This window comes from Caballeronia temeraria, from assembly GCF_001544795.2.
Lineage (GTDB): Bacteria > Pseudomonadota > Gammaproteobacteria > Burkholderiales > Burkholderiaceae > Caballeronia > Caballeronia temeraria.
Map to the genome: position 1 here is coordinate 1 of NZ_FCOI02000014.1, position 113,091 is coordinate 113,091.

The 113,091-nt window shown below is 63.5% G+C and carries 112 protein-coding genes and 9 tRNA genes (1 of these 121 only partly in view); 42 read left to right on the forward strand and 79 right to left on the reverse strand.

The annotated features are described in order from the left end of the window. Positions 1-802: 802 nt before the first annotated feature. Entirely contained in the window at positions 803-1,000 is a 198-nt protein-coding gene (locus AWB76_RS42185) for a CHC2 zinc finger domain-containing protein (RefSeq protein WP_341845300.1), read from the forward strand. On the opposite strand, the gene AWB76_RS42900 is transcribed toward AWB76_RS42185, so the two are convergent. The 3 genes from AWB76_RS42900 to AWB76_RS20295 form a co-directional block, all read right to left on the reverse strand. Further along, the gene (locus AWB76_RS42900; protein WP_167357771.1) at positions 908-1,255 is read right to left on the reverse strand and encodes a hypothetical protein; all 348 of its coding nucleotides are present in this window, start codon (positions 1,253-1,255) and stop codon (positions 908-910) included. The genes AWB76_RS42185 and AWB76_RS42900 overlap by 93 nt on opposite strands. Positions 1,256-1,713: 458 nt before the next feature. Continuing rightward, positions 1,714-1,790, reverse strand: a tRNA-Arg gene (locus tag AWB76_RS20290). Between the two features lie 116 nt (positions 1,791-1,906). Next, positions 1,907-2,737, reverse strand: coding sequence for an undecaprenyl-diphosphate phosphatase (locus AWB76_RS20295; protein WP_061161952.1), 831 nt, complete (start codon positions 2,735-2,737; stop codon positions 1,907-1,909). Positions 2,738-3,306: 569 nt separating this feature from the next. Here AWB76_RS20295 and AWB76_RS20300 point away from each other — a divergent pair. The 3 genes from AWB76_RS20300 (at position 3,307) to AWB76_RS20310 (ending at position 5,365) form a co-directional block, all read left to right on the forward strand. Next, positions 3,307-4,209 (forward strand): aldose epimerase family protein, encoded by a 903-nt coding sequence (locus AWB76_RS20300; RefSeq protein ID WP_061162094.1) that lies wholly within the window; start codon positions 3,307-3,309, stop codon positions 4,207-4,209. 113 nt (positions 4,210-4,322) lie between these two features. Further along, complete coding sequence (locus AWB76_RS20305; RefSeq protein ID WP_061161953.1) at positions 4,323-5,015, forward strand: peptidoglycan DD-metalloendopeptidase family protein; 693 nt, start codon at positions 4,323-4,325, stop codon at positions 5,013-5,015. Between the two features lie 29 nt (positions 5,016-5,044). Beyond that, positions 5,045-5,365, forward strand: a complete 321-nt coding sequence (locus AWB76_RS20310) for a hypothetical protein (protein ID WP_208606589.1) — start codon at positions 5,045-5,047, stop codon at positions 5,363-5,365. Between the two features lie 5 nt (positions 5,366-5,370). Here the strand turns inward: AWB76_RS20310 and AWB76_RS42740 are convergent, their stop codons facing one another. The 3 genes from AWB76_RS42740 to AWB76_RS20315 all read right to left on the reverse strand — a co-directional run bounded on the left by AWB76_RS42740 (position 5,371) and on the right by AWB76_RS20315 (position 6,098). Next, a complete protein-coding gene (locus AWB76_RS42740) occupies positions 5,371-5,493 on the reverse strand; it encodes a hypothetical protein (RefSeq protein ID WP_279616430.1) in 123 nt (40 codons plus the stop codon). A gap of 284 nt (positions 5,494-5,777) precedes the next feature. Then, positions 5,778-5,951: a hypothetical protein gene (locus AWB76_RS41020; protein ID WP_157696168.1), complete on the reverse strand. Its 174-nt coding sequence runs from the start codon at positions 5,949-5,951 to the stop codon at positions 5,778-5,780. Positions 5,952-6,021: 70 nt separating this feature from the next. Next, positions 6,022-6,098 (reverse strand) — tRNA-Pro (locus tag AWB76_RS20315). Positions 6,099-6,204: 106 nt separating this feature from the next. Here AWB76_RS20315 and AWB76_RS20320 point away from each other — a divergent pair. Together AWB76_RS20320 and AWB76_RS20325 are read left to right on the forward strand one after the other, a co-directional pair. Then, positions 6,205-6,663, forward strand: a complete 459-nt coding sequence (locus AWB76_RS20320) for a SixA phosphatase family protein (RefSeq protein ID WP_061161955.1) — start codon at positions 6,205-6,207, stop codon at positions 6,661-6,663. A gap of 130 nt (positions 6,664-6,793) precedes the next feature. After that, entirely contained in the window at positions 6,794-7,618 is an 825-nt protein-coding gene (locus AWB76_RS20325) for a GNAT family N-acetyltransferase (protein ID WP_061161956.1), read from the forward strand. Positions 7,619-7,681: 63 nt separating this feature from the next. On the opposite strand, the gene ppx is transcribed toward AWB76_RS20325, so the two are convergent. Beyond that, a complete protein-coding gene (ppx, locus tag AWB76_RS20330; protein WP_061161957.1) occupies positions 7,682-9,193 on the reverse strand; it encodes an exopolyphosphatase in 1,512 nt (503 codons plus the stop codon). 250 nt (positions 9,194-9,443) lie between these two features. Between ppx and ppk1 the strand changes: the two genes are divergently transcribed. Further along, the gene (gene ppk1, locus AWB76_RS20335) at positions 9,444-11,507 is read left to right on the forward strand and encodes a polyphosphate kinase 1 (RefSeq protein WP_061161958.1); all 2,064 of its coding nucleotides are present in this window, start codon (positions 9,444-9,446) and stop codon (positions 11,505-11,507) included. Between the two features lie 673 nt (positions 11,508-12,180). Here ppk1 and phoR read toward each other — a convergent pair. The 11 genes from phoR to AWB76_RS20390 form a co-directional block, all read right to left on the reverse strand. Next, positions 12,181-13,494, reverse strand: coding sequence for a phosphate regulon sensor histidine kinase PhoR (phoR, locus tag AWB76_RS20340; RefSeq protein WP_061161959.1), 1,314 nt, complete (start codon positions 13,492-13,494; stop codon positions 12,181-12,183). 76 nt (positions 13,495-13,570) lie between these two features. Then, positions 13,571-14,272, reverse strand: a complete 702-nt coding sequence (gene phoB, locus AWB76_RS20345) for a phosphate regulon transcriptional regulator PhoB (RefSeq protein ID WP_061161960.1) — start codon at positions 14,270-14,272, stop codon at positions 13,571-13,573. Positions 14,273-14,317: 45 nt separating this feature from the next. Beyond that, positions 14,318-15,022, reverse strand: coding sequence for a phosphate signaling complex protein PhoU (phoU, locus tag AWB76_RS20350; protein WP_061161961.1), 705 nt, complete (start codon positions 15,020-15,022; stop codon positions 14,318-14,320). A gap of 39 nt (positions 15,023-15,061) precedes the next feature. Further along, positions 15,062-15,922 carry a phosphate ABC transporter ATP-binding protein PstB gene (gene pstB / locus AWB76_RS20355; protein ID WP_061161962.1) on the reverse strand — a complete coding sequence of 287 codons (861 nt, stop codon included), beginning with the start codon at positions 15,920-15,922 and terminating at the stop codon, positions 15,062-15,064. A gap of 15 nt (positions 15,923-15,937) precedes the next feature. After that, positions 15,938-16,825 (reverse strand): phosphate ABC transporter permease PstA, encoded by an 888-nt coding sequence (gene pstA, locus AWB76_RS20360; protein ID WP_061161963.1) that lies wholly within the window; start codon positions 16,823-16,825, stop codon positions 15,938-15,940. Then, positions 16,825-17,808, reverse strand: coding sequence for a phosphate ABC transporter permease PstC (pstC, locus tag AWB76_RS20365; protein ID WP_061161964.1), 984 nt, complete (start codon positions 17,806-17,808; stop codon positions 16,825-16,827). The genes pstA and pstC overlap by 1 nt, the downstream gene beginning before the upstream one ends. 127 nt (positions 17,809-17,935) lie before the next feature. Continuing rightward, complete coding sequence (gene pstS / locus AWB76_RS20370; RefSeq protein ID WP_061161965.1) at positions 17,936-18,967, reverse strand: phosphate ABC transporter substrate-binding protein PstS; 1,032 nt, start codon at positions 18,965-18,967, stop codon at positions 17,936-17,938. Between the two features lie 224 nt (positions 18,968-19,191). Beyond that, positions 19,192-20,553 (reverse strand): phosphoglucosamine mutase, encoded by a 1,362-nt coding sequence (gene glmM / locus AWB76_RS20375; protein ID WP_061161966.1) that lies wholly within the window; start codon positions 20,551-20,553, stop codon positions 19,192-19,194. 114 nt (positions 20,554-20,667) lie between these two features. After that, entirely contained in the window at positions 20,668-21,468 is an 801-nt protein-coding gene (gene folP / locus AWB76_RS20380; protein ID WP_157696169.1) for a dihydropteroate synthase, read from the reverse strand. Positions 21,469-21,680: 212 nt separating this feature from the next. After that, complete coding sequence (gene ftsH, locus AWB76_RS20385; RefSeq protein ID WP_061161968.1) at positions 21,681-23,567, reverse strand: ATP-dependent zinc metalloprotease FtsH; 1,887 nt, start codon at positions 23,565-23,567, stop codon at positions 21,681-21,683. A 185-nt stretch (positions 23,568-23,752) separates the two neighbouring features. Further along, entirely contained in the window at positions 23,753-24,415 is a 663-nt protein-coding gene (locus AWB76_RS20390; protein WP_061161969.1) for an RlmE family RNA methyltransferase, read from the reverse strand. 292 nt (positions 24,416-24,707) lie between these two features. Between AWB76_RS20390 and AWB76_RS20395 the strand changes: the two genes are divergently transcribed. Beyond that, entirely contained in the window at positions 24,708-25,247 is a 540-nt protein-coding gene (locus tag AWB76_RS20395) for a YhbY family RNA-binding protein (protein ID WP_061161970.1), read from the forward strand. A gap of 56 nt (positions 25,248-25,303) precedes the next feature. Here AWB76_RS20395 and AWB76_RS20400 read toward each other — a convergent pair whose 3' ends face one another. From AWB76_RS20400 to gloB, 7 genes are all read right to left on the reverse strand, one after another. Beyond that, positions 25,304-25,819 carry a DUF4149 domain-containing protein gene (locus AWB76_RS20400; protein WP_061161971.1) on the reverse strand — a complete coding sequence of 172 codons (516 nt, stop codon included), beginning with the start codon at positions 25,817-25,819 and terminating at the stop codon, positions 25,304-25,306. After that, entirely contained in the window at positions 25,819-26,295 is a 477-nt protein-coding gene (gene greA, locus AWB76_RS20405; protein WP_061161972.1) for a transcription elongation factor GreA, read from the reverse strand. The genes AWB76_RS20400 and greA overlap by 1 nt, the downstream gene beginning before the upstream one ends. Before the next feature lie 109 nt (positions 26,296-26,404). Further along, a complete protein-coding gene (carB, locus tag AWB76_RS20410; RefSeq protein WP_061161973.1) occupies positions 26,405-29,659 on the reverse strand; it encodes a carbamoyl-phosphate synthase large subunit in 3,255 nt (1,084 codons plus the stop codon). Between the two features lie 33 nt (positions 29,660-29,692). Further along, positions 29,693-30,835, reverse strand: a complete 1,143-nt coding sequence (carA, locus tag AWB76_RS20415; protein WP_061162095.1) for a glutamine-hydrolyzing carbamoyl-phosphate synthase small subunit — start codon at positions 30,833-30,835, stop codon at positions 29,693-29,695. Positions 30,836-31,173: 338 nt separating this feature from the next. Further along, entirely contained in the window at positions 31,174-32,418 is a 1,245-nt protein-coding gene (locus AWB76_RS20420; protein ID WP_061162096.1) for an MFS transporter, read from the reverse strand. A gap of 116 nt (positions 32,419-32,534) precedes the next feature. Continuing rightward, entirely contained in the window at positions 32,535-34,175 is a 1,641-nt protein-coding gene (locus AWB76_RS20425) for a transglycosylase SLT domain-containing protein (RefSeq protein WP_061161974.1), read from the reverse strand. Between the two features lie 161 nt (positions 34,176-34,336). Further along, positions 34,337-35,188, reverse strand: coding sequence for a hydroxyacylglutathione hydrolase (gloB, locus tag AWB76_RS20430; protein ID WP_061161975.1), 852 nt, complete (start codon positions 35,186-35,188; stop codon positions 34,337-34,339). An 18-nt stretch (positions 35,189-35,206) separates the two neighbouring features. On the opposite strand from gloB, the gene AWB76_RS20435 reads away from it, so the two are divergent. The 4 genes from AWB76_RS20435 (at position 35,207) to AWB76_RS20450 (ending at position 37,403) form a co-directional block, all read left to right on the forward strand. After that, positions 35,207-36,040, forward strand: coding sequence for a class I SAM-dependent methyltransferase (locus tag AWB76_RS20435; RefSeq protein ID WP_061161976.1), 834 nt, complete (start codon positions 35,207-35,209; stop codon positions 36,038-36,040). Continuing rightward, positions 36,040-36,501, forward strand: coding sequence for a ribonuclease HI (rnhA, locus tag AWB76_RS20440; protein ID WP_061161977.1), 462 nt, complete (start codon positions 36,040-36,042; stop codon positions 36,499-36,501). The genes AWB76_RS20435 and rnhA overlap by 1 nt, the downstream gene beginning before the upstream one ends. A 19-nt stretch (positions 36,502-36,520) precedes the next feature. Further along, complete coding sequence (gene dnaQ, locus AWB76_RS20445) at positions 36,521-37,258, forward strand: DNA polymerase III subunit epsilon (RefSeq protein WP_061161978.1); 738 nt, start codon at positions 36,521-36,523, stop codon at positions 37,256-37,258. A gap of 70 nt (positions 37,259-37,328) precedes the next feature. Next, positions 37,329-37,403, forward strand: a tRNA-Val gene (locus AWB76_RS20450). Positions 37,404-37,505: 102 nt separating this feature from the next. Here AWB76_RS20450 and AWB76_RS20455 read toward each other — a convergent pair. The 4 genes from AWB76_RS20455 to AWB76_RS41025 form a co-directional block, all read right to left on the reverse strand. Further along, positions 37,506-37,979 (reverse strand): DUF2214 family protein, encoded by a 474-nt coding sequence (locus AWB76_RS20455; protein ID WP_061161979.1) that lies wholly within the window; start codon positions 37,977-37,979, stop codon positions 37,506-37,508. A 58-nt stretch (positions 37,980-38,037) separates the two neighbouring features. Continuing rightward, positions 38,038-38,868 (reverse strand): hypothetical protein, encoded by an 831-nt coding sequence (locus tag AWB76_RS20460; protein WP_061161980.1) that lies wholly within the window; start codon positions 38,866-38,868, stop codon positions 38,038-38,040. A gap of 220 nt (positions 38,869-39,088) precedes the next feature. Continuing rightward, positions 39,089-40,153 carry a glycosyltransferase family 4 protein gene (locus AWB76_RS20465; protein ID WP_061161981.1) on the reverse strand — a complete coding sequence of 355 codons (1,065 nt, stop codon included), beginning with the start codon at positions 40,151-40,153 and terminating at the stop codon, positions 39,089-39,091. Positions 40,154-40,165: 12 nt separating this feature from the next. Beyond that, positions 40,166-40,414: a hypothetical protein gene (locus AWB76_RS41025; RefSeq protein WP_157696170.1), complete on the reverse strand. Its 249-nt coding sequence runs from the start codon at positions 40,412-40,414 to the stop codon at positions 40,166-40,168. Between the two features lie 588 nt (positions 40,415-41,002). Between AWB76_RS41025 and AWB76_RS20470 the strand changes: the two genes are divergently transcribed. Beyond that, positions 41,003-42,883, forward strand: coding sequence for an ABC transporter ATP-binding protein (locus AWB76_RS20470; protein WP_244173410.1), 1,881 nt, complete (start codon positions 41,003-41,005; stop codon positions 42,881-42,883). A gap of 51 nt (positions 42,884-42,934) precedes the next feature. On the opposite strand, the gene otsA is transcribed toward AWB76_RS20470, so the two are convergent. Together otsA and otsB are read right to left on the reverse strand one after the other, a co-directional pair. Continuing rightward, positions 42,935-44,314 (reverse strand): alpha,alpha-trehalose-phosphate synthase (UDP-forming), encoded by a 1,380-nt coding sequence (gene otsA / locus AWB76_RS20475; RefSeq protein ID WP_061161982.1) that lies wholly within the window; start codon positions 44,312-44,314, stop codon positions 42,935-42,937. After that, a complete protein-coding gene (gene otsB, locus AWB76_RS20480) occupies positions 44,311-45,063 on the reverse strand; it encodes a trehalose-phosphatase (RefSeq protein WP_061161983.1) in 753 nt (250 codons plus the stop codon). Before otsB ends, otsA begins: the two co-directional genes overlap by 4 nt. A gap of 263 nt (positions 45,064-45,326) precedes the next feature. Here otsB and AWB76_RS20485 point away from each other — a divergent pair, with 263 nt between their 5' ends. After that, on the forward strand, positions 45,327-45,941 hold the full coding sequence (locus AWB76_RS20485; RefSeq protein ID WP_061161984.1) for an SCO family protein: 615 nt from the start codon (positions 45,327-45,329) through the stop codon (positions 45,939-45,941). Positions 45,942-45,943: 2 nt separating this feature from the next. Continuing rightward, positions 45,944-46,822: a cytochrome c oxidase assembly protein gene (locus AWB76_RS20490; protein ID WP_061161985.1), complete on the forward strand. Its 879-nt coding sequence runs from the start codon at positions 45,944-45,946 to the stop codon at positions 46,820-46,822. Here AWB76_RS20490 and AWB76_RS20495 read toward each other — a convergent pair. From AWB76_RS20495 to uvrC, 7 genes are all read right to left on the reverse strand, one after another. Beyond that, on the reverse strand, positions 46,817-47,311 hold the full coding sequence (locus tag AWB76_RS20495) for a GNAT family N-acetyltransferase (RefSeq protein WP_061161986.1): 495 nt from the start codon (positions 47,309-47,311) through the stop codon (positions 46,817-46,819). The genes AWB76_RS20490 and AWB76_RS20495 overlap by 6 nt on opposite strands. Positions 47,312-47,436: 125 nt before the next feature. Beyond that, positions 47,437-47,510 (reverse strand) — tRNA-Cys (locus AWB76_RS20500). Between the two features lie 78 nt (positions 47,511-47,588). Beyond that, a tRNA-Gly gene (locus tag AWB76_RS20505) sits at positions 47,589-47,664 on the reverse strand. An 87-nt stretch (positions 47,665-47,751) separates the two neighbouring features. After that, positions 47,752-47,827, reverse strand: a tRNA-Gly gene (locus AWB76_RS20510). A gap of 87 nt (positions 47,828-47,914) precedes the next feature. Beyond that, positions 47,915-47,990, reverse strand: a tRNA-Gly gene (locus AWB76_RS20515). A gap of 156 nt (positions 47,991-48,146) precedes the next feature. Then, positions 48,147-48,743 (reverse strand): CDP-diacylglycerol--glycerol-3-phosphate 3-phosphatidyltransferase, encoded by a 597-nt coding sequence (pgsA, locus tag AWB76_RS20520; RefSeq protein WP_061161987.1) that lies wholly within the window; start codon positions 48,741-48,743, stop codon positions 48,147-48,149. Between the two features lie 109 nt (positions 48,744-48,852). Continuing rightward, positions 48,853-50,889: an excinuclease ABC subunit UvrC gene (gene uvrC, locus AWB76_RS20525; RefSeq protein ID WP_061161988.1), complete on the reverse strand. Its 2,037-nt coding sequence runs from the start codon at positions 50,887-50,889 to the stop codon at positions 48,853-48,855. 102 nt (positions 50,890-50,991) lie between these two features. Here uvrC and earP point away from each other — a divergent pair, with 102 nt between their 5' ends. From earP to AWB76_RS20545, 4 genes are all read left to right on the forward strand, one after another. Further along, a complete protein-coding gene (gene earP / locus AWB76_RS20530) occupies positions 50,992-52,149 on the forward strand; it encodes an elongation factor P maturation arginine rhamnosyltransferase EarP (RefSeq protein WP_061161989.1) in 1,158 nt (385 codons plus the stop codon). A 258-nt stretch (positions 52,150-52,407) separates the two neighbouring features. Continuing rightward, a complete protein-coding gene (gene efp / locus AWB76_RS20535; protein WP_008342076.1) occupies positions 52,408-52,965 on the forward strand; it encodes an elongation factor P in 558 nt (185 codons plus the stop codon). Between the two features lie 265 nt (positions 52,966-53,230). Next, complete coding sequence (locus AWB76_RS20540) at positions 53,231-53,587, forward strand: BON domain-containing protein (RefSeq protein WP_061161990.1); 357 nt, start codon at positions 53,231-53,233, stop codon at positions 53,585-53,587. Between the two features lie 158 nt (positions 53,588-53,745). Then, a complete protein-coding gene (locus AWB76_RS20545; RefSeq protein WP_061161991.1) occupies positions 53,746-55,143 on the forward strand; it encodes a sigma-54-dependent transcriptional regulator in 1,398 nt (465 codons plus the stop codon). A 49-nt stretch (positions 55,144-55,192) separates the two neighbouring features. On the opposite strand, the gene nagZ is transcribed toward AWB76_RS20545, so the two are convergent. The 22 genes from nagZ to AWB76_RS20655 form a co-directional block, all read right to left on the reverse strand. Beyond that, complete coding sequence (nagZ, locus tag AWB76_RS20550) at positions 55,193-56,221, reverse strand: beta-N-acetylhexosaminidase (protein WP_061161992.1); 1,029 nt, start codon at positions 56,219-56,221, stop codon at positions 55,193-55,195. Positions 56,222-56,258: 37 nt separating this feature from the next. After that, positions 56,259-56,675: a holo-ACP synthase gene (gene acpS, locus AWB76_RS20555; protein ID WP_061161993.1), complete on the reverse strand. Its 417-nt coding sequence runs from the start codon at positions 56,673-56,675 to the stop codon at positions 56,259-56,261. 11 nt (positions 56,676-56,686) lie between these two features. Next, positions 56,687-57,460, reverse strand: coding sequence for a pyridoxine 5'-phosphate synthase (pdxJ, locus tag AWB76_RS20560; protein WP_061161994.1), 774 nt, complete (start codon positions 57,458-57,460; stop codon positions 56,687-56,689). Continuing rightward, positions 57,457-58,338: a DNA repair protein RecO gene (recO, locus tag AWB76_RS20565; RefSeq protein ID WP_074171378.1), complete on the reverse strand. Its 882-nt coding sequence runs from the start codon at positions 58,336-58,338 to the stop codon at positions 57,457-57,459. The genes pdxJ and recO overlap by 4 nt, the downstream gene beginning before the upstream one ends. Positions 58,339-58,341: 3 nt before the next feature. Further along, entirely contained in the window at positions 58,342-59,241 is a 900-nt protein-coding gene (era, locus tag AWB76_RS20570; protein WP_061162099.1) for a GTPase Era, read from the reverse strand. Positions 59,242-59,299: 58 nt separating this feature from the next. Continuing rightward, positions 59,300-60,427: a ribonuclease III gene (gene rnc / locus AWB76_RS20575; RefSeq protein ID WP_061161995.1), complete on the reverse strand. Its 1,128-nt coding sequence runs from the start codon at positions 60,425-60,427 to the stop codon at positions 59,300-59,302. Positions 60,428-60,590: 163 nt separating this feature from the next. After that, positions 60,591-61,484, reverse strand: a complete 894-nt coding sequence (lepB, locus tag AWB76_RS20580) for a signal peptidase I (RefSeq protein WP_061161996.1) — start codon at positions 61,482-61,484, stop codon at positions 60,591-60,593. A gap of 45 nt (positions 61,485-61,529) precedes the next feature. After that, the gene (gene lepA / locus AWB76_RS20585; protein ID WP_061161997.1) at positions 61,530-63,320 is read right to left on the reverse strand and encodes a translation elongation factor 4; all 1,791 of its coding nucleotides are present in this window, start codon (positions 63,318-63,320) and stop codon (positions 61,530-61,532) included. A gap of 135 nt (positions 63,321-63,455) precedes the next feature. Continuing rightward, positions 63,456-63,716: a glutaredoxin family protein gene (locus tag AWB76_RS20590; protein ID WP_061161998.1), complete on the reverse strand. Its 261-nt coding sequence runs from the start codon at positions 63,714-63,716 to the stop codon at positions 63,456-63,458. Between the two features lie 4 nt (positions 63,717-63,720). Continuing rightward, on the reverse strand, positions 63,721-65,259 hold the full coding sequence (locus AWB76_RS20595) for a DegQ family serine endoprotease (RefSeq protein WP_061161999.1): 1,539 nt from the start codon (positions 65,257-65,259) through the stop codon (positions 63,721-63,723). Positions 65,260-65,281: 22 nt separating this feature from the next. Next, a complete protein-coding gene (locus AWB76_RS20600) occupies positions 65,282-66,325 on the reverse strand; it encodes a MucB/RseB family sigma factor regulatory protein (protein ID WP_061162100.1) in 1,044 nt (347 codons plus the stop codon). Positions 66,326-66,329: 4 nt separating this feature from the next. Continuing rightward, complete coding sequence (locus AWB76_RS20605) at positions 66,330-66,965, reverse strand: sigma-E factor negative regulatory protein (protein WP_061162101.1); 636 nt, start codon at positions 66,963-66,965, stop codon at positions 66,330-66,332. Between the two features lie 81 nt (positions 66,966-67,046). Then, on the reverse strand, positions 67,047-67,646 hold the full coding sequence (gene rpoE / locus AWB76_RS20610) for an RNA polymerase sigma factor RpoE (RefSeq protein ID WP_016345879.1): 600 nt from the start codon (positions 67,644-67,646) through the stop codon (positions 67,047-67,049). A 96-nt stretch (positions 67,647-67,742) separates the two neighbouring features. Further along, positions 67,743-68,198, reverse strand: a complete 456-nt coding sequence (locus AWB76_RS20615) for a protein YgfX (RefSeq protein WP_061162000.1) — start codon at positions 68,196-68,198, stop codon at positions 67,743-67,745. Positions 68,199-68,229: 31 nt separating this feature from the next. Beyond that, complete coding sequence (fabF, locus tag AWB76_RS20620; protein WP_061162001.1) at positions 68,230-69,468, reverse strand: beta-ketoacyl-ACP synthase II; 1,239 nt, start codon at positions 69,466-69,468, stop codon at positions 68,230-68,232. A gap of 142 nt (positions 69,469-69,610) precedes the next feature. Then, positions 69,611-69,850 (reverse strand): acyl carrier protein, encoded by a 240-nt coding sequence (acpP, locus tag AWB76_RS20625; RefSeq protein ID WP_004197638.1) that lies wholly within the window; start codon positions 69,848-69,850, stop codon positions 69,611-69,613. 242 nt (positions 69,851-70,092) lie between these two features. Further along, complete coding sequence (gene fabG, locus AWB76_RS20630) at positions 70,093-70,833, reverse strand: 3-oxoacyl-ACP reductase FabG (protein ID WP_061162102.1); 741 nt, start codon at positions 70,831-70,833, stop codon at positions 70,093-70,095. An 11-nt stretch (positions 70,834-70,844) separates the two neighbouring features. Next, on the reverse strand, positions 70,845-71,777 hold the full coding sequence (gene fabD / locus AWB76_RS20635) for an ACP S-malonyltransferase (RefSeq protein WP_061162002.1): 933 nt from the start codon (positions 71,775-71,777) through the stop codon (positions 70,845-70,847). A gap of 131 nt (positions 71,778-71,908) precedes the next feature. After that, entirely contained in the window at positions 71,909-72,898 is a 990-nt protein-coding gene (locus AWB76_RS20640) for a beta-ketoacyl-ACP synthase III (protein ID WP_061162003.1), read from the reverse strand. Then, entirely contained in the window at positions 72,898-74,031 is a 1,134-nt protein-coding gene (plsX, locus tag AWB76_RS20645) for a phosphate acyltransferase PlsX (protein ID WP_061162004.1), read from the reverse strand. Before plsX ends, AWB76_RS20640 begins: the two co-directional genes overlap by 1 nt. Positions 74,032-74,169: 138 nt before the next feature. Continuing rightward, complete coding sequence (rpmF, locus tag AWB76_RS20650; RefSeq protein WP_035501683.1) at positions 74,170-74,349, reverse strand: 50S ribosomal protein L32; 180 nt, start codon at positions 74,347-74,349, stop codon at positions 74,170-74,172. Positions 74,350-74,468: 119 nt separating this feature from the next. After that, entirely contained in the window at positions 74,469-75,092 is a 624-nt protein-coding gene (locus tag AWB76_RS20655; protein WP_061162005.1) for a DUF177 domain-containing protein, read from the reverse strand. A 301-nt stretch (positions 75,093-75,393) separates the two neighbouring features. Between AWB76_RS20655 and AWB76_RS20660 the strand changes: the two genes are divergently transcribed. Continuing rightward, positions 75,394-76,014 carry a Maf-like protein gene (locus AWB76_RS20660; protein ID WP_061162006.1) on the forward strand — a complete coding sequence of 207 codons (621 nt, stop codon included), beginning with the start codon at positions 75,394-75,396 and terminating at the stop codon, positions 76,012-76,014. Further along, complete coding sequence (locus AWB76_RS20665; RefSeq protein ID WP_061162007.1) at positions 76,011-76,730, forward strand: SAM-dependent methyltransferase; 720 nt, start codon at positions 76,011-76,013, stop codon at positions 76,728-76,730. The genes AWB76_RS20660 and AWB76_RS20665 overlap by 4 nt, the downstream gene beginning before the upstream one ends. A 3-nt stretch (positions 76,731-76,733) precedes the next feature. On the opposite strand, the gene AWB76_RS20670 is transcribed toward AWB76_RS20665, so the two are convergent. Genes AWB76_RS20670 through rluC form a run of 4 tightly spaced genes read right to left on the reverse strand, consistent with a single transcriptional unit; the run spans position 76,734 to position 79,763 of the window. Further along, positions 76,734-77,708: a S49 family peptidase gene (locus AWB76_RS20670; RefSeq protein WP_061162008.1), complete on the reverse strand. Its 975-nt coding sequence runs from the start codon at positions 77,706-77,708 to the stop codon at positions 76,734-76,736. Between the two features lie 25 nt (positions 77,709-77,733). Further along, the gene (locus AWB76_RS20675; protein ID WP_061162009.1) at positions 77,734-78,108 is read right to left on the reverse strand and encodes a Rieske (2Fe-2S) protein; all 375 of its coding nucleotides are present in this window, start codon (positions 78,106-78,108) and stop codon (positions 77,734-77,736) included. Further along, positions 78,105-78,764, reverse strand: coding sequence for an HAD-IA family hydrolase (locus tag AWB76_RS20680; protein ID WP_061162010.1), 660 nt, complete (start codon positions 78,762-78,764; stop codon positions 78,105-78,107). Before AWB76_RS20680 ends, AWB76_RS20675 begins: the two co-directional genes overlap by 4 nt. Beyond that, the gene (rluC, locus tag AWB76_RS20685; RefSeq protein WP_061162011.1) at positions 78,765-79,763 is read right to left on the reverse strand and encodes a 23S rRNA pseudouridine(955/2504/2580) synthase RluC; all 999 of its coding nucleotides are present in this window, start codon (positions 79,761-79,763) and stop codon (positions 78,765-78,767) included. A gap of 120 nt (positions 79,764-79,883) precedes the next feature. On the opposite strand from rluC, the gene AWB76_RS41030 reads away from it, so the two are divergent. From AWB76_RS41030 to AWB76_RS20715, 7 genes are all read left to right on the forward strand, one after another. After that, complete coding sequence (locus tag AWB76_RS41030) at positions 79,884-80,153, forward strand: hypothetical protein (protein WP_157696171.1); 270 nt, start codon at positions 79,884-79,886, stop codon at positions 80,151-80,153. A gap of 517 nt (positions 80,154-80,670) precedes the next feature. Then, a complete protein-coding gene (locus AWB76_RS20690; RefSeq protein ID WP_061162012.1) occupies positions 80,671-83,991 on the forward strand; it encodes an Rne/Rng family ribonuclease in 3,321 nt (1,106 codons plus the stop codon). A 222-nt stretch (positions 83,992-84,213) separates the two neighbouring features. Continuing rightward, positions 84,214-85,323: a GTP 3',8-cyclase MoaA gene (gene moaA, locus AWB76_RS20695; protein WP_061162013.1), complete on the forward strand. Its 1,110-nt coding sequence runs from the start codon at positions 84,214-84,216 to the stop codon at positions 85,321-85,323. A gap of 82 nt (positions 85,324-85,405) precedes the next feature. After that, positions 85,406-85,960, forward strand: a complete 555-nt coding sequence (gene mobA, locus AWB76_RS20700; RefSeq protein WP_061162103.1) for a molybdenum cofactor guanylyltransferase MobA — start codon at positions 85,406-85,408, stop codon at positions 85,958-85,960. A 108-nt stretch (positions 85,961-86,068) separates the two neighbouring features. Continuing rightward, positions 86,069-87,373, forward strand: a complete 1,305-nt coding sequence (moeA, locus tag AWB76_RS20705; protein WP_061162014.1) for a molybdopterin molybdotransferase MoeA — start codon at positions 86,069-86,071, stop codon at positions 87,371-87,373. A 63-nt stretch (positions 87,374-87,436) separates the two neighbouring features. Further along, entirely contained in the window at positions 87,437-87,712 is a 276-nt protein-coding gene (locus AWB76_RS20710) for a hypothetical protein (protein WP_008342276.1), read from the forward strand. Between the two features lie 56 nt (positions 87,713-87,768). Further along, positions 87,769-88,188: a GNAT family N-acetyltransferase gene (locus AWB76_RS20715; protein ID WP_061162104.1), complete on the forward strand. Its 420-nt coding sequence runs from the start codon at positions 87,769-87,771 to the stop codon at positions 88,186-88,188. Here AWB76_RS20715 and AWB76_RS20720 read toward each other — a convergent pair whose 3' ends face one another. The 5 genes from AWB76_RS20720 to pncB form a co-directional block, all read right to left on the reverse strand. Next, positions 88,189-89,649, reverse strand: a complete 1,461-nt coding sequence (locus tag AWB76_RS20720) for a DNA recombination protein RmuC (protein ID WP_061162015.1) — start codon at positions 89,647-89,649, stop codon at positions 88,189-88,191. Beyond that, entirely contained in the window at positions 89,646-90,629 is a 984-nt protein-coding gene (locus AWB76_RS20725) for a 2-hydroxyacid dehydrogenase (protein ID WP_061162016.1), read from the reverse strand. The genes AWB76_RS20720 and AWB76_RS20725 overlap by 4 nt, the downstream gene beginning before the upstream one ends. 9 nt (positions 90,630-90,638) lie before the next feature. Further along, positions 90,639-92,051 (reverse strand): sodium:proton antiporter, encoded by a 1,413-nt coding sequence (locus AWB76_RS20730; protein ID WP_061162105.1) that lies wholly within the window; start codon positions 92,049-92,051, stop codon positions 90,639-90,641. Between the two features lie 5 nt (positions 92,052-92,056). Further along, entirely contained in the window at positions 92,057-92,728 is a 672-nt protein-coding gene (locus AWB76_RS20735) for a LutC/YkgG family protein (RefSeq protein ID WP_061162017.1), read from the reverse strand. A 134-nt stretch (positions 92,729-92,862) separates the two neighbouring features. Then, complete coding sequence (gene pncB, locus AWB76_RS20740) at positions 92,863-94,053, reverse strand: nicotinate phosphoribosyltransferase (RefSeq protein ID WP_061162018.1); 1,191 nt, start codon at positions 94,051-94,053, stop codon at positions 92,863-92,865. A gap of 288 nt (positions 94,054-94,341) precedes the next feature. Here pncB and fdxA point away from each other — a divergent pair, with 288 nt between their 5' ends. The 3 genes from fdxA (at position 94,342) to AWB76_RS20755 (ending at position 95,015) form a co-directional block, all read left to right on the forward strand. After that, entirely contained in the window at positions 94,342-94,665 is a 324-nt protein-coding gene (gene fdxA, locus AWB76_RS20745; protein ID WP_061136311.1) for a ferredoxin FdxA, read from the forward strand. Positions 94,666-94,783: 118 nt separating this feature from the next. Continuing rightward, positions 94,784-94,859 (forward strand) — tRNA-Asn (locus tag AWB76_RS20750). Positions 94,860-94,939: 80 nt separating this feature from the next. Continuing rightward, positions 94,940-95,015: transfer RNA gene (locus tag AWB76_RS20755), tRNA-Asn, on the forward strand. Between the two features lie 80 nt (positions 95,016-95,095). Here the strand turns inward: AWB76_RS20755 and AWB76_RS20760 are convergent. From AWB76_RS20760 to AWB76_RS20770, 3 genes are read right to left on the reverse strand one after another with little or no spacing between them, the layout of a single operon-like run. After that, entirely contained in the window at positions 95,096-95,677 is a 582-nt protein-coding gene (locus AWB76_RS20760) for a LutC/YkgG family protein (protein WP_061162019.1), read from the reverse strand. After that, complete coding sequence (locus tag AWB76_RS20765) at positions 95,674-97,065, reverse strand: lactate utilization protein B (RefSeq protein ID WP_061162020.1); 1,392 nt, start codon at positions 97,063-97,065, stop codon at positions 95,674-95,676. Before AWB76_RS20765 ends, AWB76_RS20760 begins: the two co-directional genes overlap by 4 nt. Beyond that, on the reverse strand, positions 97,062-97,805 hold the full coding sequence (locus AWB76_RS20770) for a (Fe-S)-binding protein (protein ID WP_061162021.1): 744 nt from the start codon (positions 97,803-97,805) through the stop codon (positions 97,062-97,064). The genes AWB76_RS20765 and AWB76_RS20770 overlap by 4 nt, the downstream gene beginning before the upstream one ends. 117 nt (positions 97,806-97,922) lie before the next feature. Between AWB76_RS20770 and AWB76_RS20775 the strand changes: the two genes are divergently transcribed. The 6 genes from AWB76_RS20775 to AWB76_RS20800 all read left to right on the forward strand — a co-directional run bounded on the left by AWB76_RS20775 (position 97,923) and on the right by AWB76_RS20800 (position 102,432). Continuing rightward, complete coding sequence (locus AWB76_RS20775; RefSeq protein ID WP_061162022.1) at positions 97,923-98,666, forward strand: FadR/GntR family transcriptional regulator; 744 nt, start codon at positions 97,923-97,925, stop codon at positions 98,664-98,666. Between the two features lie 300 nt (positions 98,667-98,966). Further along, the gene (locus AWB76_RS20780) at positions 98,967-99,446 is read left to right on the forward strand and encodes a CreA family protein (protein ID WP_061162106.1); all 480 of its coding nucleotides are present in this window, start codon (positions 98,967-98,969) and stop codon (positions 99,444-99,446) included. Between the two features lie 74 nt (positions 99,447-99,520). Continuing rightward, positions 99,521-100,342, forward strand: coding sequence for a helix-turn-helix transcriptional regulator (locus tag AWB76_RS20785; protein ID WP_061162023.1), 822 nt, complete (start codon positions 99,521-99,523; stop codon positions 100,340-100,342). A gap of 141 nt (positions 100,343-100,483) precedes the next feature. Continuing rightward, positions 100,484-101,182 carry an AzlC family ABC transporter permease gene (locus tag AWB76_RS20790; RefSeq protein WP_082864481.1) on the forward strand — a complete coding sequence of 233 codons (699 nt, stop codon included), beginning with the start codon at positions 100,484-100,486 and terminating at the stop codon, positions 101,180-101,182. Further along, entirely contained in the window at positions 101,179-101,502 is a 324-nt protein-coding gene (locus AWB76_RS20795; protein ID WP_061162025.1) for a branched-chain amino acid transport AzlD family protein, read from the forward strand. Before AWB76_RS20790 ends, AWB76_RS20795 begins: the two co-directional genes overlap by 4 nt. Before the next feature lie 165 nt (positions 101,503-101,667). After that, positions 101,668-102,432, forward strand: coding sequence for a DUF4088 family protein (locus AWB76_RS20800; RefSeq protein WP_061162026.1), 765 nt, complete (start codon positions 101,668-101,670; stop codon positions 102,430-102,432). On the opposite strand, the gene AWB76_RS20805 is transcribed toward AWB76_RS20800, so the two are convergent. The 3 genes from AWB76_RS20805 to AWB76_RS20815 form a co-directional block, all read right to left on the reverse strand. Continuing rightward, a complete protein-coding gene (locus AWB76_RS20805) occupies positions 102,429-104,549 on the reverse strand; it encodes an ATP-dependent helicase (RefSeq protein ID WP_061162027.1) in 2,121 nt (706 codons plus the stop codon). The genes AWB76_RS20800 and AWB76_RS20805 overlap by 4 nt on opposite strands. 151 nt (positions 104,550-104,700) lie before the next feature. Next, entirely contained in the window at positions 104,701-104,958 is a 258-nt protein-coding gene (locus AWB76_RS20810; protein ID WP_082864477.1) for a hypothetical protein, read from the reverse strand. Positions 104,959-105,021: 63 nt separating this feature from the next. Next, entirely contained in the window at positions 105,022-105,462 is a 441-nt protein-coding gene (locus AWB76_RS20815) for a hypothetical protein (RefSeq protein ID WP_061162029.1), read from the reverse strand. Between the two features lie 307 nt (positions 105,463-105,769). On the opposite strand from AWB76_RS20815, the gene AWB76_RS20820 reads away from it, so the two are divergent. From AWB76_RS20820 to fumC, 4 genes are all read left to right on the forward strand, one after another. Then, the gene (locus AWB76_RS20820; RefSeq protein WP_061162030.1) at positions 105,770-105,991 is read left to right on the forward strand and encodes an RNA-binding S4 domain-containing protein; all 222 of its coding nucleotides are present in this window, start codon (positions 105,770-105,772) and stop codon (positions 105,989-105,991) included. A 238-nt stretch (positions 105,992-106,229) separates the two neighbouring features. After that, positions 106,230-107,678 (forward strand): MATE family efflux transporter, encoded by a 1,449-nt coding sequence (locus AWB76_RS20825; RefSeq protein ID WP_061162031.1) that lies wholly within the window; start codon positions 106,230-106,232, stop codon positions 107,676-107,678. Positions 107,679-108,034: 356 nt separating this feature from the next. Further along, positions 108,035-109,660: a phospholipase D family protein gene (locus AWB76_RS20830; protein ID WP_061162032.1), complete on the forward strand. Its 1,626-nt coding sequence runs from the start codon at positions 108,035-108,037 to the stop codon at positions 109,658-109,660. Positions 109,661-109,686: 26 nt separating this feature from the next. Continuing rightward, positions 109,687-111,093: a class II fumarate hydratase gene (gene fumC / locus AWB76_RS20835; RefSeq protein WP_208606592.1), complete on the forward strand. Its 1,407-nt coding sequence runs from the start codon at positions 109,687-109,689 to the stop codon at positions 111,091-111,093. A gap of 42 nt (positions 111,094-111,135) precedes the next feature. On the opposite strand, the gene AWB76_RS20840 is transcribed toward fumC, so the two are convergent. The 4 genes from AWB76_RS20840 to AWB76_RS41650 form a co-directional block, all read right to left on the reverse strand. Next, positions 111,136-111,564 (reverse strand): type II toxin-antitoxin system VapC family toxin, encoded by a 429-nt coding sequence (locus tag AWB76_RS20840; protein ID WP_208606593.1) that lies wholly within the window; start codon positions 111,562-111,564, stop codon positions 111,136-111,138. Next, positions 111,561-111,815: a type II toxin-antitoxin system Phd/YefM family antitoxin gene (locus AWB76_RS20845; RefSeq protein WP_061162033.1), complete on the reverse strand. Its 255-nt coding sequence runs from the start codon at positions 111,813-111,815 to the stop codon at positions 111,561-111,563. Before AWB76_RS20845 ends, AWB76_RS20840 begins: the two co-directional genes overlap by 4 nt. Positions 111,816-111,884: 69 nt before the next feature. Then, on the reverse strand, positions 111,885-112,406 hold the full coding sequence (locus AWB76_RS20850; protein WP_033537097.1) for an acyl-CoA thioesterase: 522 nt from the start codon (positions 112,404-112,406) through the stop codon (positions 111,885-111,887). Positions 112,407-112,457: 51 nt separating this feature from the next. Beyond that, the gene (locus AWB76_RS41650; RefSeq protein ID WP_167357772.1) at positions 112,458-112,598 is read right to left on the reverse strand and encodes a hypothetical protein; all 141 of its coding nucleotides are present in this window, start codon (positions 112,596-112,598) and stop codon (positions 112,458-112,460) included. 147 nt (positions 112,599-112,745) lie between these two features. On the opposite strand from AWB76_RS41650, the gene AWB76_RS20855 reads away from it, so the two are divergent. Beyond that, positions 112,746-113,091 carry the beginning of an ArsR/SmtB family transcription factor gene (locus tag AWB76_RS20855; protein ID WP_061162034.1) on the forward strand. It continues 404 nt past the right edge of the window, so only the first 346 of its 750 coding nucleotides appear in the window; it begins with the start codon at positions 112,746-112,748; the stop codon falls past the right edge of the window.

Below are 113,091 nucleotides of genomic sequence, written 5' to 3' on the forward strand. Positions count from 1 at the left end.
CGATCAGTTCCGAAACAGTAATGACTGGCGAGGTGAAAATAGCGCCCATCCACCACACTCAGATAAAGCGAATAATTAAGACTGTCCCACAGCAACGGAGCGTAGTTGTGATGCTCCCACCTGCTACCGAAAAACGGCCCTAGATAAATCATGTATCGCGTCCCTCCTGCATAACGCCATCAACGGCATGCGCAGGAATAGATCACAAGACACCGCATCAAAGTACCCGTTTTTTCCGAATCCTACCCCGCCACGCCACCGTCTCGCCCTTGTCATCCACCGCCACGTGCCTGCCGAGCTATTGGAACAACTCAACCTCGTGATATGCGAGCGCTCAAGATTCTTACAGCCTCCCCCAAGAAACCGTCAAAGCCGCGCATCTCCTCCCCCTGAAACATTCAAAAACCACTCCTCGCTTTCGGAATAGAGCGCGATATGCGCCCGGACTAACAGTAGAGGGAGGGTCGCGGAGGAGCATGCCTCTCGATATCAAATAAGCATCGTCAACTTCAATCGCCGCCCATGCGGCAAAGGTCACGACGATGCAAACCGCTGATTCCATCCGCGATAACGGCGATGTTGGCGGCGCGCAGCATCGAGCCGCACATGACCACCGACGGAGCCGCCGCCGCGCTCAACCTTAAGCCGCAAACGCTTCGCAAACGGGCATGCCTGGAATGCGGCCCGATTCGCCCTATCCGCATATCGCGGCGTCTTGCGCGGCGCGTCTCAGACATTCAAGCGTTGCTCAACGGAGAGCGTTCATGATCCGCTCCTGCTTCGGCGCGACCGCTTTCCCGACGTGGCGGACGTTCTCGCCCGACTTGGACTAAGGCCCGGACATGCCAACAGCGCGGGCTACGCGCAAGTGTGCTGTCCAATCCACGGCCAACGCCACCCCAGCCTTTCAATTCATTTCACGCGCGGGAACTGGCGCTGTTTCGCATGCGGCGAAACGCGCGGCAATGCGCTCGAACTTTATCGGCGCGCGCTCGATTAGCCGCTGTTTGGCTGCATCCATCGGACGCAGGAAAGGACGCTCAGAGTCGAAAAGTGCGATGGATAAATTAGCGCGAGCCAGCGCGACCGCCAAGCTGCGTTGAACGACATCGAGCCGCGCCGCGTGCTCGTCGCGGAGCGAACGCTTGTGATGCGCTTTCGCCTCTCGCGCTCTTTTGATCGTCACGGCTACCTGAGTTAGCCGATGGTCGATTTTCACAGCACCCGTGGCTGTCAGGACTTCCCGATTGCCCAATTTCTCGCTCCTGTTCAAAGCCCAGAACCGCCCCATTCAAAGCCGGACGGGCACAGTGGCAAGGTTGGACGACCGGGATATGTCACCATAACCGGCGAGCCTTGCGGCTCCCCTGCCACGGCCCGCCGATAGCCGAACAGCAGCACCGCCGCGCCGTTGGTCGGACGGCGAGCGAGGTACAACATTGCGCGCCGCCTACATTGCGTAGGCGGTCACGGGTGAGATATGTCTACTACAGGCTTCCAAACCTATCCCCGGCACAACCACGCGCCGGGAGCAAAGGAGTACGACACGTCTCCACACGGCAGATGTTAAGGCGCCGTCAAAAATGGTGTACTGCAAAGAACGTAACCGTGATCGTCATTCGACGTCGATCCGATTTGCCTACACCGTGCCTACACCAACGCCAAAAAGCAAAAAGCCCAATCGCTCGGACTGGGCTAAGTACTTGATTCGACTGGCCCGCCCTACACGACTCGAACGTGTGACCTACGGCTTAGAAGGCCGTTGCTCTATCCAGCTGAGCTAAGGGCGGAGAACCGGAACGCGCGGCGGCGGCAAACAAAAACAAACAGCACCAACCAAAAACCGCCGCGCATCGAAAAGAGACCGCGATTTTACCTCATTCGCCGCCGCCCTTGTCCCGAGTCGTCACACCGGTTGCGGATGCATCATGAACCAGCCGAGGAAGAAGATCCCCGCGATGACGCAATACACGCCGAACGACGCGAGCTTGCCGTGGCCTTCGAAGTAGCGCATCAGGAAGCGCACGCTCAGATATGCCGCGATGCCCGTCAGCACGCCGCCCAGCAACGAGTCGGCCAGTTGTCCCGGTGCATGGAAAAGCTTCGGCAGTTCGAGCACGCCCGCCGCGAAGATGATCGGCGTGCCGAGCAGAAACGAGAATTCCGCCGCCGCTTCCGCCGTGAGTCCCGCGCCCACGCCGGCGATCATCGTCAGCCCGCTGCGCGAAAAACCCGGAATCAGCGCGCCGATCTGCGCAAGACCGACCAGAAACGCCTGCTTGAACGTGAGCTTCTCGGGCGCACGCGTCGCACGGCTTCGCTGCAGGCGATCGCCGAACCACAAGAGCACGCCATTGACGATCAACGCCGCCGCCACGATCCGCAAGTCATGAAAAATGACCTCGAGCCGCTTCTCCAGCACCAGACCGACGATGCCCGTCGGAATCGTGCCGATGATCAGCGCCCACATCATGTGGCCATCGTCGTTCTTGCGGCCGCCGAGCGACGCGAAGAAGCCGCGGATCAGCGCGATCCAGCGTTCACGGAAATACCAGAGCAGCGCGACAGCCGTCCCGAGGTGCAGCGCCACGAGAAACGGCAGCAATTGCGGCGCATGCTTGTCGATGTGCATGCCGATCAGGCCGGGAACGAGCAGCGTGTGGCCGAGGCTGCTGACCGGAAAGAGTTCGGTCACGCCTTGGAGCACGCTCAGAAATACGAGAAACCACAGAGTCACGCGTCGGTCCTTTTTTGAGGAGGATGAAGGACGCGCCGTGCAGTTCCATTCCTCGCGTCACGCGAAGCCGGGAAGGCGGACAGGGAATGCGGAACAGGAAGGATGAGTCGATACGGCGCGCAAACGGGACCGATTATGCCGCCCGCGAAATCGAGCGCCAAGCGCTTAGCGCACACAAATTGTACCGACAGTCAATCGTCGGCAAAACGAAGAATTATCGAAAGACAAAGAAAGGCAAAACGAAAGGCATCGCGCGTTCGAACGGCGCGCGGTGCAGCCGATCCGTCAATTGCCCGTCAGGCCTTCAGGTTGTAGAGGAAGAGTGCCGTGCTCGCGCCGAAGAGGGCGAACATCGCGACGCCCATTGCCATCGCCAAATCCATGGTTGCTCCTTGTCCGTGCGATTCCCAACATACGGAGCATATAACAACATGTTGCATGTGCCTTGCTAAGTCGCAATTTCCCGCAAAGGGTTTTTCCGGACTGAATTCCAAGGCAGAATCGTCCGGTTCGAGCCGCGCCGCCCAGCCGTGCGCGGCGCCTCGCCACTCAACGGAGCGCCTGCCATCATGTCACCGGAAACTGACGTCATCGAAATCGAGCGCGACGGCGCCGCCATCCAGCTCGCGCCGCACGCGGGCGGGCGGCTCATGACCTGGCGCGTCGGCGGCGAACCGGTCGTCCATTGGCCCGACGCCGCCGACTGGTCCAATCCCGCGAAAATCCGCGGCGGCAATCCATTGCTCTTTCCGTTTCTCGGGCGGCATTTCGTCGATGGCGAAATCGGCAAATGGCGCGATCCGGAAGGCATCGTGCATGCACTGCCGACACACGGCTTCGCGCGCAACCTGCCCTTCTCCTGCACACGCGACGCCGACGGCCACGGCCTGCGCATGACGCTCGTCGACAGCGACGCCACCCGCGACGGCTATCCGTTCGCGTTCCGCTTCGAGGCGGCGTACCGCATCGTCGACGGCGATACGCTCGAAGTCGAGCTGACCACGTCGAACCCGGGCGAAGTCGCACTGCCCTACTACGCCGGGCATCACTTCTATTTTCATCTGCCGCACGGCCAGCGCGCCGAGAGCAGCGTCGAGCTGCCGCGCACGGAGCGCCGCCGCCAGCTTCCCGACGGCTCGATTACCGAAGCCGAGCCCGGCCTGCCGCGCTATGCGCTCGCCGATCCGGCTATCGTCGATACATTCCATTGCCTCACGCGACAGTCCGACGAGCCGATGCTGCTGAAGCTACCGGGCCTGAAACGCACGATCAGCTTCGAGCTGCAGCAGCCGGATTCGGTGCCGTGGTACGCGGTCACGACCTGGACCGAATCGGATACCTCGGACTTCTATTGCGTCGAGCCGTGGATCGGCCTGCCCGACGCCATTCACAACGGCCGTGGCCTGCGCTGGCTCGCGCCGGGCAAGACGGAGACGGCGTCGTTGAGGCTCGTCGTCGCACGGGACGCATAAGCGCGAACGGCGTCTTTCTGTCCGGGGAAATCCGAGACGGTAAAATCCTGCCTTTCGATTCGCCGCGCGGCTGTGCCGTGCACTTCCCGCGGCGGTGCTTTGCGAGGTCAGGTTTGCACAAAATAATTCGACGGCTCGTCTGCGCATCGCTCATCGCAGCATTGGCCGCTTGCGGAACGGGGCCGGTCGCGCCGGGTTTCTATCGCGTGGAGCGTGGCGACACCGTGTCCAAGATCGCGCGCGAGAATCGCACCACGGTCGCGAACATCAAGCGCTGGAACGCGATGACCAATCCCGACGCCATCGAGGTCGGGCAAGTGCTGCGCATCGCGCCGCCGGCGGGCAGCGCGAGCGCGGCGGAATCGCCGGGTGCGGCGACTGCTGGCAGTGCGAAGAGCGATGCGAGCGCGCAGGCATCGTCGCAGAACAAGGCCGGGCCGGGCGTCACGCTCGTGTGGCCCGCGCAAGGCAGCATCATTCGCGGCTTCGACGGCAAGAATTCGAAGGGTATCGACATCGCCAATGCGGCGGGTACGCCCGTCGTCGCCGCCGCGACCGGCAGTGTCGTGTATGCCGGCAACGGTCTGCGCGGCTACGGCAACATGCTGATCATCAAGCATGACGACGACTATCTGACCGCCTATGCGCACAATCGCGTGATCCTGGTGAAGGAAGGTCAGACGGTGCAGCAGGGCCAGCAAATCGCCGAAATGGGCGATACCGACAGCGATCGCACGATGCTGCATTTCGAAGTGCGCTACATGGGCCGTTCGACGGACCCGGCGCGCTATCTGCCGCCTCGCTGAAAGCCAGGCGGACGTTACAAGGAAGATTGATGAGATTGACGATGAGGATGAACATGGCCGCGCTCGGCGCGGCTCTGGCATTGACCGGCGCACTGGCCGGCTGCGCAAGCGGCCCGACCATGACCTACCTACCTTCCGGCGACACGGGCTTCGCGATCAACTGCAGCGGCGGCGATGCGGCCACGAGCTGGGCGGCCTGCTACAAGCAGGCGGGTGAAATGTGCGGCGCGTATGGCTACGACGTGATTTCGAAAGACGCCGACAACGGCGCAACGGCGGGCGGCACGGTGGGCGGCATTTTCGGCGCGAACATCAAAAACCGTTCGATGGTCATCCGCTGCAAGCAGTAAAGCGCTCAGCGATCTCTCGGCGCCCGCGTGCGCCAGTGCCCCGACAAGGGATCGATATGCGCGGCAAACGCCACGAGCGATGCCACGCCGAGCGGCGCGAGAGCGGCGAAAACCCAGAGCAGATCCATATCAGATACATTTTGCAACAAGTTCGGTCGATGATACCCGAGCGGCAAATGTTCCGGCTGAGGGAATGCTCTGATTTGTAAGTTTTGAGCAATTTTTACCGATTACGGTTTGTTGCAACGCGGTTTGCCGCTGTCTTGCATTCCGTTACGCTCCGAAACAAGCGCATACAACATCCGGGCACCGAAGTTCCTAGACTGGCGGCAGCCCGTGTCCGATCTCCGCGCGAACGGCTGGGCTCGGGTCAGAAGCCCCGGTGCGACGCACCGGGGCTTCGTTTTTTCGGCTACTGAGGTTTGGTGGCCGGATCGGTGATCATCGAAGGCGGCGTCATGTCCGTCGGCACACCCTTGTAGTCGGGCGGATCTTGCGGTTCGTGCTTCTGATGAGCGGGCTCCGCGCAGGCGGCAAGACCGAGCGCAAAGAATACGGCGCAGATGAAAGCGGAAACGGCACGCATGAGACTCCCGGACGAGCGTAGAAAAGACAAAGGGGTTACAAGCCGTAACTTGTAACCCCTTCGTGTATCGTGGTCGGAGCGAAAGGATTCGAACCTTCGACCCTCTGATCCCAAATCAGATGCGCTACCAGGCTGCGCTACGCTCCGACGAGCCGCAGATTGTAACGTGCCTTACGCGCATGCGCAACGCCAAACGCGGGCATGCATCTTTCTGCTTCGTTCGAACCGAAACTCATCAACCCGGAGACAATCGATGAACCTCATTCTCTGGCGACACGCCGAAGCGGAAGATCAGGCGTCGAGCGATCTCGCGCGGCAGCTCACGCCGCGCGGACGCAAGCAGGCGCAGGGCATGGCGAAGTGGCTGAAGGCGCGCATCGACGATGACGCCGTGCTGCTCGCCAGTCCCGCGACGCGCACGATCCAGACGGCCGAAGCCTACGGCGACCGTTATCGCGTGGTCGACGCGCTCGCGCCCGGCAACGGCGCGCGGGCCGTGCTCGATGCGGCGGGCTGGCCCGACGGCGTCGCGGAAACGGTGGTTGTAATCGGGCATCAGCCGACGCTCGGCCACGTCGCCGCGTTGCTCATGACCGGCCACGAAGCGGACTGGTCGATCAAGAAGTCGGGCATCTGGTGGTTCCAGTCGCGCACGCGCGGCGGCGACGGGCAAAGCGTGCTGCGCGCGGTGATCAATCCGGACCTGCTCTAGGACCGTAAGCTCGCGTTCATGCCGATGTCGTTTCATCGAAACGTCATTGCGATGCCATGCGAGCGTCACCGTGCATTACTACATTGGCGAGGACTTGAAAGCCACCGCAACGTCCTGTCGAGGAACGCCAATGCAAGATTTGCCGACGCCCTTCCTGCAATTCGGAGCGTCATCGCTCTCGCTCGATTCGCGCCGCCACCTTCCGCGCACGTCGGAAACGAATACGGGCCGCGAGCGCCTGCAAGTCGCGTGGGCGCGTGACGACGACGCCCTGCGCGACGCGCAGCGCCTGCGCTATCGCGTGTTCTCCGAAGAGATGGGCGCGCGTCTTTCCGGCCCCGCGGGCCTCGATGTCGATGCCTTCGACGCCTATTGCGATCACCTGCTTGTGCGCGACCTCGACACGCTGCAGGTCGTGGGCACGTATCGCGTGCTGCCGCCGCATCAGGCCGCGCGCATCGGGCGTCTTTACGCCGAAAGCGAGTTCGATGTGTCGCGCCTCACGCACCTGCGCCCGAAGCTCGTCGAAGTCGGCCGCTCGTGCGTGCATCCAGACTATCGCAACGGCGCGGTGATCATGTCGCTGTGGGGCGGCCTCGCCGCGTACATGATGCAAAACGGCTACGAGACGATGCTCGGCTGCGCGAGCGTCGGAATGATCGACGGCGGCCACTACGCGGCGAATCTCTACACGTCGCTGCCCGCCGATGCGCTCACCGCGCCCGAATACCGCGCGTTCCCGCATACGCCGCTGCCCGTCGAAGAGCTGGGCACGGGAGCGAACGTGAGTCCGCCGCCGCTCGTGAAAGGCTATCTGCGCCTGGGTGCCAAGATTTGCGGCGCGCCGGCCTGGGATCCGGATTTCAACACAGCGGACTTTCTCACCCTCTTCCGTCTGTCCGAGATCAACGCGCGTTACGCGCGGCATTTCATCGGCGACATGCAGGGACGTTGAGCCCCTGAAACGCACAAGGCCCCGCTCGGTTCGACGGGGCCTTGTCCTTTTGCGACGGCAACATCAGTCGCCGGTGTACACCACGCGATACGGCCGGCCGATTTTCTCCCATTCCATCGCTTCCTGAACGAGGCTGTAATCGGTGAGCGGATTATTGGTCACCCACTCGTCCGGCAGATGCACTTCGAAACCGCCGCCCGCCTTTTTCACCTCGATGCCGGGCAGCCCGACATCCGCGCGGCGGCGCGACAGGAGCGCTGCGAGCCGCAGGCAGAAAAGCAGCGTCCATTCGATATCGCGCGCCTGCGCGAGCTTGCCGAGCTTGCCCGCGTGACCGAGCACGAGCGCGGCGAGACGCGCCTGATCGGTGCGCGAGAAGCCCGGCATATCGGCGTTGCTCGCAATGTACGCGGAATGCTTGTGATAGGCGCTATGCGCGATCGACAAGCCGATCTCGTGCAGCGACGCCGCCCACGCGAGAAACATGCGATTTTCCTCGCGCACGTCCTCGTCGGGTTCGCCGAGCTGATCGTAAAAGCTGATCGCCAGTTCGCCGATGCGCTCGGCCTGCGCGGCATCGACGCCATAACGGCGCTTGAAGCCTTCCACCGTCACCGTGCGCATGTCCTGATGCTGCGAGCGCCCGAGCAGGTCGTAGAGCACGCCGAGGCGCAGGGCGGCATCGGTCGTATCGGCGTATTCGACGCCCAGTTCCTCGAACACGCCGAGCATGATCGACAGGCCGCCCGCCAGCACCGGCACGCGATCGGGCTTGAGCGCCACGAGCTTAAGGCGGTTCACGTTTTCGGCCTTGATGAGCGCCCGCTTCAGCCGCTCCAGCCCGCCGCGCGAAATGCCGTGCGTGATGCCTTCGTCGTTGAAGCCGTTCGCCTCGATGAGTTCCGCGAGCGCGCGCGCCGTGCCTGACGAGCCGATCGCCTGATCCCAGCCGGTCGCCTTGTATTCGCTCGAAATGATCTGGATCTCACGCTTCGCGGCGAGTTCGGCCTGACGCATCGTGTATTCGTCGACGTTGCCCGCCGGGAAGAACTGCCGGCTATGGCTCACGCAGCCGATATAGAGGCTTTCCATGTGTATCGGCGTGTAATGCGAGCCGATGATGAATTCCGTCGAGCCGCCGCCGATATCGACGACGAGCCGTTTGCCGGCGCTCGCCGGCACTGAATGCGCGGCGCCTGCGTAGATGAGGCGCGCTTCCTCGCGCCCGGCGATGACTTCGATCGGGAAGCCGAGCGCGGCTTCCGCTTCGGCGAGAAAGTCGTGCGCGTTTTTCGCGACGCGCAGCGTGTTGGTGGCCACCGCGCGCACCTGATCGGGATGGAAGTCGCGCAGACGTTCGCCGAAACGCTTCAGGGCGTCCCAGCCGCGCACCTGCGATGCGCGGTCGAGCATCTTGTCCTTGGAGAGGCCTCCGCCGAGGCGAACCGGCTCGCGCAGCGCATCGACCTGATAGATCTGGCTGCCGGCGGGCGTTTCCTCGACCCGTCCGACGATCAACCGGAAACTGTTCGATCCGAGGTCGACGGCGGCAAGTAGATGGGGATGTGTGACCATCGGATATCCAGAAATCGTGAAGTGGGGAAAGGCACTGTCACAGCGGCGCTGCTGCGGCGCACGAATTCTATTCTATGCCGCCTCGCACGCGCCCCGCTCTATCGTTGGAAAACGCGCGTTCGCGCTAGCGACGCTATCGGCATTGTGAGTAGAATTTGTGACATTCGTTATGTCATAAAAAATACATCATACTGTGAGAGCATCCGAGAGTTCCCTTGCCCATCTGATCGAGAAACCATCCCTCCCTCCGATGTCCATACGCTATCCGCTATTCAACCGCGAACTGGGCATACTAGGTTTCAACGAGCGCGTCCTCGCGCAAGCCGCCGACACGACGGTTCCCCTGTTGGAACGCCTGCGTTTCATCTGCATCACCAGCAGCAACCTCGACGAATTCTTCGAAGTCCGTATGGCGGGTCTGCAGGAGCAGATGCGCGACAACCCCGGCTCGCTTTCGCCGGACGGCATGTCGCTGCAGCACGTCTACGACCTCGTCTCCGAACGCGCGCAGCGGCTCGTGCGCCAGCAATATTCGATGCTGCATGACATCGTGCTGCCCGCGCTCGAAATGGAAGGCATCTACTTTCACGGCGCGGAAGACTGGACCGAGCAGCAGACCGCGTGGGCGCGCGACTATTTCCATAACGAACTGCTGCCGGTGCTGACGCCGATCGGCCTCGACCCCGCGCATCCGTTTCCGCGCGTGTTGAACAAGAGCCTGAACTTCGTCGTCGAGTTGGAAGGCACGGACGCGTTCGGCCGTCAGGCGATGATGGGCATCGTGCAGGCGCCGCGCGCGCTGCCGCGTCTCGTGCGCATGCCTGAAGCGCTGTCGGGGTATCCGCATGGCTTCGTGCTGCTGAGTTCGTTCATGCAGCACTTCGTGAACGATCTGTTTCCGCATCTCGTCGTGCGCAGTTGCAATCAGTTTCGCATCACGCGCAACAGCGAGCTTTTCGTCGACGAAGACGAAATCACCAACTTGCGCGTCGCGCTGCAGGGCGAATTGCCGGCGCGGCATCTGGGCAACGCGGTGCGGCTCGAAGTGTCGGCCGAAACACCGCCGCATCTCGTGCGCCGTCTGCTCGACGAAGGGCAATTGAGCGAACGCGATCTCTACCGCGTGAACGGGCCGGTGAATCTCGTGCGGCTCATGCAGTTGCCCGAGATGGTCGATCGTCCGGACCTCAAGTTCGTGCCGCATATTCCGTCGGTGCCGAAGGTGATCGTGAACACGTCGAATCTCTTCGATGCGATCGATCAGGGCGATATCCTGCTGCATCATCCGTACGAGAGTTTTCAGCCGGTGCTGGAGTTGCTGCTTCAGGCCGCGAAAGATCCGCAAGTCGTCGCGATCAAGCAGACCATTTATCGCACCGGCACTGACTCGCCGCTGATGGATGCGCTCATGCAGGCCGCGCGCAACGGCAAGGAAGTGACGGTCGTCGTGGAGTTGCTCGCGCGTTTCGACGAAGAGACGAACATCAACTGGGCGTCGCAGCTCGAAGCCGTCGGCGCGCATGTGGTGTATGGCGTGGTCGGCCACAAGTGTCACGCGAAGATGATGCTGATCGTGCGGCGCGTGTCGCAAGGCGGCAAGTTCGTGCTGAAGCGCTATGCGCATCTAGGCACGGGCAACTATCATCCGCGCACGGCGCGTCTCTATACCGATTTCGGGCTCATGACGTCCGATCAGGAAATGTGCGAGGACGTGCATCACGTTTTCCAGCAACTGACGGGTATCGGCGGGGAGATTCCGCTGCATCAATTGTGGCAGTCGCCGTTCACGCTGCACGCGAAGCTGATCGATGCGATCCGCGCCGAGGCCGAACATGCGCGTGCGGGACGGCGTGCGCGTATCGTCGCGAAGATGAATGCTTTGCTGGAGCCTACGGTCATTGCCGCGCTTTATGAGGCTTCGCACGCGGGGGTGAAGATCGATCTGATCGTGCGTGGGGTTTGTTCTTTGAAGCCCGGCGTCGAGGATCTCTCGGAGAACATCACGGTGCGGTCGATCGTCGGGCGGTTTCTCGAGCATCATCGGATCTTCTACTTCTATGCCAACGGCAAGGAAGATGTGTTTCTGTCGAGTGCGGACTGGATGGATCGCAATTTCTTCCGGCGCGTGGAGGTGGCGTTTCCGATTCGCGATCGGCGGTTGAAGCGGCGGGTTATTGCTGAAGGCTTGTCGGTTTGTCTCGGGGATAATCAGTCGGCCTGGGTCATGCAGAGCGATGGGCATTATCGGAAGCGGCGGCCCGGGAAGTCCATTCGTAACGCTCAATTGGGATTGCTGGCTAAGTTTTGTTCTTGATTTTTGTTGCTTCGCTCGCTTTTTGTTTTCGCCGGATCCCGTTGTCTTTTTGGTCTATTAGCACTGCCCCTGTGCGGGGCGGCAGTCACTTTCTTTGCTGCTGCAAAGAAAGTAACCAAAGAAAGCAGCTCGTTCAGGCCCACGGTCACACGCACGTTGGGTAGTTCTCTCGTCCACCGTGGCACTCGCCTAAAGAGTGCCCTCGTAAGCCCCATCGGGCTTGGCCCGCGCACGGTCTGACTAGCTAGTCTTTTTATGGCGCTGGTTCAGCACGAAAGAGTTCCGGCACAGCGCTGCGCGCTGCCGCCGGGCATGCAAGGGAAACCAACGTGTGGCGGACGCAGTGAGATGGATGTGTTAGCAAAGAAGCACGCGCGGACCCGATGGACCCATCGGCCGCGAAGCGGGCTGGAGCTATTGGTGCTGAACCAGCAAGTGAAGCGGCGCGATGTGACAGACCGTGCGCGATCCAAGCCCGGTTGGGCCTTTGAGGGCGACACTTAGGCGAGTGCCGCCTGGGACGAGAGAACTACCCAAATTGCGTGTGACCGCGGGCTTGAGAAGCTGCTTTCTTTGGTTACTTTCTTTGCAGCAGCAAAGAAAGTGACTGCCGCCCCGCACAGGGGCAGTGCCAATAGACCAACACGAATACGGGATCCGGCGAGAAAAAAACTCAAGCTGCGAGCGACTTCCGCAGCGCCGTCCGTGATCCAGGAAACCGCACGATAAACATACTCCCCTTCCCGACTTCACTCTTAACATCGAGTTCAGCGTTGTGCCGTTGCAGCACATGCTTGACGATGGCGAGCCCCAACCCTGTCCCACCGGTATCCCGCGACCGGCTCCGATCCACGCGATAAAACCGCTCGGTCAAGCGCGGAATATGCTCCGCAGGAATGCCAAGCCCACTATCCCGCACAGTAAACACCGCACGATCCTTCATGCGTTGCCACGTGACCTCGATGGTCCCGCCATCAGGCGTATAACGCACCGCGTTCGTCACGAGATTGCCAAGCGCACTCATCACCTCGGTCTCGACGCCAGCCACAGTCAACGCATCGTCGCTATGAAACGTGATCCGATGCCGTCCGTTCGACAGATTGTTCGCATCGTCTTCCAGATGACGCAACACCGCGCGCATATCGAGAAGCTCATCGCCCGGCGGACGCATATCGCCTTCGAGATTGGCGAGCACGAGCAGATCACGCACGATGTTCTGCATACGCGACGCCTGCTGCTCCATCATGTCGAGATAACGCATGCGATCCGCTTCATCCAGCGGCAGCTCACGCATGGTTTCGAGAAAACCGGAAAGCACCGTAAGCGGCGTCTTCAGTTCATGCGAAACATTCGCGACGAAATCGCGGCGCATCGAATCCGTGCGCTCCAGCTCGGTGATGTCCTGCGTGAGAAGCAGCTTGCGGTTCTCGCCATACGGAAAGACCTGCACCGACACCGTGAACTTGCGATTCATGCCCATGCCGCGCATCACGAGCGTCTCTTCGTAATGGTGCGCGTTCAGATAACGAACGAAATCCGGATTGCGCACGAGATGCGTGATGTGCTGACGCAAGTCGCGCTTCGCATCGAGCCCGAAGTGTTTCTCGGCAATGGCATTGCACCACTCGATCTGATCGTGATCGTCGAGCATCGCAACGCCGTTCGGCGATGCCTGAATCGCCTGAATGAAGCGCGCATGCTGTTGCTCGACCTGGCGCACTTGCGCGTGCCAGCGTTTCGCGAGCTTATGCAGCCGGTAATAGATTTCGCCCCAGATACCGATCGCGCTCGGCACCTCGCCGTAGACCGGCGCTTCGAGCAGACGCCACAGGCGCTGCATGTGATACGTGACGAAGAAGCCTTGCACGACGAGCATGAGCACCGCGAAGGCGAGCGCAACGCGCACGCCCGCCAATGCGCCGATCGCTGCACTGAGCGCGGCGAGCAGCGCGAGGGACACGATCGCACGCGTCCAGATGATGTTCATGTTGTCGGTGTTTCTGAGTGACGTTGATGCGGCAAACTAATTCGGCACGTTGAGGCGAATAACGTTGGACCCGAACTCAGGCACTCTTCGCAAGCCGATACCCGCTGCCGCGCACCGTTTCGATCATAGCATCGCAGCCCGCGGGCTTGAGCGCGGCACGCAGACGCTTGATGTGCACATCGACCGTGCGCTCTTCGACGAACACGTGATCGCCCCACACCTGATCCAGCAACTGCGTACGGCTATGCACGCGCTCCGGATGCGTCATGAAGAAATGCAGCAGGCGGAACTCGGTCGGGCCGAGATCGAGCTTGATATCGTTGCCCGAATGGCTCGCCGCCACGCGATGCGTCGCCGGATCGAGACGCAGTCCGTTGATCGCAACGACATCTTCGGTCAGCTGCGGCGCGCGACGGCGCAGCACCGCCTTGATACGCGCCATCAGCTCCTTCGGCGAGAACGGCTTCGTGACGTAATCGTCCGCGCCGATCTCGAGGCCGAGCACCTTGTCCTGCTCGTCGCCGCGCGCCGTCAGCATGATGATCGGGATGTGCTTCGTGCGCTCGTTGTTGCGCAACTCGCGCGCGAACGCGATGCCCGACTTGCCGGGCAACATCCAGTCGAGCAGCACGAGATCAGGCAGCACGTCGCTGATGAGGTTCTGCGCCTGCTCCGCGTTGTACGCGCGGATCGGGCAATGTCCCGCATGTTGAAGATTCACCGAAATCAGTTCGGAGATCGCGGGTTCGTCTTCGATGACGAGGATACTGCTGGGCATCGGCACCTCTTGACCTTTTGCTTAAGTTGAAACGATTGCGCCGGATTAACTCAGCGCTTCCCGCTCGAGCTGATCGCGCGAAATATGCCGCACGTCGGTGCCCTTCACGATATAGATGATGAACTCGGCGATATTCTTCGCGTGATCGCCGATGCGCTCCACCGCCTTCGCGATGAACAGATAGTCGAGGCCCGCGGAAATCGTGCGCGGATCTTCCATCATGTACGTCACGAGCTTGCGCACGAAGGCGCGGAATTCATCGTCGATGGCCTTGTCGTCGCGCACGATCTGCGCGGCGGCAACCGTGTCGAGACGGGCGAACGCATCGAGCGCGCGACGCAGAATCGACACCGCCATTTCGCCCGAAAGCTTGATCTCGGCGATGTTCACCGTGCGGCCCGCGCCGTCTTCGTTGATGCGCTTTACGCGCTTCGCGATCTTCTCGGCTTCGTCGCCGGCGCGCTCGAGATTCGTGATCGTCTTCGAGATCGCCATCAACAGACGCAGGTCGCGCGCGGCCGGCTGACGGCGCGCGATGATGTTGCTGCACTCTTCGTCGATCTCGACTTCCATCGTGTTCAGACGCGCTTCGGCCGCGATCACCTGATCCGCGATGCCGATGTCGAATTCGTTCAGCGCCTGCATCGCCGCGATGATCTGCGACTCAACCAGACCGCCCATTTCCAGCACTTTCGACGACACCGCGTTGAGGTCGGCGTCGAACTGGCTCGAGAGATGTTTATCGGACATATATGCTCCTTAAGCCTTCTGTTTTCACCTGGCTGACGATCAGCCGAAGCGGCCCGTGATGTAGTCTTCCGTTTCCTTGCGGGCCGGCTTGATGAAGATCTTTTCGGTATCGCCGAACTCGATCAATTCACCGAGGTACATATAGGCAGTGTAGTCCGAACAACGCGCCGCCTGCTGCATGTTGTGCGTGACGATGACGACCGTGTAATCGCTTTTCAATTCGGCGATCAGCTCTTCGATGCGGCCCGTCGAGATCGGGTCGAGTGCCGAGCACGGCTCGTCGAGCAACAGCACTTCCGGACGGATCGCGATGCCGCGCGCGATACACAAACGCTGCTGCTGACCGCCCGACAAACCGTAGCCGCTCTGCTGCAACTTGTCCTTCACTTCGGTCCAGAGTGCGGCTTTCGTCAGCGCCCATTCCACGCGGTCATCCATTTCCGAGCGCGAGAGCTGCTCGAACATCTTCACGCCGAACGCGATGTTGTCGTAGATCGACATCGGGAACGGCGTCGGCTTCTGGAACACCATGCCCACACGCGCGCGTAGCAGCGAGATGTCCTTCGTCGTGTCGAGCAGATTCACGCCGTCCATCAGGATTTCGCCTTCGGCGCGCTGCTCCGGATAGAGCGCGTACATCTTGTTGAACGTGCGCAGCAGCGTGGACTTGCCGCAACCCGACGGACCGATGAACGCCGTCACCTTCTTCTCGGGAATGCGCAGGTTGATGTTCTTCAGCGCGTGATACTTGTTGTAGAAGAAGTTGAGGTTGTTCACCTCGATCTTCGGCTTGATGGAATCCGCCGGCTGCGAGCTGTGCGTCGGACGCATACTGCCCGGCGCCGGACCGCGCTCGATCGGCTTTTCCTGGTGGTTGACACCGCTTTCGACCATATTCATGGAATCACTCCACCCTTATTTCTTCGAGAAGATCGCGCGCGCCAGGATATTCAGACCCAGCACGCCGAGCGTAATCAGGAACACACCGGCCCACGCGAGCGATTGCCACTGCGGGAACGGACTCATCGCGAACTTGTAGATCGTCACCGGGAGATTGGCCACCGGCTGATTCATGTCCCACGAGAAAAATTGATTCGACAGCGCCGTGAACAGCAGCGGCGCGGTTTCGCCGGCGATACGCGCGATCGCCAGCAGCACGCCGGTGACGATGCCGCCGACCGACGCCTTCAGCGTGATCGACATCACCATCTTCCACTTCGGCGTGCCGAGCGCGAACGCGGCTTCACGCAGCGCGTTCGGCACGAGCTTCAGCATGTTCTCGGTCGTGCGGATCACGATCGGAATCTGCAGCAGGGCGAGCGCGATCACGCCGGCCCAGCCGGAGAAGCGGCCCATCTTCGCGACGACGATCGCATACACGAACAGACCGACGACGATCGACGGCGCCGACAACAGAATGTCGTTGATGAAGCGCGTGACGCTCGCGAGCCAGCGCTTCTGCCCGTATTCGGCGAGATAGACGCCCGCGAGAATGCCGAGCGGCGTGCCCACGCAGGTCGCGAGCAAGACGAGCATCAGCGAGCCGACGATCGCGTTGGCGAGACCGCCGCCATCGGTGTTCGGCGGCGGCGTCGATTGCGTGAACAGATCGACCGACAAACCGCCGATGCCGAGCTTGAGCGTCGTGAAGAGAATCCAGACGAGCCAGATGAGACCGAAGGCCATCGCGGCGAGCGAGAGCGTCAGCGCGACCGCGTTGGTGCCGCGGCGGCGGCGCTGCAGCTTCTGACGCGTGGCTTCCACGCGCGCGGGGTCCTGATTGAACGTAGCGGGACGGCTCATTATTTACGGCCCTCCCCGCGTTCCATGCGCAGAAGCATCAGCTTCGAGAGCGCGAGCACGAAGAACGTGATCACGAAGAGAATCAGACCGAGTTCCATCAATGCCGACGTATGCAGGCCCGGGCTCGCTTCCGCGAATTCGTTCGCGAGCGCCGAGGTGATGCTGTTGCCGGGCGAAAAGAGCGATACGTTGTCGAGCAGATTCGTGTTGCCGATGACGAATGTGACCGCCATCGTCTCGCCGAGCGCGCGGCCGAGACCGAGCATGACGCCGCCGATCACACCGGCGCGCGTGTACGGCAGCACGATCTTCCACATCACTTCCCAGGTCGTGCAGCCGATGCCGTACGCCGATTCCTTCAGCAGCACGGGCGTGACTTCGAACACGTCGCGCATCACGGAAGCGATGTACGGGATGATCATGATCGCGAGAATCACGCCGGCGCACAGAATGCCGATGCCGATCGGCGGCCCTTGAAAGAACACGCCGATGAAGGGCGCGTCAGCGAGCAGATGGCCGAGCGGCTTCTCGAAGTATTGCGCGAAGATCGGCGCGAACACGAGCAGGCCCCACATGCCGTAGACGATCGACGGAATCGCCGCGAGCAGTTCGATCGCGACGCCGAGCGGCCGGCGCAACCACGCGGGCGACAGTTCCGTCAGAAAGAGTGCGATGCCGAAGCTGACCGGCACGGCGATGATGAGCGCGATGATCGACGTCGCGATGGTGCCGTAGATGGGCACGAGCGCGCCGAACGATTCGCTGGGCGGATCCCATTCCGAACGCCAGAGGAACGAGAGGCCGAATTTCTGGATGGTCGGCATCGACGCGACGAGCAGCGACACGATGATGCCGCCAAGCAGAAGCAGCGTGATGACAGCCGCAAGCCGTGTCACGCCGCCGAAAATGATGTCGCCGATGCGGCTCGGCGCGCGCTGCGTATGCGCTGCCGGCACCGCCGACGATAAGTTGATGTCCGACATGGGAGCCTTGGTTTCGCTACGTGTCAGACCGCGCGGCGGACTCTTCCGCCCGCCGCGCGGCTTTCCTTGAAACTGACTGTCCGGGGCTTCAGAAGCTTAGGACAGTTTCCAGCGACGCGTACTGCACTTACTCCGCAACCGCCTTGCCCGCGGCGTCCTTGACCTTCGCCTTCCACTGCGTCTTGATTTCAGCGACGACCGAATCCGGCAGCGAGATGTAGTCGAGATCGTTCGCAGCCTGGCCGCCGTTCTTGAACGCCCAGTCGAAGAACTTCAGCGTTTCCGTTCCTTGCGCCGGCTTCTCCTGCGTCGCGTGCAGCAGCACGAAGGTCGCGCCGACGATCGGCCATGCGTCCTTGCCCGGCTCGTTCGTGAGGATCTGGTAGAACGACTTCGACCAGTCAGCGCCGGCAGCCGCTGCCTTGAACGTCTCGGTCTTCGGCTCGACGACGGTGCCAGCCGAGTTCTTCATGCCGACGTAGGTCATCTTGTTCTGCTTCGCGTACGCCCACTCCACGTAGCCGATCGCGCCCGGCAGACGCTGCACGAAGGCCGCGACGCCGTCGTTGCCCTTGCCGCCCGTGCCCGTCGGCCAGTTCACGGTCGAACCTTCGCCGACCTTCGACTTCCAGTCCGCGTTCACCTTCGACAGATAGTTCGTCCAGATGAAGCTCGTGCCCGAGCCGTCAGCGCGGCGCACGACCGCGATGTCCGTATCCGGCAGCTTGGCCTTCGGGTTCAGCGCGACAATCGCCGGGTCGTTCCACTTCTTGATCTTGCCGAGGTAGATGTCGCCGAGCACCTGGCCCGACAGCGTCACTTCACCGGCCTTCACGCCCGGCACGTTGATGACCGGCACCACGCCGCCCACTACCGTCGGGAACTGGAACAGGCCGTCCTTCGCGAGTTCGTCATCTTTCAGCGGAGCATCCGAGCCCGCGAAATCCACCGTCTTCGCGATGATTTGCTTGATGCCGCCCGACGAGCCGATGCCTTGGTAGTTCACCTTGCCGCCGCCGGTTTTCTGGTAGGCGTCCGCCCACTTGGTGTAGATCGGCGCTGCGAAGGTCGAACCCGCGCCGGTGATGTCGGCTGCTTGAGCGGAGATGGCGAACACTGCACCAATCAGGCCGGCCAGCGCGGTTTGCATCAATTTCATTCTTAATCTCCAGGGTAGTGAGCGTGTGTCGAGTGAGCGTGTGAGACGACACCGCGAAATATAGGAGGTGTCCGTGACAGTAATATGACTAATCGTGAAGACAACGTGTCATTTTGCTTACGCGCCGAAAGTTTGATCGCACCCGATTTGTCGAGGCCCCGGAGACAATAAAAAAGCGGGCCGAAGCCCGCTTTTAGCGAAACGCAAAGAAGCTCAGTAAACGCCTACGAAGTGGCCTCTTTTACGACCTGCGCAATCGTTTCCGCGTATCGAACCGCATCCTGTTGCGCCGACGCTTCCACCATCACGCGCAGGACCGGCTCAGTTCCCGACGCACGAATCAAGACCCGGCCGTGCGATTCGAGGGAACGCTCGGCTTGCTCGACCGCGCGGCGAATCGCGTCGCTGCCCTTCCAGTCCGCGCCCGCGTTCATCCGCACGTTGATGAGTTTCTGCGGGAACAGGCTCACGCCGCGCAGCAGATCAGCGAGCGACTTGCCGCTGCGCTGGATCGCCGCGAGCACGAGAAGCGCCGAGACGATGCCGTCGCCGGTCGAATGGCGGTCCAGCGACAGGATGTGCCCCGAGCCTTCCGCGCCGAGCTGCCAACCGTTTTCGCGCAGCTTCTCGAGCACGTAACGGTCGCCGACCGCCGCGCGCACGAACTTCACGCCCGCCTCTTTCAGCGCCACTTCGACAGCCATGTTCGTCATCAACGTGCCGACTGCGCCTTCCACCTTGCCGTCGGTCGCGATGCGGTCCTTGACCAGCACGTAGAGCAACTCGTCGCCGTTATAGAGACGGCCGGTCGAATCGACGATCTGCAGGCGGTCCGCGTCGCCGTCGAGTGCGATGCCGAGATCGGCCTTGTGCTCCACCACGGCGCGCACGAGCGCGTCCGGTGCCGTCGCGCCGACGCCATCGTTGATGTTGAAGCCGTTCGGCGACACGCCGATCGACACGACTTCCGCGCCGAGCTCATGGAACACGTGCGGCGCGACGTCGTACGCGGCGCCGTGCGCGCAGTCGACGACGAGCTTCAGCCCGCGAAGATCGAAGCTCGCGGGGAACGTGCTCTTGCAGAATTCGATGTAGCGCCCGCCCGCGTCGTCCAGACGGCGCGCCTTGCCGAGACGTTCGGAAGGCGCGCATTCCATCGGCTGTTCGAGCTGGCGCTCGATTTCGAGCTCGACTTCGTCGGGCAGCTTGTTGCCGTCCGCGGAGAAGAACTTGATCCCGTTGTCGTTATACGGATTGTGCGACGCGCTGATCACGACGCCCGCCGACAGCCGCAGCGCCCGCGTCAGATACGCGACGCCCGGCGTCGGCATCGGGCCGGCCAGCATCACGTCGACGCCCGCCGCCGAGAAGCCCGACTCCAGCGCCGCTTCGAGCATGTAGCCCGACACGCGCGTGTCCTTGCCGATCAGCACCGTCGGACGATTGCCCTTTTTCTGCTGCGCGCGGTCCGCGCCCGCGAGCACTTTGCCGGCTGCGTAGCCGAGCTTGAGTACGAAATCCGGCGTGATCGGCGCGACGCCCACGCGGCCGCGGATGCCATCCGTTCCAAAATATTGACGTGCCATTATTGCTTGACCCTCCTCGCGACCGTATGGCGCATCTTATCGGCCGGCGATTTTAGTTAATAAGTTCTATTGGCGCGCGCCTGCGCCTAAATTCCTGATGAATGAGGCCCAGTCTCAATAATGCCCATTCCGGACGGCATTCTTTGTGGCCTGCCAGACTTTCAGCGCATCGATGGTCTCCGCGACATCGTGAACGCGGATGATCGCCGCACCCCGTTCCGCCGCGCACACCGCGGCCGCAATGCTCGCCGCGAGCCGTTCGCCCGCGCCGCGTCCGGTGACGGCGCCGAGCATCGATTTGCGTGACATGCCCGCGAGCAAGGGAAAGTTCGCGCCGCCCGGCGACGTGTCCGTGAGATGCGCGAGCAACGAATAATTATGCTCGACTGTTTTGCCGAAACCGTAACCAGGATCGAGGCTGATGCGCTCCCGCGCGATGCCCGCAGACGTCAGCGCGGCGATACGTTCGGCGAAAAACGCCCGCACGTCGGCAACGACGTCTTCGTAGACCGGGTCATGGAGCTGCATCGTGCGCGGCTCGCCTAGCATGTGCATCACGCAGAGGCCGCAGTTGCTGTCCTTCACGGCCTCGATCGCGCCTTGCTGACGAAGGCCCCAGATGTCGTTGATCATGTCCGCCCCGGCCTCGAGCGCGGCGCGCATCACGGCCGGCTTGTAGGTATCGACGGAAAGCGGCACTTGCATGGCGCGCAGCGCCTCGACGATCGGCACGACGCGCTCGAGTTCCTCGTCGAGAGGCACGGGCGGCGCCCCGGGACGCGTGGATTCGCCGCCGATATCGATCATGTCGGCGCCATCGGCGAGCATCTGCCCGGCACGCGCGAGCGCGGCGTCGCGCGAGATGAAGCGGCCGCCGTCCGAGAACGAGTCCGGCGTCACGTTGAGAATGCCCATGACGAGCGGGCGTTCGAAGGTCAGCGTAAAGCGCCCGCACTGGAGCGGCGCTGCTGGAAGCGGAGATGGGCTAAGTGTGGTCAAGCGAGTCGAACGAAACGGGATTCAGAAGCTATACGACGTTTGCACGCAGCGTCTCATTAAAACCGGGCCCACAAGTGAAAATGGGCCGGCGTGCTATGCACACCGGCCCATGAACCGACTCAGGACACTCAGGCCGTTGCCGGCGCGTTGCCTGGCTTCACCTCGTTGCCGCTGTTGCCACCCGACGGCGTATCGCCGGACGGAGGCGGCAGGTTCTTCGGCGGACGCGGCGGACGATCCGCCATGATGTCGCTGATCTGATCCGCGTCGATGGTTTCCCATTCGAGCAGCGCCTTGGTCATGGCTTCGACCTTGTCGCGGCTATCTTCCAGCAGCTTGCGGGCGAGCGCATATTGCTCGTCGAGGATACGGCGGATTTCCGCGTCGACCTTCTGCTGCGTGGCTTCGGACACCGACTTCGCGCCCATCTTGCCGAACATGCCGTTTTCTTCGGTATCGACGTAGACCATCGTGCCGAGCACGTCCGACATGCCGTAGCGCGTCACCATGTCGCGCGCCATTTTCGTTGCGCGCTCGAAGTCGTTCGAAGCACCGGTCGACATCGAGTTCAGGAACACTTCTTCCGCTGCACGGCCGCCGAACAGGATGGCGATTTCCTCGAGCATCTTGTCGCGATACAGATTCACGCGATCATGCTCCGGCAACTGCCACGTGACGCCCAATGCCCAGCCGCGCGGCATGATCGTGACCTTGTGCACCGGATCGGCATGCGGCAGCAGCTTCGCAACCACCGCGTGACCGGACTCGTGGTACGCGGTATTGCGACGCTCTTCCTCGCGCATGACAGCCGACTTGCGCTCCGGACCCATGAAAATCTTGTCCTTCGCGTCTTCGAAGTCCTGCATTTCGACGATGCGCTTTCCGCGACGCGCCGCGAACAGCGCCGCTTCGTTCACGAGATTCGCGAGATCCGCGCCCGAGAAACCCGGCGTGCCGCGTGCGATGACCGATGCATCCACGTCGTTCGCGATCGGCACCTTGCGCAGGTGCACCTTCATGATGTGCTCGCGGCCGCGGATATCCGGCAGACCGACGTAGACCTGGCGGTCGAAACGGCCCGGACGGAGCAACGCCTTGTCGAGCACGTCAGAACGGTTCGTCGCCGCGATCACGATGACGCCCGAGTTCGCTTCGAAGCCGTCCATTTCGACGAGCATCTGGTTCAGCGTCTGCTCGCGCTCGTCGTTGCCGCCGCCCATGCCGGCGCCGCGATGACGGCCGACCGCGTCGATTTCGTCGATGAACACGATACACGGCGCATGCTTCTTCGCCTGCTCGAACATGTCGCGCACACGCGCCGCGCCGACACCCACGAACATTTCAACGAAGTCCGAACCGGAAATGCTGAAGAACGGCACTTTCGCTTCGCCAGCAATGGCGCGCGCCAGCAGCGTCTTACCGGTACCCGGAGGGCCGACCAGCAGCACGCCGCGTGGAATACGTCCGCCCAGCTTCTGGAATTTCTGCGGATCGCGCAGGAAGTCCACCAGCTCCGACACTTCTTCCTTGGCTTCGTCGCAACCGGCGACATCGGTGAAATTGATTGCGTTGTTGTTTTCGTCGATCAGCCGCGCCCGGGACTTGCCGAACGAGAACGCCCCGCCTTTGCCGCCTCCCTGCATCTGCCTCATCATGTAGAACCAGAAGCCGATGATGAGAATCGTCGGTCCGAGGTAGTACAGCGCCGAGACGAGCGCATTCGGTTCATCGTCAGCCTTGCCGCTGACCTGAACGCCGTATTTCATCAAGTCGCCGACCATCCAGATGTCGCCGGGCGACACGATCTGGTATTTCTGGCCGTCTGCCGGAGTGACCGTTAGATTGCGGCCCTGAACGGTGACATTCTTGACTTTGCCGTTCTTCGCGTCGTCCATGAACTGCGAATAGGACACACCTTCCTGGACGCGGGGCTTATCGAACTGCTTGAACACCGTAAACAGCACCAGTGCGATCACGAGCCACACTGCCGCTTTAGAGAACATATTGTTGTTCAAAGCACCACTCCTCACTCATAGACGGGCGCCTACATAAACCTTGCGGCGCCACCAAAGCATTCTAATCCAGTCCGCAAACCCCTGCCATAAGGTTTATCTACCGCACAAATAGCGGCAGACGGCCCTTTTTCGGCATAATCCGCGAAAATATCGCAGATTTTCGCCGAGTCGATCGAGCGGGCCGTTCAGTTCGGGTGCTTGAGCCGCCGCCCGAGAATAAAAGTCTCCGACGATTTGTCGCGAGAAGCCTTCGGTTTGCGCGGCGCCACCACTTTAAATTGCTGCTTGAACTTTTCGACGATCTGACTGTAACCGCTGCCGTGAAAACATTTGACCAGCAGCGCACCCTCCGGTTTCAGATGGTTCTGCGCGAACTCCAGCGCCAGATCGCACAGGTGCTCGATGCGCGCGGCATCCGCACTCGCCACGCCTGAGAGGTTGGGGGCCATGTCGGAAATTACAAGGTCCACCTGACGTTCGCCGACGATTTCATCGAGCTGCGCGAGCACCTCGTCCTCGCGAAAGTCGCCCTGGATGAACGTGACGTCCGCAATGGGCTCCATCGGCAGAATATCCAGCGCGATGATCGTGCCGTCGATGCCGCCCTCGCGCTCGGTGTCCCGCTTCGCGCCCTGCGCGAGCTTGTTACGCGCGTACTGGCTCCAGCTGCCGGGCGTCGAGCCGAGATCGACGATGACCTGCCCCGGCTTGATGAGCTTGTCCTGCTCGTCGATCTCCTTCAGCTTGTACGCGGCGCGCGCGCGATAGCCCTCGCGCTGCGCCATCTTCACGTAAGGATCGTTGATGTGGTCGTGCAACCACGAATGATTAAAACGGTTCTTTGCCATTCAAACTGAGCTCATGTGGCGCGCTGACAGCACGCCCGGTGCGTATTTTGCTGCATCGCGCGAGGCTTTTAGCGGATAATACGCGTCTTGTTGGCCGGACCGGTCCTCAGAGCGCTTGCGCTCCGCAACCCGGGCATCCGGCCTGTTCTGTTTCTGGTGGGCGTGGCGCGATCGATGCGCCGCAAATCCGGCGCGAATCGGCCACAGTTCCGTGCGCTTTCGCATCGGCGTGTTCAACCCGCCTCGCGAGCCACTCACGCCGCCCACATTTTAGTCGAGTCCCAAATTTCTCATGCCAGCTCTTAAACTCTCCCCCGCCGAGCGCGCCGATCTGCGCTCCCAGGCCCATGCGCTCAAGCCCGTCGTGCTCGTCGGCGCGGAGGGTCTGACCGATGCCGTGCTGAAAGAGATCAACGTGCACCTCGAAGCGCATCGGCTCATCAAAGTCCGCGTGTTCGGCGACGAACGCGAAGCGCGCGTCGCGGTCTACGACGAAATCTGCGATCGCCTGAACGCCGCGCCTATCCAGCATATCGGCAAGCTGCTCGTGATCTGGAGACCCGAAGGCGCCGCCCCGAAGAGCCGCGCCACCCGCACGCGCAGCACGATGCCGCCGAGCGCTGCCGAGGCCGCCGAAGAACGTTCGACGAAAGGCCGCGCGCCGCGTGTCGTGAAAGCCGTGAAAATCTCGCGCGACGCGCCCGCCTTCAAGAAGCCGAAGAAGCAGACGCTGAAGGTGCTGGGCAACGAACGCGTGACCGCCGGCGGCAATGTGAAGCGTGCGAAGAAGCGCCAGTCCAGCGTGAAGCGCCAGCATCAGGCCGTCAAATAAGCAAACGGCGCGTGCATTTCAGCTGAAACGCACGCGCCGCCTCGAACGACTGCGACTCAGCTTCGCGCGCGTTTCGCCGCCACCTTGGCGGATTTCCCCTTCGGCACGATCTTCACCGGCGCCGCGCCCGGCAAGCGCCACACCAGCGCAATACCGAACAGGCATTCGATCAGATAGATCGCACTCGAAATGCCGTGCAGAATCCCGAACTCTTTCGCATACGGCGAGCTCGCCAGATCGGTGCCCGCTTCCTGCGCCGCCATACGCAGCGAGTTCATGAACGGCTGCAGCGCGAAGTAGCCGACCAGCACGCACACGAGCATCACCGCGACGATCCACCGCACGCGCTTGTAGTCGACGATGCCGCTTTTCACGAAGCGATTGCCGATGAGAATCAGCACGAACGCGCTGACCACGCCGATGATCGCTTCGATCCGGAAGAGTTGCGCCGCCACCGAGCCCGCCGACGTGCGGTCGAGCATCGAAAAGAGGACGGGGGCAGCGACGAGGCCGAGGGTCAGCAAGCTGCCGACCCAGACCATGCTAACGATGCGAAAGAGCCGGTGCTCCATCAGACGTAGCGAACCGCGATGATTTCGTATTCGCGCGCGCCGCTCGGCGCCTGCACCGATGCCACGTCGCCTTCCGACTTCGCGATCAGCGCGCGCGCGATCGGCGAGCTGACGGAGATGAGGCCGTGGTCGATGTCGGCTTCGTCATCGCCGACGATCTGATACGTCACCATGTCGCCCGACTCTAGGTCTTCCAGTTCGACGGTCGCGCCGAACACCACGCGCCCTTCCGCTTCGACCTGCGTCGGGTCGATCACTTGCGCGGCGGCGAGCTTCGACTCGATTTCCGCGATACGGCCCTCGATGAATCCCTGCTTTTCTTTCGCGGCATCGTATTCCGCGTTTTCCGACAAGTCGCCCTGCGCGCGCGCTTCCGCGATCGCAGTGATGACCGCCGGACGCTCCACGGCCTTCAGGCGTTGCAACTCGTCGCGCAGCAACTCCGCGCCGCGCTTCGTCAAAGGAATCGTGCTCATAGACCACTCACAAACAATTTCGTCAAAAAAATTACCGCGGTTAAGCGCATCTCCCGAAAGAGACGCCGCTTAACCGCGGCTCGTGATGCTTGGACCAGTAATCGAAGCCTTAGTTTAGGCGAGCATGCAAGCCTTGTAAATCATAGACTTCCAAATCCCGCAGATACCGCAGACCTTCGACGGCCGCGCGCGCGCCCGACATGGTCGTGTAGTACGTGACCTTGTTGGCCTGCGCGCTCATACGAATCGAACGCGAATCCGCGATAGCGGCACGCGTTTCATCGACGGTGGTGAAGACGAGCGCGATCTCTCCGTTCTTGATCATGTCGACGATATGCGGACGGCCGTCTTTCACCTTGTTGACGGTCTTCACCGGCACGCCCGCCGCCGCGATGGCCGCCGCCGTGCCCTTCGTCGCGACGATCGGATAGCCGAGTTCGTGCAGCATCTGCGCGACTTCGACGGCTTTCGGCTTGTCGGCGTCCATCACGGTCAAAAGCACCGTGCCCGATTCCGGCAGACGCGAACCCGCGGCCAGTTGCGACTTGAAAAGCGCTTCGCCAAAGGTGCGGCCCACGCCCATCACTTCGCCGGTCGAACGCATTTCGGGCCCGAGCACCGGATCGACCGCCGGGAACTTCACAAACGGGAACACCGCTTCCTTCACGCTGAAGTACGGCGGAATCACTTCCTTCGTGACGCCCTGCGCCTTGAGCTTCTGACCGACCATCGCGCGAGCGGCGATCTTCGCGAGCGGCAGACCCGTCGCCTTCGACACGTACGGCACCGTGCGCGATGCGCGCGGGTTCACTTCCAGCACGTAGATGATGTCCTGCTTCGAGCCGTCGGCTTGCGGAACTTGCTGGATCGCGAACTGCACGTTCATCAGACCGATGACGTTCAGCGCCTTCGCCATTGCGGCGGTTTGCCGCTTCAACTCGTCGACGGTGTCCTTCGACAGCGAGTACGGCGGCAGCGAGCACGCCGAGTCGCCCGAATGCACGCCCGCCTGTTCGATGTGCTCCATCACGCCGCCGATGAACACGTCGTCGCCATCGGAAATGCAGTCGACGTCGCATTCGATCGCATCGTTCAGGAAGCGGTCGAGCAGCACCGGCGAGTCGTTCGACACCTTCACGGCCTCGCGCATGTAGCGTTCGAGATCGCGCGGCTCGTGGACGATTTCCATTGCGCGGCCGCCGAGCACGTACGACGGACGCACGACCAGCGGATAACCGATTTCTTCCGCGAGCTTGAGCGCTTCGTCTTCCGCGCGCGCGGTGCGGTTCGGCGGCTGACGCAGATCGAGATCCTTGAGCAGCTTCTGGAAGCGCTCGCGATCTTCGGCGGCATCGATCATGTCCGGCGACGTGCCGATGATCGGCACACCGTTCGCTTCGAGATCGAGCGCGAGCTTGAGCGGCGTCTGGCCGCCGTACTGCACGATCACGCCGACCGGCTTTTCCAGATCGACGATTTCGAGCACGTCTTCGAGCGTCAGCGATTCGAAGTACAGACGGTCGGACGTGTCGTAGTCGGTCGACACGGTTTCCGGATTGCAGTTGACCATGATGGTTTCATAGCCGTCCTCGCGCATCGCGAGCGCGGCATGCACGCAGCAATAGTCGAACTCGATGCCCTGACCGATCCGGTTCGGGCCGCCGCCCAGCACCATGATCTTCTTCTTGTCGGTCGGATTCGCTTCGCACTCTTCTTCGTACGTCGAGTACATGTACGCGGTCTTCGTCGCGAACTCGGCCGCGCACGTATCGACGCGCTTGTAGACCGGACGCACCTTCAGTTCGTGGCGCTTCTTGCGCACGTCGTCCTGCTTCGAACCGGTGAGCTTCGCGAGACGGCGATCCGAGAAGCCGCTCTTCTTCAGATACAGCAGTTCGTCGCGCGTGAGGCTTTCGAGGGTGCGGCCTTCGAGCGCCTTCTCCTTCAGGATGATCTGCTCGATCTGCGCGAGGAACCACGGATCGATCGACGTCTCTTCGAAGATCTCTTCCATCGTCAGGCCGAGACGGAACGCGTCGCCGAGATACCAGATGCGGTCCGGGCCCGGCTCACCGATCTCGCGGATGACTTCGTCGCGGCTCGTGGTCTTTTCGTCGAGACCGTCGACGCCGACTTCCAGACCGCGCAGCGCCTTCTGGAACGATTCCTGGAACGTGCGGCCCATCGCCATCACTTCGCCGACGGACTTCATCTGCGTCGTCAGGCGCGAATCGGCTTCCCGGAATTTCTCGAACGCGAAACGCGGCACCTTCGTCACGACGTAGTCGATCGTCGGTTCGAACGATGCGGGCGTCTGGCCGCCGGTGATTTCATTCTTGAGTTCGTCGAGCGTGTAGCCGCACGCGAGCTTCGCGGCGACCTTCGCGATCGGGAAACCCGTGGCCTTCGAAGCCAGCGCCGACGACCGCGACACACGCGGATTCATCTCGATGACGACCATGCGGCCGTCGTTCGGATTGATCGCGAACTGCACGTTGGAGCCGCCTGTATCGACGCCGATTTCGCGCAACACGGCAAGCGACGCGTTACGCAGCACTTGATACTCTTTGTCGGTGAGCGTCTGCGCGGGCGCGACGGTGATCGAGTCGCCGGTATGCACGCCCATCGGATCGAGGTTTTCGATCGAGCACACGATGATGCAGTTGTCCTTTTTATCGCGGACGACTTCCATCTCGTACTCTTTCCAGCCGAGCAACGATTCTTCGATCAGCAGTTCGCGCGTCGGCGAAAGATCGAGACCGCGACGGCAGATTTCCTCGAACTCTTCCTTGTTGTACGCGATGCCGCCGCCCGAGCCGCCCAGCGTGAACGACGGGCGAATGACGGTCGGATAGCCGCCGCTGCCGGTCGCTTCGGCGATCTGCGCCTGGACCGCGAGCGCTTCTTCCATCGAATGCGCGATGCCCGACTTGGCCGAACCGAGGCCGATCTTCGTCATCGCGTCCTTGAACTTCTGGCGGTCTTCCGCCTTGTCGATCGCTTCGGGCGATGCGCCGATCAGCTCGACCTTGTACTTCTCCAGCACGCCGTGATGGAACAGGTCGAGCGCGCAGTTCAGCGCGGTCTGTCCGCCCATGGTCGGCAGGATCGCATCGGGACGCTCTTTCGCGATGATGCGCTCGACCACTTCCCACGAGATCGGCTCGATGTACGTGACATCCGCCGTGTTCGGGTCGGTCATGATCGTCGCTGGATTGCTGTTGACGAGGATGACCTTGTAGCCTTCCTCACGCAGCGCCTTGCATGCTTGCGCGCCCGAATAGTCGAACTCGCACGCCTGGCCGATGATGATCGGGCCCGCGCCGATGATGAGGATGCTCTTGATGTCTGTGCGCTTCGGCATAACTGTGCTCTGTCTGTGTGCTGTGTTCTGTTCTTAAGCTGCGACCTTTTGTGCTTCCATCAGCTTGATGAAGCGGTCGAACAGATACGCGATGTCGTGCGGGCCGGGCGACGCTTCCGGGTGACCCTGGAAGCAGAACGCGGGCTTGTCGGTGAGCGCGAAGCCCTGCAGCGTGCCGTCGAAGAGCGAGACATGCGTGACCTTCGCGTTGGCGGGCAGCGTCGATGCATCGACCGCGAAACCGTGGTTCTGCGACGTGATCACCACGCGGCCATCGTCCATGTCCTTCACCGGATGGTTCGCGCCGTGGTGGCCGGTCTTCATCTTCATCGTCTTTGCGCCGACGGCGAGGCCCATGATCTGATGGCCGAGGCAGATGCCGAACGTCGGAATGCCGCGCTCGATGAACTCGCGCGTCGCGGCAATCGCGTAGTCGCACGGTTCCGGATCGCCGGGGCCGTTCGACAGGAAGATGCCGTCCGGATTGAGCGCGAGCGCGTCAGCGGCGCTCGATTGCGCGGGCAGCACGGTGACGTGGCAACCGCGTTCCGCGAGCATGCGCAAGATGTTGTACTTCACGCCGTAATCGAATGCGACGACGCGGAATTTCGGCGCGTCCTGCTTGCCGTAGCCGCTGCCGAGACGCCATTCGGTCTGCGTCCATTCGTAGCTCTTTTCCGTCGACACGACCTTCGCGAGGTCCATGCCGGCGAGACCCGGGAACGAGCGCGCGAGGCCGAGCGCCTTCGCTTCGTCGTCGCTGCCGCCGAGAATGCAGCCGTTCTGCGCGCCCTTCTCGCGCAGGATGCGCGTGAGCTTGCGCGTATCGATGCCCGAAATGGCGACGACGCCTTGCACCTTCAGATAGTCGGAGAGCGATTGCTCGGAGCGGAAGTTGGATGCGAGCACCGGCAGATCGCGAATGATGAGGCCGGCGGCATGGACTTTGGTGGCTTCGACGTCTTCGGCGTTCACGCCGTAGTTGCCGATATGCGGATAGGTCAGCGTGACGATCTGGCGGGCATAGCTCGGATCGGTCAGGATTTCCTGATAACCGGTGATGGCGGTGTTGAACACCACTTCGCCGATCGTCGAACCGGGTGCGCCGATCGATTGACCACGAAAGACCGTGCCGTCGGCAAGTGCGAGTAGTGCGGGGGAAAATGACGGCAACACGGGAAGCTCCTTGGGGAACACCCTGTTACCGACCTGTCTGTCCGAAATTCAGGCTTGGCTTCCCACCGTTCGTAGAACGAGGGTTTCCTTCGCGCAGTGTGGCGGCGGCTCGCGAGGCGCGCGTCGCGGCTCGGATCAGCTCGCTTGCATGGAGGCAAACGCGGTGACGAAGCAGGCGATCGGCGGCGTGCGGCGCGCGCTGACTGGCGCAGCGAACGACGGTGAATGGGAGGTAGGCGCTAGGGTGCGGGTTGATGTGCTCAAACCTTGGAATTATAGCGTTAAATTGACACATCTGCCAAATTTGGGAGTGGTCCGCTTGCCGCCCGCCGCCCCGGTTACGACGTCGCGTTTTCCACTTGCGCCTCGCGTTTATGCAGCGCGCGGCCCGGCAACATGTACCAGATCGCGCTCGCGATTTGCAGCGCGATGAGCGTCGCCCATACCGAAACGTGCGCCGTTGCCGGATAGCGTCCCGCTTGCACCGGCCACAGCGAAAGCATTGCGCCGACGCCAACCTGAAAGCCGAAGATCAGCAGAAAAATTACGAGGGTCAGCGTCGTATTCACGCGCCCGGCCATGTGCGACGGGAAGTAACGCGCCGCGACCGCGTAACTCAGAATGCCCGTGCCGCCGAAGACGCCATAAGCGGCGATGAGCGTCGCGGGCGGCAGCGGCACGCGCAGCGCCATCAACACCTGCGTGACGACGAAGAGCGTCATGCCGGCGCCGCAGAACGCGTACACCGAGACGCCGCGCCGCTCGAGGATGCGCGCCGCCGCGCCGAAGCCGATCGAGCCGAACATCATCGCGAAACCGAGCACGGAAACGATCGCCGAAGAATGCGCGGGCGTGAGGTTCATCACATCGGTGAGATAGGGACGTATCCAGAGCGACTGCATCGCAAAAAACACGCCCTGCGTGACGACGGGAAACGATGCGATCTTCCAGAACGCGGCGCTCTTCATGATGTGCCACGTGCCCTTGAACTGCGTGACGATGTCGGCCTGATGATGCGCATCAGCCTTGCGCGGCGCGAAGAGCGCGATCGCCGCCGCGACGACGAGCGTGAACGCGCCGAGGCCGAAACACACCTGGCGCCACGTCGCGAACTGCAGCGCGAACGAAAGCGGCGACCCGACGACCACGCCGCCCAAACCGCCGACGGCCATCGTGAAGCCGTTGATGAGCGGCAGGCGCGATATCGGGAAATGCTGCGCCGACGCCTTGAACGCCGCCGCGAGACACACGGACACGCCCACGCCGATCAGCAGGCGCCCCGCCATCAATCCGGCCAGTCCGTTCGATACGCCGAACACGCCGATGCCCGCCGCGGCGAACAGGAGCATGCAGGCCGTCACGCGTGCCGGCCCGAAGTGATCGAGCATCACGCCGACCGGAATCTGCGCCGCCGCGAATCCGATGAAATACAGCGCCGTCAGCAGACCGAGATCGGCGCCGGACAGGCCGAGGTCGTGCGTGATGAGCGGCGCGAAGCCGAGATTGACGCCGCGGAACACGTACGAGACGAAGTAGCCGGCGGCGAACAGGAGGAAAACGCGGAGACGAACGGAGGACGACATGTGAAACAAGCGCTTCATCGATTCTTGGATCGACAGTGTAGCGGGGTCGCCCAAAAAGAGAACGCCGTCACCTTGGTGACGGCGTGGGTTATCGCTCCGGCATAAGCAAGCGGGCGTTATTTCTTCTTGCTGCTCTTCGTCGTGGCAGCCGGCTTCGTGGTCTTGGCGGCGGGCTTTGCCGCATGCGACGCCGTCGAAGCCGACACCTTCGTCACCTTGCCCGACGAATGCGCGCTCGTCTTGCCGCCACGCGAGGACTTCGGCTCCGGCACGCGCGTGCCGATCTTCGATACGCCGCCCGACGAACGGCTCGACGCCGCCACGGTTTCCACGCGCGCCGGACCTGGCTCGGCCGGCACCGCACGGCCGTACGGCACGTGCAGCACGACCACCTGCCCCGGCATGAACATTTCGCCGTGCGTGCGGTTCCACGCGCGCAATTGCGCCGGCGAGACGTCGTAGCGATCCGCCAGCGTGCCGATGGACTGCTTGCGGCGCACGCGGATCACGAGCCTGCGGGTGTCGGGCACGTCGCGCTCGACGGCGAGCATCGCGTTTGCGGCGACGTCGGCGCTGATGTCTTCGTCGTCGTCATCCGTGCGCGGCACGACGATGGTCGAACCCGGCTTCAGACGCATGCCCGCCGGAATGCGGTTGACCGACATGAGCGTGTCCGCGTCCACGCCGATTTTTTCGGCGATCGCGGCCGGACGCGCGCGCTCGGTCACGGTGTACGTGGTCCACGACGACAGCGCGCCCGAATACGACGTCAGATTGCGCTGGAACGAAGCGGCGTTATCGAACGGCAGCAGGATCTGCGGATTGGTCGCGCCGAGAATCACCGGCTTCGAGAACGACGGATTCAGCGAGCGGAATTCCTCCACACTCATGCCGGCGAGCTTCGCGGCCATGGTCACGTCGATGTCGCGCGCGGTCGTGACCGTCACGAAGTACGGGTGATTCGGAATGTCGGGCAGCGTGAGACCGTACATCTGCGGGTTGCTCACGATGTTCTTCACGGCCTGCAGCTTCGGCACGTAGTTGCGCGTCTCGTTGGGCATGCGCAGGCTTTCGTAGTCGGTCGGCAAGCCCGCCGCCTCGTTGCGCGCGATCGCGCGCTGCACGTTGCCCTCGCCCCAGTTGTACGCGGCGAGCGCGAGATGCCAGTCGCCGAACATGTCATGCAGGCGCGAGAGGTAATCGAGCGCGGCGGACGTCGACGCGAGCACGTCGCGGCGCTCGTCCTGCCACATGTTCTGCTTGAGGTTGTAGTCGCGGCCCGTGCCCGGCATGAACTGCCACATGCCCGCGGCCTTCGCGACGGAGAGCGCCTGCGGGCTGTAAGCCGATTCGATGAACGGCAGCAGCGCCAGCTCGGTCGGCATGTGCCGCTGCTCGAGCTCCTCGACGATGTGATACAGATACTTCTGCGAACGCGTGGTCATGCGCTCGACGTAATCCGGGCGCTGCGCATACCAGTTGACCTGCATGTCGACGAGGTCGCTCTGCAGATCGGGAATCTGGAAGCCGCTGCGAATGCGGTTCCAGAGGTCGGACGAACCTACGAGCGAAGTGACAGGCGTCTTGTCGACGTCGATGGTTTCCTTGGCTGCTGCGGTGCGGCGAATCGTGTCGGCGATCTGTTGCTGCGAAACGGTGGAAGTGGCTGAAGCTGAAAGCGGATCTGACGCCGTAGGTCCCTGGCTCGCGCACGCGGCGAGCATCAGGACGGACAGCGCGCTAAGGGTTAGTCGCATGGAACGTCTCTGCTTCCAAAAGATAATGCTTGGAAATTTGCAGCCGATGGTACGGAACAGCACTTAAGACGTCAATAAGAATGCGCGCAAAACCCCTGCAAAATCCTGCATCTAACAGCGATTCCAACGTTTCGGTTGAGGTTAGCCCCAAATAGTTTGTGTTAACGGAACTTATCTTTCCAGCCGCGCATCATTCGAAACGCTTCGAGCCGGTCCGAAACCGGGGCGCCGAACTGCGATGAAAGCGTCGCCTGGATGGCTGGAACGTCCGCGCGCAGGAATGGATTCACCGCTTTTTCGTGGCCGATGGTCGTCGGCAAAGTCGGCTTGCCGGCCGCGCGCAGCGCCTGCGCGTCGTCGCTCCATCGCAGCAGCGCGGTATTGTCCGGCTCGCACGCGCGGGCGAACTTGATATTCGACAGCGTGTACTCGTGCGCGCAGTGGACCTGCGTGTTCTCCGGCAGTGCGGCGAGCGCGTCGAGCGAACTGAGCATCTGCTGCGGCGTGCCTTCGAAGAGACGGCCGCAACCGCTCGCGAACAATGTGTCGCCGCAAAAGAGATGCGGCGTGCCGTCCGGGTCGCCCGCCTGAAAATAGGCGATGTGTCCCGCCGTGTGGCCGGGGACATCGATCACGGAAAGCTCGAGCGCCGGCTGCGCGATGCGCACCGTATCGCCGCCCGTGACACGCTGCGTCACATGCTCGATGCGCTCGCCCGCCGGGCCGTAGACGGGAATCCCACCCTCTGCCATTCGGCTATCGAGGAGTGCTTTCACGCCGCCGACGTGGTCCTGATGGTGGTGCGTGAGTAAAATAGCGGTCAGCCGCCAACCTCGTTTGGCGAGATAGGCCTCGACGGGCGCAGCATCGCCGGGGTCGACCACGACCGCATCGCGCGAGTCCGACACGAGCCAGATGTAGTTGTCCTCGAACGCCGGTACCGGCACGTATTCGAGGGCATCGGGTGCATCCTGAGCAGGCGATTTCTTGGCAAGCGAATTCATGGCGATCATCTATGCGGCAATCCGAACATGTCTGACCGATCGATTATAGACTGGCCCACCTGGACGAGCTCGGCGCCCGGACGCTACGTGCTCGACTGGGAGCAGGCGCAGCTCGATCACGTGGTGTCGGACATCTTCGGCTATCACGCGCTGCAGCTCGGCATGCCGCAGCTCGACGCGCTGCGCGAAAATCGCATGACCGGACGCGCGCTCGTGCTCGACGCCGAAAGCGCATCGAGCGCGCCCTACACGCCGCCGCGCGCGACCATGCCCGGCGTGAGCGCGCTGCCGGCTGCGAGCGCGCCCGATGGCCGCAGCACCGTATGGTGCGATCTGCTCGATCTGCCGTTCGAGGCGCAGAGCGTCGATCTGCTCGTGCTGCCGCACACGCTCGAATTTTCGCCGGACCCGCATCGTCTGCTGCGTGAAGCCGAGCGCGTGCTGGTGCCCGAAGGGCAGTTGATCATCCTCGGGTTCAATTCGCTGAGCCTGTGGGGTGCCCGGCAATCGCTGGGCAAGGTGGCGGGACGGCCGTTCGTGCCGTCGGCGCACGAGATGATCGCGTTCACGCGCATCAAGGACTGGATCAAGCTGCTCGGATTCGATCTTGAACGCGGACGCTTCGGCTGCTATCGTCCGCCGCTCGTCACGGACAAGTGGCTGCAACGCTATCAATTTATGGAAGCCGCCGGCGACCGCTGGTGGCCCATCTTCGGCGCGGCCTACATGATCACGGCGGTGAAGCGCGTGCGCGGCATGCGCGTCATCGGTCCGCGCAAGCTCAAAAAACCCGCGCTCGCGCCAGGCCTCGCGCCGGTCGCCGCTCCGCACACGCGCAACGAGACCCGCAAAGAGCTTTGATGACTCAAGAATCCGCATCGAACAAGGTAATCGACATCTACACGGACGGCGCCTGCAAGGGCAATCCCGGTCCCGGCGGCTGGGGCGCCCTGCTCCGCTTCGGCTCGCTGGAAAAGGAGCTGTTCGGCGGAGAAGCCGCGACCACCAACAACCGCATGGAACTGATGGCCGTGATTTCCGCGCTCGAGGCGTTGAAACGTCCGTGCCGCGCGATCATCCACACCGATTCGCAATATGTTCAGAAAGGCATCAGCGAATGGATCCACGGCTGGAAGAAAAAGAACTGGATGACGGCCGCGAAGACGCCCGTCAAGAACGCCGATCTCTGGAAGCGCCTCGACGATCTCGTCGCGCGGCATGAGATCGAATGGCGCTGGGTCAAGGGCCACGCCGGTCATCCCGAAAACGAACGCGCCGATGCGCTCGCCAATCGCGGCGTGACCTCGCTCGCGGACAACTGAACGAAATGCACGCCAACTTATGCGCCAACTGATACTGGACACCGAAACCACCGGCCTGAACGCGAGAACGGGCGACCGGATCATCGAAATCGGCTGTGTCGAACTGATCAACCGCCGGCTCACGGGCAACAACCTGCACCTTTACGTGAACCCGGAACGCGACAGCGATCCCGGTGCGCTCGCCGTCCACGGCCTCACCACCGAATTCCTGAGCGACAAGCCGAAATTCGCCGAAATCGCCGCGCAACTGCGCGATTTCATCGCGGACGCGGAGTTGATCATCCACAACGCGCCGTTCGACGTCGGCTTTCTCGACATGGAGTTCGCGCAACTCGGGCTGCCGAAAGTCGCGGAGACCTGCGCCGGCGTGATCGACTCGCTCGCGCAAGCCAAGCAGATGTTCCCCGGCAAGCGCAATTCGCTCGATGCGCTGTGCGACCGCTTCGGCATCAGCAATGCGCACCGCACGCTGCACGGCGCGTTGCTCGACTCGGAGCTGCTCGCCGAGGTTTATCTCGCGATGACGCGCGGTCAGGAAAGCCTCGTCATCGACATGCTGGGCGATCAGCCGGCGTCGGGCTCGGTGTCGACGTCGCGGATCGCGCTCGACGATCTCGATCTGCCGGTGCTCGTTGCGAGCGCCGAAGAACTCGCCGCGCACGAAGCCGTGCTGAGCGATCTCGACAAGGCGATGAAAGGCACGAGCGTCTGGCGCACGGAACCCGCCCCCGCCGAAGGCGATGCGGTTGCTGCATAATTTTTTTCGAATTTGCTTTAAGAAGCTCTTTACGAAACCCGAAACGCCTGACATAATCTCGTCTCTCTTCGGGTGGTTAGCTCAGCGGTAGAGCACTGCCTTCACACGGCAGGGGTCACTGGTTCGATCCCAGTACTACCCACCAGAATTCTGGTGTTGGTAAAGACAAGCACCGAAGATTAAAAGGCCCGAGTCTCACGACTTGGGCCTTTTTCATTTCCAGCGTATTAAACGCGCGAATCGAACGCTACGACGCCCACACGCCCCGCGCCATTCCGCTCGCGGCGATCACCATCACCATTACGAGCCCCGCTTCGAGGTCGCTTAGCCAGGCGAAACGCCGTGCACGCGTGAGATCGATCGGTCCGCCCTGCGCGAGTGCGGCGCGCCAGCGAATCAGCGCGAGCATCGGCGACACTTCGATCAGCAGAATGACGACGAGCGCCGTCATCTTCAGATGAAAAAGCGGCTCGTGCAGATAGTACGCGCCGCCCTTCTCCAATCCGCCAAACGCGCGCGTCACGCCCGTGACGATCAGCACGATCGCGGTCATGCCCCACACCGAATCCGAGCGGAACACGTCACGCAGGCGCAGCTCGTTCGCCTGAATGGACTCGGCCGGATCGAGACGCCGCAACGCGCGGGCGCGCGCGAGCACCGAGCCGAGCGCGAAACCGAAAGCGAGAAGATGAAGCGCGGCCAGCAACCAACGTATCAGCATCCTTTCCTCCCTGAAGAGACAGGAACGACGTGTACGACTGAGAACGACTCAATCCGGATCAGACCTGACGCAACGTGGCATCGAGCGCCCGCGCCGCGTTGCGATCGCCTTCGCTTGCGAGCGGCGCGCGAAACACGGTGGTGCGATTGTGTCCGGCGGCGGCCGGCGAATCCCACAACAACTCGACTTTCGGCCGGCGCGCGAACAGGCCGCGCCGCACTTCGCCGCTCGCGCGGATCGATGGACCGGCGGGCTCGGTGGCCGGTGCGAGCATCGTCGTGGATGGCGACACATCCGGCGCCGGCGCGGGCCACTTCACCGACAATTCACGCGCGTCGTACTGGCCGAGCTTACGGCTTTCCGCCCAGACGACGGCCGTACGCGTGACGGGATCGAGCGAAATCGCATAACGCCCGATCGCGAAACGCCGCGCGGCGACATTCGTGCGCCAGAGCGCGCGCGGACGGCAGATCCACATGACGATTGCATAGAGCGCCGGGCCGACGACGAGCCAGCCGTTGGTCTCGGCGAGCGCCTGCGTGAAGCGCCGCCATCCCGAACTCCAGACGAACGCGCCGACGGAAAACATCGCGAAACCGAACGCGATGAGCGCGATGAAGCGCAACGCCTGCCGCAGCCATTGCGGCAGCGGATGCAGCGGACGCTCCGTGCGCGCCTTTGCGCCCGGCAGCACGATCAGGAGAAAAATGAGGACAAGATTCACGCACGCCCACGGCGACGAAGTCATCGCGCGCAGCGAGGACAGATAGCCCATCTGCGACATCGAGAACACCCAGCGCGCCGCGAGCACCAGCCCGATCGCGCGCAATGCGAACACCGTGCCGGCGCCTGGCGCCGGGCTCGCGCTGATTTGCTTGGGTCTCGCCAAAGGAAACACTCCTGTCCACGTACGGTTCATGCCGCTCCGCGCATCGCGAAGCCCGGTCATTATAGGGAGATTACGGATGTCGTCAGAGGTTTCACGACCGTAGCGCGGTCTGCCGCGCGAAACGCAGACCCAAGTGTGCTATTACGACAACGCCCCGCGTGCCTTGAGGCACGCGGGGCGTTGTTTTGCAGCCGATGCCGCGCGAGGCGGCAAGACTTGCTTAGCTCGCGTTGACTTCGCGCAGAACCGTGCGGCGCTTCTGGCGCAGCAGCTCTTCATACACGTTGACGTAATTCGCGGCCATGACCTTCGACGAGAAACGCTGCTCGAACGCGGCACGGACCTTCTCGCGCGACAGTTGATCCAGGCGCTTCACGGCGGCGATCGCCGAGAGTTCGTCTTCGACGACGAAACCCGACACGCCGTTTTCGATCACTTCCGGCACCGAGCCGCGGTTGAACGCGATCACCGGCGTGCCGCAGGCCATCGCCTCGATCATCACCAGGCCGAAGGGCTCCGGCCAGTCGATCGGGAACAGCAGCGCGTGGGCGTTGCCGAGGAATTCGGTCTTCTCGGCTTCGCTGATTTCACCGATGTACTCGACGTGCGGCAGCGCGAAGAGCGGCTTGATCTCTTCTTCGTAGTACGCGCGGTCGGCCTTGTCGAGTTTCGCTGCAATCTTGATCTTCATGCCCGCGGCCTGCGCGATGCGGATAGCGCGATCAACACGCTTTTCCGGCGAAATGCGGCCGAGGAACGCGAGATAGCCCGGCTCCACGTTCGGAATCGGCTTCAGCAGGTTTTCCGGCAGACCGTGATAAACCGTCGACAGCCAGTGCGCCTGCGGCAGCGGCTGGCGCTGGTTGTCCGAAATCGAGATGACCGGCACGTCGTTGAACGTGTTGAAGATCGGCTGGAGTTCGGGCAGGTCGAGACGGCCGTGCATCGTCGTCAGGAACGGCACCGGCTGGCGCGCGAACAGCGAGAACGGGTAATAGTCGATGTGGAAATGCAGCACGTCGAATTCGTCGGCGCGGCGGCGGACTTCCTCGAGCAGCAGCATGTGCGGCGCCATCGTGTCGCGGATGGTCGGGTCGAGGCGCAGCGCCTGCGGCCAGAACGCTTCGAGCTTGGCGGACGTCTGCGAATCACCGCTCGCGAAGAGCGTGACATCGTGTCCGGCATCCACGAGTGCCTCGGTCAGATAAGACACCACGCGTTCCGTGCCGCCGTACAGCTTCGGCGGAACAGCCTCGTGGAGGGGCGCGATTTGAGCGATTCGCATGTCGTGAAACTCCTAATGAAAGATCAGGCAAGTACTACTGTCATGTTGACGTTGGGGAGCGAATCGCTCGGCTCGGGCGAAGCTTTCCGCGGCGCGGCGGCCGCGGCGCAATGGCTGATGCTCGAGTGAAAAAGCGGGGTCGCTGATCACCGGTTTGTCGCGCAGGCGTTCGAGCGAAGCAAAAAAAGTTCCATATCTCGAAAAGTTCTGCGCGCCAGCAATTAACGCGCGGATGCTTCGGCGGTTGACGAGAACTTGCAAAAACCTGTCGATGGCCTAAGGGCAAACCCGGAGCGGATTATGGAGCTTTTTACAGAGTCGCGGCGGCAGTCATTTCAACTTATTTACCTTGTTACACGCGGGATACACTTTGCAAACCCCTGTTTATTAAGGTTGTTCTACATTTGAGCACGGGCTTCGACGACGCGCGGAGTGCGGCACGCGCTTCGAACCATCGAACCCGCCGCTCCGGACAGTTTCCCGCGCCGGGTCCGGCGTCTGGCGCGACACGTGCTCCTCTGTCGCTGGCGCATACGTGGCGCATACGGCGCGCGCCGTGCCCGGTGAGCGTGTCGTCGCAAAAAGTCGTGCAATGTGCTTACAATGCGCGCCGATGCCGACAGCCGTGCATGCAGTGGCGTGAACACGTGGGCCACGGCCCGCATTTTTGCCCCGGGCGATGTTCGGACGGCCACACGCACCGAGCGTCATAAGCCCGAAGACGCGTTGTCCCTCCGTGTTACTGGCTACAATCCAGTGATGGAGACGGCGCAGCGTCGCCTCGCTTGACGTCAGTCGCGCCGGATCGGGCGACGCATCGCATGGCGGTTGCCGCAGTTCGCACCGCGCATGGCACTGCCCGAAGGCGCAACATACGCTCAACCGCTCTACGACCAAAAAAGACCATTGGACCAACTCACCGTTTCCCAGCGTAACGCGCACAACGCGAAGCTCTCGAGCTACGCGCACCGGCCGCTCGCATTCCTGATGCGCTACATCCGCCGGCATCCTGTCGCGCACGCCATCGTGCTGTTCAGCGTGTTCGCCGCGGTCGGCTGCGCCCTCGCCTCGCAGTACGCGATCAAACATCTGATCGATGTCCTCGGACAGGGCCGCGGGCATCCCGGGCCGCTGTGGGGCGCGTTCATGATCCTCGTCGGGCTGATTGCCGCCGACAACCTGCTGTGGCGGGTCGGCGGCTGGGTCGGCGCGCACGTGTTCGTGATCGTCACCGGCGACTTGCGCAAGGATCTCTTCTCGTACCTGTCCGGCCACTCGCCCACTTACTTCTCCGAGAAGCAGCCCGGCATGCTCGCGAGCCGGATCACCGCGACCTCGAACGCGATCTACACCTCCGAAAACGTGATGGCGTGGAACGTCCTGCCGCCGTGTATCGCGGTGCTGGGCGCGATCGTGATGATCGTCTCCGTCAATCCGCTGATGGCCGCCGGTCTGATGTCCGCGTCGGTGATTCTCGCGCTGATCCTGTATCGGCTGGCCAAGCGCGGCTCGGCGCGGCACCACAGTTTCGCGTCGAAGGCGGCGTCGGTGGACGGCGAGCTCGTCGACGTGATCGGCAACATGGCGCTCGTGCGGGCGTTCGGCATGACCTTCCGCGAGCAGAAGCGCTTCGGCTCGACCGTGAAGGCCGAAATGGTCGCGCGCCAGCAAAGTCTGCTGTACCTCGAAAAGCTGCGCCTTTTCCACGCGGTCGTCACGGCGATTCTCTCCGCCGGCCTGCTCGGCTGGGCGCTGTGGCTGTGGTCGCAAGGCCGCGCGACATCGGGCGATATCGTGCTCGTCAGCTCGCTCGGCTTCACGATCCTGCACGGCACGCGCGATCTGGCCGTGGCGCTCGTCGATGTGACGCAGCACGTCGCGCGTCTCGCCGAAGCCGTGCAGACGCTGCTGGAACCGCACGGCATGCCGGACCGGTCGGATGCCACCGAGCTCGTGCCGCAAGGCGGCCGCGTCGATTTCGACAGCGTCACGTTTGCCTATCCGCGCCGCCGTCCGATTCTCGACAACTTCCATCTGCATATCGAGCCGGGCCAGCGCGTCGGGCTGATCGGCAAGTCGGGCGCGGGCAAGTCGACCGTGCTCGCGCTGCTGCAACGCTTCTACGAGCCGCAGAAGGGCAGCATCAAGATCGACGGCCAGGATATCGGCGCGATCACGCAGGACAGCCTGCGCCATGCCATCGCGCTCGTGCCGCAGGATATTTCGCTGTTCCATCGCACCGTGTTCGAGAACATCGCTTACGGACGTCCGGATGCGAGCCGCGAGGAAGTGCTCGCCGCCGCGCGCGAGGCGCGCTGCACGGACTTCATCGAGGCGATGCCGGAAGGTTTCGACACGATCGTCGGCGACCGCGGCGTGAAGCTGTCGGGCGGCCAGCGGCAGCGCATCGCGATCGCGCGCGCGATCCTCAAGAATGCGCCGATCCTGCTGCTCGACGAAGCCACGTCGGCGCTCGACAGCGCATCGGAAGAAGCGATTCAGCAGGCGCTCGACCGGCTGATGGTCGGCCGCACCGTGATCGCGATCGCGCACCGTCTGTCGACGCTGCAGAACTTCGACCGCATCATCGTGATGAGCGCGGGCAAGGTCATCGACGACGGCTCGCCGCAGGAATTGCGCGAGCGCCCCGGGCTGTATCGCGAATTGCTCGCGAAGCAGCACGGCAAGGTGCCGTCGATCGTCGCGACGCCGCACAAGCAGCCGGCTTAAGGCACCGCGAAAATCGAAAGGCCGCGTTTCCCGAAAGGAACGCGGCCTTTTTTACGTCTTCAGATCGCGCAGGAAGTTGTCGCGCCATACCGAGACGTTGTTGTCGCGCAATTGCGCCATCATCTCTTCGTAGCGCGCTTTTCGCTCGTTCAACGGCATCTTGAGCGCCGTGGCGAGCGCTTCGGCCATGCCGTCGATATCGAGCGGATTGACGATGAGCGCCGCCGTCAGCTCGCGCGCCGCGCCCGCGAACTGCGACAGCACGAGCACGCCGGGATCGTCCGGATCCTGCGCCGAGACATATTCCTTCGCGACCAGATTCATGCCGTCGCGCAACGGCGTGACGAGGCCCACGTGCGCCTCGCGGAACAGCGCCGCGAGCACCGGCCGCTCGTACTGACGATGGATATAGCGGATCGGCGTCCAGTCGAGTTCGGCGTATCGGCCGTTGATGCGGCCCGATTCCGCTTCGAGTTGCAGGCGAATGTCGCGATAGGCATCGACGTCGGAGCGCGTCGGCGGCGCGATCTGGAGAAACGACACATTGTTGCGCTGCTGCGGGTCGTGCTCGACCAGCCGCTCGAACGCGCGAAAACGCTCGACGAGCCCCTTCGAATAGTCCAGGCGATCGACGCTCATCACGAGCTTGCGATGATGCAGCGTCGACTTGACGATTTCGACATCGCGCCCGCTTTCGCCGTCCTTCGCGAGTGCGGCGATTTCATCGGGATACACGCCGATCGGATACGCCGCCGCGCGCAGCGTCTGCCCGAACGCGCTGATCGCGACCGGCTTCGCTCCGTCGCGCCGCAACGTGCCGCCCGCTTCCGTTTCGATGTAATCGCAGAACGCGCGCAGATCCGGCTCCGTCTGAAATCCGAGCAGATCGAACGCGCAGAGCGCCTCGACCAGTTCGCGATGACGCGGCACGCTCAACAGGATCTGCGAGGCCGGAAACGGAATGTGCAGAAAGAAGCCGATGCGATTCTTCACGCCCAGCGCGCGCAACGCCTGCGCGAACGGAATCAGGTGATAGTCGTGCACCCAGATTACGTCGTCGGGCTTGAGCAGCGGCGCGAGCTGCGCCGCGAGCCAGCGATTCACGCGGCAATAGCCGTCGTATTCGTGGCGGTCGAACTCGATCAGATCCGGGCGATAGTGAAACGCGGGCCAGAGCGTCGCGTTCGAGAAGCCGCGATAGTACTGATCGTAATCGCGCCGCACGAGGCCGATGGTCGCGAAGGTCACCGGTCCGTGTTCTTCGAGCTTGATGTCGTCGGGGGCAGCCGTGAGCACGTCGCCGCTCCAGCCGAACCACATGCCGCCGGTTTCCTTGAGCGCATCGTAGACGCCGACGGCGAGCCCGCCCGCCGCCGGACCACCTTCGGAAATCGGCGCGACGCGGTTCGAAACGATGATCAGCCGGCTCACGCGTGCTTCCCCGCCGTGCCCGCGATCACCTGCAGCCAGTCGAGCAGCAATTCGACCGATTCGATGCGCGAGCGCGCGACCGTATCGCCCGGGCCGATCTTGATCGAGAGACCATCGAACTCGTTCACGACCGCGAAGCCCTTTTCGTCGGTGAGGTCGTCGCCGATGAACACCGGCTTGCGGCCCGTGAACGGCGGCTCGCCCATATACGCGCGCACCGCGCGGCCCTTGTCGACATCCTTCGGCTTGATTTCGTAGACCATCTTGCCAGGCTGCAGCACGTACGCATCGGCGTAATCGGCGACGAGCCTTTCCGTCGCCGAACGCGCCGCCGGTTCGCGATCGGGCGCATTGCGGTAGTGCAGCGCGAGCGCCGCGCCCTTGATTTCGAGCAGCATGCCCGGATTCGAGTTGACGACCTTTTCGAGCGCGTGCTCCATGCGCAGCAGCCGCTCGTCGTTGAAGCCGATGCGCTGCACGTCGCCGTTCGAATCGCGCCGTTCCGCGCCGTGCATGCCCGCGACGGGCAGATCGGCCATCTGCAGGAACGAGTCGATATTGTCGATGCCGCGCCCCGACACGACCGCAACCGCGCCATTGGTCGCGCGTCGCAGCGCGGCGAGGATATCCGGCACCGAGCGCGGCACGAAGATGCCGTCGGGCGTCGAGGCGAGTTCGACGAGCGTGCCGTCGAAATCGAAGAAAAAGGCGGTCTCGGCAAGAGACAGGGAATCGGGAAGAATTTGCATCGATCTGTGGCCTGTTGTTTGCCTGTGATGTGGCGCGCGCCTTTTCGGACGACGCAATGCGTGCGCATCTTACCGCGCGAAAGCTTTCGTTTAGGAAAGCTCTTAGCTTACAGCCTTGTCCGCGGGCCCTTTCAGCGCGCTTGAGTCATGCGGCAAATCGTCTCAAAAATAGTCCGATAGCGACATGATGCGCTGGCCCGACCGCGAAAGGCGTGTATTTTGCGACGATGTTCTCATCGAATCATCCTGCAACGCTCTTCCCGATGCACGCTTCGTTCCTCGATTTCCCCGCGCGGCGTCTCCTCGCCGCGCTCTCGCTGTGCGCCCTCGCCGCCTGCTCGAAGCCCGCCGAGCCGTGGCATCTGACCGACGTATCGGGCCATTTGCCGGACCTGGACTTCTCGCTCGTCGACGATGGCGGCGCGCCCGTCGACGGACAGTCGTTCGAGGGCAAGACGACGCTCGTCTACTTCGGCTACACGCATTGCCCCGACGTCTGCCCCGAAACGATGGCGCGCCTCATGCAAGTGCTGCAGCGGGTCGGGCCGGACGCGGACAAGACGCGCATCGTGTTCATATCGGTCGATCCGGCGCGCGACACGCCCGCGCTGCTGCGGTCCTACGTGCGCGCCTTCGACGACAAACACGCCGTCGGGCTGACCGGCACGGACCGCGCGATCGAGCGCGTCGCGCAGCGGTATCGCGTGGCGTATCAGATGGAAAAGCGCGATCCGGGCGGCGCGTATGAGGTCACGCACAGTTCCGCCGTCTATATCTTCGATGCCGCCGGTCACGCGCGCCTGCTCGCGACCGATCACGATTCCATCGACGCCATCGCGACCGATCTGAAGCGCGTGATCCACGCGAAGGACGCCTGACGATGAGCACGCTCCTCTATTGGCTCGATCCGTGGGAACCGTCGCCGACGGTCGTGATCGCGGTGCTCGTCGCCGGCATTCTGTTCGCGCGCGGCGCGCGGCATGCGCGCGTGTCGATCTCGCGGCGCATTGCGTTCTGGTTCGGGCTCGTCGCGCTGTACATCGCGCTGCACACGCGGCTCGATTACTTTTTCGAGCACGAATTCTTCATGCATCGCCTGCAGCATCTCGTGCTGCATCATCTCGGGCCGTTTCTGATCGCGTTGTCGTATCCGGGCCCGGCGTTGCGCGCGGGCATTCCGTTCGAATGGCGGCGGCGCTGGCTGCGGCCGGCCGCGCAGACGCGGATCGCGCGCGTGTTCTTCGATATCGTGTTCAATCCCGTGATCGCGGTGACGCTGTTCGTCGGGCTGATCTACTTCTGGCTGCTCTCGCCGATCCACTTCAAGGCGATGCTCGATTACCGGCTCTATCGCGTGATGAACTGGAGCATGGTCATCGACGGTCTGCTGTTCTGGTGGCTCATTCTCGATCCGCGCCCCGCTCCGCCCGCGCGGCTCGCGCCCGGCAGACGGATTCTCGTCGTGATCGCCGCGATTCCGCCGCAGATCATCCTCGGCGCGTACATTTTCTTCACGCCGCACGAGCTGTATCCGATCTATTCGATCTGCGGCCGCGCGTTCACGTGGATCACGCCGATGCGCGATCAGCAGGTCGGCGGCCTGCTGCTATGGATTCCCGGCTCGATGATGAGCGTGATCGGCGCGCTGATCGCGCTGCGCCACTGGCTGCGGCTCTCAGCGCGCTCGCGGCTGCAGAAGGAACGTGAACGACGCGGCGCGGGCGCGCCGGTCACCGGCCCGAAGGCCAGGACGTCATGATTCGAAGCCGGGACGACGCATCCAGACGTGCGGAATGCCGTCCTCGTCATGCACACCCGACGACGGCACGAAGCCGAACGCGCCGTAGAAGCGCTGCAGATGCGCCTGCGCGTGCAGGCTGACCGGCTGATCGGGCCATTGCTTCAGGATGTACTCGAGCGCGCGTTCGAGCATCGCGTTGCCGAGCTTGAGGCCGCGAAAATTCGCGGTCGTCAGCACGCGGCCGATGCGCACGTCCTTCTCGCTCTCGTCCGGATGGCCCGGCAACAGCACGCGCAGATAGCCCGCCAGCGCGGGACGCTTCTCGCCTTCGCCGTACGCGAGAAGATGCCACGCATCGATATCGAGCCCGTCGATATCGCCATACACGCAGTTCTGCTCGACGACGAACACGGCGCTGCGGGCCGCGAGCATGTCATAGACTTCGGTGGTCGTCAGGTCGTCGAAACGCTTCCAGCGCCATTCGAGTTGGGAGAGTGGATCGGTCATTGGAGTCTGTGTGGCAGAAGTATGGCAATTATGCCGTGCTGCGACTTGACGCGACGGGACGCTGAAACCGGTGAGCACCGTCGTCCGGAAAAGAAAAAAGCCCTGACGGATCAGGGCTTTTCAAGTGGAGGCGCGGACCGGAGTCGAACCGGTCTAAACGGCTTTGCAGGCCGCTGCATAACCGCTTTGCTACCGCGCCACAAGCGGTTTTGGTGTACACCGGCCATTTACCGGCTGAATCACCAAACAAAAAGGGAAGCTTTGCTTCCCCTTTGACTGGAGCGGGAGACGAGTCTCGAACTCGCGACCTCAACCTTGGCAAGGTTGCGCTCTACCAACTGAGCTACTCCCGCATTATCCTGCTGCACTACAACTACCGGTTTCCGATGCTTCGTTGCGCTTGCCAATTCAGCGCCGAAAACACCAGAACCTTCAAAATCTGGAGCGGGAGACGAGTCTCGAACTCGCGACCTCAACCTTGGCAAGGTTGCGCTCTACCAACTGAGCTACTCCCGCATTATCCTGCTGCACTACAACTACCGGTTTCCGATGCTTCGTTGCGCTTGCCAATTCAGCGCCGAAAACACCAGAACCTTCAAAATCTGGAGCGGGAGACGAGTCTCGAACTCGCGACCTCAACCTTGGCAAGGTTGCGCTCTACCAACTGAGCTACTCCCGCGTTTTACTGCTTTCTTTTGCTCTTGCTTCGCTTGTTGCGTCGCGTCGTGCATCAGAGAAACGAGATTATGTAGAAGCTAAAGAAGGCTGTCAACTGTTTTGTGCGAGGAATTTTTCGCTTCGACGCAACTTTTCGTGACAAGCTGCTTTGCGAGCCTCAGAGCATGCCGCCGCGCTCGCGGATCTGCGGCCATGCGAGCTTCATGTAGTAGAGCATCGACCAGACGGTGAGCACGGCGGCGACATAGATGAGCCACAGGCCCCACACGCGCGTGTCGACGACCCATTGCGTGCCGGCGATCTTCAGCGGCCCGTAGAACAGCAGCATCGGGATCGCGACCATCTGGCACACGGTCTTGAACTTGCCGAGCTGATTCACCGCGACGCTCTTCGATGCGCCGATCTGCGCCATCCATTCGCGCAGCGCAGAAATCGTGATCTCGCGTCCGACGATCACGAGCGCGATCACCGCATTGAGCCGCGACAACTGCACGAGCACGAGCAGCGCGGCGGTGACCATGAGCTTGTCGGCGACCGGATCGAGGAACGCGCCGAACGACGACGTCTGATCGAGCTTGCGCGCGAGGAAACCGTCGAACCAGTCGGTGAGTGCGGCGAGCACGAAGATGACCATGCCGAGCAGATTGCGATGCTCCGGGCTCATCATCATGTCCGGCAAATAGAACACGCCCACGACGAGCGGAATCAGCACGATTCGCAGCCACGTCAGGAGGATCGGTAGATTGAACGGCATGGGCGAAAGCGGTTGAGGGACATGTAAGGAAGCCGCCATTGTGCCGCGTCGATCCGGCGGTCACAAGGCGGCTCGACGGCGCCGCAGGCCTTGCGGCCAGCGCTGCGGCTCAATGCAACTGCCGATAAATCTGCTGCGCGAGCGCGAGCGAAATACCTTCGACGCTCGCCAGGTCCTCCACGCTCGCCGCCTGCACGCCGCGCAATCCGCCGAAGCGCGACAAGAGCCGCTGACGGCGTTTCGCGCCGACGCCTTCCAGCTCTTCCAGCCGCGACGTCTGCCGCGCCTTCGCCCGCTTCGCGCGCATTCCGGTGATCGCGAAACGGTGCGCCTCGTCGCGGATCTGCGCGACCAGCATCAGCGCCGCGCTTTCCTTGCCGAGTTCGAGCGCCGCGCGGCCGTCGGCGAATACCAGCGTTTCGAGGCCCACCTTGCGCCCTTCCCCCTTCGCGACACCCACCAGCATGCCGTGATCCAGTCCGAGCTCGGAGAAAACCTGACGCGCGATCTCGACCTGTCCCTTGCCGCCGTCGATCAGCACGATGTTCGGCAGCGTGCCGCCCGCGGCGACCGGCTCGGCGGCATCGGGCGTGACGTTGGGGTCGGCGGCGGCGTCGGGCTGCAGGGTCGTGGCCTCGTCGTTGGCGTTGGCGGCCGCCTGCGCGACCATCTTTTCGTAGCGACGCGTGAGCACCTGGCGCATCGCGGCGTAATCGTCGCCGGGCGTGATGCCGGTGATGTTGTAGCGACGATATTCGCCCGACTGCATCTTGTGATGGTGATACACCACGCACGACGCCTGCGTCGCCTCGCCCATCGTGTGGCTGATGTCGAAGCACTCGATGCGCAGTTGCGCGAGGTCGTCCATCTCCATCGAAAGCGTATCCGCGAGCGAGCGCGTGCGCGCCTGTTGCGAGCCTTGCTCCGACAACAGACGTGCGAGCGCGAGTTTGGCGTTGTTTTCGGCCATCGAGAGCCACGCGCGCTTTTGCCCCTGCGGCTGACGCAGCAGCGTGACCTTGTGGCCCGCCTGCTCGATCAGCAGATCGACGAGCTCGCGGCTCGACGGCGCATGACTCACGACGAGCACGGGCGGCACGCGATTGCCGATGTAATGCTGCGCCATGAAGGCTTCCAGCACTTCGGATTCGAGCGCGCCTTCGCGGGATTCGGCGGGATCGGCGCCGGTTTCCGTGGGCGCTTCGATATCGGCGGCATCATCGTCATCGGGCAGCTCGTCTTCATCGCCGAGCGCCATCGCGCTTTCGACATGCGCCGGGAAATACGCCTTGTCACCGAGATGCCGGCCGCCGCGCACCATCGCGAGATTCACGCACACCTTGCCGCCGAGCGCGACGACCGCGAGGATGTCGACGTCGCTCTCGCCGCCCACTTCGATCGCCTGCTGATGCAGCACGGTCGCAAGCGAGCTCATCTGATTGCGCACTGCCGCGGCCTGCTCGAATTTCAGATCCGCGGCAAACGCGTGCATCTTCTGCTCCAGCTCCTTCATCACTTCACCCTGACGTCCGAGCAGAAAGCGCGATGCGTTCGACACGTCGCGCGCGTAATCCTCCTCGTCGATCAGACCCGTGCACGGCGCGGTGCAGCGCCCGATCTGATGCAGCAAACACGGCCGCGTGCGGTTGCTGAACACCGAGTCCTCGCAGGTGCGCAACTGGAACACGCGCTGCAGGATCTGGATGCTCTCGCGCACCGCCCACGCGCTCGGAAACGGGCCGAAGTACTGGTTCTTCTTGTCGACGGCGCCGCGGTAATACGCCATGCGCGGAAACTTGTGGCCGGTGAGCTTGAGGAACGGATACGACTTGTCGTCGCGAAAAAGGATGTTGTAGCGCGGCGCGAGCGCCTTGATCAAATTGTTTTCGAGCAGCAGCGCCTCAGCTTCCGAGCGCGTGACGGTCGTCTCGATCTTGCGGATGCGCGTGACCATCATCGCGATGCGCGGCGAATGCAGCGTCTTCGTGAAATAGCTCGATACGCGTTTCTTCAGATTGCGCGCCTTGCCGACGTAGAGCACGTTGCCGTCGCCGTCGTAATAGCGGTACACGCCAGGCAGATGCGGCAATTGCGCAAGCGTCGTCTTCGGGTCGAAATCCGGTTGGGGAGCGTCGGTGTCAGTCATGCAGCAAGGGGACGGAGAAGCATCGGCACGGCTGCGAGCCGCGCCAGGCGCGTTATCTTAGAATCGCCAGTTTAGAACATTACGCCGCGCGCCTTCGTCCCCATGACTACGCTTTCCGCCGATCCGGAACTCGCCTGCGACATCTTCTGCGCGGTGGTCGACAATTTCGGCGACATCGGCGTGTGCTGGCGGCTCGCGCGGCAGTTGCACACGGAGCACGGCTGGCGCGTGCGCCTTTTCGTCGACGATCTGAAAGTCTTCCACGCGCTCTGCCCCGAAGTCGACGCCACGCTGCCGCGTCAGGACGCGATGGGCATCACGATCGAACACTGGCACGAGCCTGCGCACGCGGGCGACACGCTCGCGATCGCCGATGTCGTGATCGAAGCGTTCGCGTGCGAGCTGCCGCACGCGTACATCGCAGCGATGGCGCGCCGCGAGCCGAAACCCGTCTGGATCAATCTCGAATATCTGAGCGGCGAAGACTGGGTCGCGGATTTCCACATGCGGCCGTCGCCGCACCCGCGTTATCCGCTCGACAAGAGCTTCTTCTTTCCCGGACTCGGCAAGGGCACGGGCGGCGTGCTGAAGGAGCGCGATCTCGATGCGCGCCGCGAACGCTTCGATGCAAACGCGTGGTGGCGCGAGCGCGTGGGCATCGAGCGGCCGGGCGCCGAGAGCACGGTCGTCTCGCTCTTCGCCTACGAGAATCCGGCCGTCGACGCGCTGCTCGCGCAATGGCGCGACGGCGACGCGCCCGTGGTCCTGCTCGTGCCCGAGGGCCGCATCTCGGGCGCGCTCGCCCGTTTCTTCGGCGTGTCGAAGTTCGCGGCCGGCATGTCGGCGCACGCGGGCGCGCTGCGGGCGCACGCGCTCGGCTTCGTCGAACAGCCGCGCTTCGACGAGCTGCTCTGGGCCGCCGACATCAACTTCGTGCGCGGCGAGGATTCCTTCGTGCGCGCGCAATGGGCGATGAAACCCTTCGTCTGGCACATCTACCCGCAAGCCGACGACGCCCATCTGCCCAAGCTCGACGCCGCGCTCGCGCATTACACGCGCACGCTCGGTCCGTCCGCGCGCGAGGCCGTCGCGCGCTTCTGGCATGCGTGGAACGGCGCGGGCGAGCCGGACTGGGCGGCGCTGCAGTCGCATCGGCTGGAACTGGAGCGCCGCGCGGTGAAGTGGGCGAAGGAACTGGCGGGCATCGGTGATCTGGCCGGCAATCTCGTCGCGCACGTCGCTTCACGGATGGTCAGATGAATGATGCACCGCCACGTTTCGCGCGCGCCAATCGACTGGCCAAATAAGCAAAAACTCAGTTAAAATAAGCGGTTATCCGAGGAAGCAGGCCGCAATTTCAAATTTGCGCCGCGCAGGTCAGTCGCTCGAGTCAGACAAGACAGATCCCTCGTTAGCCCGAACTCTCGCACGGTGGCGTACCAAAGACCGAGGGCGCCGCCGTCCGATCGATTCATTCCAGGCATTCAAGCCAAATCCATTCGTACAGGACCCAGTTTTATGAAGACCGCACAAGAACTCCGCGTCGGCAACGTCGTCATGATCGGCAACGATGCCATGGTCGTGCAGCGCGCCGAGTACAACAAGTCGGGCCGTAACGCCGCTGTCGTGAAGATGAAGTTCAAGAACCTGCTGACCGCAGCCGGCATGGAAACCGTCTACAAGGCGGACGACAAGTTCGACGTCGTCGTGCTCGACCGCAAGGAAGTGACGTACTCGTACTTCGCGGACCCGATGTACGTCTTCATGGACGCCGACTACAACCAGTTCGAAGTCGAAGCCGAAATGATGGGCGACGCGCTCAACTACCTCGAAGACGGCATGGCGTGCGAAGTCGTGTTCTACAACGAGAAGGCCATCTCGGTCGAACTGCCGACCACGCTGGTTCGCGAGATCGTCTACACGGAACCGGCCGTCAAGGGCGACACGTCGTCGGGCAAGGTGCTCAAGACCGCCAAGCTGAACACGGGCTTCGAACTGCAAGTGCCGCTCTTCTGCAATATCGGCGACAAGATCGAAATCGACACCCGCACGAACGAATATCGCAGCCGCGCGTAAGCCTTACGCCCCTGCGGAGTCAGCCAGACGGCGAGTGCAACGCGCCGCCCGTTCGATTCAAAAAAAGCGCCCATCGCGGGCGCTTTTTCTTTTGCATGAATTTTTTGACAAATTCAGGCAAACTTTACCGGTCGCGCCCCGAATAGTCCTGAGCCCGATCGACCTGGTAATCCGCGCTTGGCCGGCGCAAAACGGTTTTATCGGAAAAATTAACTGCTTGGCACGATATCTGCTCGGTCCACCAGATCACGAATTCAGAGCCGACATGCAACGCACGACTTTCATCCAGAAGCGGTTTCTGATCGTCGCGGCGCTCGCGTTCTCCACCTTCGCTTTCATCGCCGGATGCAAAACCAGCCCGGCGTCATCGGCGAATACGAACGCGAATGCGGCCGGCGAAGTCGCCACCGACGACGCCGCGCTCGCCGCCCGCGTGAAAGCTGCGCTCGCCGCCGATCCGGGACTCAAGCCGTTGCCGGTGAGCGTCGCGACCTATCGCGGCGTCGTGCAGTTGTCGGGCTATGTGGATTCGGAGATGCAGATTCAAAAAGCGCTCGCCGTGGCGCGCGGCGTGCCGGGCGTGCAGTCCATCAGCAACGAGCTGCACCTCAGATCGCAATGACGCGCTTGCAGCACCCGATGACGAACGAGTAACGCAGGACAAAAACCGCAGCGGGGTACGCGCCGAACGCCGGAAAGCGGCGCGGTATTTCGCCCACGACACGCCGGGTCCCACGCGGAGACGGCGCATTACAGTCCACTTTGATACGTTGGTCCGCCATGCCACACGCACTGATTGTCGAAGACGATCCCAATAGCCTCTCCGGCCTCTCCGCGATCCTCACGGCAGACGGCTTTTCAGTCGATACCGCGACGACGCTCGCCGAAGCGCGCTCCGCCCTGACCCGCTTCATTCCGGATGTCGTGCTGATCGACTTGAATCTGCCGGACGGCAGCGGTCTCGACCTGCTGCCGAGCCTGCCGTCGCAGCCGCCCGATGGCGCATTGCCCGTCATCGTGATGACCGGCAATGCGACAGTCGAGAGTGCGATCGAAGGCTTGCGACACGGCATCTGGGACTATCTGCTGAAGCCGGTGAACATTCCGCGTCTGCGCAGCCTGCTCGCGCGCATTCCGCGGCCGTACGAGCTGACCGAGGAAGTCCAGTCCCTGCGTTCGACGCTGCGCGACCTCGGCCACTTCGGCGACATGATCGGGCGCAGCGCCGCGATGCAGCACGTCTACGACCTGATCGAGCACACCGCGCCGACCGAAGCCGCCGTGCTGATCTGCGGCGATCCGGGCACGGGCAAGAAGATCGCGGCGCGCACGATTCATCAATTGAGCCGCCGCCGCAAAGGCCCGTTCGTCACGTTCGATTGTGCCGCGAGCCGCAACGCGCCCGACGGCACGCAACGTTCGATGGAAAGCATTCTCTTCGGCCATGAGCGCAACGCGTTCGCGGGCGCGGAGAATCGCGAGCCGGGTCTGCTCGAACAGGCGGGCGGCGGCACGCTGTTCCTCGATCAGATCGATTCGCTTCCCCTTGCGCAGCAGGAAGCGCTGTTGCGCGCGCTCGATTCGCAGACCTTCATGCGCGTGGGCGGCAGCAACCGCATCATGACCGACTTCCGCCTGATCGCCGCCTCCCGCACGCCGATGCGTGAAGCCGTCGCGAGCGGCGCGATGCGCGAGGATCTGTTCCAGCGGCTGTCGGCGTCGTCGATCATGCTGCCGCCGCTCGCCGATCGCGACGACGACATCGCGCTGATCGCGGAAACGCTCGTCGATGAACTGAATCGCGAGAATCACATCGCCGGGATCACGAGCGGCTCGCCGAAGCGCATCAGTCCCGCGTTCATCCGCGAGTGCATCGCGAGCGAATGGCCGGGCAATGTGCGCGAAATGCGCGAGCGCGTGCGGCGCGCGTATCACGCGTCAGGCGAGACGATCGAGACCTTGCGCGTCGATGAACCGGGCGGACTCGGCGGACGCGGCCTCAACGGCAGCAGCGTTCAGGTGACGGTCGGCACCGCGCTCGCGGATGTGGAGGACATGCTGATTCGCGCGACGCTCGAAGCGGTCGGCGGCACGCGTCATCGTGCGGCGACGCTGCTCGGCATCAGCCCGAAGACGCTCTACAACAAGCTGCAGCGCATGAAACTGGAATCGTCGTGATTCCAGCGGCCTCAAGGAAAAGCGCCACGGAATCCGTGGCGTTTTTCGTTTACCCAAGCATCTCTTTGACGAGCGCACGCGCCGCCTGATACTCGGCCTGCGCCTGCAGCTTGCTCCAGCGCAACGCCTTGCCGCGCGGACGCATCTGCTTCAGGCGCTGCTCCGACGCCTTCGGCGGCGTATAGCGCAACTGCTCCAGCACCTTGCCCGCCTCTTCCGGCTGATTGCAGATCAGCACCATGTCGCAGCCGGCCGTGAGCGCAGCCGTCGCGGCTTCGGTGAGCGTGCCGCCCGCACGCGCGGCTTCCATCGACAGATCGTCGCTGAAGATCGCGCCGTTGAAGCCGAGCTTGCCGCGCAGGATGTCCTGCAGCCAGATGCGCGAGAAGCCGGCGGGTTTGTCGTCGACCTTCGTGTAGATCACATGCGCCGGAATCACCGACGCCAGCGACATGCCGAGCCAGTCGTACGGACGCACATCGGCGGCGAGGATGTCGTCGAGCGTGCGGTCGTCGGTCGGCAACGCGACGTGCGAATCGGCTTCGGCGAAACCGTGACCCGGAAAATGCTTGCCGCAGTTCGCCATGCCCGCGAGCGCGAGACCGTGCATCAGGCTCTTCGCGAGCATCGTCACGACGCGCGGATCGGCATGCAGCGCGCGATCGCGGACCACCTTCGACAGCCCGTAGTTGAGATCGAGCACCGGCGTGAAGCTCATGTCGATGCCGCACGCGCGCAACTCTGACGCAAGCACGTAGCCGAACGCGGTCGCCGCCTTCGTCGCGGCGAGCACGTCCTTGTCCCAGAGCTCGCCGAGCTTACCGGGCGCGGGCAGCGCGGTGAAACCATCGGTGCGAAAGCGCTGCACGCGTCCGCCTTCGTGATCGACGGCGATCAGGATGTCATCGCGTACCGCGCGGATCGCGTCGGTCAGCGCGACGAGCTGCGCGCGGTCCTGGAAATGCCGTGCGAAGAGAATGATGCCGCCGGTCATCGGATGCGTGAGGCGCGCGATATCCGCGTCGGAGAGTGTCGTGCCGGCGACGTCGAACATGACGGGGCCTGGAGTGCGTTTCATCGGATTCAATTGGCTTGTAGTGTTGGTTGGATTGAATTCAGGTGCGGTCCGGCGCGTGGTCCGGCACTTCCGCGATCACGAACGACACCGCGTAATCACGCTCGTCGGTGACCGTGACCTTCGCGGTGATGCCGCGCTCGTCGAGCCATTGCGCGAGTTCGCCGGATGCCGCGATCATCGGCTTTCCGCTCGGCTCGTTGAGCGTTTGCAGCGCGCGCCAGGTCATCGGCCAGCGCATGCCGAGGCCGATCGCCTTCGAGAACGCTTCCTTGGCCGAAAAGCGCGTCGACAGAAACGCGAGGCCGCGCACTTCGGAACGCGCGTTGCGCGCGTGATAGATGCGCAGTTCGTCGGGGCCGAGCACCTTCTCGGCGAAGCGGCCTTTGGTGCGTCTCATGACCGCCGCGACGCGGCTCACCTGCACGACGTCCGTGCCGATTCCATAGATTGCCATGACGTGCCCGCTCAGCGCGCGTTGGCCGCGGCGAGGCGCGATGCGACCATGATCGCCTTCATCTCGCGCACGGCGTTGTCCCAGCCGGCGAAGATCGAATGCGCGACGATCGCATGCCCGATATTCAGCTCGACGATGCCCGGCAGCGCGGCGATCGCCTGCACGTTCGTGTAGTGCAAGCCGTGGCCCGCGTTCACCTTGAGCCCGAGCGAATTGCCGAAATCGACGCTCGCCGCGACGCGCTCGAATTCGCGCTGCTGCTCGGCTTCTACGTGCGCTTCGGCATAACGGCCGGTGTGCAGTTCGATGACCGGCGCGCCCGTCTCTTGCGCGGCGCGGATCTGCGTCTCGTCCGGATCGATGAAAAGCGACACGCGCACGCCCACGTCCGCGAGCTGCTTGCACGCGGCCTTGACCTCCTCGAACCGGCCCGCGACATCGAGCCCGCCTTCGGTCGTCACTTCCTGGCGCTTTTCCGGCACGAGGCAGACATCGTGCGGCTTGATCTCGCATGCGATGTCGAGCATCTCGCGCGTCACCGCGCATTCGAGATTCATGCGCGTCCTGAGGAGCGGGCGCAGCGTGCGCACGTCGGCATCGACGATATGACGGCGATCCTCGCGCAGATGCAGCGTGATGACGTCGGCGCCCGCTTCCTCGGCGGCGAGCGCCGCGCGGATCGGATCGGGATAGGATGTGCCGCGCGCATTGCGCAACGTGGCGACGTGATCGATGTTCACGCCCAGATCGATCACGTTCGCAGGCGACGAGAGAAAGAAGCTCATAGTTTTTGCAGGTCGATCAGTATCTGACGGGTGGCGAGCGGCGTGCCGCCCAGGTAATGATTCAGCAGAAAGCGCATCAGCGTCTTGCTCTGCGCGGCGGTCTGCGGATTCGTGTAGTCGTCGCGCTCCATGTCGATGAGCGTCTGCCCCGAAATCACCGGCCACTGCGCGGGGAGATCGTCCGATGCTTCGCGCACGCCGCGATCGGGATCGAAGACATAGCGGGCATCGGCCACGACCGGCTGACGGGTGACCGTGCGCAGGAGGTTCATCGCGTAGCCGGTTTCGCGCAGCAGCACGCATTCGAAGGAACGCAGCACTTGCGCGGCAGGCTCGTCGTGCGCGAGGCGCGAAAGGGTCAGCACGTAGTGATTGAAGAGCGCCGGATGCGCGTCCTCGCGCGCGCAGAATTTCACGAGCAGTTCGTTGACGTAGAAGCCGCAGAGCAAGGCGTCGCCGGCCAGAGGCAGCATGCCGCCGACCCATTCGGCGGTCGTCAGCGTGCGGACTTCGCCCTTGCCGGTCCACGACAGTCCCAGCGGTTGAAACGTCTGCAGCACGCCGCGCAGCGCGGAGTGCGGACGCTTCGCGCCCTTTGCGACGAGCGCGACGCGGCCATGATCGCGCGAGAACACGTCGATGATGAGACTCGTCTCGCGATACGGATAACTGTGCAGCACGAACCCCGGCTGCTCGGCGACACGAAAGTCGGAACGCGGCTTTCTCGGCGCGTCCTGCGCGACGGACGCCGGCGCCGATGCCGCACGGCGGCGCTTCGGCACGGCGCGCGCAGCCGGGCGCTCGTCTGCGTCGAAGTCGTCGTCGGGACGATCATCGGCGGGCGCAATCATCCGGGCGTCGTTCGGGCCGTCGTCCATGCATCACTCGTAGCCGTATGCGCGCAGGCCCGCTTCGTTGTCCGCCCAGCCGCTCTTCACCTTGACGAAGGTTTCGAGATACACGGGGCCGTCGAAGAGCTTCTCCATGTCGAGGCGCGCTTCGGTGCTGATCTGCTTCAGCTTCGCGCCTTTCTGGCCGATGATCATCGCCTTGTGCATGTCGCGATCGACGAGAATCGTCGCGAACACGCGGCGCAGACGCCCTTCGGTCTCGAATTTGTCGATGAGCACCGTGCTCGTGTACGGCAGTTCGTCGCCGGTCCAGCGAAAGACTTTTTCGCGCAGGATTTCGGCGGCGAGGAAACGCTCGCTGCGATCGGTCAGGTCGTCTTCGCCGTAGATCGGCTCGCCTTCCGGCAGATACGGCTTTACGACGGACATGAGCCGCTTGATGTCGTCGACGTTCTTCGCCGACAGCGGCACGATCTCGCGGAAGTCGCGCAAGCCCGCCATCTGCTGCATGAACGGAAAGAGCGAACCCTTGTCGCCGACGCGATCGAGCTTGTTGGCGATCAGGAGCGTGGGCGTGCCGGCCGGGATCAGATCGAGCACTTTCTGGTCGTCGGGACCGAAGCGGCCCGCTTCGATCACGAAGAGGATCGCATCGACGGACGTGAGCGTCGACGTCACCGCGCGGTTCAGCGAGCGGTTGAGCGCGCCGCTGTGGCGCGTCTGGAAACCGGGCGTATCGACGAAAATGTACTGTGCGTCGTCGAACGTGTTGATACCGGTGATGCGGTGGCGCGTCGTCTGCGCCTTGCGCGAGGTGATGCTCACCTTCTGACCGACGAGCGCGTTCATCAGCGTCGACTTGCCGACGTTGGGACGGCCGACGATCGCGACCATGCCGCAGCGGAAACCGGAAGAAGTAGGAGCGTTCATAGATGTGTGCGGCAAGAAATCGTTGGGGCGCGTGTGCGCGATGTGCGCGTGCAGCGCGTCAGTGGCCGGCGTCGGCGGCGCGCGCGACGCGGCCCGCGGGCGCATCGGGGGCGGCGCCGTTGCGCGTGTCGGCGTCGTCGGCGCGTTCATCGGACGATGCGGGCTTGTCCGCGTTCGCGCCGCGCTCGGACGTCTGCGTCGAATCGCTCTTTACCGCTTTCTCCGGCTTGTGGATCACGGCGCGTTCGGGCTTGTCGGCCGCGGCATACGCGCCTGCCGACGGCTCGACGTGCGTCGCCCGAATCACCGCGAGCGGCGCGGTGGCCGGGCGTTCCTGTGTGGTGCCTGCTGGTTGCGCGCCTTGCGTCCCGAGCGGTCCATGATGACGCTCGCGCCGGTCGGGCGAACGCAGATCGAGCGCCGCCTGAATGCCGGTCACGCCCGGCACCACTTCCGGCTCGACCTGCTTCGCCGCGCGTGCGCCCTTGCGCTTCGGCTTCATGCCGAGCGTCGGCGCGGCGGCAATCACTTCGTCGAGTGCCTTCTTCGCGGCGGCCTGTTCCGCCGCGCGGCGGCTCGCGCCCGAACCCGTCACTTTCACGTCGAGCTTGGGCACCGCACATTCGACTTCGAACTGCTGATTGTGCGCAGCGCCGTGCGTGGCGATGACCGTATAGGTCGGCAGCGCGATCTTGTGACCCTGAAGATATTCCTGCAGCAGCGTTTTCGCGTCCTTGCCGATGGTGCGCGGATCGATGTGATCGAGCACCGGCGTATAAAGCCGTTTGATGACGGTGAACGCGGCGTCGAAACCGCCGTCGAGGAAGATGGCGCCGAAGATGGCTTCGAGCGTGTCGGCGAGAATCGACGGACGGCGAAAGCCGCCGCTGCGCAATTCGCCTTCGCCGAGCCGCAAGCCTTCGGACACGTTCAGCGCCTGCGCGATTTCGTACAACGACTGCTGTTTGACCAGATTCGCGCGCACGCGCGACAGGTCGCCTTCGTCGAGTTTGCCGAATCGTTGGAACAAAAGCGCCGCCACCACGCAATTTAGAACGGAATCGCCGAGAAATTCGAGCCGTTCATTGTGCGTGGCGCTGTGACTGCGGTGGGTCATCGCCTGGCGCAGCAATTCCGCATTGCGAAATTCGTACCGCAGCCGGCTTTCCAACGGAGAAGATGGCATGGAGAGAGTATAACGCGGGCGCGCGAGCGGACGATTCCGCCGGCCGGCGCCGGAAAACGCGTGGCGAGACGGTGTTAGCCGCGCTTCTTCACGCCGTTTCGAAGCTTGTTTTAATGATGAGAAACGCCGGCTGTCTCATGGAGACGAGCCGGCGTCGTGTTTGTCACTGGAACGAACCGATGCGCTTCAGACTGCTGAAGTTCATCCAGATGAAGAACGCGCGCCCGACGATGTTCTTGTCCGGCACGAAACCCCAGTAGCGGCTGTCCGCGCTGTTGTCGCGGTTGTCGCCCATCATGAAGTAATTGCCCGGCGGCACCTTGCACGTGACGCCTTGCGCGTTGTAGTTGCAGTTGTCGCGGAACGGGAAATCGTCCGCGCCGACCACGAACGGCGGCACTTGCGGGTTGTTCAGGATCGCGTTCTTGCGGCCGTCGAGATCTTCCTCGAACTGCTTCGCATAACCGATGCGCTCGTCGTCGAAATAGTCGGGCAGCGGCGTTTCGGGCACGGGCTTGCCGTTGATCGTGAGCTTCTTGTCTTCGTACGCGACCGTGTCGCCCGGCAAGCCGATCACGCGCTTGATGTAGTCGACCGACTCGTCCTTCGGATAGCGGAACACGACGACATCGCCGCGCTTGAGCGGGCTGCCGTTGGTCATCTTCGTGTTCGTGATCGGCATGCGCAGGCCGTACTCGTACTTGTTCACGAGGATGAAGTCGCCGACGAGCAGCGTCGGCACCATCGACCCAGACGGAATCTTGAACGGCTCGATGATGAACGAGCGCACCACGAACACCGCGAGAATCACGGGGAAAAAGCTCGCCGTGTACTCGAGCCACCACGGCTGGCGCAGCTTGTCGTCGCGCAGGCGGGCACGCGTCTGCGGCGCGTTTTCATCGGCGAAACGCTCGCCGACGCGTTCCTGCTGGCGGTCGAACTCTGCCACCGCGGCTTCGGCGGCGCGGCGCCGCTGCGGCAGGAACACCAGTTTGTCGAGCACCCATGCAATACCCGTCAGGACGACGAGAATCAAAAGAATCAATGCGAAATTCATCAATCGCTTCCGGTTGTTATCGTTGTTTGCCTCGTGGCGCCCGCGTCATTCGTCGACGCGCAGAATCGCCAGGAAAGCCTCTTGCGGGATTTCGACCGAGCCGACCTGCTTCATGCGCTTCTTGCCGGCTTTCTGCTTCTCGAGCAGCTTCTTCTTACGCGAGATGTCGCCGCCGTAGCACTTCGCCAGCACGTTCTTGCGCAGCGCCTTGATGTTTTCGCGCGCGATGATGTTCGAGCCGATGGTCGCCTGAATCGCCACGTCGTACATCTGACGCGGGATCAGCTCGCGCATCTTCGCCGCCACTTCGCGCCCGCGATGCTGGCTCTGCGAACGGTGCACGATGACCGAGAGCGCATCGACCTTGTCGCCGTTGATGAGCATGTCGACCTTGACGACATCCGCCGCGCGATATTCCTTGAACTCGTAGTCCATCGACGCATAGCCGCGCGACGTCGACTTCAGGCGGTCGAAGAAGTCGAGCACGATTTCCGCCATCGGGATTTCGTACGTGAGCTGCACTTGGCGGCCGTGATACTGCATGTTGATCTGGCTGCCGCGCTTGTTCGTGCACAGCGTGATGACCGAGCCGACATATTCCTGCGGCATGTACAGGTTCACGGTGACGATCGGCTCGCGCACTTCCTCGATCTTCGGCGGCTCCGGCATCTTCGCCGGGTTCTCGACCATGATCGTGGTGCCGTCGCGCTGGACGACTTCGTAGATCACGGTCGGCGCGGTCGTGATGAGGTCCATGTCGAACTCGCGCTCGAGCCGTTCCTGCACGATTTCCATGTGCAAGAGGCCGAGGAAGCCGCAACGGAAACCGAAGCCGAGCGCCTGCGATACTTCCGGCTCGTATTGCAGCGAGGCGTCGTTGAGCCTCAGCTTTTCGAGCGATTCGCGCAGCGCGTCGTACTGATTCGCCTCGACCGGATAGAGACCCGCGAACACCTGCGGCTTCACTTCCTTGAAACCAGGCAGCGGCGATACGGCGGCACGATTCGACAGGGTGACGGTGTCGCCCACTTTCGCGGCCGTCAGCTCCTTGATGCCCGCGATCACGAAGCCCACCTGCCCCGCCGACAACTGCGCGAGATTGGTCGACTTCGGCGCGAACACGCCCACGTGCTCGACCGGATACTGCGCGTCGGTCGCCATCATCTTGATCTTGTCTTTCGGCTTCAGCGTGCCGTTGACGATGCGCACCAGCATCACGACGCCGACGTAGTTGTCGAACCACGAGTCGATGATGAGCGCCTGCAGCGGCGCGTCCGGATCGCCCTTCGGCGGCGGCACTTTCGCGATCAGCGATTCGAGCACGTCCTCGACGCCGAGGCCGGTCTTCGCGCTGCAATGCGTCGCGTCGGTCGCGTCGATGCCGATCACGTCCTCGATTTCCGCGATCGCGTTTTCGGGATTCGCGGCGGGCAGGTCGATCTTGTTGAGCACCGGCACGACTTCGACGCCGAGTTCGATGGCCGTGTAGCAGTTCGCCACCGTCTGCGCCTCGACGCCCTGCGAGGCATCGACGACGAGCAGCGCGCCTTCGCACGCCGACAGCGAACGGCTGACTTCGTAGGAGAAGTCGACGTGTCCGGGGGTATCGATCAGGTTCAGGTTGTAGACCTTGCCGTCGCGCGCCTTGTAGGTCAGCGCCGCGGTTTGCGCCTTGATCGTGATGCCGCGCTCGCGCTCGAGGTCCATCGAATCGAGCACCTGCGCTTCCATCTCACGGTCGGACAGGCCGCCGCACAACTGGATGATGCGGTCGGCGAGCGTCGACTTGCCGTGGTCGATGTGCGCGATGATCGAGAAGTTACGAATATGATCCATTCAGTGCCGATCGAGCCAAAAAAAGCGAAAAAGGCGCGCCCTCACCAACGCGGAGCACGCCTTGAAAATTTGGGGAAAACTCAGGCATTTTAGCCGAAAACGGGGGTGCCCCGGCGGATTTCGCCTGCGCCGCCTTCAGGACTGGCGCGCCAGCAGCGCCGCTTGAACCGCGCAGGCGTCGAACCGGTAGCGGCACAACTCGACGCCGTCCAGCGTCAGCACCGGCACGAGCTCGTCGTAGCGAGCTTCAAGGAGCGGGTCTTCGTCGATGTCGACCCATTCGACGTCCAAGCCGTGTTGCGCGGCGACCGGCTCCAGTTCGGCGCGCATGTCCTCACACAGATGACACCAGGCGCGCCCGTACAGGACAAAAGGCGCGCCCGAGGCCGTTGCCATGCGCTTATTTCTGCGCCGGCACGCGCGGGCGCAGCGGCACGAACTGCGTATTGTCGCCGCGACGCACGAGGATCGCGACCATCTTGCTGGCGTCGAGACCCTGCGCGACTTCCTGGAACTGCTTCGCGCTCGTGATATCCGTGTCGCCGATACGCATGATGATGTCGCCCTTCTGGAAGCCCGCACGCGCCGCCGGCCCTTCGACGGCGTCGATCTGGACGCCGCTCGTCAGCTTGAGCGCCTTCTTCTGATCCGCCGGAATGTCGCTCACCGCCATGCCGAGCGCATTGCTCGCGCGCTCCTTCGGTTGCGGCGACTTCTTCTGCTCGGTCTTCGCGACCTTGTCCGGCTGCATTTCGGCGACGGTAACCGACAGATCGCGCGTCTGGCCCTTGCGCCAGATCGTGAGCGTGGTCTTCGTGCCCGGCTTCGTGTCGCCGACCATGCGCGGCAAATCGGTTGCGGTTTCGACGTTCTGGCCGTTGAACTTCAGGATGATGTCGCCTGGCTGGACGCCCGCCTTGTCGGCCGGACCGCCCGATTCGACGCTCGACACCAGCGCGCCCTGCGCCTTCGGCAGGCCCAGCGAATCGGCGACGTCCTTCGTCACTTCGCCGATCGCGACCGCGATACGCCCGCGCACCACCTTGCCCGACGCCTTGAGCTGATCGGCCACGCGCATGGCTTCGTCGATCGGAATCGCGAACGAAATGCCCATGAAGCCGCCCGTGCGGCTGTAAATCTGCGAGTTGATACCGATCACTTCGCCCGCCATGTTGATGAGCGGGCCGCCCGAATTGCCCGGATTCACGGCGACATCGGTCTGGATGAACGGCAGATAGTCGCCGGTATCGCGCCCCTTCGCGCTGACGATACCCGCGGTCACGGTGTTGTCGAGGCCGAACGGCGAACCGATCGCGAGCACCCATTCGCCGACGCGCACCTTGTTCGAATCGCCGATGGTGATCGCCGGCAAGTTCGATGCGCTGATCTTCACCACGGCGACGTCCGTGCGCTCGTCGACACCGACGAGACGCGCCTTGAATTCGCGCTTGTCGGTGAGCGTGACATAGATGGTGTCCGCGTCGTCGACGACGTGCGCGTTGGTCATCACGTAACCGTCGGTCGACAGAATGAAGCCCGAGCCGACGCCGCTGCTCTGCTCCGAGTTGTCCTGGTTGTCGTCGGGCGCATTGCGGCTGCCGCCCTTGCCCTGATCGCCCTGACTTCCGCCGCCGTTATTGCCACCACCGCCGCCACCGCCGCGCGGCGGCTGACCCGGCATCGGAATGCCGAAGAAACGGCGGAAGAATTCCGACATGTCGCCTTCATCGAGGCCCGGCGGCAGGCCGCGCAGATCGCTGCCCGAGCCGACGCGCGACGTCGTGCGAATGTTCACGACCGACGGCCCCACCTTGTCGACGAGCGTCGTGAAGTCCGGCAGGTTCACCGTGGGCGCCGCTGACGCAGATTGCGATACGAACGGCAGGCACACGGCGAGCGCCGCGGCCGCGATGAACTTGCGCAGCGAGAAGTTGCTCATAGGTTGGAGGCCGGGATCTGGATTACTTGGAAGGCTTGTATTCTATGGTAGAAGCAAATTGCTGCAATGTGGCTTGCGGCACTTCACCCAGCAAGGTGATCCAGAAATCCCCGCGACGCTTCACGAGCACGTGGGTCGCTCCGCTGTTCCCCGCGCCTTCCTTGCGCGTACTTTTCTCCACCGGCTCCACGAACACCGAGATCGTCGCGAGGCCGTCCGAGAACACGGCCTGATCGACCGGAATCGGCGGCTGGCCTTGCTGGCTCGACGCCATCGGACGGCGCAGTTCGCGAATCTTGCGAAAGCCCGCGATATTCGGCGTCAGTTGCCAGCCTTGGGCTTCCATGTCGACCGGTTGCACCGGCGGACGCACGATGGTCCAGCCCGACGTGCTGCGAATGCCGTTCGCAATCGGCGCCTTGTCGACGGGCCCGCCGATGCGCACCTGCGAGAACGACAACTGCTCGAGCACCTGACCGTCCGGATCGAGCGTTTGCGCGCGCAGCAGCAAGCCGGTTTTCGCGTCGGCCCAAAGCTTGTAGGCAAAACGATAGGAATCTTTCGGATCCAGCTCCAGCACCTGACTTTCGATGCCGGCAACGCGATCCGTGCCCAGCAGCTTCGGCTCGTAGACGGACAGCACCTGATCGCCGCTCGTCGACAGCAGCGCCGGGAACGAATCCCGGTTCTGCCGATGCTCGACCACGAGCAAATGGCGCTCGGGCACGAACGTAAACATGTCGTCATCGTGGCGCAGCATCTTGCGCGGCGCGCCGTCGAGACTTTCAAGCGATTCGTATTCGCCGTCACCACGGGTGGCGACATGCGTGATGCGCGACGACTGCACCGTCGCGCCACGTTGATAGACGAAGGTGCCCTCGTAATTCTGCTGCTGGGCCGCTTCGTGGATGCGGTTGAGCAGAGCGGCGGCTGTCTTGCGGGCAGCGGCGGGATCGTCGCCTTGGGCGAACGAGCTGGTTGCCGCTGTCAACAACGCGGCTGCGCAGAGCATCAACGCCGGCAGCCGCCCCCAATATCTTGTTTTATTCAACCGCACACTCAGCATCAAATTATTGGCCTTGCGTTGTGACAGCCGCGCGGATCAGAGGCATGGAACCGGGCATCGAGGGCTGTTGCGAGAACTGCTGATGCGCTTCGAGATATTGATCGAGATTCGCGTCACGGATGATGTTCGCCTCGACGATCGGCGCACGCGTAGTTGCCGCCGGCACCGACGCGAGCGCCACGCGCTGCACCGAGTCCGCCGGTGCGACGCTTGCCACCTGCGCGCCGGAATGGCTGTCCACGCCCTGCAGTTGCGGCACGACGATCCACGTCAGCGTGGCCGCCGCCGCGGCGACCGCGAAGGCCGGCATCACGCGACGGCGCAACATGCCGCCACGCGCTTTCCCCGCCACGGCCGGCAGTGCCGCCGGCGCGAGCACGTGCGCCTCGGCTTCGAAACGTGCGGAGAAAGCGGCCATGAACGCGCTGCTGCGCGCGGGGCTGATCGCGAGATCGTCGGAGCGCAGGGCGTCGCCGATCAGGTGATATTCCGACCACGCCGCGCGTTCGTCGCTCTTCAGGTCCGCGAGAAACTGGCCGATGCTGCCAATTTCATCCAGCGATTCACCGTCGACGAACGTCGACATGCGCTCGCCGCGCGCACCCGCCTGTGTTTGATTTTGCATCGAGACCGACCCCATGATGCTCCCCATCTTTGACCACACCCCGTTGTGACACCACCAACCCAGATATCGCGCCCTTGCCCCGAGGATTTTCGCTGCTTACCAGCGCTTACCTTCGGGAGTGTCCAACAACGGACGCAATTTTGCCGCAATGGCTTCGCGAGCACGAAAAATTCTCGATCTGACGGTGCCGATAGGGCAATTCATCATTTCGGCGATTTCCTCGTAACTCAGTCCTTCAATCTCCCGAAGCGTGATGGCGGTGCGCAGTTCCTCAGGCAGCAACGCCATGGCGGCGTTGACGGTCTGAGCGATCTGCTTGCTCATCAACATCGACTCGGGCGTGTTGATATCCCTTAGTTGGTCCGCGTCGGAGAAAGTTTCCGCTTCTTCTGCATCGGCTTCGGTAGAAGTGGGAGCGCGGCGGCCCTGAGTTGCAAGATAGTTCTTTGCCGTATTGACGGCAATCCGGTAGAGCCAGGTATAGAACGCCGATTCGCCGCGAAACTGCGGCAGCGCACGATAAGCCTTGATAAAGGCGTCCTGAGCGACGTCCTCGACCTCGGCGGGGTCGCGCACGAGGCGCGAGATCAGTCGAATGATCTTGCGGTGGTATTTGGCGACCAGCAGTTCGAACGCGGCCTTGTCACCCTTCTGGACACGTTCGACCAGCAATTGGTCGATTTCTTTTTCGCTCACCTGGGAAATCCGTTTAACTTGGGGGTGTTGCGCGGACGGCTATTGTAGCGTTACCGCCTGTAAGGCAACCGGAACGCTCATGCGCCGTTACAGTCGTTACAGGTGGGACGCAGCGGCGCGCCGGGCCTCGACTGAAAGCTGACGGAAGGTGTCGGCGTCGATGGAATCGGCGGCAACGACGAGCGTTTCGCGCCGCCCGCGTGCGTCGAGAAGTGTCAGCGCGAGGAGCTTGCCGCTCCACTGCGCGCATCCCGCGATACGCGTATGCCGCATTGCGCCAGTGCGATTCCAGACCGTGACGCCGCCGGAAGACAGACTGATCGCCGAGGGCTGAGCGCGCATCCACCGGTACGACGCCAGCCCGAGCGCCGCCAGCGTGACCGCGCAGGCCACGGCGGCATGCCCCGCGTGCTCCGTGTGCGCGAAAACGCATTGGAACACCGACGCGCTTGCGACGCCCGCGAATCCGAGCATCGCGCCCCGCAAAAAACGCGACGGCCGCAGCGCGACGCCTGCGTCACGATGCGGCCGATTCACACACGCGCCCGCCATGTCGATCCCCGTGATGACGAGCGCGCCGTGCTCAGTGGCGCTTGAAGACGAGCGAGCCGTTCGTTCCGCCGAAGCCGAACGAATTCTTCACCGCCACGTCGATCTTCATTTCCCGCGCGGTGTTCGCGCAGTAGTCCAGGTCGCACTTCGGATCCTGGTTGAAGATGTTGATGGTCGGCGGCGACACCTGGTTGTGGATCGCCAGCACGGTGAACACCGACTCCAGGCCGCCCGCGCCGCCCAGCAGGTGGCCGGTCATCGACTTGGTGGAATTCACGACGGCCTTCTTCGCCTGATCGCCGAGCGCGCGCGTGATGCCGATGGTCTCGGCGATGTCGCCGAGCGGCGTCGACGTACCGTGCGCGTTGACGTAGTTCACTTCGTCGGCGTTGACGCGCGCGTTCTTCATCGCGTTGACCATCGCACGGCGGCCGCCGTCGCCGTCTTCGGGCGGCGCGGTCATGTGATACGCGTCGCCGCTCATGCCGTAGCCGAGCACTTCCGCGTAGATCTTCGCGCCGCGCTTCTTCGCGTGCTCGTACTCTTCGAGCACCATCACGCCCGCGCCTTCGCCAAGCACGAAACCGTCACGGTCGGTGTCCCACGGACGGCTCGCCGTCGCGGGATCGTCGTTGCGCTGCGAAAGCGCGCGCGCCGCCGCGAAGCCGCCGATGCCGAGCGGGGAAACCGTGGCTTCCGCGCCGCCCGCGATCATGACGTCGGCGTCGCCGTATTCGATCAGGCGCGATGCCTCGCCGATGCAGTGCAGGCCGGTCGTGCAGGCGGTGACCATCGACAGGTTCGGGCCTTTCAGGCCGAAGCGGATCGACAGATGGCCGGAGATCATATTGATGATCGACGCCGGCACGAAGAACGGCGAAATGCGGCGCGGGCCGCGATTGAGCAGCTCGGTCTGCGTGACTTCGATCATCGGCAGTCCGCCGATGCCCGAGCCGACCACGACGCCCACGCGCTCCGAGTTTTCATCGGTGATTTCGAGGCCGCTGTCCTGCATGGCCTGCACGCCCGCGGCAAAACCATAATGGATGAACGTATCCATATGGCGCGCCTCTTTGGCGGGCATGTAGTCCTCGATATTGAAGCCCTTCACCTCACCGGCGAAACGCGTGGAAAAGTTCGTCGCATCGAACTTCGTGATATTGGCGATGCCCGACTTGCCCGCGACCAGATTGGCCCAGCCGTCGGCAACAGTATTGCCGACAGGCGAAACGAGCCCCAGGCCTGTAACAACAACTCGACGACGGCTCACGGTAACCCCTTATCCATAGAATGACGAAAAACAAAAGCCACAGCGGCCACAGGAAACGCCCTGTGTGCCCTGTGGCTGTCAAATCGGTTTGCAGCGACGATGCATCAGCTGGTTGAGCGATGAGTCGCTGGCGCGTCCGGCCTTAGGCCTTGACGTTCGCGCGAGCGTAGTCGATCGCTTGCTGAACCGTGGTGATCTTTTCGGCCTCTTCATCGGGAATTTCCATGCCGAATTCGTCTTCCAGCGCCATCACGAGTTCGACCGTATCGAGCGAGTCAGCGCCCAGATCGTTCACGAACGATGCTTCGTTCTTGATTTCGGCTTCCGCCACGCCCAGTTGTTCGGCGACGATCTTCTTCACGCGCTGTTCGATGTTGTCCATGCAGCCCTCCGAGGGGAAAAAAGTTCAAAAATACAAGTGCGCGCATTTTATCAGGTTTGGACCCGCAAAATACGACGCGTCAGTTCCATGCTCCGCCGTGCCATGCCCTTCATCAAGGGGGCGGCTGCCGGCATTGCATCGATTCTTCACTGCCGCGCGAAAGCGGTGCGCACCATGCCTTTTCGAGCATTTTGCGCGCCCGTCCCGGCGCGGATATTAAGCGAAATTCAGCGAAATGCCTATTACATGTACATGCCGCCGTTCACGTGCAACGTCGTGCCCGTGATGTAGCCGGCGAACGGCGAGGCCAGGAACGCCACAGCATGCGCGATATCTTCCGGCGCGCCCAGTCGGCCAAGCGGGATAGACGCGGTGAGCGCGGTGCGCTGCTCTTCCGGCAGGACCTTGGTCATGTCCGTGTCGATGAAACCCGGCGCGATGCAGTTCACCGTGATGCCGCGGCTGCCGATCTCGCGTGCGAGCGCGCGAGTCATGCCCGCGACGCCGGCCTTCGCCGCCGCGTAGTTGGCCTGTCCGGGATTGCCCGACGAACCCACCACCGACGTGATGTTGATGATGCGGCCGCCGCGCGCCTTCATCATCGGGCGCAGCACCGCGCGCGACAGACGAAACACTGCACGCAGGTTGGTGTCGATGACGGCGTCGAATTCGTCGTCCTTCATGCGCATCGCGAGCTGATCCTTCGTGATGCCCGCGTTGTTGACGAGCACGTTGAGCGCGCCGAACTCCTTCACGATGCCGTCGATGAACGCATCCGCCGCCGCCGCGTCGTTCACGTTCAGCACCGCGCCGCGTCCCTTGCCGCCTGCCTGCTGCAACGCTTCGCTGATGCCCGCCGCGCCGCTTTCGCTCGTCGCCGTGCCGATGACGGTGGCGCCCTGCTTCGCGAGTTCGAGCGCGATCGCGCGTCCGATGCCACGCGACGCGCCCGTGACGATTGCTACCTGGTTTTCCAGAGTCATGTTGTTCATCCTTAGCCTGCGATCAGTTTGCGCGTTTCCTCGAGCGATGCCGGATCGAAGATCGAGCCGCCGACGAGGTTGCCGTCGATGCGCTTCGTCAGACCCGCGAGCACCTTGCCCGGACCGCATTCGACGACGTGCGTGATGCGGTCCTTCGCCATCGCCTGCACGCATTCGACCCAGCGCACCGGACCGGCGGCCTGGCGCACGAGCGCGTCCTTGATCGCGGCGGGATCGGAGACGATCGCGACGTCAACGTTATTGATCAGCGGAATCTGCGGCGCCTTCACGTCGACCTTGGCGAGATACTCGCGCAATTGATCCGATGCGGGCTTGAGCAGCGACGAATGGAACGGCGCGGAAACCGGCAGCGGCAGCGCGCGTTTTGCGCCCTTCGCCTTCGCGACTTCGCACGCCTTCTCGACAGCCGCCTTCGAACCGGCGATGACCACCTGCGCGGGCGCATTGAAGTTCACCGCTTCGACGACGCCCGCCGACGATGCTTCCGCGCACACGGCGCGCACGGTGTCGTCGTCGAGACCGAGGATCGCGGCCATGCCACCTTCGCCGACCGGCACCGCGTTCTGCATCGCCTGCGCGCGGAAGCGCACGAGCGGCACGGCGTCCGCGAATGCGAGCGCGCCCGCCGCGACGAGCGCGGTGTATTCGCCGAGGCTGTGCCCCGCGACCAGCGCCGGCTTCAGACCTGTTTCCTTTTCCCACACGCGATAGATCGCAAACGCCGCCGTCAGCATGACGGGCTGCGTGTTCGTCGTCAGATTGAGTTCTTCTGCCGGGCCTTCGGCGATCAGCTTGCCGAGATCCTGGCCGAGCGCGTCGGAGGCTTGTTGCACGGTCTCGCGCACGATGGCGTGATCGGCGAAAGCGTTGAGCATGCCGATGGACTGCGAGCCCTGTCCGGGGAAAACGAACGCAAATTTCATATCGTCCTCGTTGATTGGAATGATCCGCGATGTCCTCACGGACCGCGCGCTACGCGAGCGCGCGGGGTCGGCGATGAAGAGGGATCAGTTACGAATAGGTAGAGGGATTTGAGCAGCGATTAAGCAGCGGATCAGTAGCGGATGACCGACGCGCCCCACGTGAAGCCGCCGCCCACGCCTTCGATGAGAATGTTGTCGCCGCGCTTGATGCGGCCGTCGCGCACCGCGACGTCGAGCGCGAGCGGAATGGATGCCGCCGACGTGTTGCCGTGCTCGCCGACCGTCACGACCATGCGCTCCGGCGGCAGGTGCAGCTTGCGCGCCGTGCTCTGCATGATGCGGATATTCGCCTGATGCGGAATCAGCCAGTCGATGTCGTCCGGCGTGAGCTGCGCCTTGTCGAGCGCTTCGAGCGCGACCTTTTCGAGCACGTTGACCGCGAGCTTGAACACGGCCTGGCCGTCCATGTGCAGGAAGGCGCTGCCCTGAACCACGCCGCCGTTCACGTTGCCCGGCGTGCAGAGAATGTCGGAATAGCTGCCGTCCGCGTGCAGCGCGCTCGACAGCACGCCCGGCTCGTCGGACGCCTGCAGGATGACCGCGCCCGCGCCGTCGCCGAACAGCACGCACGTGGTGCGATCGTTGAAATCGAGGATGCGCGAGAACGTCTCCGCACCGACGACGAGCGCCGTGCGGTTCATGCCGCTGCGAATGAAGCTGTCCGCCGTCGCGACGCCGTACGCGAAGCCGGAGCACACCGCCTGCACGTCGAAAGCGGCGCCATTGTTCTTGATGCCGAGCTTGTTCTGCAGCAGGCACGCGGTGCTCGGAAACACGAAGTCCGGCGTGGAGGTCGCGACGATGATCAGATCGATTGCCTGCGGATCGATGCCCGCCGCTTCGATCGCCTTTTGCGACGCAATCAGCGCGAGATCGCTCGTGGTTTGATCCGGCGCCGCGAAGTGGCGTGCGTGAATGCCGGTTCGCGCGACGATCCATTCATCATTGGTCTCGACGCCCTGCTTAGCCAGACGGTCCGCCAAGTCCTGATTCGTGACACGCTCGGACGGCAGATAGCTGCCGGTGCCGAGCACGCGAGAGTAAAGATTGGATTGAGCCATTATGCCTTCGAATGTAGCGCAGTACCGGACTCGCCCGGCGGGTTCGGCTGCGAGTTTGGCTGTGAAGCGGGCTGCTGGGTCCCTTGATCCGCCGGCGCGGGAGCGTCGGCGTCCGCCTCGCGCGCGGCGGGAGCATTCTCTTCCATCGCGCGCACCAGGCGTTCAAGCACGCCATTTTTGACGGCATCATACCCGCGTTTGATAGCCCACTCAAACCCGAAGGCCTCGGCCGAACCGTGACTTTTGATAACGAGTCCGCGCAGGCCCAGCAACGCCGCGCCGTTATATTGCGCGGGATCGACACGCTTCTTGAAACGCTTGAGCACGGGCAGCGCAACGAGCGCCATCAGCTTGGAGGCGAAGTTGCGGCTGAACTCTTCCTTGATCATGTCGGCGAGCATCTTCGCGAGACCTTCGGAGGTCTTCAGCGCGACATTGCCGACGAAACCGTCGCACACGACGACATCGGTCGTGCCTTTGTAGATGTCGTTGCCTTCCACGTTGCCGTAGAAGTTGAGCGTGCTCGCGCGCAACAGCTCGCCCGCACGTTTGATCGTTTCGTTGCCCTTGATGACTTCTTCGCCGATGTTGAGCAGACCGATGGTCGGCCGCTCGCGCCCTTCGATCGCGGAAACGAGCGCGTGGCCCATCTCGGCGAACTGCAGCAGATGCCCGGGTTCGCAATCGACATTGGCGCCGAGGTCGAGCACGGTGGTGTAACCCTTCTGGCTCGGCATGGCGAACGCGATGGCCGGGCGTTCGATGCCGGCGAGCGTCTTCAGTACATAGCGGGAGACCGCCATGAGCGCGCCGGTGTTGCCGGCGGAAATGCAGGTCTGCGCCTCGCCCTCTTTCACGAGGTTGAGCGCGACGCGCATCGACGAATCTTTTTTCTTGCGCAGCGCGACTTCGACCGGATCGTCCATCGCGACAACTTCGCTCGCGGGAACGACGGACAGACGCGGCTCGTCGGAAGCCTTGCACTTCTTGAGCTGCGCGCGGATGGGCTGCTCGAGGCCGACGAGCATCAGGTGCGCGTCGGGATGCGAGCGCACGAAACTGACGGCAGCGGGAACGGTCACGGCCGGACCGTGGTCGCCTCCCATGCAGTCGATGGTTATCTTTACAGTCATGGAACGCGACGAATTTCGGACACAAAAAAGCGGCAGTGAAATGCCGCCTTCTCGTCGTACCGGGAAAGTATCAAGAGCGAATTGAGCCCGCGCGCCCGCGGAACGGATTCAGCGGGCGCATCAAGCGTCAACGAACGCTTAGTCGTTCTTCGTCTTGATGACTTTCTTGCCACGATAGTAGCCGTTCGGGCTCACGTGGTGGCGCAGATGCACTTCACCCGTGCTCGGCTCGACAGCCAGCGGAGCCGTCGTGAGGAAGTCGTGGGAACGGTGCATGCCGCGCTTCGACGGCGACTTCTTGTTTTGCTGAACTGCCATGATTACTCCAGAAAAATTTTGCGAATTCTAACACAGCCCGATCCGCCGACAGCCCTCGGCCGTTCGGCCATCGGGTGCGCACATCGCGCTACCAGTTTGTTGCGTGCTACAAAACCATTTCAGTGCTTCTTGTCGTCGGAGCCGCCCTGTTTGAGCTTCTCCAGCACGGCAAAAGGATTCGGCTTCTCGTCCTCGTCCGCTGCACTGCTTTCATCCGTCTCGTCGTCCGCCGCGCCCGGAAGCAGACTTTCGTGCGTCTCGGGACACACGTTGTGCTTGGGCACGAGCGGCAAGGACAACAACAACTCCTCTTCGATCAAGTCGACGAGATCGAACTGGCGCGAGCCTACGATCACTTCGACTTCATCGTCGTCGAGCGGAAATTCGTCCGCTTCTTCTTCCGTCGCCACGATCCGATACGTTGCATCGACATCGAGATGTTGCGAATACGGCTGAAGGCAGCGCTGACACGTGAGCCACACCGAGCCGTGCACCGCGAGACGCAGATACGGCTGCGGCGCGTCCGTGCCGTCGTCCTGCAGTTCCGGCTGGGTCGAGCCCTCGCCCTGCCAGGTAAATACGGCGTCGCGCTCTGGCACATCCGCCGGCACTTCGGCTAACATGCGCGGCATCTGCGACACGCGCAGCGCGCCGGCCGCCTGCCTGCCGCTCTTGGCGAATTCGTAAATGTCGAGCGCGCGCAGATCGGCGGGGCTCACAGGTTTGCCAGGATTCTGAGTCATGTGCGCTCCTGCTTGGGCCTTGCTGGTTAGTGCTTCCGGTGAGTGCTCAGTATGCACCGCGATGCAGCTTCGATGCAGGCGTGGCTTGCCCGAATTTGCATCCGGGCGGCATTCGTGCTCACTCGTGTTTTCTGGCTCTGACGGGGCCTCACCGGTTCATCGGACCAGAACGGACGGGGTTCGCCCGCGCACGTACCGATGAAAAGCCCAAAATCATATCGGCTTTGTTCTTTCGAGTCAAATACTTAAGGGCTGAACCGCAGCCCGTCGTTTTTACACCCATTTTTGCCGAACTCGTTCCATGTCCGAAGCTCCAAAAACGCCGCCGCGCCTGATTCTGGCGTCCAGTTCACCTTACCGGCGCGAGCTGCTCGGGCGTCTGCGCATTCCGTTCGACGTCGTTTCGCCCGATATCGACGAAACCCCGCTTGCCGGCGAAACGCCCGAGACAACCGCCGTGCGGCTTTCGATCGCCAAGGCGCGCGCCGCCGCCGGGCGAATTGGCGATGGCCACGCGAGCGCGCTCGTGATCGGCTCCGATCAGGTCGCGACTTTCGACGGCCAGCAGATCGGCAAGCCCGGCACGCACGAAAAAGCAGTCGCGCAGCTTCAGGCGATGCGCGGCCGCAGCGTCGAATTCCACAGCGCGCTTTGTCTGTTCGACAGCCGCACGGGCGACGCGCAATCCGCCGATATCGTCACGCGCGTGCGGTTTCGCCGCTATTCGGATGCGCAGATCGAAGCCTACTTGCGCGCGGAAATGCCATATGACTGTGCCGGCAGCGCCAAAGCCGAGGGACTCGGCATCGCGTTGCTCGAAGCGATCGAATCGGACGACCCGACGGCGCTCATCGGCTTACCGCTGATCGCGCTGACCGGGATGCTCGTGAACGCTGGATATCCGATCCTGGAGGCGGCATGAGCGGCACGCTCTATTTGATCCCGAATACGCTCGGCGAAGGCGATGCCGACGCGCTCGCACACGTCCTGCCCGTGCCGGTGCGCCAGCAGGCGGCCGCGCTCGCTTACTACATCGGCGAAAACGCGAAAACCACGCGCGCGTTTCTGAAGAAAGTGGGCACGGAGCGGCCCATACAGGAAATCGAGGTGCGCGAGTTGAACGTGAACACGCCGCCCGCCGACATCGACAAGCTGCTTGCGCCGATTCTCGCGGGCACGGACGCCGGTCTCGTCTCCGAAGCGGGTTGCCCTGCCGTCGCCGATCCGGGCGCGCTGCTCGTGCGGCGCGCGCATCAACGCGGCGTGAAGGTCGTGCCGTTCGTCGGACCGAGCTCGATCCTGCTCGCGCTGATGGCCTCAGGCATGAACGGCCAGAGCTTCGCGTTCAACGGCTATCTGCCGGTCGATGCTAGCGAGCGCGCCAAGCGCCTGCGCGAGCTGGAGCAACTGTCGCGCAAAGCCAATCAGACGCAGATTTTCATTGAGACGCCCTATCGGAACCGCGCGATGCTCGATGCGCTTATCGCCGGTTGCGCGCCGTCGACGCTAATTTGCGTCGCTGTCGATCTGACGCTGCCGGGCGAAACCATCGTCACGCGCACGGCGGCGGACTGGAAGAAGCAGGCTGCGCCGGAGCTGCACAAGCGTCCGGCGATTTTCCTTCTGCTGGCGTCGTAAAACTCAGCGCAGCTGGAGCTTGCCGCCGAGCGTGAGCGCGCGCACGGCGGCATCGCCGGCCGACGCCCCGAAGCGCCGCACCACACGCTCGCCGATGCTCTCCTTCTGCGTGTAATCGACGATATCCGGCTGCTTGATGACCTCGCGCGCCACGTAGCTGGCGTCGCCGAAACCATCGGCGAGACCGAGCTCGACGCTCTTTTCGCCCGTCCAGAACATGCCGGTGAAAAGCTCCGGATCGTCCTTCAGACGTTTGCCGCGGCCGAGCTTCACGGCGTCGATGAACTGCGTGTGGATCTGATCGAGCATTTCCTGCGCGTGCGCGTTCATCGCGGGCGTTTCCGGCGAGAACGGATCGAAGGCGCCCTTGTTCGCGCCCGACGTGTGCATGCGGCGCTGGATGCCGAGCTTGTCCATCAGACCGGTGAAGCCGAAGCCGTCCATCAGCACGCCGATCGAGCCGACGATGCTCGCCCGGTCGACGTAAATCTTGTCCGCCGCGGCCGCGACGTAATAGCCGCCCGACGCGCACATGTCGTCGACGACGACGTAGAGCGGCGTTTTCGGATACTTCGCGCGCAGCCGCCGGATTTCGCCGTTGATGATGCCGGCCTGCACCGGACTGCCGCCCGGACTATTGATACGCAGAATCACGCCCGCCGTGTTCTCGTCCTCGAACGCGCTCTGGAGTGCATCGTCGATGTTGTCGGCGCTGGCGTCGCTGTTGGCGGCGATTTCGCCTTGCAGATCGATCAGCGCCGTGTGCTTGCCCGCTTTCGCGACGCGGTCGCCGGTGAAATCGAACACGCCCCACGCGATCAGCGCAATGACGCCGAGAAACACGAAGCGAAAAAAGATGCGCCAGCGCCGCGCCGCACGCTGCTCGCGGATGGCGGCCAGCGCGATGCGTTCGAGCGCCTCGCGCTCCCAGTTGTCGTCACGGCGGTCGTCACGGCGCGGAGGAAGGTTGTCGGACATGCGTTGTGAATGTGTGGAAAGGGAATCAGGCGGGACGCAAGGCTTCGTCGGGCAGCCAGAAGACCGCGCGGCCTTCCGGCGTGTCGCGCTCTTCGACCGTGACGGCCCGCAGACGCGCGCCGCGGCACGGTCCGCCGACGCATTTGCCGGTATCCGGCTCGTAGATCGCCCCGTGCGTCGCGCACATCAAGTATAGGCCCGAGCTTTCGAAGAACTGGCCCTCGTTCCAGTCGAGTTCCATCGGCACATGGGCGCAGCGGTTCAGATAGCCGAACGCCTCGCCGCCGTAGCGCACGAAGAACACGACGGCGTCGCCGCTCGCTTCGGCGGCCGCCACGCGCACGCCCGCGCCGCCATCGACGAGTTCATCGGATGCACATACCCGCACCGGTTCGCTCATGCGTGCTCCCGCAGCCAGCCGGCGAGCGATGCGACGCTGTCGGCGCAGAACTGCGGCTTGAGCACCGCGAGCGAATCCGCCGGATGCGCGCCGTAGCCGACGCCGATGCCCGCCGCGCCCGCGTTGATCGCCATCTGCAGATCGTGCGTCGTGTCGCCGATCATCACCGTGCGCCCGAGATCCTGGCCGAGCTCGCGCGTGAGCTCCTGAAGCATCGCGGGATGCGGCTTCGAGAACGTTTCGTCGGCGCAGCGCGTGCCGTCGAACAGGCTCGTGAGCCGCGATTCGTCGAGCGCCCGATTCAGCCCGACGCGGCTCTTGCCCGTCGCGACGCCGAGAAAATAGCCGAGCTCGCGCAGTTCCTGGAGCATCTCGCGCACGCCGCCGAAGAGCTCGGTCTTCTGGCCCATCGTCAGGAAATGGAAGCGGTAACGTTCGGCGAGGCGCGGGTAATCGGACGGATCGAGCGTCGGCGCGCAGATTTGCAGTGCGTCCTTCAGGCCGAGGCCGATCACGTAGCTCGCGGATTCATCGGCGGGAACCGGCAGCCCGAGGTCGCGGCACGCCGCCTGAATGCTGCGCGTGATGTGGACGGTCGAATCCATCAGCGTGCCGTCCCAGTCGAAAACGATCAGATCGAATTGCTGCCGCGCCATTTAGTCTGTCTCTTGGGTTTTCAATTGTTCGATGAACCGCCTGCATTCCGCAGGCAGCGGCGCTTCGAATTGCAGCGGCTCGCCCGTCGCAGGATGTGTAATTTTCAGGCGATAAGCATGCAAAAACATGCGTTTCAGCGACGGTTTCGCGCTCGGGCGGGCCAATTCCTTGTTCAGAGCGAAATCGCCGTATTTCGCATCGCCCGCAATCGGCAGGCCGAGGCTCGCCATATGTACGCGAATCTGGTGCGTGCGGCCGGTCTTGAGTTCAGCTTCGACCCAGACGTAATCGCGCCAGCGCTCGATCAGATTGAAGACCGTATGCGACGGCAGGCCGTTCTCCTGAATGCGCACGCGCCGTTCGCCGTCCGCCGCGACATATTTATGCAGCGGCGCCTTCACGATGCGCCGGCGGCCCCAATCACTCTGCCAGTCGCCGTGGCCGAGCGCGTAATAGCGCTTGTCGACGCGATTTTCGCGAATCTGCTCGTGCAGCCCGACGAGCGCCGCGCGCTTCTTCGCGAGCATCAGCACGCCCGACGTCTCGCGGTCCAGCCGATGCACCAGCTCGAGGAATTTCGCGTGCGGACGCGCATTGCGCAGCTGTTCGATAACGCCGAACGCCACGCCGCTGCCGCCATGCACCGCGACGCCGGACGGTTTATCGATGACGATCATGTGGTCGTCTTCGAAGAGGATCGGGAATTCGGCGGCGGGCGCGTTCGACGACACCGGCGCCTCGTCCTGCTGCGCGATGCGGATCGGCGGCACGCGCACGAGATCGCCAAGTTCGAGCCGATACGCCGCGTCGATGCGTCCCTTGTTCACGCGCACTTCACCGCTGCGAAGAATGCGGTAAATATGGCTTTTGGGGACGCCTTTACAGACGCGCAGCAGGAAGTTGTCGATCCGCTGACCGGCGGCGGTCTCGTCGACTTCGATCATCGACACCTGCTCGCTTGCGACCTGTTTATGGGATGTTTTGCCTAACTCATTCATTCTGAATATAATTTGCGAGCAGCCTGAAAAGGCCGACGCTTAGGATCAAGCAGCGGCCCGATTGTTCAGACTGTAACGGTGCAAGCGATAAACCATTATTTTACTTGTGCCCAGGGTCGGTTGCTCACCTGGAAAATCGAGAGCAGCGAGTTGCACGCACGGCGATATCACCGGCAAGGACGGCGCCCACAGGCGCGTTCGGTCGAGTCGATCGCCGACGGTAACGGATTTTTGGTCAAAAAGAATTTTATCGGCGAGAAGCGACGGCGCCCGGCAAGCAAAGCCGGATGCCAGCCCGAATCGACCCTGCCACCCGCGCGGGAGAAAAAGGCAAATCGAGGCTCGCCGGTTTTTTGCGAACAATTGCCGGCGAAACCGCCGCTGCGCTGATTTCTGCGAAGCGCGACGACGCTGCAAACGAGACGAGACACACGGCCGCGAGCCGACGGGAGCCGACAGAAACAAGTCGAGCCCGCAATCGCGCCGTCGCGGCATGGCAGCAAAGAGGATCGGTCACGAAGCATCGCGCCGGTTTGCGCGAGACCGCTCTTCCCGCGGCCACCGTCGGGAGGAATCAGGCTTTTTGCAAGAGCGCCAGCCGGTTTGGCGCGTCCATTTTGAGACGCGGAACCGCAGGCGCCGCCGTTTATCCTCGCCACGAGCCGCAAGGCACGTCGAACGTCTCGCAGTTGCTTCGCAATGCGCCCCACGGCGAGGCTGCCCCAATTCGGGCGCCGCGGCCTGCTTTCGGCAATTCTCCCGCCAGAAGTCCCGCTCCAGCGTGCTTTGTGACAACACACAAAAAAGCGTGGCACGCCCACCTTCCCGCTTCGCGCGCGTGACGTTCGCACGTCACCGGCGCCGATTCGCAAGATGAGGGAGGACGGAGCCATTCTGGAGCCGTTTCATGAAACGAATGCTGTTTAACGCGACGCAGCAAGAAGAATTGCGCGTCGCCATCGTCGATGGGCAGAAGCTCATCGACATCGACATCGAAACCGCCGGGCGCGAACAGCGCAAAGGCAATATCTACAAGGGAGTCGTCACCCGCATCGAGCCGTCGCTCGAAGCCTGTTTCGTCAACTACGGCGAAGACCGCCACGGCTTTCTGCCGTTCAAGGAAGTCGCCCGCCAGTATTTCCGCGACGGCGTCGAGATGCGCTCCGCGCGCATCCAGGACGCGCTGCGCGAAGGCCAGGAACTCATCGTTCAGGTCGAGAAGGAAGAGCGCGGCAACAAGGGCGCGGCGCTGACCACGTTCATCTCGCTGGCCGGCCGTTACCTCGTGCTGATGCCGAACAACCCGCGCGGCGGCGGCGTCTCGCGCCGCATCGAGGGCGACGAGCGGCAGGAACTGCGCGAAACCATGGCGCAGCTCGAACTGCCGGAAGGCATGAGCATCATCGCGCGCACGGCGGGTATCGGCCGTTCGGCGGAAGAGCTCCAGTGGGATCTGAACTACCTGATGCAACTGTGGCGCGCGATCGAAGCCGCGTCGCAGAGCGGCGTCGGCGGCCAGCCGATGCTGATTTACCTCGAATCGAGCCTCGTCATCCGCGCGATTCGCGACTACTTCCAGCCGGATATCGGCGAAATCCTCATCGACACGACCGAAATCCATGATCAGGCACGCGCCTTCATGGATATCGTGATGCCCGACAACCTCTCGAAGGTGAAGCGCTATCACGACGACGTGCCGCTCTTCTCGCGCTTCCAGATCGAGCATCAGATCGAAACGGCGTATTCGCGCACGGTGCCGCTGCCCTCGGGCGGCGCGATCGTGATCGATCACACCGAGGCGCTCGTCGCCATCGACGTGAACTCGGCGCGCGCGACCAAGGGCGCGGACATCGAGGAAACCGCGACGCGCACCAATCTCGAAGCCGCCGACGAAGTCGCGCGTCAGCTTCGTCTGCGCGATCTGGGCGGTCTGATCGTGATCGACTTCATCGACATGGAGTCGGCGAAGAGCCAGCGCGAAGTCGAGCAACGTCTCAAAGATGCACTGAAGCACGACCGCGCCCGCGTACAAATGGGCAAGATTTCGCGCTTCGGCCTGATGGAGCTGTCGCGTCAGCGTCTGCGTCCGGCGCTCTCCGAAGGCAGCCACGTGACGTGCCCGCGCTGCAACGGCACAGGCCATATCCGCGATACCGAATCGTCCGCGCTGCAAGTGCTGCGGATCATTCAGGAAGAAGCGATGAAGGAAAACACCGCGGCGATCCACTGCCAGGTGCCGGTCGAGGTGACCGCCTTCCTGCTGAACGAAAAGCGCTCGGAAATCAACAAGATCGAGTCGCGCTTCAAGGTCAATGTCGTCCTGATCCCGAACAAGCATCTCGAAACGCCGCACTACAAGCTGGAACGTCTGCGTCACGACGATGCGCGTCTGGACGAACCGCGCGCATCGTGGAAGATGGCCGTCGAAGCGGCGAGCGAGCTGGAGTCGGAAACCGGCTACAGCAAGCGCACCGAGGAAGTGAAGCCGAAGCAGGAAGCGGCCGTGAAGGGCATCACGCCCGAGAAGCCGGCGCCGAGCGCGCCGGTGAAGCCCGCGCCCGTCGAGGCGGCGGCGGCTCCGGCGCCCGTGCCGGCGAGCGGCGGTTTCATCGCGTGGATCAAGAACCTGTTCGGCATTCAGCCCGCTGCGCAACCCGCACCGGCGCCCGTCGAAGCGCAACCGGCGACGCGCGCCCCGCGCGAGCGCGGTGAACGCACCGGCGGCGGCGATCGCAACCGCAACCGCCGTAGCGGCGGCGCCGGACGTGAAGGCGCTGCGGCAGCCGGAACGGCTACGGGCGGCAACGGCGCAGCGCGCCAGGGCGGCCGTCGTGAGGACCGCGAGGCGCGTGGCGGACGCGAAGGACGTGAACTGCGTGAAGTCCGCGAACCGCGTGAGGCTCGTGAACCGCGCGAAGGACGCGAACCCCGCGAAGCGCGTGAGCCGCGTGAAGTTCGCGAGCCGCGCGAGGCACGTGAGCCGCGTGAAGCGCGCGATCGCAATGCGGAACGCGCCGCGCCGCGTCCGGAAGGCGCCGAACGTCAGGAACGCCGCGAGCGTCCCGACCGTGGTGAACGCGCCGAGCGCGGCGAACGTGCCGAGCGTGGTGAGCGCCCGGATCGCGTGGAACGTGGCGAGCGCCGCAAGCCGCAACCGGAAGCCGCCGTCGAGGCGCTGACGCAAGGCGAAACGGTGCCGTCGGAGATCGTCGAAGCGGCGCAAGCCAACGCAGATGCGCAACAAGCTGGCATCGATGCGGCATCGGATCTGGCCAGCGCGCGTGACGGTGAAGAACGTCGCCGCCGTCGTCGTGGCCGTCGTGGCGGTCGTCGCGAGCGCGATGAGGACGGCATGACGGTGAATCACGCGGCCGACGTCGCCGAAGCCGAAGGATCGGCGGAAAGCGTCTCCGCGCAAGCCGGCGTGTTCGACGCAGAAGCCGCGCAGGAAGCAGCCGCGCGTCGCGAGTCGCGTCCTGCCCCGCAGCAAGTGGTCGAGACCCCGGCGGAACAGCCGGCCGTTCAGCCGGTGCAAGCGCAGCCGCAAGAGCACGCGCCCGCCGCAGCCGACGAAGCGCCGGTTGCCAAGGCAGCCGAAGCCGAGCCGTTCGAACTGAAGGCGCAATCGCCCGAGCCGACGAACTTCGATCTCTTCGCCAAGCCCGAACCGGCGGCGGTCGAGAATCCGTTCGGCCCGTCGCCCAAGGTCGTCGAGACGAAGACGGCTGATCCGTTCGCGCCCGTCGTGACGGAAGAGCCGAAGCCCGTCGAAGCGGTCAAGCCTGTCGAAGCGGCGCCCGCGCCGGCACCGATCGAGCACGTCGAGTCTGTCGCGCCTGTCGTGGCCGCGCCGGCGGAAGTCGCCGAGCCGGTGAAGACCGCCGCAGTCGCGCCGACGCCCGAGGCAACGGCCGTCGAGCCGGTTGCTCCGGTCGAAAGCGCGCAAGTGGTTGCCCACGAGCCTGTCGCTGTCGTCGCGGAGCCTGTGAAGGTTGCCGCCCCGGCCGCGCCTGCTACGTCGACGCCGATCGCCGTGGAAACCCTTCAGCCGATGCTGGAGAGCGCGGGTCTCGTCTGGGTGAACACCGACGAAGGCAAGATGCGCGAAGCGAACGCCGCCGCCGCGCGCGAGCCGGCAGCGGTGCGCGTGCCGCGCGAGCGCAAGGCGCTGCCGCCGGCCGACAGCACGCCGATGCAGCAAGTGGAAACCAGCAAGCAGGTCCACTAAGCCGTTCGGGTGCCCCGTTTGCTCCGGCGAACGGGCAGCAGCAGAAAACGCCATCGATTCCGGTCGATGGCGTTTTTTTTCGTCCCATGCCAAGCCAAGCCAGAACCGCGGGAAAACCGCCACTTCGCGACAGTGCATGCCGATGCCCCGGTTCCGCTAAAATGGAACGATCCAACCATTATTCGAACAGGCCGCAGCGGCCAAGCCGAGCCCCGAATCATCATGTCCCGACGCATCATTCCTCTCGCCGATGTCAGCGCGATCCCGGATTTCTCCGGCGCCGCGGCGTCGCCGTCCGGGCTGGTCACGGACACGCTCGCGCGCCCGTTGCGTGATCTGCGCATCTCGGTGACGGACCGCTGCAACTTCCGCTGCGTGTACTGCATGCCCCGCGAGGTGTTCGACAAGGATTACCAGTTTCTCCCCCATGCCGCCCTGCTCTCGTTCGAGGAAATCGAGCGGCTCGCGCGCGTATTCGTCGCGCATGGCGTCGAGAAAATTCGCCTGACGGGCGGCGAGCCGCTGCTGCGCAAGAACATCGAATATCTGATCGAGCGGCTCGCGCTGTTGCGCACGCCGGACGGCCGCCCGCTCGATCTCACGCTCACCACGAACGGCTCGCTGCTCGCGCGCAAGGCCCGGTCGCTGAGGGACGCGGGCCTGTCGCGCGTCACGGTCAGCCTCGACGCGCTCGACGATTCGCTCTTTCGCCGCATGAACGACGCCGATTTCGCCGTCGCCGACGTGCTGAACGGCATCGAGGCGGCGCAAGACGCCGGCCTCACGCCGATCAAGGTGAACATGGTCGTGAAGCGCGGCACGAACGACCAGGAAATCGTGCCGATGGCGCGCCATTTCAAAGGCAGCGGCGCGATCCTGCGCTTCATCGAATACATGGATGTCGGCGCGTCGAACGGCTGGAACATGAGCGAAGTGCTGCCGTCGGCGCAGGTGGTCGAGCGCATCGACACGCACTTTCCGCTCGAACCGCGCGAAGCGCATACGGCCGCGGAAACCGCGCAACGCTGGGGCTATCGTGACGGCGGCGGCGAAATCGGCGTGATTTCGAGCGTCACGCGCGCGTTCTGCGACTCGTGCACGCGCGCGCGGCTCTCGACCGAAGGCAAGCTCTATCTGTGCCTCTTCGCGGTGGCCGGCCACGATCTGCGCGGTCTGATCCGCGGCGGCGCGACCGACGAGGAAGTCGCGACCGCCATCGCACGAATCTGGCAAGCGCGCGGCGACCGCTATTCGCAGTTGCGAGGCAGCGCATCGGCACCGTCGCGCGACGACGATGCGCGTCGCGTCGAGATGTCGTACATCGGCGGCTGAGCGCGGCGGATCGCTCGTGCCGAACCTTCATCCATCGTCCAGTGTGACGGCGCTCGTGCTCGCGGGCGGACGCGGCTCGCGCATGGGCGGCATCGACAAAGGCTTGCAGCCGTTTCGAGGCGAACCGCTCGCATTGCACGTGATGCGGCGCATCGCGCCTCAGGCGGGCGCGCTTCTGATCAGCGCGAACCGTTCCATCGAAGACTACGAACGGCTCGGCGCTGCGTTCGTAGCGCGCGTCATCATGGACACGCGCGCGGATTTTCCCGGACCGCTCGCCGGCATCGCCGCCGGGCTGCGCGCCGCCACCACCGGATTCGTGCTGACCGCGCCCTGCGACGCCCCTTTCGTCGATGAACACATCGGCGCGGCGCTGATGCAGGCGCTCGACATCCACGGCGCCGATGTTGCGTACGCAGCAACAATCGACGTCTCGGGCGAAGTCATGGCGCATCCCGTTTTTGCGCTCATGCGGACCTCGCTCGCCGACGATCTCGACGCCTGGCTCGACGCGGGCGAGCGCAAGGTCCGCGCGTGGTACGCGCGCCACAAGGCGGTCGAAGTGCAATTTCATGATGAACGCGCGTTTTACAATATCAACGATTTACAGCAGCTGGCCGAGCTGGAACGCCGCTGACTCGTCCAATCCGACCGTTCGCTCACATCCGCGTTTGCGGGCGTTCAACCACCGCGCGGCCTCGTGGCTGCTTCTTCGCCGGACCCCGGCCGCGATCCACGCCGATTCATGACCACGTCCAAGGAATTTTCCGCCTGCGTCGCCCACTACGATCCCAACGCGCTGCCCGTTGAAGCCGCGCAGGACATCGTGCGTCAGTGGGCCATGCCGCGCGCGCGGGACGTTCAGGTCGAGCGTGTGAGCCTGCACGATGCACTCGGCCGCGTGCTCGCCGAGGACGTGGTCTCGCCCATCGACGTGCCCGCCTACGACAATTCCGCAATGGATGGCTACGCGTTCGCCGGCGAAGTGCTCGCGCGCGGCGGCGACAGGGTCGGCTTATCCGTCGCGGGCACGGCGCTCGCCGGGCGGCCTTTCGAAAGCACGCCGGGCGCCGATCAATGCGTGCGCATCATGACGGGCGCGCTCCTTCCGCCAGGCTGCGATACGGTCGTGCCGCAAGAGCTCGTTACGCGTGACGGCGATGCAATCCGTTTTTCATCGGCGTCGGTCCGCGCCGGCCAGAACCGCCGCCTGTCGGGCGAGGATCTCGCGAAGGGCAAGCCGGCGCTGTTCGCGGGGCGCGTCGTGCGCGCATCGGATCTCGGTTTGCTCGCGTCGCTCGGCATCGGCGAAGTGCCGGTGCGCAAGCGCCTCACCGTCGCGTTCTTCTCGACCGGCGACGAACTGCGCTCGGTCGGCGAAACGCTCAGTCCCGGCAGCCTCTACGACAGCAATCGCTACACGCTCTTCGCGATGCTCAAGCGGCTCGGCGTCGAAACCGTCGATCTCGGCATCGTGCGCGACGATCGCGCGTCGCTCGAAAAAGCGCTGCGTCACGCAACGGCAAGCGCCGATGTCGTGATCAGCTCGGGCGGCGTATCGGTCGGCGATGCGGACTTCACGCGCGAGCTGATGAATTCGCTGGGCGACGTCGCCTTCTGGAAGATCGCGATGCGCCCGGGCCGTCCGCTCGCGTTCGGCCGCCTGTGGTCCGGCGAGCGCGCGGGCACGGGCAAGCCGGCGCTCTTCTTCGGCTTGCCGGGCAATCCGGTCGCCGTGATGGCGACGTTTTACTTCATCGTGCGCGAGGCGCTGCTCGCGATGTCCGGCGCGACGCGCCAGCCGCTCACGGTCATCCGCGCGGCCGCCGCCGAGCCGATGAAAAAGCGCGCGGGCCGCACCGAGTTTCAGCGCGGCATCGCCACGCGCGACGACGATGGCCGCTTTCGCGTCGTCACCACCGGTCCGCAGGGTTCCGGCGTGCTGAGTTCGATGAGCGAAGCGAACTGCTTCATCGTGCTCGAGCACGCGCGCGGCGACATCGACGCGGGCGACGAAGTCGAGATCGTGCCGTTCGACGGCCTGATCTGACTGACGCAGCGCCGGGCGTCGCCAGCAACACCATTCCTACATCGATAGACGGGGCTTCCTTCCATGAAAAAGCAGATTTCATTTATCGCACCGGGACAGACCGCCAAGGCGCTGATCCTCGTGTACCTGACCTTCAGCGTGCCCATCGTGCTGCTCGGCGTCGTGGTTGCGTTCGTGCGATACGGCTCGGTGGAAGTGAGCACCGTCACGAGCGCGCTGCTGCTGAACGCGATCCTCGGTTTCATCCTGCTGTGGATCGCATGCCACGCGTACAACTGGGTGGCGTCGCGCTTCGGCGGCATCGAAATCGTGTTGTCCGACGCGCCGGAGGAAGCGTGAGCGCCCCGATCATTCGCGCGGCGACGCCCGCCGACATCGCCGCGATCTTCGGCCTGATGTACGAGCTGGCGGAGTTCGAGAAGCTGACGCATCTGTTCATCGCGACGGAGCAAGGCGTGCACGATGCGCTTTTCGGCGCGCGTCCGGCCGCCGAAGCGCTCGTCGCGGAGCAAGACGGCGAAATCGTCAGCTACGCGCTCTTCTTCCAGAACTTCTCGACCTTCCTCGGCAAGCGCGGTCTCTATCTCGAAGACCTGTACGTGCGCCCGTCGATGCGCGGCAGCGGTCTCGGCACGCTGATGCTGAAGAAGCTCGCCGCACTCGCGGTCGAGCGCCAGTGCGGCCGGTTCGAGTGGTCGGTGCTCGACTGGAATCAGAACGCCATCGACTTCTACGAAAAGATGGGCGCAACGGTGCTGCCCGACTGGCGCATCGTGCGCGTGACGGGCGAACCGCTCGAACGGCTCGCCTCGTAATCAAGGCTCGTCGTCGCCTTCGGGCGATGACGCATCGCCGAACGCGTCGCCCAGCAACCCCGCCGCCTGTTCTCCCGGCAACGCCTCGACATCCCGCAGGCGCTTGCCCATCTGCCGCGTGCGGGTCTGCGCCATTTCGATCGAACGCGTGACTGTTTCGAGCTGCGACTTGGTTTTGGCCAGCACGTCGCCGAACTTGCCGAACTCCGTCTTCACCGCGCCGAGCACCTGCCACACTTCGCTCGAACGTTTCTCGATGGCCAGCGTCCGGAAACCCATCTGCAGGCTGTTGAGGAGCGCGGTCAGCGTGGTCGGCCCGGCGACGGTCACGCGATAGTCACGCTGCAACGAATCGGTCAAACCCGGGCGGCGCAACACTTCCGCGTAAAGGCCTTCGGTCGGCAGGAAGAGCAGCGCGAAGTCCGTGGTGTGCGGAGGCGCCACGTACTTCTGCGCGATCGACTTCGCCTCGGCGCGCAAACGCCCTTCGAGCGCGCGCGACGCGTCCTCGACGCCGGCCAGGTCCGCGCGTTCCTGCGCGTCGATGAGACGCTCATAGTCCTCGCGCGGAAACTTGGCATCGATGGGCAGCCACACCGGCGTCGCCGCATCGCCCGGCGCACCCGGCGCGTCGTGACGGCCAGGCAGCCTGATCGCGAACTCGACGCGCTCGTTGCTCTTCGGAATGGTCGCGACATTCTTCGCGTATTGATCCGGCGTGAGCAACTGTTCCAGCAGCGCTTCGAGCTGCACTTCGCCCCAGATGCCGCGCGTCTTGACATTGGTCAGCACTTTCTTCAGATCGCCGACGCCCGCCGCAAGCGTCTGCATCTCGCCGAGCCCGCGATGCACCTGCTCCAGCCTGTCGGACACGAGCTTGAACGACTCGCCGAGCCGCTGCTCGAGCGTCGCGTGCAGCTTTTCGTCGACGGTGCGGCGCATTTCTTCGAGCTTCGTCGAGTTATTTGCTTCGATGTCCTTCAGACGCGTTTCGAGCGTCGCTCGGACTTCCCCGAGCCGTCGCTCGTTCGCTTCGGAAAGCTGCGCGAGATGCAGCGACATGGAATCGGCGAAACGCTTCAGCGCGTTGCCCTGATCCTCGCGCGCCTGCTGACTCTGTTGCGCGAGTTGCTGCGCGAGCGCATCGAATTGCGCGTTCTGCACGTTCGACGTGTTCGCCAGTTGCGTCGAAAGCGTCTGATGGAATTGCGCGAAACCGCTTTGCGATTCCATGCGCGACACGCGCGCGTTTTCCGCGATATCGCCGCGCAAGCCGCGTTCGAGCCGCTCCTGCGCGCGCGCGTGCGCCTCGCCCATGTCGTTGACGCGATCGGTGAGCGCTTCGAACTCGTCGAAGATGACCGCGTTCGAACTGCGCCGCATCGTCATGACGAGCGCGATGAGCGACACCACGAGCGCGATCGCCAGCACGGCGATCGCGCCAACCAGCAGTTCCATCATGTCTTCAGTACGTCCGGATTGATCGGGTTCGGCGGATTCCCGGCGCGCGGGCCTTCGCCCAGCGCGGCGATGAGATTGTCGGCCGCGAGATTGGCCATCGCGCGGCGCGTGCCCTCGGTCGCGCTCGCGATGTGCGGCGTCAGCACGACATTGTCCAGCAGCAGGAAATCCGGGTTGAAGTCCGGCTCGCCTTCGAACACGTCGACGCCCGCCGCCGCGATGCGCTTCTCGCGCAACGCCGCGATCAACGCCGCATCGTCGACGATGCCGCCGCGCGCGATATTCGTGAGCGTCGCCGTCGGCTTCATGAGTGCGAGCTCGGCCGCGCCGATCGTGTGATGGCTCTCCTTCGCGTAAGGCACGACGAGTACGACATGATCCGCGCGCTTGAGCAGATCTTCCTTCGACGCGTACTCGGCGTTCAGCTCGCGCTCGATCTCCGGCGCGACGCGCGAACGGTTGTGATACATCACGCGCATGTTGAAGCCGGCCGCCCGCCGCGCGAGCGCCTGCCCGATGCGTCCCATGCCGATCACGCCGAGCGTCGAGCCGTACACGTCGGCGCCGAGGAACGAGTCGAAGGACCACTTCTGCCACTTGCCCGCGCGCAGATAGTGCTCGGACTCGGTGACGCGCCGCGCCGCCGCCATCATCAGCGCCCAGCCGAAATCCGCCGTGGTTTCGTTCAGCACGTTGGGCGTGTTGGTGCCGAGCACCTTGTGCGCGTCGAACGCGTGCATGTCGAAGTTGTTGTAGCCGACCGCCATGTTCGCGACGACCTTCAGGTTCGGCGCGCCCGCCAGTTCCTGCTCTCCGACCCGCTCGCCGGCCGTGAACGCACCGTCCTTGTCGGCGAGACGGCGTGCGAATTCTTCCTGCGGGAGCACGTCGCCGAGGTTCACATCGACATCGAAATGCTGCTTCAGGCGCTCGATCACATCGGGAAAGGTGGGACGCGCCACCAGCACTTTCTTCTTCATCGATTGCTCCTAGAAAAATAGCCAGCCCAGAATGGCGAAAAGCGGCAGAAGGATCGCACCCGACCACGCGATGAAGCCGAAGAAACTCGGCATGCGCACGCCGCGCGATTCGGCGATCGCCTTCACCATGAAATTCGGCGCATTGCCGATATACGTATTCGCGCCCATGAAGACCGCGCCCGCCGAAATGGCGGCGAGCGTCGTGGCGTCCGTGGTCATGAGCGTGCGGGCATCGCCGCCCGCGAGATTGAAGAAGACGAGATAGGTCGGCGCGTTGTCGAGAAACGATGACAGTAGACCCGTCGCCCAGAAATAGGCGATGTCGACAGGCTTGCCCTGCGCATTCGACACCGCGTGCACGATGCCCGCGAACGCGCCCGCCTCGCCCGCGCGCAGGATCGTGATGACGGGCGCGATCGTGATGAAGATGGCCGCGAAGAGCTTCGCGACTTCCTCGATGGGCGCCCAGTCGAACGCATTGCCCGCGCGCGCGCTCTTCGGCGTGAGCGCGAGCGAAGCCAGCAGCACGGCGACGAGCAGCACGTCGCGCACGAGGTTTTGCAACTGGACATGCGTGCCGAACACGTCGAACGCGATGCCGGGTTTCCAGACACCGCTCATCAGCACGAGCACGACGATCGCCGCGAGCAACGCGAAATTGATCTTGCCGTCGATGCCTAATGGCGGCGTATCGGGCGTCGGGTCGAGAAACGCGGAACGCGCGTCGTGCCTGCGCCAGTAGAAGCTGTCGATCGCGTAGAACACCGCGAGGAGCACGGCGCAGACGAAGAGCATCGGCAGCGCGAGATGCACCGTCGTCCAGAAGAAGCCGACGCCGTTCAGAAAGCCGAGGAAGAGCGGCGGATCGCCGAGCGGCGTGAGCGAACCGCCCGCATTCGCGACGAGAAAGATAAAGAACACAACGACATGCACCACGTGCTTGCGGTTGTCGTTCGCGCGCAGAAGCGGACGGATCAGCAGCATGGCCGCGCCCGTCGTGCCCATGACGCTCGCGAGCGCCGTGCCGAGCGCGAGCAGTCCGGTATTGAGCCGCGCCGAGCCGTGCAGATTGCCGCGCACACAGATGCCGCCCGCGACGGTATAAAGCGCCGCCAGCAGGATGATGAACGGCACGTACTCTTCGAGCATCGCGTGGACCAGCACGCTGGCCGCCGTGCCGAATCCGAAGGCGAGCGCGAACGGCGCGAGAAACGCGACGGCCCATGCCGCCGCGATCTTGCCGAAATGGTGATGCCAGACCTTCGGCGCGACGAGCGGAAACACCGCGATGGAAAGCAGAATGCCGACGAACGGAATGCCCCAGGTGGCCGAAAGCTTCGCGCCGTCGAGCGTCGCGGCGGCGGCCGGCGTGGCGATCAGCGCCGGCATGGCGCACATCGCGCAGTAAAACAGTCGACGCATCGGACTCACGCTCCGCGCACGACGATCACATGCACGCGATACGGCCCATGCGCGCCGAGCACGATGGTCTGTTCGATATCGCCGGTGCGAGAAGGTCCCGACACGAAGTTGACCGCGCGCGGCAGCTCGCCCCGCTCCGCGCGCATCAACGCGAACGCATCCTCATGCGCGGCGACGATACGCGAAGCCGGCACGATCGCGATGTGCGTCTGCGGCAGCAGCGCGCCGGATGCGGGCGTCTCGGCGCCCGACAGCAGCACGAGCGAACCGGTTTCGGCCGTGGCGCAAAAGCAGCCGGTGATGCCGACGAGATCGGCGTCGGCGGGCTTGCGAAAAGCGGCCTGAATGCCCGCTTCGGCCCAGCGCAATTGAGCGAGCGCGGGCCACGCGACGGCATCGGCGGGAAGATTCAGGGACTGGAGATAGCGCGCGGCTTCGGCAGGCGCAGCGTCGAGCGATTCGACTTCGGCGACCGTAGTGGAAAGACGCTCGGCTTCGAGTCTGAAGCGCGCGATCAGCTCATCGCGTGTCTGAGGCAACGGCGGACGCGGACCTGCCGGATGACGCTCCACGTAATCGTGCGCAGCGGCGCGCTCCGCGTCGGTCGCTTCGCCGCGACGGCCCTGCGCGCTGCGAATGCGCGCGAGAATATTGCGGCGCGCGGCCGATGTATCCATGGTGCCGTCCTCGTGTTGGCATGCTTGAGATTCGTGCGCCGCATTGATCGACGACGCGTTCGAATTATAGCGAGCGGCCTATACGCGCGAACCTCGGCCGGACGACATAGGCCGGGTGCACGAATGCGCCGCGCTCAGTCGTCGCCGACAGGCTGCTCGATGCCGAATACCTGACGCAGATAGGCGAGATACGCCTTGTCGTCGCACATGTTCTTGCCGGGGGAATCCGAGAGTTTCGCGACCGGCTGACCGTTGCAGCGAACCATCTTGACGACGATCTGCAACGGCTGATAGCCGAGATCGTTGGTGAGATTCGTGCCGACGCCGAACGCGAGCTGACAGCGCCCGCGAAAACGCTCGTAGAGTTGCAGGACTTTGGGGATATCGAGCGCGTCGGAGAACACGAGCACTTTCGTGCGCGGATCGCAGCGGTTTTCCTCGTAATGCCGGATGAGGCGCTCGCCCCAGTCGAACGGATCGCCGGAATCGTGGCGCGCGCCGTCGAAGAGCTTGCAGAAATACATGTCGAAGTCGCGCAGGAACGCCTTCATGCCGTAGACGTCCGACAGCGCGATCCCGAGGTCGCCGCGATATTCCTTCGCCCACATCTCGAAGCCGAAGATCTGCGAATCGCGCAGACGCGGGCCCAGCGCCTGACATGCCTGCAAGTACTCGTGCGCCATCGTGCCGAGGGGCCGCAAGCCGTGCTTCATCGCGTAGAAGCAGTTGCTCGTGCCGGCGAACTGCGCGCCGAGCTTGTCCTTCAGCGTCAGCACGACTTCCTCGTGCCACTGCCCCGAAAAACGCCGGCGCGTGCCGTAGTCGGCGATCTTGCAGTCGGAATATTCGGGCGGCGTGGCGAGCAGCTTGATCTTGTCGCGCAGACGTTCGCGACCGATTTCGTATTCGGGCTTGCGCTGCGTGTTGCGAAAATAGACTTCGTTGACGATCGCGAGCACCGGAATCTCAAAGAGAATCGTGTGCAGCCACGGCCCTTCGATTTCGATGTCGATCTCGCCGTTCTTCTTCGGCGACGGCGCAATGCGGATGGACTTCTCGTTCAGATGGAAGAGCGCGAGGAAGTCGATGAAGTCGCTCTTGATGAAGCGCATGCGCCGCAGATAATCCAGTTCCTCTTCCTTGAAGCGCAGATTGCAGAGCTGGCGCACCTCGTCGCGAATTTCGTCGATGTACGGGACGAGATCGACGTTCGGCGTGCGGCAGCGAAAGCGGTATTCGACATGCGCAGCGGGAAAGTGATGCAGGACGACCTGCATCATCGTGAACTTGTAGAGGTCGGTATCGAGCAGCGAATTGATGATCATGGTTCTGGCTGGAACATCCACGCGAAGTGGCCGCGCGCTCGAGCTCTTGCCCGCGCGCGGCCTTATGCCTTTAGGGCCATGTTACCCGAATGTGTGAGATGACATGACGCATGCCCGGCGTATCGCTTCGGCACGCATACATAAATCACGAATCGATATAAAGCGCGCTTCGCACGGCGCGCGCCCGTTTTTACCGTTACGCTACAATATGCGTTTTGGCAAGCGCACCTCCCGGCCTATGCAGCCGCCAGGGCGCCGCCCCCACGAATTCCGTATGCAGGAGCCTGAATGACTCACGTTGTGACCGAAAGCTGCATCAAGTGCAAGTACACCGATTGCGTGGACGTGTGCCCGGTGGATTGCTTCCGCGAAGGTCCCAACTTTCTCGCGATCGATCCCGACGAATGCATCGACTGCGCCGTGTGCGTAGCCGAATGCCCGGTGAACGCGATCTACGCCGAAGAAGATGTGCCCGGGGACCAGCAACACTTCACCGAACTGAACGCTGAGCTCGCGCGCAACTGGCCGAGCATCACGAAGACCAAGGGCTCGCTGCCCGAGGCGGACGAGTTCAAGGACGTGAAGGAAAAGCTGAACCTGCTCGAGCGTTGATTCGGGAGCGCCGGAACGCACGCTTCGTTTTTGATCGCAAAAATGCGTATCGAATGAAGATTGAGCGTTGACAGGCTAGAAACAGCCCCCTATAATTTCGCTTCTCTGCTGTAGATGTTCCCCGATAGCTCAGTCGGTAGAGCGCCGGACTGTTAATCCGTAGGTCCCTGGTTCGAGCCCAGGTCGGGGAGCCAAAAAACTCCAGCACGTCGGTTTCAAAAGAACCCAGTCAATCGGCTGGGTTTTTTATCTCAGTTGCAGATGTATCAGTTGTTCCCCGATAGCTCAGTCGGTAGAGCGCCGGACTGTTAATCCGTAGGTCCCTGGTTCGAGCCCAGGTCGGGGAGCCAAAAGCTTCAGTCGAAAAGCCCAGTCACATGACTGGGCTTTTCGTTTTTGCGCGCGCCCTTCTCGCTCCGCCACTGGCGCTTCACGCAACCCACACCACGGTCAGCGAGCGCACGCCCTGCGCGCCGCGAATCAGCACGCCTTCGATATCCGCCGTCGCCGACGGTCCCGTCACGAGCACCGCATAGCGCGCCGATTTGAAATCGTCGCGTCGATACACCTGCTGCAAGCCTTCGACGAGCAACGCGGGATCGAGCAGCACGACGAGATGCTGCGACAGATAGCCGACCGCATTCACGACGTACTCCTGTTCGCTGAACCACACCGAGCCCGTTTCCGCGACGCCGAAGCGCCCTCTCACGATGCCCACGTCGACATCCTGAAGCGATGCCGGCACGGTATCGGATGAAAGCGGCCGCGTGCCGTCGACGCCCGGCACCGCCGATGCGATCACCTTCGCATCGGCGAAGCGCGACGCGATCAGCGCATTCACGTCGCTCAGGCCGGCCGCTTCGACGCATGTGCCGCCCATCGCGGTCAGCGCGGCCGTGAAGCGCGCCTTCAACTCGCCTTCGGGCGCCGGGAACACGGGCACGTCGGGGCGCGGGCGCGATGCGGGCTGCGCCGCGCGGATCTTCGACAGAAAAGCTTCGCGAGTCGTCATTGATCGTGCTTCCGGTTCTTTTTGTACCACTCGTGAAAAGTCTCGGCGGGCGCTTCGGGCAGATCCCGTCCGCGTCCCCAGATGTTGAGCGGGTTGTAGAGCACGAAGTTCGGCAGACGCTTCAACGCGCCGCCGAGCGATGCGACCGTCGCGCGATACAGCGTCGGGCTCGCGAGCAGACGCCCTGCCATCTTCAGGACTTCCTGCTTCACGAACGGCACTTCGTGCTTTTCGGCGATCACTTCGCGCCACTTGTAAATCTGCTCGTGGATGTTCACCTTCACCGGACACACGTTCGTGCAACTGCCGTTCATCGTCGAGGCGAAGGGCAGCGCGCTGTAGCGCTTCAGGTCGTGCGTCGGATTGATGATCGCGCCGATCGGACCGGAATACGTGCCGCCATAAGACAGCCCGCCGCTTCTCCGATACACCGGACACGTATTCATGCACGCGCCGCAGCGAATGCACTTGAGCGAGTACCAGAAATCGTCCATCGCGAGCCGTTCGGAACGGCCGTTATCGACGAGGATGAAGTGCATCTCCGTGCCGGGGCGCGGCGCGCGAAAGTGCGACGTGTACTGCGTGATCGGCGAGCCGAGCGCGCTTCTCGACAGCATGCGCACGAAGACGCCGAGATCGGCGATCGACGGAATGATCTTCTCGATGCCGATCGACGCGATATGCAGCGGCGGCACGTTCGCCGACAAATCCGCGTTGCCCTCGTTCGTGCAGACGACGACCGTGCCCGTCTCCGCGACCGCGAAGTTGCAGCCGGTCATGCCCGCCGTCTTCTCGCGCACGAAATACGGCCGCGTGTTCATGCGCTGGCTTTCGGCGAGATAGTGGATGTCGCTGTTCTTCGGATCGGTGCCGATGGTCTTGCCGAACAGTTCGGCCACGTCCGCGCGCAGCTTATGCACGGCGGGCACGACCATGTGGCTGGGGTCCTGATGATCGAGTTGCTGAATGCGCTCGCCGAGATCGGTTTCCATCACCGTGATGCCGCGCGGCTCGAGATAGTCGCGCATGTAGCACTCGTCGGTGAGCATCGACTTGCTCTTCACGAGCGATGTCATGCCGCGCTCGCTCATCAGCGTGTGGACGAGTGCGTTGTGCTCCTCCGCGTTCGCCGCGAAATGCACGACGACGCCGTTCTTCTCGGCCTGATCGACGAACTGCGCGATGTAATCGGCGAGATTGGACAGCGTGTGTTCCTTGATCGCCGACGCGAGATTGCGCATCGTCTCCCATTCCGGGATGCCGTGCGCCTGCGCGTCGCGCTTGCTGCGCAAGTCCCACAGGCGTTTGTCGTGGAATGCGACGTGATCCGTCTTCTGCAGGAACGCGCCGGCGGCCTTCGCGTGATCGATCCGTCCGCTCTTGCTCATGCGCGCGCTCCATTCAGAACCTGCGCGATGTGGATGAATTTCGCCTCGACTTTCATGCGCTCGGCGCAGCCTTGCTGATGCATGAGACACGACATGTCGCCCGACACGATGTACTCCGCGCCCGCGCTGACGTGATCGCGCACCTTGTCCTGCCCCATGCGCACGGAAACGGCTTCTTCCGTCACCGAGAACGTGCCGCCGAAGCCGCAGCATTCGTCGGGACGCGCGGGCGCAACGAACTCGATGCCCTTCACGCCTTCGAGCAACGCGCGCGGCTTCGAAAACGGCGTGCCCGCCACTTCCGAATTCGACGTTTCGCGCAGATGCCGCACCGCGCTGCAACTGTTGTGCAGCCCGACGCGATGCGGAAATTCGGCCCACGGAAATTCGCGCACGTTCAGCACGTCGTGCAGAAATTCGACGAGTTCATACGTATTGCGCCGTACTTTCTGCACGGCGCTCGTCTGCTCGATCGCGGTGAAATGCTCGCGCACGTGATGCGTGCAACTCGCCGACGGTCCGACGACGTAATCGTAGTCGGCGAAATTGCGGGCGAACACGCGCTCGGCGCCGGCGGCGTCCTTGTGCGCGCCGCTATTGGCCATCGGCTGGCCGCAGCACGTCTGATCCTGCGGATAGTCGACGTCCACGCCCAGCCGTTCGAGCAATTCGAGCGTGGCGATGCCGATCTGCGGATAAAACGCGTCGATGAAACAGGGAACGAACAAGGCAACTTTCATGACGATCCGAGTGCGGGGAGATTTGGTAAGCTTGGTCTGACCAAGACTTTAATGAGATGCCCCTTTCGTGTCAAACTCGGGCATTCCCAGGCTTTCACTTCGTATTTACGTTGACCGATGACTTTTCAGCCCGTCCATGCGCATTCCTACGCCCGCGTGCGTCTCTCCGATGTCGTATCCGGGCAGATTCGGGAACTGATCTCGAACGGCGCGCTGCTGCCCGGTCAGCGTCTGCCCGCCGAGCGCGATCTGGCCGAGCAGTTGAACGTGTCGCGCCCGTCGCTGCGCGAGGCGCTGATCCGGCTGGAATCGGACGGCTTCATTCGGGCCGCCGGACGCGGCGGTTTCGTCGTATCGGATGTGACGGCGCCGTTGGTGTCGCATCCGCTTGCCGCGCTGCTCGAAGAACAGCCGAACGCAAGCGCCGATGTCCTCGAATTGCGTCACGGCCTCGAAACGCTCTCGACCGCCTACGCCGCCGAGCGCGCCACCGACGCCGACCTCGCGCGCATCGCCGCCGCGTTCGATGCGCTGCAAACCGCCGTCGCCGAGAAAAGCACGCGCATCGCGGAGAAGGATGCGGCGTTCCATTTGGCGATTGCGGACGCGACGCACAACGTCGCGCTTGCGCACGTGATGCACGGCCTCAACGAACTGGTGCGCGAATCGATGCTCACGTCGCACCGTCTCGTCGACTACGACGACGAAGTCGAAGCGAACCTGATGACGCAGCATCGGGCGATCTTCGATGCGATCGTCGCGCGCGATCCGGCGCGGGCGCGCGAGTGCGCGGGTGCGCATCTCGACTATGTGCGCACGCTGTATCTCGATCGTCCGGCGAAGAAAAACAAGGTCGCGTGAGTCTTATCACATTACGAATCTGTAAGCCTCAAGAAAGTGATGATAGGACTTCGCCTACACAGCTTTCGGACACGCACGGCTAACGCGGCACGCTCTTCCTCGCGATACTGGAATCGTCGAAAACAACATGCGAAGGAGAACACCATGCCTTATCTGCTCGGATGGTTGCTTGGCGTGCCGGTCATCGTGTTGGTGATTCTTTATCTGATCTTCCATTGATTGCATGCGGACACGAGATGCGTCGAAGAGCCAAGGGCGTCGATACAATACGACGCCCTTTCTCTTTTCCGAAGGATGACGATGATGAACCGCTCCGTCCTCGCGCTCGCTGCATCGCTCGCTCTCTTCTCCGGCGCGGGACTCGCGCACGCGGAGGAAATCGCCAGCGTCAACACGAATTTCCGCTTCACCGGCTCGGATCGCGTGACCGTCGATGCGTACGACGATCCGCTCGTCCAGGGCGTCACCTGCTACGTGTCCCGCGCGCGCACGGGCGGCGTGAAGGGCACGCTGGGCATCGCCGAAGATCCGACGGAAGCGTCGATCGCCTGCCGCCAGGTCGGGCCGATCAAGATCGCCGCGCCGCTCAAGCAGAAAACCGATGTCTTCTCCGCGGGCATGTCCTTTATCTTCAAGACCTTGCATGTGGTGCGCATCGTCGATGCGAAACGCAATACGCTCGTCTATCTCACGTACAGCGACCGTATCGCGACCGGCAGTCCGAAAAACAGCGTGACGGCGGTGCCCGTGCCCGAAAGCACGACCATACCGGTGAAGTGACGCGCAACTGTCCGGCCCGGCGCGAGGCAAAGTTGTAAACTAGTCGATTACGTCCATCTCAGATTCGCCCGACCATGCACGCCGACCGTTTCCGCAATGCCGCGCGCTACTGGCGCTCGCCGCTCGTGCCGGACGCGGACATGGTCACGGCCGAATACTACGATCACGAGTTCTCGCCGCACTGGCACGACGCCTACACGGTGCCCGTGATCGAAGCGGGCGCGGAGTGCTACGACTATCGCGGCGCGCATCACGTGGCCGAAGCCGGTTCGGTGCCGGTGATCAATCCCGGCGAAGTGCATACGGGCGCGCGGGCCGTCGATGCGGGCTGGCGCTATCGCGTGTTCTATCTGCCGGTGCCGTTCGTCGAAAATCTCGCGCGGGACATGTCGGGCCGGCCGGAATCGTCGCCGTGGTTCCCCGATGACATCATCCGCGACGCCGATCTCGCGCGGCGCCTGCTGATCGCGCATCGGCTGCTGGAGCGCGACGCCGACCCGCTCGCCGCGGAACTGGCGCTCGTCGATGCCGTCACGACGCTGCTCGGCCGCCATGCGCTCGACCGCCCCGATATCGCGCCCCTCGCCGCCGATGCGCGCCGCGTCACGACGATGAAATCCCGTCTCGCCGACGACCTTCTCGAACCGGTCACGCTCGCCGAACTCGCGCAGACGGTCGGGCTTTCGACCTTCCACGCCGCGCGCCTCTTCACGCGGGAAACCGGGCTCGCGCCGCACGCATGGCGCAATCAGATGCGCATCGTGCGCGCGCTGCCGGCATTGCGCGCGGGCGCTTCCGTGACCGATGTCGCGGCGGCCAGCGGCTTCACGGATCAAAGTCACTTCACGCGTCATTTCAAACGCACGTTCGGCGTACCGCCCGGCCGGTGGCGTTAAGGCGTTCCGGTCAATCAGGGAAAGCGCAAGAACGTACAAGCATTCTCATCGACGTTTTGCGTATCCTCGCTTCCATAGGAGGACATCTTGAAAGCAACACCTTTGCGCGAATTCGCCGCCGGCGCCCGCGACACCATCCCGATGATGATCGGCGCCGCGCCCTTCGGCGTAATTTTCGGCACGCTCGTCACCGCGAGTCCGCTCACGCTCTGGCATGGCCAGCTGATGTCGCTCGTCGTGTTCGCGGGCTCGGCGCAGTTCATCGCGGTCGGGCTGATCGCGTCGCATGCGAGCTTCGCCGTTATCTGGGCGACGACGCTCGTCGTCAATCTTCGCCACGTGCTCTACTCCGCGACGCTCGCGCCGTACGTCGCGCATCTGCCGCGCCGCTGGCGCTGGGCGCTCGCCGGCATGCTCACCGATGAAGTCTTCGCCGTCGCTTACGCGCACTATCAGAAGCGCGCGCCGGGCGAGATCGGACCGCATTACTTCTTCGGCTCCGGCGTCGCGATGTATCTGAACTGGCAATTGTGGACGCTGCTCGGCCTGCTGTTTGGCGCGGCGTTTCCCGGCCTGAAATCGCTCGGCCTCGACTTCGCGATGGTCGCGACGTTCATCGCGATCATCGTGCCGCAGCTCGTCGCCGTGCGTTTCGTCGCGGCGGCGCTCGCATCGGGCGTGCTGTCGTTCGCGTGGCAAGGCTGGCCGTACAAGCTCGGCCTGCTCGCGGCGGTGTTTGTGGGCGTCGCGGTCGGCATGGTGCTGACGATGATGGAAAACCGTCCGCAGAAGGAAGCGGCGAAACATCGCCTGAAGAACGCGAAGGAGCGCACGCAATGAACTACGTCACCCTGATCTTCGGCATGGCGGCGGTTACGTTCGTGATCCGCGCCGCCGTGTTCGTGCTGGGCGAACGCCTGCCGTTTCCGCCGGTCGTGCGCACCGCGCTCTCGTTCGTGCCGGTGACGGTGCTCACCGCGATCATCGTGCCGATGACCGTCTCGCCGCACGGCAACGGCGCCGAGATCACCTGGCGCAATCCGCAGCTCGTGGCGGCGATCGTCGCGATTATCGTTTGCGCGCTCACGAAACGGCCGCTTTTGACGATTGCGGTGTCGCTCGCCGTGTTTTTCGTGTGGCAGTTCGCGGTTTTGCGCTAAACGTTTTCCATCAATCCGCCGTTAAACGGCTTTCAAAAAGCATCGAAGCATCCTCAAGTTCCCGGAAAGCGCGCCGATAACAGAAACGAATGGACTCCGTCCCGAGCGACGGTTCCACACGCTTTTCCCGCTGCCGGACATCCGGAAGCGGAACCGGGAACCAACATGCGTCAAATCACCCTTTCGTTACGCGACGAAACGATCACTTCGCTGCAGCGCGATTTCGAAGCGTTCACGCGTCTGTCGCTGAAGCTGGATCCGCAATTCGTCACGCCGTCGTTCGAGGACTACCTGCGCGCGAAGCTCCTCGACAACAACACGCCGCTCACCGAGCAGGCCGTGCAGCGCATGCTCACGCACGGCCAGTACGCGTGGGCGAAGCGCGCGCTCGACAAGGAGTTTCCGGACGTCGTCGAAATTCTGATCCGTCAGGCGGCGGAGCACGGCTTCGCGTTCGCGATCCGCGCCGACTGGACCGCCGAGGATCTGATCCGCGCGTCGCGCGAATGGGCGACGGCGATCGTCACCGAAGCGAACGGCGATGTGTCTCAAGTCGACATGCTCGCCTCGCAGATCAAATCGGCGGCGGCGGACATTCGCGAAGTCGAGGAAAAAATGCAGACGCCCGCGTGGCGTCTCGCCGATTCGCTGCGTCAGCGCGTGTACGAAACCAAGATTTCGGTGGAAACGAGCATCGGGTCGACCGCGCGCGAGAAGCTCGGCGAATTGCGTTGCCTGCTGCGGCTCGGCATCGTCTATGGCTCGATTCAGAAGCAGGAAGCGCAGCAAGTGCTGGAGTACTTGCGCGCGCTGCGGCCCGAGCTTTTCATCGACGAGCCTTACGACGGCTTCACGCGCTTCGCCGCGTGGCTGCGCAGCATCTTTTCGCCGTCGCCGCGCGCACCGCGTGCGTCGCGCGCGCAACGTTAGTCCCACATGCCCTTCAGGCGCGCCGCGATATCGATCTTCGCTTTCGCGGCCGCCGCCAGCCCCGCTGCCGTCGGCGCGGCGGGCGCGATCACCGGCGGCCACGCGGCCGCTTCGAAGTTTGGCATCAGATGCGGCGGGATGAAGCGCGTGCGCTGCGCCCAGACATGCCGGTCGCCCAGATGCGTCTGGTTGTGCACGTAGAAACGCTGCGGCGTGATGATGTGCAGATCTTCCTTCGCGCGCGTCATCGCGACGTATAAGAGCCGCCGCTCTTCGTCGATTTCCTCGTCGCTGCCCGTGCCGAGATCGGACGGAATGCAGCCGTCGACGCCGTTCAGCACGAACACGTTGCGCCATTCCTGGCCCTTCGCCGAATGGATCGTCGAGAGAATCAGATAGTCCTCGTCGAGCATCGGCACGCCGGATTCGTCGCTGGTGGCGTCGGGCGGATCGAGCGTGAGTTCGGTGAGAAAGCGCTCGCGCGTCGGATACGTCGACGCGATGCTTTCCATCTGCAGCACGTCGCCGATGCGGATCGCCGCGTCTTCGTGATTGCGCTCCAGATGCGGCTCGTACCAGCGCCGGATCATTTCGAACTCGGCGGGCCAGCCGGATTCGCGCCCGCACAGCTTCGCCATCAGGCCGACGAAACGCGGCCAGTCTTCCGATGCACGCGCGGGCGCCTGAAACGACGCGATCGCGCCCGGCGCAACCGCGTCGGGCGCGCTCACGCTGTCGAGCAAGCGCCCGGCGATCGCCGGCCCGATGCCCGGCAACAGTTGCGCGACCCGAAAGCCCGCAACGCGATCGCGCGGATTTTCCGCCCAGCGCAGCACCGCGAGCACGTCCTTCACGTGGACGGAATCGAGAAACTTGAGTCCGCCGAACTTCACGAACGGAATGTTGCGGCGCGTGAGTTCGATTTCGAGCGTCGCGCTGTGATGCGCGGCGCGAAACAGCACCGCTTGCGCCTTCAGCTTCATGCCGCCTTCGCGCGCTTCGAGCACTTTCTCGACGACATAGCGCGCCTGATCAGCTTCATCGGCGACGGACACGACGCGCGGCTTTTGCGCCGATGCCTTGTCGGTCCAGAGATTCTTCGTGTAGCGCTCCGTCGCGAGCCCGATCACCGCGTTCGACGCCTCGAGAATCGGCAAGGTCGAGCGATAGTTGCGATCGAGCGTGACGGTCGCGGCGGGCGGATCGAAGTGGCCGGGGAAATCGAGGATATTGCGCACGGTCGCGCCGCGAAACGAGTAGATGGACTGCGCGTCGTCGCCGACGACCGTGAGGCCGCGCCCATCCGGTTTCATCGACAAAAGGATGGACGCCTGCAAGCGGTTCGTGTCCTGATATTCGTCGACGAGCACGTGATCGAAGCGGCTCGCGAGATCCGCCGCCACCGATGGCTCCGCCGCGAGATGCGACCAGTAGAGCAGCAGGTCGTCGTAGTCGAGCACGCTTTGCGCCTGTTTCGCGCTGACGTAGGCGGCGAAAAGACGCTTCAGGTCCGCTTCCCATTCGCGGCACCACGGATACGACTGATCGAGCACGGTCGCCAGTGACGCGCCCGTGTTGACGACGCGCGAGTAGATCGCGAAACACGTGGATTTGGCGGGAAAGCGCTTCTCCTTCGACGACAAACCCAGTTCGTGCCGCACCAGGTTCATGAGATCGGCGGAATCTTCGCGATCGTTGATCGTGAACGACGGCGCAAGCCCGACGAGATCGGCGTAATCGCGCAAAAGCCGCGCGCCGACGCTGTGAAACGTGCCCGACCACGTCAGTCCCTGCGCGATGGCGCTGCGCGTGCCGAGCGCGTTCATCGCGATGCGCGACACGCGCCGCGTCATTTCGAGCGCGGCGCGGCGCGAAAACGTGAGAAGCAGGATGCGATGCGGATCGGCGCCCTTCACCAGCAGATGCGCGACGCGATGCGCCAGCGTATTGGTCTTGCCCGAGCCCGCGCCCGCGATGACGAGCAGCGGCCCGCCCGCGCGCCCCGGTTCGTCGACGCCGAATTCGACGGCCTGACGCTGCGCCTCGTTGAGCTTCGCGAGATAGTCGGCGACCTGCTTTGTGGTGGATTCGTCGGCGGTGTCGGGAAGCGTGAGCACGTGAGGAAAAGGCGGCGGGAAATGAGTGACGCATACTGTATATCCATACAACCCGCGCGCGCAAGTCTTTGGCTCGACTAGGCTTTTGGCCCTAAATGCAACGAGCCCGGTTCGCGATGAACCGGGCTCGTATCGCTGCCAGAAACACGCGTCAGTCGGCCTTCTTCGCGTTCTTCAGTTTCGCGTCGGCGGCGGCTTCGTTGGCGTCGGACTGCGCCTCGGTCTTTTTCTTGTCGGCCTTCGCCTGCGCGACGGCCGCCTTCTTGTCGGCCTTGCTTTGTTCCTTCGCGGCCTTCTGGTCGGCGGCGGTCGGCGCGTCGGACGTCGTCTGTGCGAACGATGCCACGCTTGCGCTCGCGAACGTTCCCGCGATCAGCGCGGCCAGCAGAGCATTGGTTTTTCGATTCATGGTCTTCTCCCTTTTTTCGATGCCGCGAGCGCCGCGACGATGCGGCCTCGCGGCGCGTCACACTCAGTGCTGCAGGCCGGTGTCCTTCGGCGCATTCGGCTCGGCCGCGTTCAGTTCAGCCTTGGCGGTGTCCTTGTCCGCCTTGCGGTTGATCTTCGCGTTCTGGACCTCTTCCTTGTATTGGGCCTTGGCCTGCTGGTTCTGCGCCTTCAGCTCGGCCTTCGATGCCTTCTTCGACGCGCGATATTCCGCATTCGCCTGCGCGTTCGCGTTGCGGCGCTGGACGAGCGGATCGGTCGGCGCGGGCGCGACGAGATTCTGTTGCGGCGGCGTCATCGGCTGTTGGGCCTGCATCGGCTGCATGGTTTGCGGCTGCATCGGTTGCGGTTGCGCTTGTGCCTGCGCCTGCACCGGCGCGGATTGCGTTGCCGTCTGCGCATAAGCGCCCGAAGCGGCGAACGTGGCGAGGGCGGAACCGATCAAAAGGATTCGTGCGCGAGTCATGAGCTAGTCCTCTCTGTAGTTGGCGTCGGCGGCGCTCTGAAACGGTGAAACAAGCGATCCGCGCGACTTTTGTCGATTGGAAAGATGACCGAAGCTGCATCGATCAAACGGTCGGACCGGCGGTTATCCGGGCGAGTTCGCGAAAACCAGTCATTGTTACCGACGGTTTCATCTGGCTACATTTGCCAACCAGTCCGCTTGCGTTCCCATTACCGTTCTCGCCGGTCTCGCGATGCCCACAGCACGGCGCATGCCCGGCGTGGTTTATCATTGAGCCCTTCCCTCGCATTTCCGCTTCGCCCGCCTCATGCCGCCACTCCAATTCACCCTCACGGGCGACTACGTCGAACTCCACAATCTGCTCAAGCTGATGGGCCTCGCCGACAGCGGCGGCTCGGCAAAGGCACGCGTCGCCATGGGCGATGTCACCGTCGACGGTCAGGTGGAGATGCGCAAGACCTGCAAGATCCGCGCGGGCCAAAGAGTGAAGCTCGACGGCCAGACGATCTACGTGCGCGCGCCCGAGTAATCCCATCCACTTGCGCGCACACGCCGCGCGATTGAGAAAATCCCGCCATAAGCAAACGCGTCATCGACATGCCGCGCGCGAGGCAATAAGCTAGTCGTCTTTCGTTCTGGTTTCAGCGCCGGGTTTGTAGCGTCGGTTTTCCGTTAGCGCGTGTTGCGCGTCGCGCTCCGCTTTCCCCTTCGCGTTCCAGTCCGGCCGCATCTCGTCGCGGCCTTTTTTCGTTTCGATCCGATCAGCCATGCAACCGCAAGTCACGCGCGCCAGGCGCGCGCATCAAGGACCGCCGAGCCTCTCGCGTCACGCCGTCGACACGGCGCGCCTCGCCGCGCCGCTTGCGATCGCGCAGCTCTCGCAGATGGCGATGGGCGTGACCGACACGATCCTGCTCGGCTCGCTCGGCCCCGATGCGCTCGCCGCGGGCGGCCTCGGCGCGAATCTCTTTTTCGTCGTCGTGACGCTGCTGCAGGGCGTGCTCACGTCCGTGTCCGTGTCGGTTGCGCACGCGCGCGGCGCGAACGCCGATCATCGCGTGCCGGACATCTACTGGACGGGGCTCGTGCTTTCCGTGCTGCTCGCCGTGCCCGCGTTCGTGCTGCTGAGTTATGCCGAGCCGATCCTGCTCGCGTTCCACGAACCCGCGACGCTCGCGAAGAACGTCGGCGAATACTGCGCGGTGCTGCGCTGGGGAACGCCGGGCAGTCTCATCGGCGTGGGGATGATGCGCGCGTTTCTGCCGGCGATCGGCGCGGCGCGCAGGCTGCTGTGGATTTCGATCGGCGGCGTGTTCGTCAACGGCTTTCTCAACTACGGCCTGATTCACGGCGCTTACGGCCTGCCGCGCGAAGGCTTCCTCGGCTCGGCGGCCGCGACGACGATCACCGTCTGGGGCATCGCGATCGCGCTCGTCGCGGTGCTGCATCTGCGTCCGCGCTACAAGCATTTCGTCGTGCGCGCGCGTCCGCGTCTGCCGCTGATGGGCGAGCTTTTCGGCATCGGCTGGCCGGTCGCGATCACCTACGGCGTCGAATCGACGCTCTTTCTCGCCACAGGCATGATGGTCGGCCTGCTCGGCGAAGCGCCGCTCGCCGCGCACCAGATCGCGCTCAACGTCGCGTCGGTGGCGTTCATGGTGCCGCTCGCGATCGGCCAGGCGGCGAACGTGCGCGTCGGCTACTGGGTCGGCGCGGGCGTGCCCGTCGCGGCGCGCCATGCGGGCTTCGTCGCGCTCGCGCTGGGCGTCGGCTTCATGATGTGTTCGGGCCTCGTGCTGCTCACGGTGCCGCGCGTGATCGTCGGCCTGTATCTGCATCTCGACGATCCCGCCAACGCGCATACCGTCGCGCTCGCGGCGTCGCTGCTCGGCGTCGCGGCGGTGTTCCAGATCGTCGACGGCATGCAGACGGTCGGCTCCGGCTGCCTGCGCGGCCTGAAGGACACGCGCATCCCGATGCTCGCTGCCGCGTTCGGCTACTGGGGCGTCGGCTTTCCGACCGGCTATGTGCTCGCGTTCCACTTCGAGCTCGGCGCAAAGGGCCTGTGGTGGGGACTCGCCGCCGGACTCGCGAGCGTTGCCGCGCTGATGACGCTGCGGTTTCATCGCATCAGCCGGCGCTTCATCGAAACAGGCGTCGCGCCGCAACCCGGCGACGCCGATGCCGCGAGCGCCGCGCCGCACGGCCACGTATGACGCCGATAAGCACACGAGCCGCGCGCCGATTTGCATAGCACGAATGCTTGGTTGGTCCGCGCGGCGCGCATTGCTACGATGAACCCGTCTCCTCCTTGAGACATCTGTGACAGGGGTTGTCGGCCCGCTCTAACCCAGCGGGCTTTTTTTTCGCCTGTACGCCACCGCGCAGTGCGACATTCGGTCCTTTTCCGATTTCCCATAAAATAATTTCGAGATGCGGCGCGAGAACAATCCTTGCTGATTCGTGCCGAAAATGCGAAATGTCGAAGCGCGCCGAGTCGCGACGATCAGAATCAGAACGAGGAATCGAAGTGTCGGAAATCCGGGGATCGTGGGAAGTTGCGGGGCGCGTCATGCGCCGGCAAAAATTCGGCGCCGCCGCGCGCTTGGTCGTCGTCCTGACGATGACGACGCTCGTCGCCGCCTGCGCGACGCGCCCGCCCGCGACGGCATTCGATCGCCCGCCGAGCCACGCGCTCGACGCGAGCATCGCGACGCCGCTCGCGACCGCCCTCGCGCCGCTGGAGAAGCGGCATCCGGATGAATCGGCGGTGCGCCTGCTGCCGACCGGCACCGACGCGCTGCAGGCCCGCATCGCGCTTGCCCGCGCGGCGACGAAGACGCTCGACATGCAGTACTACATCGCCGACGAGGACAACACCGGCAAGCTGCTGCTCGGCGCGGCGCTGTACGCGGCGGATCGCGGCGTGCGCGTGCGCATGCTCGTCGATGACCTGAATTTCAAGGACATCGACCAGATCATGGCGGCGCTCAACTCGCACGACAAGATCGAGATTCGCGTCTTCAATCCGTACGGCAGCGCGCAACGCAGTTTCTCCGAGCGCACGCGGAATTTCTTCACGAATCTCGATCACTTCACGCGCCGCATGCACAACAAGGCGATGATCGCGGACAACCAGATCGCGATCGTCGGCGGGCGCAATCTCGGCGACGAATACTTCAACGCCAGTCCGACGCTGCAGTTTCGCGATCTCGACGTCTTCGCCGCCGGCCCGGTGACGCAAAAGATCTCCGCGAGCTTCGACGATTACTGGAACAGCACGCTCGCCTACCCGTTGCGCGCGCTGAACAAGCAGCAGTTCGATGCGAAGGAACTCGATAAAACGCGCGACGACCTGCGCGCGCACTGGCGTCAGCAGGCCGAGCCACTGAACGCGAAACCGCTCAACGCGACGCCGCTCGCGCAGCAGATTTCGCGCGAGGAAATGGACCTCGTGTGGGCGCCGACGGAGTTCCGCGTCGATTCGCCGTCGAAGATCGAGCATCCGAGCGACGACTACAAAAGCCCGCCGATGGAGCGTCTCATCGACTTGCTGAAGGACGCGCAGAGCGAATTCCTGATCCTGTCGCCCTACTTCGTGCCGCACGACGCGGGCGTGAAGGCGCTCGCCGATCTCACGAAGCGCCACGTGCGCGTCGCGGTGCTGACGAACTCGCTCGCCGCCACCGATGCCGTCGCCGTGCAGGCGGGTTACGCGCCGTATCGCATGCCGATGTTGCAGAGCGGCGTCGAACTGTACGAATTCAAGCCGATTCAGATCGAAGGCCAGGGCAGCCCGCGCGCGGGTCTGTTCGGCTCGCAGTCGCGCGCGAGCCTGCATGCGAAGGCGTATGTGATCGATCGGAGTATCCTCGTGATCGGCTCGATGAATCTCGATCCGCGCTCGGCGAAGCTCAACACCGAGCTTGCGCTCGTGATCCACAGCAAGCCGATCGCGGAGCAAGCCGCGACACTGTTCGCGAACGGCATCTCGCCGAAGGCCAGCTGGCAGGTGCAACTCGCGAGCGCGGCGGTGACCGAGGAGCTCCGGCGCACGGGCGCGCCGCAGTCGGGCCTCGTCTGGACGACCGAGGAGAACGGCAGCCTCGTCACCTACAATTTCGATCCTGAGGCGGGTTTTTATCGCAATGCGATGACGGGCCTCTTCATGCTGCTGCCCGTCGACAAGCAGCTTTGATCCAACTTCGTAAGGGAACTCACGCCATGTCACACGATGCGAAGGGCGACGTACGGATGGAGAAGGACACGTTCGGCGAAATCGCCGTGCCGAACGACAAGCTTTGGGGCGCGCAGACGCAGCGCTCGCTGCAGAACTTCAAGATTTCGACGGAAAAACAGTCGCCCGAGCTGATCACGGCGCTCGCGATCATCAAGCACGCGGCCGCCGAAGTGAACGAAGGGCTGAAGGTGCTCGATTCGAAGAAGGCGAAGGCAATCGTTCAGGCTGCCGAGGAAATCATCGACGGCAAGCATCCCGATGAATTTCCGCTCGCCGTGTGGCAGACCGGCTCGGGCACGCAGACCAACATGAATCTCAACGAGGTGATCGCCAATCGGGCGAGCGAGATCATGGGCGGCGTGCGCGGCGAGGAGCGTCTCGTGCATCCGAACGACGATGTGAATCGCGGCCAGTCGTCGAACGACGTTTTCCCGACGGCGATGCACGTCGCCGCGGCGGTGGCCATCAAGAAGCATCTGATTCCGTCGCTGAAGACGTTGCGCGATACGCTCGACAAGAAGGCAAAGGCGTTCGACACGATCGTGAAGATCGGCCGCACGCATCTGCAGGACGCGACGCCGCTCACGCTCGGGCAGGAGTTTTCGGGTTATGTCGCGCAGCTCGATCAGAGCATGAAGCACGTCGAGGCGACGCTGCCGCATCTGTATCAGCTCGCGCAGGGCGGCACGGCGGTCGGCACGGGACTGAACGCGCATCCGGAGTTCGCGGCGAAGGTCGCGCAGGCGATCGGCAAGCTCACAGGCCTGCCCTTCGAGACCGCGCCGAACAAGTTCGAGGTGATGGCCGCCGCCGATGCGCTCGTCGCCGCGCACGGCGCGTTGAAGACGGTCGCCGCGAGCCTGATGAAGATCGCGAACGATATCCGCTGGCTCGCGAGCGGACCGCGCTGCGGCCTTGGCGAGCTGTCGATTCCGGAGAACGAGCCGGGCAGCTCGATCATGCCGGGCAAGGTCAATCCGACGCAATCCGAAGCCGTGACGATGCTCTGCTGCCAGGTGTTCGGCAACGACGTCGCGGTGAATTTCGGCGGCGCGAGCGGCAACTTCGAGCTGAACGTCTTCCGGCCGATGATCGCGCACAACGTGCTGCAATCGATCCGTCTGCTCGCGGACGGCGCGCAGAGCTTCAACGACAACTGCGCGGTGGGCATCGAGCCGAACGAGAAGCGCATCGAGAGTCTGCTCAACGAATCGCTGATGCTCGTGACGGCGCTGAATCCGCACATCGGCTATGACAAGGCCGCGCAGATCGCGAAGAAGGCGCACAAGGAAGGCACGACGCTGAAGGCCGCCGCGCTCGCGCTCGGGTATGTGACCGAGCAGCAGTTCGATGAATGGGTCAAGCCGGGGGACATGGTGGGGAAGAAGTGACGTTCCCGCGCACTCTCAAACCGCTTCAGGCGTTGGGAGGTCTTACGACGAGATCTCCCACGGATTGATCACGCTGATGCCGCACGGAGCGAAGTCCGCCACGTTCCGTGTGACGATGGTCATGCCGTGAACGAGCGCCGTAGCGGCGATGTACGCATCCCGCTCAGGACGCGGATCGGGCACATGCAACCGGGCGCAACGCTGCGCCACGCTCGAATCGAGCGGCAAGGTCCGATCCGCGAATTCGGGAACGACGCGGGTGCGTATCCACGTGCGAAGGCGTTCCCCCTGTTCGGCGTCGCGCCGCTCCATGCGAAGAATGCCGAGTTCCAGTTCGAACAGCGTCACGGCTGAAATATAGAAATTCGCCGCGTCTTCGCCGGAGACCCAGCGCGTGACGTTTGCATCGGCTTTACCGTCGCCTGCCTTGCGCAGTTCCGAGATCACGTTGGTGTCGAGCAGATACATCATTCGAAGTCGGCTTCCTTGGGAAGCGCGCGCGAACGCGGGAATTCGACGTCGATATCGGCCAGGCCCGGCATCGAAAGCGCATCGACCAGGCTTCGCTTGTTGCCGGCGAGGCGCTGATACTCCTCGATGCTCAACAGCACGTGAGCCGGCTTGCCGCGGTCCGTGATGAACACGGGACCGTTTTTGGTTGCCTTCTTTGCACGCGTCACGTCCTGATTCAATTCGCGGCTGGACAAAGTTGTGATGGTCATGACGAACCCTCCCTCTAATGTAGTAATGTTACTACCTTCGAGAGAGGTTTTCCACTTGACGCCGCTTTTTCAGACCTTCCCCGCCGCCACCTCTTCCGGCTTCAGCTCGACGATCGCATCGAGCGCGTCCTTCACGTCCATCGCGTATTTCGCGAGGCGTTTCTCTTCTTCCGTTTCCGGGACGAAGGCCGGCACGGGTGTCGGCTGGCCTTTTTCATCGACGGCGACGAAGACCATCAGGCAATCGGTCGTCTGCTGAAGCTCGCCGACTTTCGGATCGCCCGCGTGCACGGAAATGTGGATGTGCATGCTGGTGCGCCCCGTCGTCACGACACGGGCGCGCAACTCGACCAGATTGCCGACGAGAATCGGCCGACGGAAGCGGATGTTGCCCACGCTCACCGTGACCGCGTAGCGGCCGGACCACATCGCGGCGCAGGCGTAGGCGGTTTCGTCGATCCATTTCATCAACGCGCCGCCGTGCACCTTGCCGCCGAAGTTCACCGAGGTCGGTTCGGCGAGAAAGCGGAAGGTGGTTTCGGCGCGGCTTTTGGGGACGGCGGGAATGGGAGATGAGGTCGGCGTATTCATGGGAAGCCCGTCTGATGCGGAAATGAATGCCGATTATAGGGTCGGCAATATTCAATCGTGGACGGTAATGCCCTGATCGATCGTGCCGTACATCGTGATGCTGCCGCCCCCCGCCGATGACGACGGCCCGCCCGCGCAGCCCGCACAGAGCATGAGCGCGCCCAACACGCTCGCGAGAATGAATCTGGACATGTGAATCTCCCTTGCTGCTTCGGAATGCCAGCGGTCATTCTAGCGCCGCGCTTCGTGCATCGACATTTCGGCGCGCGGTGAAACGTCGGTTGCGTGATCGCGCTAGAGTGGGTGAATCGCCTTACTTCGCTTAAGAGGGACACAGCCATGAACCCCGCTTTCGACGACGCCGATTCCCGCGTGCGCCATTTTCCCGGACTGTCGCGTATCGGCGCGCTGATCGCCGATCCGGGCCGCGCCGCCATGCTCTGGTCGCTGATGGACGGCACCGCGCGCCCCGCCGGCGAACTGACGATGATCGCGGGGCTGTCGCCATCGGCGGCGAGCGGGCATCTCGCCCGGCTGACCGAAGGCGGACTGCTCGCGCTCGAAGTGAGCGGACGGCATCGGTACTACCGGATCGCGACGCCGGATATTGCCGCGGCCATCGAGGCGCTCGCCAATCTCGCGCGGGCGAGCGCGCCGCAGCGCGCGCCGGAACGCCCGCCGTCCG

Bases quoted from the DNA above. Each gene is read 5' to 3' on its own strand.
- AWB76_RS20300 (WP_061162094.1), top strand. From the start codon at position 3,307: ATGTCACCGGAAACTGACGTCATCGAAATCGAGCGCGACGGCGCCGCC.
- AWB76_RS20310 (WP_208606589.1), top strand. From the start codon at position 5,045: ATGAGATTGACGATGAGGATGAACATGGCCGCGCTCGGCGCGGCTCTG.
- AWB76_RS42740 (WP_279616430.1), bottom strand. From the start codon at position 5,493: ATGGATCTGCTCTGGGTTTTCGCCGCTCTCGCGCCGCTCGGCGTGGCA.
- AWB76_RS41020 (WP_157696168.1), bottom strand. From the start codon at position 5,951: ATGCGTGCCGTTTCCGCTTTCATCTGCGCCGTATTCTTTGCGCTCGGT.
- AWB76_RS20320 (WP_061161955.1), top strand. From the start codon at position 6,205: ATGAACCTCATTCTCTGGCGACACGCCGAAGCGGAAGATCAGGCGTCG.
- AWB76_RS20325 (WP_061161956.1), top strand. From the start codon at position 6,794: ATGCAAGATTTGCCGACGCCCTTCCTGCAATTCGGAGCGTCATCGCTC.
- ppx (WP_061161957.1), bottom strand. From the start codon at position 9,193: ATGGTCACACATCCCCATCTACTTGCCGCCGTCGACCTCGGATCGAAC.
- ppk1 (WP_061161958.1), top strand. From the start codon at position 9,444: ATGTCCATACGCTATCCGCTATTCAACCGCGAACTGGGCATACTAGGT.
- phoR (WP_061161959.1), bottom strand. From the start codon at position 13,494: ATGAACATCATCTGGACGCGTGCGATCGTGTCCCTCGCGCTGCTCGCC.
- phoB (WP_061161960.1), bottom strand. From the start codon at position 14,272: ATGCCCAGCAGTATCCTCGTCATCGAAGACGAACCCGCGATCTCCGAA.
- phoU (WP_061161961.1), bottom strand. From the start codon at position 15,022: ATGTCCGATAAACATCTCTCGAGCCAGTTCGACGCCGACCTCAACGCG.
- pstB (WP_061161962.1), bottom strand. From the start codon at position 15,922: ATGAATATGGTCGAAAGCGGTGTCAACCACCAGGAAAAGCCGATCGAG.
- pstA (WP_061161963.1), bottom strand. From the start codon at position 16,825: ATGAGCCGTCCCGCTACGTTCAATCAGGACCCCGCGCGCGTGGAAGCC.
- pstC (WP_061161964.1), bottom strand. From the start codon at position 17,808: ATGTCGGACATCAACTTATCGTCGGCGGTGCCGGCAGCGCATACGCAG.
- pstS (WP_061161965.1), bottom strand. From the start codon at position 18,967: ATGAAATTGATGCAAACCGCGCTGGCCGGCCTGATTGGTGCAGTGTTC.
- glmM (WP_061161966.1), bottom strand. From the start codon at position 20,553: ATGGCACGTCAATATTTTGGAACGGATGGCATCCGCGGCCGCGTGGGC.
- folP (WP_157696169.1), bottom strand. From the start codon at position 21,468: ATGGGCATTCTCAACGTGACGCCGGACTCGTTCTCGGACGGCGGCCGC.
- AWB76_RS20390 (WP_061161969.1), bottom strand. From the start codon at position 24,415: ATGGCAAAGAACCGTTTTAATCATTCGTGGTTGCACGACCACATCAAC.
- AWB76_RS20395 (WP_061161970.1), top strand. From the start codon at position 24,708: ATGCCAGCTCTTAAACTCTCCCCCGCCGAGCGCGCCGATCTGCGCTCC.
- AWB76_RS20400 (WP_061161971.1), bottom strand. From the start codon at position 25,819: ATGGAGCACCGGCTCTTTCGCATCGTTAGCATGGTCTGGGTCGGCAGC.
- greA (WP_061161972.1), bottom strand. From the start codon at position 26,295: ATGAGCACGATTCCTTTGACGAAGCGCGGCGCGGAGTTGCTGCGCGAC.
- carB (WP_061161973.1), bottom strand. From the start codon at position 29,659: ATGCCGAAGCGCACAGACATCAAGAGCATCCTCATCATCGGCGCGGGC.
- AWB76_RS20420 (WP_061162096.1), bottom strand. From the start codon at position 32,418: ATGTCGTCCTCCGTTCGTCTCCGCGTTTTCCTCCTGTTCGCCGCCGGC.
- AWB76_RS20425 (WP_061161974.1), bottom strand. From the start codon at position 34,175: ATGCGACTAACCCTTAGCGCGCTGTCCGTCCTGATGCTCGCCGCGTGC.
- gloB (WP_061161975.1), bottom strand. From the start codon at position 35,188: ATGATCGCCATGAATTCGCTTGCCAAGAAATCGCCTGCTCAGGATGCA.
- AWB76_RS20435 (WP_061161976.1), top strand. From the start codon at position 35,207: ATGTCTGACCGATCGATTATAGACTGGCCCACCTGGACGAGCTCGGCG.
- rnhA (WP_061161977.1), top strand. From the start codon at position 36,040: ATGACTCAAGAATCCGCATCGAACAAGGTAATCGACATCTACACGGAC.
- dnaQ (WP_061161978.1), top strand. From the start codon at position 36,521: ATGCGCCAACTGATACTGGACACCGAAACCACCGGCCTGAACGCGAGA.
- AWB76_RS20455 (WP_061161979.1), bottom strand. From the start codon at position 37,979: ATGCTGATACGTTGGTTGCTGGCCGCGCTTCATCTTCTCGCTTTCGGT.
- AWB76_RS20465 (WP_061161981.1), bottom strand. From the start codon at position 40,153: ATGCGAATCGCTCAAATCGCGCCCCTCCACGAGGCTGTTCCGCCGAAG.
- AWB76_RS20470 (WP_244173410.1), top strand. From the start codon at position 41,003: ATGGCACTGCCCGAAGGCGCAACATACGCTCAACCGCTCTACGACCAA.
- otsB (WP_061161983.1), bottom strand. From the start codon at position 45,063: ATGCAAATTCTTCCCGATTCCCTGTCTCTTGCCGAGACCGCCTTTTTC.
- AWB76_RS20485 (WP_061161984.1), top strand. From the start codon at position 45,327: ATGCACGCTTCGTTCCTCGATTTCCCCGCGCGGCGTCTCCTCGCCGCG.
- AWB76_RS20490 (WP_061161985.1), top strand. From the start codon at position 45,944: ATGAGCACGCTCCTCTATTGGCTCGATCCGTGGGAACCGTCGCCGACG.
- AWB76_RS20495 (WP_061161986.1), bottom strand. From the start codon at position 47,311: ATGACCGATCCACTCTCCCAACTCGAATGGCGCTGGAAGCGTTTCGAC.
- pgsA (WP_061161987.1), bottom strand. From the start codon at position 48,743: ATGCCGTTCAATCTACCGATCCTCCTGACGTGGCTGCGAATCGTGCTG.
- uvrC (WP_061161988.1), bottom strand. From the start codon at position 50,889: ATGACTGACACCGACGCTCCCCAACCGGATTTCGACCCGAAGACGACG.
- earP (WP_061161989.1), top strand. From the start codon at position 50,992: ATGACTACGCTTTCCGCCGATCCGGAACTCGCCTGCGACATCTTCTGC.
- efp (WP_008342076.1), top strand. From the start codon at position 52,408: ATGAAGACCGCACAAGAACTCCGCGTCGGCAACGTCGTCATGATCGGC.
- AWB76_RS20540 (WP_061161990.1), top strand. From the start codon at position 53,231: ATGCAACGCACGACTTTCATCCAGAAGCGGTTTCTGATCGTCGCGGCG.
- AWB76_RS20545 (WP_061161991.1), top strand. From the start codon at position 53,746: ATGCCACACGCACTGATTGTCGAAGACGATCCCAATAGCCTCTCCGGC.
- nagZ (WP_061161992.1), bottom strand. From the start codon at position 56,221: ATGAAACGCACTCCAGGCCCCGTCATGTTCGACGTCGCCGGCACGACA.
- acpS (WP_061161993.1), bottom strand. From the start codon at position 56,675: ATGGCAATCTATGGAATCGGCACGGACGTCGTGCAGGTGAGCCGCGTC.
- pdxJ (WP_061161994.1), bottom strand. From the start codon at position 57,460: ATGAGCTTCTTTCTCTCGTCGCCTGCGAACGTGATCGATCTGGGCGTG.
- recO (WP_074171378.1), bottom strand. From the start codon at position 58,338: ATGGACGACGGCCCGAACGACGCCCGGATGATTGCGCCCGCCGATGAT.
- era (WP_061162099.1), bottom strand. From the start codon at position 59,241: ATGAACGCTCCTACTTCTTCCGGTTTCCGCTGCGGCATGGTCGCGATC.
- rnc (WP_061161995.1), bottom strand. From the start codon at position 60,427: ATGCCATCTTCTCCGTTGGAAAGCCGGCTGCGGTACGAATTTCGCAAT.
- lepB (WP_061161996.1), bottom strand. From the start codon at position 61,484: ATGAATTTCGCATTGATTCTTTTGATTCTCGTCGTCCTGACGGGTATT.
- lepA (WP_061161997.1), bottom strand. From the start codon at position 63,320: ATGGATCATATTCGTAACTTCTCGATCATCGCGCACATCGACCACGGC.
- AWB76_RS20590 (WP_061161998.1), bottom strand. From the start codon at position 63,716: ATGGCAACGGCCTCGGGCGCGCCTTTTGTCCTGTACGGGCGCGCCTGG.
- AWB76_RS20595 (WP_061161999.1), bottom strand. From the start codon at position 65,259: ATGAGCAACTTCTCGCTGCGCAAGTTCATCGCGGCCGCGGCGCTCGCC.
- AWB76_RS20600 (WP_061162100.1), bottom strand. From the start codon at position 66,325: ATGCTGAGTGTGCGGTTGAATAAAACAAGATATTGGGGGCGGCTGCCG.
- AWB76_RS20605 (WP_061162101.1), bottom strand. From the start codon at position 66,965: ATGGGGTCGGTCTCGATGCAAAATCAAACACAGGCGGGTGCGCGCGGC.
- AWB76_RS20615 (WP_061162000.1), bottom strand. From the start codon at position 68,198: ATGGCGGGCGCGTGTGTGAATCGGCCGCATCGTGACGCAGGCGTCGCG.
- acpP (WP_004197638.1), bottom strand. From the start codon at position 69,850: ATGGACAACATCGAACAGCGCGTGAAGAAGATCGTCGCCGAACAACTG.
- fabG (WP_061162102.1), bottom strand. From the start codon at position 70,833: ATGACTCTGGAAAACCAGGTAGCAATCGTCACGGGCGCGTCGCGTGGC.
- fabD (WP_061162002.1), bottom strand. From the start codon at position 71,777: ATGAAATTTGCGTTCGTTTTCCCCGGACAGGGCTCGCAGTCCATCGGC.
- AWB76_RS20640 (WP_061162003.1), bottom strand. From the start codon at position 72,898: ATGGCTCAATCCAATCTTTACTCTCGCGTGCTCGGCACCGGCAGCTAT.
- plsX (WP_061162004.1), bottom strand. From the start codon at position 74,031: ATGACTGTAAAGATAACCATCGACTGCATGGGAGGCGACCACGGTCCG.
- rpmF (WP_035501683.1), bottom strand. From the start codon at position 74,349: ATGGCAGTTCAGCAAAACAAGAAGTCGCCGTCGAAGCGCGGCATGCAC.
- AWB76_RS20655 (WP_061162005.1), bottom strand. From the start codon at position 75,092: ATGACTCAGAATCCTGGCAAACCTGTGAGCCCCGCCGATCTGCGCGCG.
- AWB76_RS20660 (WP_061162006.1), top strand. From the start codon at position 75,394: ATGTCCGAAGCTCCAAAAACGCCGCCGCGCCTGATTCTGGCGTCCAGT.
- AWB76_RS20665 (WP_061162007.1), top strand. From the start codon at position 76,011: ATGAGCGGCACGCTCTATTTGATCCCGAATACGCTCGGCGAAGGCGAT.
- AWB76_RS20670 (WP_061162008.1), bottom strand. From the start codon at position 77,708: ATGTCCGACAACCTTCCTCCGCGCCGTGACGACCGCCGTGACGACAAC.
- AWB76_RS20675 (WP_061162009.1), bottom strand. From the start codon at position 78,108: ATGAGCGAACCGGTGCGGGTATGTGCATCCGATGAACTCGTCGATGGC.
- AWB76_RS20680 (WP_061162010.1), bottom strand. From the start codon at position 78,764: ATGGCGCGGCAGCAATTCGATCTGATCGTTTTCGACTGGGACGGCACG.
- rluC (WP_061162011.1), bottom strand. From the start codon at position 79,763: ATGAATGAGTTAGGCAAAACATCCCATAAACAGGTCGCAAGCGAGCAG.
- AWB76_RS20690 (WP_061162012.1), top strand. From the start codon at position 80,671: ATGAAACGAATGCTGTTTAACGCGACGCAGCAAGAAGAATTGCGCGTC.
- moaA (WP_061162013.1), top strand. From the start codon at position 84,214: ATGTCCCGACGCATCATTCCTCTCGCCGATGTCAGCGCGATCCCGGAT.
- mobA (WP_061162103.1), top strand. From the start codon at position 85,406: ATGGGCGGCATCGACAAAGGCTTGCAGCCGTTTCGAGGCGAACCGCTC.
- moeA (WP_061162014.1), top strand. From the start codon at position 86,069: ATGACCACGTCCAAGGAATTTTCCGCCTGCGTCGCCCACTACGATCCC.
- AWB76_RS20710 (WP_008342276.1), top strand. From the start codon at position 87,437: ATGAAAAAGCAGATTTCATTTATCGCACCGGGACAGACCGCCAAGGCG.
- AWB76_RS20715 (WP_061162104.1), top strand. From the start codon at position 87,769: ATGTACGAGCTGGCGGAGTTCGAGAAGCTGACGCATCTGTTCATCGCG.
- AWB76_RS20720 (WP_061162015.1), bottom strand. From the start codon at position 89,649: ATGATGGAACTGCTGGTTGGCGCGATCGCCGTGCTGGCGATCGCGCTC.
- AWB76_RS20725 (WP_061162016.1), bottom strand. From the start codon at position 90,629: ATGAAGAAGAAAGTGCTGGTGGCGCGTCCCACCTTTCCCGATGTGATC.
- AWB76_RS20730 (WP_061162105.1), bottom strand. From the start codon at position 92,051: ATGCGTCGACTGTTTTACTGCGCGATGTGCGCCATGCCGGCGCTGATC.
- AWB76_RS20735 (WP_061162017.1), bottom strand. From the start codon at position 92,728: ATGGATACATCGGCCGCGCGCCGCAATATTCTCGCGCGCATTCGCAGC.
- pncB (WP_061162018.1), bottom strand. From the start codon at position 94,053: ATGATCATCAATTCGCTGCTCGATACCGACCTCTACAAGTTCACGATG.
- fdxA (WP_061136311.1), top strand. From the start codon at position 94,342: ATGACTCACGTTGTGACCGAAAGCTGCATCAAGTGCAAGTACACCGAT.
- AWB76_RS20760 (WP_061162019.1), bottom strand. From the start codon at position 95,677: ATGACGACTCGCGAAGCTTTTCTGTCGAAGATCCGCGCGGCGCAGCCC.
- AWB76_RS20765 (WP_061162020.1), bottom strand. From the start codon at position 97,065: ATGAGCAAGAGCGGACGGATCGATCACGCGAAGGCCGCCGGCGCGTTC.
- AWB76_RS20770 (WP_061162021.1), bottom strand. From the start codon at position 97,805: ATGAAAGTTGCCTTGTTCGTTCCCTGTTTCATCGACGCGTTTTATCCG.
- AWB76_RS20775 (WP_061162022.1), top strand. From the start codon at position 97,923: ATGACTTTTCAGCCCGTCCATGCGCATTCCTACGCCCGCGTGCGTCTC.
- AWB76_RS20780 (WP_061162106.1), top strand. From the start codon at position 98,967: ATGATGAACCGCTCCGTCCTCGCGCTCGCTGCATCGCTCGCTCTCTTC.
- AWB76_RS20785 (WP_061162023.1), top strand. From the start codon at position 99,521: ATGCACGCCGACCGTTTCCGCAATGCCGCGCGCTACTGGCGCTCGCCG.
- AWB76_RS20790 (WP_082864481.1), top strand. From the start codon at position 100,484: ATGATGATCGGCGCCGCGCCCTTCGGCGTAATTTTCGGCACGCTCGTC.
- AWB76_RS20795 (WP_061162025.1), top strand. From the start codon at position 101,179: ATGAACTACGTCACCCTGATCTTCGGCATGGCGGCGGTTACGTTCGTG.
- AWB76_RS20800 (WP_061162026.1), top strand. From the start codon at position 101,668: ATGCGTCAAATCACCCTTTCGTTACGCGACGAAACGATCACTTCGCTG.
- AWB76_RS20810 (WP_082864477.1), bottom strand. From the start codon at position 104,958: ATGAATCGAAAAACCAATGCTCTGCTGGCCGCGCTGATCGCGGGAACG.
- AWB76_RS20815 (WP_061162029.1), bottom strand. From the start codon at position 105,462: ATGACTCGCGCACGAATCCTTTTGATCGGTTCCGCCCTCGCCACGTTC.
- AWB76_RS20820 (WP_061162030.1), top strand. From the start codon at position 105,770: ATGCCGCCACTCCAATTCACCCTCACGGGCGACTACGTCGAACTCCAC.
- AWB76_RS20825 (WP_061162031.1), top strand. From the start codon at position 106,230: ATGCAACCGCAAGTCACGCGCGCCAGGCGCGCGCATCAAGGACCGCCG.
- AWB76_RS20830 (WP_061162032.1), top strand. From the start codon at position 108,035: ATGCGCCGGCAAAAATTCGGCGCCGCCGCGCGCTTGGTCGTCGTCCTG.
- fumC (WP_208606592.1), top strand. From the start codon at position 109,687: ATGTCACACGATGCGAAGGGCGACGTACGGATGGAGAAGGACACGTTC.
- AWB76_RS20840 (WP_208606593.1), bottom strand. From the start codon at position 111,564: ATGATGTATCTGCTCGACACCAACGTGATCTCGGAACTGCGCAAGGCA.
- AWB76_RS20845 (WP_061162033.1), bottom strand. From the start codon at position 111,815: ATGACCATCACAACTTTGTCCAGCCGCGAATTGAATCAGGACGTGACG.
- AWB76_RS20850 (WP_033537097.1), bottom strand. From the start codon at position 112,406: ATGAATACGCCGACCTCATCTCCCATTCCCGCCGTCCCCAAAAGCCGC.
- AWB76_RS41650 (WP_167357772.1), bottom strand. From the start codon at position 112,598: ATGTCCAGATTCATTCTCGCGAGCGTGTTGGGCGCGCTCATGCTCTGT.